Raw genomic sequence first — 115343 nt, forward strand, 5'->3', positions numbered from 1 at the left:
GCGTACGGCCCCCCGTACGTCCCCGCCCCGCCGGCGTACGGCCCGCCGCCCGGCTACGGCCCCCGCCCGGGCACGGCCCGGCCACCGTCCCGGGTCCGCAGGCGCTCCCGCCGGGCTACGCCCCACCGCCGGTACCGCCCCCTGCCGCCCCGGCCGGGGAGCCGGCGCGGCCACGGGTCACCGTCACCCGGGTCGCCGTCGCCCGGACCAGGGAGCTGACCGGCGCGACGGTCGCCCGGGTGCGCGCCGCGAGCCGCGCCGACGGCGCCGCCGAGAGCGGCCTGACGCACCTGCTGTGGGTGAACGCCCTGCACATGGCCGGCGACGCGATGATCGCCGTCTCGCTGGCCGGCACGCTGTTCTTCGCCGCCGCCTCCGACGCCCAGCGCGGCAACGTGGCGCTGTACCTGCTGGTCACGATGGCGCCGTTCGCGGTGGTGGCGCCGGTCATCGGGCCGCTGCTCGACCGGCTGCAGCGCGGCCGCCGCTGGGCCCTCGGCGCCGCGGCGCTGGGCCGCGCGGTGCTCGCGCTGGTCATGGCCGCGCACTACGACGACTTCGCGCTCTACCCCGCGGCGCTCGGCGTCCTGGTGCTCTCCAAGGCGCACAACGTGCTGCGCGCCGCGGTGGTCCCCCGCGTGCTCCCCGGGGCGATGTCGCTGACCTCGGCGAACGCGCGGCTGTCGGTCTTCGGCCTGGTCACCGCCGGCGTCTTCGGCGGCATCGGCGCCGGGATCGCCGGGCTGCTCGACTTCCCGCCGCTGCTGTGGGCCACCTCGGCGGTCTTCCTCGTCACCGCGGTGCTCGCCGTCCGCCTGCCCCGCCACGTCGACGTCCCCACCGGCGAGCAGCCCGCCGACGTGCTGAGCACCGGCCCGGTGCCCGCTGCCGGCCGGCGCCGGCGGCCGGTCAACCCGCACGTGGTGCTCGCCCTGCGCGCCAACGCGGCGCTGCGCGGCCTCGGCGGCTTCCTGACGATCTTCTCCGCGTTCCTCGTGCAGGCCACCGTCGCGGGCGGCTGGGAGGCCACGCTCGCGCTGGGCGCGATCGCCGGCGCGGCCGGGGCCGGCAGCGTGCTGGGCACCGGCATCGGCTCCCGGCTGCACGCCGCCGACCCCGACCGGGTGGTCGTCTGGGCGGCCGGTGCCGCCGCCGCGGTCACCGTCCTCGCCGCCGTGTTCTTCGGCCTGGCCACCGCGGCCGTCGTCGCCGGGGTCGCCGCCGTCGCCAACGCGCTGGGCAAGGTGGCCCTCGACGCGATCATCCAGCGCGAGGTGCCCGAGAGCCTGCGCGCCTCGGCGTTCGCGCGGTCGGAGACCGTGCTGCAGCTGGCCTGGGTCTTCGGCGGCGCCGTCGGCATCGCGCTGCCGCCGATCGGCTGGCTCGGCTTCACCGTGGCTGCCGCGCTCCTGGTGCTCGCCGTCGGGCTGCTCCTCTGGACGCCGCGCCGCCGCCGGTGGGTGCCGGTGGACCCGGCCGCACCCACCGTGCCGGGCGCCTTCGCCGCACCCGACGCCCCGACCGTGCCGGAGGCACCCCGCCCGTGAGCTCCCCGTCCCGCGCCGCCGCTGCCCTGTTGGCCGGCGCGCTCACCGCCGTCCTCGCCGGGTGCGGCGGCGACTCGTCGTCGGCGACCGACGCACCGCCGGACGTGACGGTGGCCGCCGGACCGCAGGAGGTCGCCGCGCAGCCGACCCAGTACTGCGGGTCGGGTGAGGGCCGGCGGTACGACGTGACGCCGCCGGTGGTCGAGGTCTCCCCCGACACCCCGATCGCGCTGACCGTGCCCGACGAGGTCGCCGCCCACGGCTGGAGCGTGCAGGTCTTCGACGAGCGCCTCGAGGAGAAGCTCGGGGAGGTCGACGTCGAGGCGGGGACGACGACGTTCGACGGCATCAACAGCTCCGACGTCGTCCCGCCGGCGTACTACCTCGTCGTCGTCGAGGACGCCCACGACGAGTGCCTGCTCACCGGCTCGTGGCCGATCGGCTTCCTCCGCGCCGGCGGCGCCATCGGGACCGGGGAGTCCCCGAGCGGCTAGGCCTCGAGGTCGCCGGCGACCGCGCGGAGCACCGCCGCGACCTTGCGCGACTCGGCGCGGTCCGGGTGCCGGCCGCGGCGCAGGCTGTTCGACACGTCGTCGAGCAGCTTGATGAGGTCCTCGATGATCGGGACCAGCTCGTCGGGCTTCTTGCGGTTGGCCGCGGCCACCTTCGCCGCCACCGACGGCAGCGGGTCCAGGACGCGCACCTGCAGCGCCTGGTCGCCGCGGCGGCCGGCGACGATGCCGAACTCCACCCGCTGGCCGGGCTTGAGCTCGGCGGTACCGGAGGGCAGGGCGTCCTTGTGCACGAAGACGTCGGGCCCGTCCTCGCGAGAGAGGAAGCCGAACCCCTTCTCGGGGTTGAACCACTTGACTCTGCCGGTGGGCACGGTGAGATCCCTCGGTCGCTGCTGGGTGTCCCGGCACGGGGCCGGCGGACGGCGGCACGGGCGCACCGCTCGCTGCCAGGTTAGCCGTCCGGCGCACCCGGATTGAGCCGGTGCCGCCCGCGTCCGGGCCGTTCAGCCGCCGACGACCTCGCGCTCGACCACCCCGAGCCGCCCCAGCAGCTCCAGGAAGACGACGGCGAAGTCGTTGTCCTGGACCTCGCGTTTCACCGTGGCCCAGTCGACCTGCTCGCGCAGCGCCCGGGCCACCGGCAGCAGCCGCGAGAAGTCGCAGTAGTGCTCGTCGAGCGCCATGAGCTTCGTGACCAGGATGTCGGTGGCCGCCAGCACCGGCATGTGCACCGAGAGGACGGGCATCTGCTCGGCCCGCTCGATGAGGTCGCTCTCCACGGGGTGGCCGCAGGTGCGCCAGAGGACGTCGACGAACGAGTTGCCCTGGACGACCTTGGTCAGCCAGTCCTCGGCCGGGTCCTCGACCTGCAGGCCGGCGTCGGTGAGGACCTTGACGGCCCGCTCCGCCTCGCCGTCGGGCACGAGGAAGTCCGCGTCGTGGTCGGGCTCGGGGGCGCCACGCACCCACGCCGCGTAACCGCCGCAGAGGGCGAAGGGCACCCCGCCCTCCTTGAGGGCGACGGCGGTGCGCTTGAGGAGGTCACGGATCTCGTCGCGGTCGGAGGGCTGCACGGGGTGCGTCTACCCGGCGCCCGGCCGGTCACGCACGGGTGAACGCCCCTCTGCCGGGGCACGGGGGCACCGTGCGCATCGCGACCTTCAACATCCTGCACGGGCGCTCACCGGAGGACGACCGGGTCGACGTCGACCGGCTCGCCGCCGCGGTGAAGACGCTGGACGCCGACGTCCTGGGACTGCAGGAGGTCGACCGGGACCAGCCCCGCTCGATGAACGCCGACCTCACCGCGGTGGCCGCCGAGGCGATGGGCGCGGTCGACTCCCAGTTCGTGGCCGCGCTCGCCGGCACCCCCGGCGGCACGTGGATGGCGGCCACCGGCGAGGAGCAGCCCGGCTCGGCCAGCTACGGCATCGGGCTGCTCTCGCGCTACCCGGTGGTGTCCTGGCGGGTGGTGCGGCTGCCGGCGCTGCGCGGGCGGGTACCGGTGTGGTTCCGCGGCGCGCGGGCGCCGCAGCTGGTCGGCGACGAGCCGCGGGTCGCCGTCGCCGCGGTCCTCGACGGGCCGTCCGGGCAGTTCACCGTGACCTGCACGCACCTGTCGTTCATCCCGGGCTGGAACTCCCTCCAGCTGCGCCGGCTGGTGCGGTCGCTGGCCGGCACGCGGGAGCCGCTCGTGGTGCTCGGCGACCTCAACATGGAGCCGCGCCAGGCCGCCCGGGTCAGCGGGCTGCGGCCGCTGGCCGGGGGTCTCACCTTCACCGCCGACGCGCCCACCCGGCAGCTGGACCACGTCCTGGGCCGCGGCCCGGTGGCCGCCACGGGGCCGGGCGAGGTCGTGCGGCTCCCCCTGTCCGACCACCGGGCCCTGGTCGCCTCGTGCGAGGTCGGGTGACGCGGATGGCGTCGTGACAGTGCCGGGTGTCACGATTCCCCCATGGCCACCCGCGTCGGCACCCGCGCGTTCACCCTGGTCGCCTCGGCGGTCCGCCTGGTCGCCTCGCTCGTGGCGGTGGTGATCGTGCTGCACGCGGTGTTCACCTTCTTCGAGGCGAACCCGGCCAACGCGCTCGTGTCGGCCGCCGCGGACGTGCGGCACGGCCTGGGCTGGTTCACCGTCGACCTGTTCCGGCCTTCCGACCCGCGCATCGGCGAGACGATCAACGCCGCGATCGCCGCGCTCGTCTGGGTCGTCGTCGGCAACCTGGTCTCGAAGCTGGTCGCGCGGCTGGCGCCCTAGGCGTTGCGGACCGCCGCGGCCGCCTGCAGGCCCAGCTCCTGCACCGACACCTCGCGCATCTCGACCTTGCGCACCTTGCCGGTCACGGTCATCGGGAACGCCTCCACGACCTTGACGTAGCGCGGGACCTTGTAGTGCGCGAGCCTGCCGGCGCAGAACTCGCGCAGCGCCTCCGGGGTGAGCGGCTCGGCGCCCTCCCGCAGCCGCACCCAGGCCATGAGCTCCTCGCCGTACCGCTCGTCGGGGACGCCGATCACCTGCGCGTCGAGGACGTCGGGGTGGGTGTAGAGGAACTCCTCCACCTCGCGCGGGTACACGTTCTCCCCGCCGCGGATGACCATGTCCTTGATGCGGCCGACGATGTTGAGGTAGCCGGCCTCGTCCATGACGGCGAGGTCGCCGGTGTGCATCCAGCGGGCGGCGTCGATGACCTCGGCGGTCTTCTCCGGCTCGTCCCAGTACCCGAGCATCACCGAGTAGCCGCGGGTGCAGAACTCCCCCGGGGTGCCGCGCGGCACGGTGATGCCGGTCTCGGGGTGGACCACCTTGACCTCGAGGTGCGGGTGCACCCGCCCGACGGTGGCGGTGCGGCGGTCGAGGTCGTCGTCGGCGCCGGTCTGGGTCGAGACCGGCGAGGTCTCGGTCATGCCGTAGCAGATGGTCACCTCGGTCATGCCCATCTCGGCGACCACCCGCTTCATCACCTCCACCGGGCACGGCGAGCCGGCCATGATGCCGGTGCGCAGGCTGGAGAGGTCGTAGGAGCCGAAGTCGGGCAGCGCGAGCTCGGCGATGAACATCGTCGGGACGCCGTAGAGCGACGTGCAGCGCTCCTCCTGCACCGCCCGCAGCGTGGCCGCCGGGTCGAAGGCGGGCGCCGGGATGACCATCGTGGCGCCGTGCGAGGTGGCCCCGAGGTTGCCCATCCCCATGCCGAAGCAGTGGTAGTAGGGCACCGGGATGCAGATCCGGTCGGCCTCGGTGTAGCCGCAGCCCTCGCCCACGAAGAACCCGTTGTTGAGCAGGTTGTGGTGGCTGAGCGTGGCGCCCTTGGGGAAGCCGGTCGTGCCCGACGTGTACTGGATGTTGATCGGGTCGTCGGGCGAGAGCTCGGCGGCGCGGGTGGCGAGCAGGCCGCGGTCGGCGGCGCGGCCGGTGGCCAGCAGCTGCTCCCACTCGGGGTCGCCGAGGAAGAGCACCTCGCGCAGGTCGGGGCAGTCCCCGCGGACCTCGGCCACCATGGCCCGGTAGTCGCTGGTCTTGAACTCCGGGGCGGCCACCAGCACGGAGATGCCGGCCTGGCGCAGCACGTAGGCGAGCTCGTGCGTGCGGTAGGCGGGGTTGATGTTCACCAGGACCGCGCCCAGCTTCGCCGTCCCGTACTGGACGAAGACCCACTCCGCGCAGTTGGGCGCCCAGATGCCGACCCGGTCGCCCTTCTGCACGCCGAGGGCGTCGAGGCCGAGGGCGCAGGCGCCGACGTCGGCGACCAGCTCCGGATAGGTCCAGCGGCGGCCCGAGGCGCACTCCACCAGCGCCTCGTGGTCGCCGACCCGCGCTGCCGTCCGGTCGAGGTCGGCCCCGATCGTGTCCCCCAGCAGGGGGACGGTGGACGTGCCGCTGCTGTAGGACGGCAGCGCGGGGGTGCTCACGGCCGCCGGTTCTCGGGCAGCTGGACGCCGGCCCGGTTGGGCTTGTCCGTGGGGTGGGCGTAGCGGATCCGGTCGACCGGCAGCGGGAAGCTGTGGTCCTCGCCGAACGGGGACAGCCCGCCGGCCATCTCGCTGATCAGCTCGGTCACCGGCGGGCCGGCGTCCTCGGACTGGCCCCAGGTCGGCTCGACCAGGTGAGCGTGCTTCTCCTTGCGCTTGGCCATCTCGCCTCCGTGTACCGGGCGCACCGGGCGGTACGCGCGTCGTCGCCATTCTGGCGGCTGGCTGGTCCTACCCGCACCAGGCCCGCTCTCCCGTGTCTCAGCGAGCCGGACGCCGGGCGGAGCGGGCGCCGTAGAGGGTGGGCAGTCCCTCGGCGGTGAGCACCCACTGCCCGGTGCCCACCGGCGCGAGCCGCACCTCCCCGCCGTCGAGCCCCTGCACCTGGCGGGTGCGCCAGACCGAGGTGCTCACCAGGCGCAGCCGAACCGGCTCGTGCGTGGGGTCCCACTCGTCGTAGCCCTCGGGCTCGAAGGCGACGATCGCCGGCCCCGCGATGCGCAGCAGCCCGCGCTGCCACGGGACGGCGGCCAGCGCCCGCCGCCAGCGCAGCGCCCGGGCCAGCGCGCCGGCACCGGCGAGCGCCGCGACCACGCCGCCGACCACCAGGACGACGACGACCATCCCGGCCAGCGGCACCGGGCGCCCGCGGTCCTCGGCGAGGCTGATGGCGACGGCGCCGAGCAGGACGGCCAGGACGACGGCGATGACGCCGCCGGCCAGCCAGCGCAGCGCACCGGCCCGGTAGCCCTCGAGCGCGGACCGGGTGTGCGGGTCGTCGGCGGCCGGCTGCACGCCGTCCATGCTCGCAGGTGCGGGCCGGTCCCCCGGTGCGCGTGGGCGGCCCCGGGGGCCGCGGACGTAACGTGGTCCGGATGCCTGCCGACCGTCCCGCCACGCTGGCCGCGTGGCTGCGCACCCGCAGCGACGCCCAGCTGGCCGCGCTGCTGGCCGCGCGGCCCGACGTGGCCCGGCCCGCGCCCTCCGACGTCGTCGCGCTGGCCAGCCGGCTGGCGGTGCCGGTCTCGGTCGACCGGGCGCTCGACGACCTCGACGCGGCGACCCTGCAGGTGCTCGACGTCGTCCTGCTCGCCCCCACCGACGGCGTCCCCGCCGAGGACGTGCACGCCGCGCTGCCCGGGCTGCCCGCCGACGTCGTCGACGCCGCGGTCGAGCGGCTGACGGTGCGGGCGCTGCTGTGGGGCGAGGACGTCCTGCACGCCCCCGACCAGGTGCGCCGCGCCGTCCGCCACCCCGCGGGGCTCGGCCGCCGGGCCGCCGACCTGCGGGTGACCCTGCCCGCGGACCTGCCCGCGGCCGTGGGTGCCCTGGACCCGGCCGAGCGCGAGGTGCTCGAGCGGCTGGCCGGGGACCGCCCGGTGGGCCACCTGCCCGAGACCGGTGCCGGCCCGGCCACCCCGGCCCGGCGGCTGCTGCAGGCCGGGCTCCTGGCCCGCATCGACGCGCTCAACGTCGAGCTCCCCCGCGAGATCGGCCTGCTGCTGCGCGGCGACGCCCCCTACGGCCCGCCCCGCCTGCGCCCCGAGGCGGCCGCGGTCGAGCGGGACCCCGCCGTCGTCGACCGGCAGGCGGCGGGCGCGGCGCTGGAGGTGGTCGGGCGGGTCGGCGAGCTGCTGGCGGTGCTCGAGGAGGAGCCGGCCGGGCTGCTGCGCAGCGGCGGGGTCGCCGTCCGGGACCGCAAGCGGCTGGCGAAGGGGCTGACGGTGTCCGAGGCCGACGCCGGCTGGCTGCTGGAGCTCGCCTTCGCCGCGGGCCTGCTCGACGTCGGCGGCCCGCACCGCGACGAGTGGCTGCCCACCCGCGGCTACGACCTGTGGCGCGAGCAGACGCTGCCCGACCGGTGGGCGACGCTGGCCGCCGGCTGGCTGGAGAGCACGCGGCTGCCCTCGCTGGTCGGGTCGCGCGACGTGGCCGGCAAGGCGGTCAACGCCCTGTCCCCCGACCTCGTGCGGCACACCGCCCCGGCGATCCGCCGCTCGGCGCTGGCCGCGCTCGTCGACTCCCCGCGCGGGAGGGGACTGGCGCCCGACGACCTGGTCGCGCTGCTGCGCTGGCGCACCCCGCGGCGGGCCGACCGCCTCGCCCCGGTGCCGGACATGCTGACCGAGGCCGGGCGGATCGGCGTCCTCGTGGGCGGGGTGCTGTCCTCGGGCGGGCGCGGCCTGCTCACCCGCGGCGAGGAGGGCGCGGCCGACGGGATGCAGGGGCTGCTGCCCGAGCCGGTCGACCACGTGCTCGCCCAGCCCGACCTCACCCTCGTCGCGCCGGGGCCGCTGGTGGCCGGGCTGGCCGACACCCTGGCCGTCGTCGCGGACGTCGAGTCCTCCGGCGGGGCGACGGTGTTCCGGGTGTCGGAGTCCTCGGTCCGCCGCGCGCTGGACGCCGGGTGGTCGGCCACCGACCTGCACGACCTGTTCACCCGCGCCTCGCGGACGCCGGTCCCGCAGGCGCTGGACTACCTCGTCGACGACGTCGCGCGGCAGCACGGCCGGCTGCGGGTCGGCGCCGTCGAGTGCTACGTGCGCTCCGACGACCACGGCCTGCTCTCGCAGGTGCTCGGCGACCGGCGGACGGCCGCGGCGGAGCTGCGCCGGCTCGCGCCCGGCGTGCTGGTCAGCGGGCTCGGCGCCGACGAGGTGCTCACCGTGCTGCGGCAGGCCGGGTACGCGCCGGCCGGGGAGTCGCCGGGCGGCGCCGTGCTCACCCGCCCGCCGGCCCGGCCCGTGCGGCGGGCCGGCGCCCGGGCCGCCGCCGTCGGCCGCGGGACGCCCGCTGACGCCGGCCGAGGCCGAGGCGACCGTCCGCGAGATCCGGGCCGGCGACGCCGCGCTGGCCGCCCGCCCGGCCGCGCCGGTGCGGCAGGTCCCGGGGGTCACCACCGCGGGCACGCTGGAGCTGCTGTCCCGCGCGATCCGCGAGGGCACCCCGGTGTGGCTGGGCTACGTCGACGCCCAGGGCTCGGGCAGCCAGCGCGTGGTGCAGCCGGTGTCACTGGCCGGTGGTTTCCTCCAGGGGTGGGACGAGCGCCGGCAGGAGAACCGCACCTTCGCGGTGCACCGGATCACCTCGGTGGCGCTGGCCGACGAGGAAGCACCGGCCGCCGGCAACGGTTGACGTGACAGACGCCCACCCTCCGAGGAGAGGCCACCCATCCCCGTGAACGACGGACCCCTCATCGTCCAGTCGGACAAGACGCTGCTGCTCGAGGTCGACCACCCGGCGGCCCGCGAGTGCCGCGCGGCCATCGCCCCGTTCGCCGAGCTCGAGCGCTCGCCGGAGCACGTGCACACCTACCGGGTCACCCCGCTGGCGCTGTGGAACGCCCGCGCCGCGGGGCACGACGCCGAGCAAGTCGTGGACGCGCTGGTGCGCTACTCGCGCTACCCGGTGCCGCACGCGCTGCTGGTCGACGTGGCCGACACCATGGACCGCTTCGGCCGGCTGACGCTGGTCAACAACCCGGTGCACGGGCTGACGCTGGCCACCACCGACCGCGCGGTGCTCGAGGAGGTCATCCGCTCCAAGCGGGTGGCGCCGATGCTCGGCGCGCGGATCGACCCCGACACCGTCGTCGTCCACCCCTCCGAGCGCGGGCGGCTCAAGCAGGCGCTGCTCAAGGTCGGCTGGCCGGCCGAGGACCTCGCCGGGTACGTCGACGGCCAGGCGCACCCGATCGAGCTCGACCAGGACGGCTGGCACCTGCGCGACTACCAGCAGGAGGCCGTCGAGGGCTTCTGGGCGGGTGGCTCGGGCGTCGTCGTCCTGCCGTGCGGCGCGGGCAAGACACTGGTCGGCGCCGCGGCGATGGCGCAGGCCAAGGCGACCACGCTGATCCTGGTGACCAACACCGTCTCGGGGCGGCAGTGGAAGCGCGAGCTGATCGCGCGCACGTCGCTGACCGAGGAGGAGATCGGCGAGTACTCCGGTGAGCGCAAGGAGATCCGCCCGGTCACCATCGCGACCTACCAGGTGATGACCACCCGCCGGAAGGGCGAGTACCGGCACCTGGACCTCTTCGACGCCCAGGACTGGGGCCTGATCGTCTACGACGAGGTGCACCTGCTGCCCGCCCCGATCTTCCGGCTCACCGCCGACCTGCAGTCCCGCCGCCGGTTGGGCCTGACGGCCACGCTCGTGCGCGAGGACGGTCGCGAGGACGACGTCTTCTCCCTCATCGGGCCCAAGCGCTACGACGCCCCGTGGAAGGACATCGAGTCCCAGGGCTACATCGCGCCGGCCGAGTGCATCGAGGTGCGGGTCGGCCTCGACGACGAGGAGCGGATGACCTACGCGGTCGCCGAGCCCGAGGAGCGGTACCGCATCGCGGCGACGGCGACGTCGAAGCTGCCGGTGATCCGCCGGGTGCTCGACCGGCACCCCGACGAGCAGAAGCTGGTGATCGGGGCCTACCTCGACCAGCTCGACGAGCTCGGCCGGGCGCTGGACGCGCCGGTCATCCAGGGGTCGACCACGAACAAGGAGCGCGAGCGGCTGTTCCAGGAGTTCCGCACCGGGGAGATCAAGACGCTGGTGGTCTCCAAGGTCGCGAACTTCTCCATCGACCTGCCCGAGGCCGCCGTCGCCGTCCAGGTGTCGGGGACGTTCGGGTCGCGGCAGGAGGAGGCGCAGCGGCTCGGCCGGGTGCTCCGCCCCAAGGCCGACGGCCGGCAGGCGCACTTCTACACGGTGGTCAGCCGCGACACCCTCGACGCCGAGTACGCCGCCCACCGGCAGCGCTTCCTCGCCGAGCAGGGCTACGCGTACACGATCGTCGACGCCGCCGACCTGGCCGGTCCGGGTGAGGTCAACGGCCCCGACTGGGTGGACGAGCCCGCCGACTGAGCCCGCGGGGTCGGGGCGCTCCCGAGCGCCCCGACCCCTTACTCCTCCGTGAGCTCGTGCAGGACGTCGGCGGCGTCGCGGTCGCCCCTGCTGGGGGGCTCGCCTCCTGGGGCGGTGGCCGATCTCACCGGCCCGGGCCGGCCAGGTGTGCGACCGTGGAAGCGGGTCCGCCACGGACTCCCGGACGAGCGGCGCCGTACCCGGACAGCGACAAGACGGCAGCCTCGGGAGTCGTCGTGTCCTGGTTCGTCCTCGTGCTGTCCGGTGTCCTCGAGGCCGTGTGGGCGACCGCCCTCGGCCGCACCGAGGGCTTCACCCGGCTCGTACCGACGGTCGTGTTCGTCCTCGGCCTCGTCGCCAGCATGCTGGGGCTCGCCTATGCGATGCGCAGCCTCCCCGTGGGGACGGCGTACGCGGTCTGGGTGGGCATCGGGGCGGCGCTGACCGCCGGCTACGCGATGGCGTCGGGCGAGGAGCCGCTGTCGGTGCTGCGGGTGGTGCTGCTGCTGGGCATCGTCGCCTGCGTCGTCGGGCTGAAGCTCACGCACTGACCCGTGCGCCGTCCTGCTCCTGAAGGTGGCGGAACCGGCTGGAGCCGGTCCATCAGCGGGTCGGCGCCTGGTTCCCGGTGAGGAAGCCCGCGAGCACGGGCGCGAGGACCTCGTGGGCGGGGACGTGGCCCTGTCCGGGGACCTCGGCGTACCGGCCGTCGGGCACGGTCGCGGCGACCTCGCGGAGCGCCGCACGCCAGTCCGCGCCGCTGGCGCCCCCGCCGAGGACGAGGGTCGGGATGCTGATCGAGGCGAGCTGGTCCGTGGGGAGGGACAGGTCTCCGCAGAGCGCCTGGTCGTAGGGCAGCGTGTGGGCCAGCGCCTCCACGGCCGGCCACCACGGGGCGCCGTGCATCTGCTGCACGACCGGTTCGGGGATCCCGGACCCCACGAGATGGGCGGTGACGGCGCCCCGGCGGTCACCCTCCTCGAGCAGGTGCTCCACCCGCCGGCGCAGCACGGCCGCGTCGGCGTCACCCGTCCCGGATCGGAACGGCGGTTCGTAGACGGCCAGCCGGTCGATCGGGACGCCCGCCGCGGCAGCCGCCAGCGCCAGCCGCGCGCCGCTCGAGTGGCCGTACACGAGGGCCGTGCCGCCGGTGGACCCGATGACCGCCGCGAGGTCGTCGATCTCCCGCTCCACCGCGTACGGAGCGGTGTCCCCGCTCGAGCCGCGCCCCCGGCGGTCGTAGGTGTGGACGGTGGCGGAGCCGGCGAGCAGCGGCACCAGCCCAGCGGGCGACCTGCGGTCGCAGAGGGCGCCGGTGACGAGCACCAGCGGGGGTCCCGAGCCCTCGTCGTCCACGGCGATCGGGGTGCCGTCCGTTGACCTGACCGTCCGCATCCGCGCTCGAGGTGTCGTGGGCCCTCGGGGTGGACCGGCCGACGGTGATGGACTCATCGGTGCCGCAGGGTCCGGCCTGCGCCCCGCTCAGTAGGGCGGTGGGGTGGTGGCGGCGGTGAGGCCGGTGGGTGTGGTGACGGTGAGGGTGCCGTCGGGGGCGAGGGTGTGTCGCCAGCCGGGTGCCTGGTGCTTGCCGCGGTGGTGGCCGGTGCAGTAGCCGGCCAGGTTGGCGGCGGTGGTGGGTCCGGTGGGCCAGGGGACGGCGTGGTCGAGGTCGCTGCCGCGGGGGACGCGGCGGCGGCAGCCGGGGAAGCGGCAGCGGCGGTCGCGGGTGCGGACGTGGCGGTCGAGGGCGGCGCCGGGGCGGTAGCCGTCGGCCCGACCGGGCGGGCCGAGGCCACCGCCCTGGGCGATTGCGCGGCGCAGGGCGGGCAGGTCGGTGAGGGTGAGCAGCGCGCCGGTCAGGGCGTCGGTGAGCACCAGCCGCGGGCGGTCGGCGAGCCCGCCGCCGCCCGTTGCGGCCAGCAGGCCGGTGAGGGCCGCGCGGGCGTGGTCGGTGGCGGCGGCCAGGGCGGTGAGGGCGTCGGGTGCGGTGGTGACCCGCCCGGCGGGGCTGTTCGCCCAGGCGGCCTCGTCGGCGGCATCGGCCCGGGCGGCGGTGGCGACCAGCCGGCGGGCACGACCGAGTGCCTGCTGCGCGGCGAGGACCGCATCGCCGGCCGCGTCGACCGCGCGATCGGCGCGCGCCCACCACCGGTCGGACGCCCCGTCCGGCAGCGGCCCGTCCTGGGGCGGTGGACCGGTCTCGGGCGGTTCCTCGTCGACCGCCCAGCGGGCCTGCAGCTCGGCGGCATCGACCAGGGGCGGCTGCCCGCCGGCCAGTTCCTCGGTCAGCACGCGGTGCACGGTGTCGGTCCACCACCGCTCGAACTCCGGGTCCACCGGCACGGCCGGCCGGACCGGGACCTCGATCGGGCCGAGGTCATGGCTGCCGGCGGGCCGAGAATCGGCGGGTGCGGTGCCGGCCGGAGCGGTGTCGGCGGGTGCGGTGTCGGCGGGTGCGGTGTCGGCGGGTGCGGTGTCGGTGGGTGCGGTGCTGGTGGGTGCGGTGCTGGTGGGTGCGGTGCTGGTGGGTGCGGTGCTGGTGGGTGCGGTGCTGGTGGGTGCGGTGTCGGTGGGTGCGGTGTCGGCGGTTGCGGTGTCGGCCGGGGTGATGAGTGGGTGGCCGGTCAGCGCAGCCAGCAGCGCGCGGACCGTCTCCGCCGGCACCACCTGCCCGTCGATCTCGCACGGAGCGTCTCCGCCGAGCAACGCTCCCAGCGGCGCGACCACCGACAGGACCACCTGCACCGGCGGGAGGTCGGACTCACCGGGCCGCAGCACCAGGTCCAGCAGGCAGTCGGCCATCCTCTGCCCGCGGGTCCGGATGTCATCTGGATCGGCGGGCAGCGCGTCGGCGTAGGCACCCAGCGCCGCCACCAGCGCCGCCGCCTCCGGGGTGGTCAGCAGCGCCGAGACCACGCTCGTCCCCTCGACCCGGTCCGGCCGGGCGCTGACGCCCCGCTCGCGGACCGCCCGGGCCAGCCGGTCGGCCGCGGCGCGGGCGTCGTGCTTGAGCACCTCCCGGCGCGCCTTGTCTCCCAGCTGCGCCGGGGTGGTCACCCGCCCCGCCGCCCACACCAGCAGGTCGGCCTCCAGCCGGGCGCGCAGCGCGTCGTCGGCGATCGGGGCGACCCTGTCCAGCAGCGGCCACACGTGCCCGACGTGCAGCACCCCGGCCTCCAGCGCCTCCAGCGTGGCCGGCAGCCGGTGCACCAGCGTCAGCGACCGTTCCAGCAGCGCCTGCGCCGCCTCGGCCGACAGCGACAGCGCGACCGCCAGCTCCTGGGTGGCCCACTCGCTCACCGGCCGCAACACCGCAGACCGCCGAGCCCACCGCTCGGCCGACATCGCCCCGGGCTCACCCTGCGCCCGGTCGGCCGCAGCGGGCCGGGACGCGGCGAACGCCGCCACCGCTCGCGCCTGCACCGCCGTCTGCCGGGCGATCTCTCGCACGGCGGCCTGCACCTCACCCAGCGGCCCCGACGACATCCCGACCGGCGGCACCGGAGCCGGAGCGGTCAACACGTCGTCCACGTGGTCGATCATATGTTCGAACACACCATGGCACAAGCCGGTGACCAGCGGAGATGCCGGCTGTTTGCCGGTTCCCGTCGGGCCGACCACGCGGGGATCCGCCGGCGCGTCGGCCCTGGGGTCACGAGCCCGTCCACCTCGCGCCGTCACCCGGTGAGCCGGACGGCGGCCGCCGTGGTCGACGCGGTGTCCGCGCGACCGGCGTCCGGGTGCGGCCCCTGCCGGCGACCGGGACGAGTTCCTCCCCGGGCTCCCCCGGGTGTCCGGGACTACCGTTCCCCGGGTGCTACCTGCCAAGGACCTGCCGGACCTCGTCCGGCGCCGCCTGTGGGAGCTGGGGATGAGCGTGCAGGAGGCCTCGCGCCGCGCGCGGGGCACGATCGCGCCGGAGGTCCTCGAGCGGCTGGCCCGCTCCCGCGGCCGCGCCTTCATCAGCGCCCGGCTCGCCGGGCACCTGGCGCGCGCGCTCGACGTGCCGGAGAACCGCGTGCGCCGCGCCGCCGACCTGCCCGAGGTCCCCGACCCGCGCGCGGACGTCCCCACCGGTCCGCACCTGCGGCTCGTCGCCACCGAGCCCGCACCGGACCGGGCCGCCGGCGAGGCCTGAGTCCCGCCGGGACGCGACGGACCGGTCCCTCCACGGTGTGAGGACCGCCACGTCCCGCCGGGTCGCGCGGCGAAGCCGCAGGTCAGCGCGGTGTGCCGGACCGCGTATACGACGCCTCCCGTGAGGCGCGCGGGAGGTGGCCGGTTGGGCGTGTCCCCTCCGGCGCAGGCAGGATGGGCCCCGAGATGGCGAGTGCAGCACGGGCCGGGGCGGTCGCCCCGCAGACGACCAGCCGACCGCTCCGGGCATGGCAGCAGGCCGCCCTCGAGCGTTACGAGCAGTCCTCGCCGAAGGACTTCCTGGTCACCGCGACCCCCGGTGCCGGCAAGACGACCTTCGCCCTGACCCTCGCCGCGCGCCTGCTGCAGCGGCGCGAGGTGGCCCGCGTGATCGTCGTCTGCCCGACCGACCACCTGCGGCTGCAGTGGGCCGACGCCGCCGACCGGATGGGCATCGTGCTCGACCCCGGGCTCACCAACGCCGTCGGCCCCGTGCGCGCCGGCACGCAGGGCTACGTCACCACCTACGCGCAGGTCGCCGGCAAGCCGATGCTGCACGCCGCCCGCGCCACCGCCGTCAAGACGCTCGTGGTCCTCGACGAGGTCCACCACGCCGGTGACGGCCTGTCGTGGGGCGAGGCGATCGAGGAGGCCTACGGCTTCGCCGCCCGCCGGCTGTGCCTGACCGGGACGCCGTTCCGCACCAAGCCCGACGAGCGGATCCCCTTCGTGCGGTACGAGGAGGACGGCTTCGAGGGCGACTCCGGCGACGGCGCCGGGCTGGTCAGCCGCGCCGACTACACCTACGGCTACAAGGAGGCGCTGTCCGACAGCGTCGTCCGCCCGGTCGTCTTCGCCGCCTACACCGGCACCGCGCGCTGGCGGAACTCCGCCGGCGACGTGGTCGCGGCCTCCCTGTCCGAGGCCGGCACCCGGTCGGTCGAGATGGCCGCCTGGCGCACCGCGCTGGACCCCAAGGGCCAGTGGGTGCCGCACGTCATCGCCGCGATGGACGAGCGGATCACCCACCTGCGCGAGAACGGCATGCCCGACGCCGCGGGGCTGGTGCTGGCCAGCGACCAGGACAACGCCCGCGCCTACGCCCGCATCGTCAAGCGCATCACCGGCAAGGCGCCCGAGCTCATCCTGTCCGACGACCCCAAGGCGTCGAAGAAGATCGAGCGGTTCGCCGCCGGGTCGGCGCGGATCGCCGTCTGCGTCCGCATGATCTCCGAGGGCGTCGACGTCCCCCGCGCCGCCGTCCTCGCGTGGATGACCTCCTACCGGACGCCGCTGTTCTTCGCCCAGGCGGTCGGTCGCGTCGTCCGCTCGCGGGCGCCGCACGAGACGGCCACCGTGTTCCTCCCCGCCGTCCGGCCGCTGCTCGGCCTGGCCGCGTCGATGGAGAAGGAACGCAACCACGTCATGCCGCCGCCCAAGGCGCAGGACCCGGAGGCGCTCGACCTCGACCCGCTGCCGCCCAAGGAGCGCGAGGCGGTGGGCCTCAAGCAGTGGGAGGCGCTGGAGGCCGACGCCCGCTTCGCACACGTCCTGCACGGCGGGACGGCGCACACCGGGGACGGGTCCGGGCCGGTCGCGGCCGCGCCCCTCGGCGTCGAGGAGGAGGACTTCCTCGGCATCCCCGGCCTGCTCACCCCCGAGCAGACGGCGTCGCTGCTGGCCAAGCGGGACGACGAGCTGCGGCTGCGGATCGCCCAGCGGGTGCACGACGAGGACACCGGCGAGCTGCCCGTCGTCGAGGACCACCCGGAGGAGGACGAGGCCGGTCGCTCCTGGCGCGACGTCGCCGAGCTCCGCCGGGAGATCAACCGCCTGGTCAGCCGGGTGTCGGCGAAGACGTCGACGCCGCACGCCGTGGTGCACACCCAGCTGCGGCAGCACGTGCCCGGCCCGCCGTCGGCCTCGGCGTCGGTCGAGGTCCTGCGCGCCCGCCGCGAGCGCCTGCGCACGATGTTGTGACGGGGTCGTGCACTTCCGCGGAGGTGCACGACCCCGACCGTCCTCAGGCCGTCGGCAGCAGGCCCCTCGACGCGGCGAGGGCGACGGCCTCGGTTCGGGAGCCGGCACCGAGCTTGGCCAGGATGTTGCTCACGTGCACGCTGGCGGTCTTCTCGCTGATGTAGAGCTCGCTGCCGATCTGCCGGTTGGTGCGCCCGCGGGCGAGCAGGGCCAGCACCTCCGCCTCGCGCGGGGTGAACACCGCCGCGGTGTCCACCACCCGCCCGGCGCCGGGCAGCTCCAGCCGCGCCCGGCGGGCCAGCGCGGTGACCGCCGCAAACAGCGGGGCGGCCCCCAGCTCCCGCGCGGTCCCGGCCGCGGCGGCCAGCGGCGCGAGCGCGGCGTCCCGGTCGCCGGTGGCGACCAGCGCCTCGGCGAGCCGCCACCGGCTGCGCGCCTGCTCGTAGACGTGGCCGTAGCCGAAGGCCTCCGCGGCGGCCGTCCACAGCACCGGGTCCGCGCGCCCGGCCAGCCGGGCGGACTCCGCCTCCAGCCGCGCCAGCCAGGCGGTGGCCTCGACCCCGTGCCCGCCGAACACGCGCGTGTGGTCGGCGACCGCGTCCCGGGCCAGGCCGGCCACCGACTCCCCGGCCTCGGCCCACCGGCGCTCCGCATCGGCGTCCCCGGTCAGCCGTGCGGTAGCCGCCGCGTCGGCGACGGCGGCCAGCGCCATGGCCCCCAGCCGCAGGACGGCGAGCCGGCTGGCGCCCCACAACCGCTGCAGCGTCTCCGCGGCCTCCTGCGTCCGGGCGACCGCGGTGGCGGCGTCGCCGGCCCACGCGGCCAGGTCGACCTCCGCGCCCGCGGTGGCCAGCAGCAGGAGCACGTGCGCGTCGAGCCGGTCGACCAGCCCACGCGCCCAGGCGACCCGCCCGGCCGCCGACGGGTCGCCGCGGCCGACCTGCACCAGCAGCCCCGCCGCCCGCACGTGCGCGGCCATCTCCGGCACCCGGGCCAGCCGGTCGGCCAGCGCCAGGCTGCCGTCCCAGTCGCCGATCACGTACCGGGAGACGACGCCGAGGTGCCGCAGCTCCGCGGCGTAGAACGACCACTCGACGCCCAGGGCGCGGGCCCGCTCCAGGCCCACGTCGCTCCAGCGCAGCGTCTCGGCCGACTGCCCGGCCTCCCAGGCCACGGTCGCCAGGTTGAACAGCACCCGCATCTCGACGTCGGCGTCGCCGGAGCGGCGCGCACGGGCCAGCGCCTCCTCCAGGCGCGGGCGCGTCGCGGCCGGGTCCCCACCCTCGACGGCCTGGGACCGCACCAGTGTCACCGCGACGTCGGCCCAGGCGCTGTCCAGCCCCAGGGCATCGGCGGCGGCGAGGGCCTCCTCGGCGGCGGCGTCCCCCTCCTCCCGGAGCTCCGCGTCGTAGCAGGCGCGGGCGTGGGTGGCCGCCGTCCAGGTGCGCACCGGCGAGGGCGGCGTGGCCGGCACCAGCTCCATCGCCGCGGTGCTCTCCTGCAGGGCGGACGCCGCGTCCTCGATGCGGGCCAGCACCTGCGCCAGCGTGTAGTGGACCCGCGCGCGGAGCTCGCGGTCCCCCTCGGCGCCGAGCAGGTCCTGCGCCGAGCGCAGCAGCGCCACCGCGCGGTGCAGCTCCCCGCCGCGGCGCGCGGCGCCCGCGGTGTCCAGCAGCAGCTCGGCCTGCCCCCGCCCGGCGCGCTCGGCGGCGTCCGGCACCGCCGGCCACAGCGCGAGCACCGTCTCCAGGTGCTGCAGCCACTCCGCCGGGGCGCCGACGCACCGGGCGGCGTCGGCGGCCTCGAGGGAGGCCGACAGCGCGCCGGCGAGGTCGTGGCTCTCCCGCAGGTGGTGCGCCCGCTCGGCGGCGGTGCCGGCCGCGGGGTCGGCCGCCAGGTGTGCGGCGACGGCGGCGTGCAGCCGCACCCGCTCGCCGGGCAGCAGGTCGGCGAGGACGGCCTCGCGCACCAGCGCGTGCCGGAAGCGGTAGGCGCCGTCGGGGTCGACGACGAGCAGGTGGGAGTGCACGGCCTCGGCCAGCGCGGTGTCGAGGTCGCCGTCGACCGTCGGCCGGACCACCGCTGCCACGAGCTCGTGCCGCACCCGGCGACCGGCGACCGCGGCCACCCGCAGCACCTGCTGCGCGGCCGCGGTGAGCTGCTCGACCCGCGCCAGCAGCACGTCGGTGAGCCCGAGGGGCAGCGTCTCCCCGGCCAGCCCGGCGGCCAGCAGCTCCTCGGCGTAGAAGGCGTTGCCCTCGGCGCGCGCCACGACGTCGTCGACCGTGCGGTCGGCCACCCCCGCGGCCAGCCCGCGGACCAGCTGCTCCACCTCCGCGTCGGACAGCGGGGCGAGGTCGAGGCGCTCGACGCCGGGCAGCCGGACCAGCTCGGCCAGCAGCGGCCGCAGCGGATGGCGCCGGTGCAGGTCGTCGGAGCGGTAGGAGGCGACGACGGCCACCGGCTCGTCGCTCAGCCGGGCCAGCAGGTAGCGCAGCAGGTCGCGGCTGGACCGGTCGGCCCAGTGCAGGTCCTCGAGGACCACCAGCAGCGGCGTGTCGGCGGCGAGCTCGGCCAGCGCCGCGGCGACCGCCTCGAACAGCTGCAGCCGGCCGTCGTCGACCGGCGGGCGCAGCGCGCGGGCCGGGCCGCCGAGGTCGGCGGCGTCCGGCTCGCGCGCGGCGGCCGACCGGGCCGCGAACAGGCCGGCCGCCCCGTCGCCGAGGCCGGCGGCGACGGGGCGGAGCAGGTCGACGAAGGGCAGGTAGGGCAGGCCGACCTCGCCGAGGTCGACGCAGTGCCCGGCGAGCACCCGCAGGCCGCGGCCGGCCGCGCGGGCGGCGAGCTCGTCGAGCAGGCGGGACTTGCCCACGCCGGCGTCACCGGCGACCAGCACCGCCGAGCCGCGGCCGGCGGCGGCCCGGTCGACGGCGGCCAGGAGCGTGGCCAGCTCACCGGCCCGTCCCACCAGGGGTCGCCCGTCCCACCTCGGCACGGCGCCGATCGTGGCACGGGCCGCCGACGGTGCCGTCACCCGCGCGACCGGCGCGACCGCCACGGCCCCCGGCGGGTCCGGGTGCCGCGGCCGATCGCCTGCAGGACCTCGCGCCGGTAGGCGAGCTCCGCCTCGAGTCCGGGGTTGGGGTAGGGGTTCACGGTCGTCTCCTCGTGGTCGTGGTCGTCGTCCGGTGGGGACGTCGGCCACGGTCGTGCTGAGGCCGGGCCCCGGGCATCGGCCGTCCGCCCAGTCCCGGCCGCACCCCGGAACCTGAGGCCCCTCAGGGACACCTCACGCGCGCTGCGCGCTTGCCGATCACCGGGCCGGGGAAGGGGCCGGGGTATGGCCGACCTGCCCCCGACCGTCTTCGTCCTCTTCGGCGCCACCGGCGACCTCGCCGCGCGCATGGTCCTGCCAGCCTTCGACGTCCTGCACCGCCGTGGGCTGCTGCCCGACGAGTGGCGCCTGGTCGGCAGCGGGCGCGGCGACCGCTCCGACGACGACTTCCGCGACCTGGTCCGCGACGCCCTGGCCGAGCACGGCGACGGCGAGCCGGCCGACGGCCTGCCCGAGCGGCTGCGCTTCGCCGGCGGCGGGTTCGCCCCCGACGACCCCGGGCAGCTGGCCGACGCCGTGGCGGCCGCCCGCGAGGAGCTCGGGGAGGACGCCCAGCTCGTGCACTACCTCGCCGTCCCGCCGGGCGCCTTCGAGGGGATCACCCGGGCGCTGGACGCGCACGGCCTGGCCAAGGGCGCCCGCGTCGTCTTCGAGAAGCCCTACGGCACCTCCCCCGACGGCTTCCGCGAGCTCGACGAGCTGGTGCACTCGGTGCTCGACGAGGACCAGGTCTTCCGCATCGACCACTTCCTCGGCAAGGAGGGCACGCAGGACCTGCACGTGCTGCGGTTCGCCAACGGCCTGTTCGAGTCGGTGTGGAGCCGCGAGCACGTGGCGCAGGTGCAGGTCGACGTCCCCGAGACCCTCGACGTCGCCGACCGTGCCGAGTTCTACGACGCCACCGGGGCCACCCTCGACATGCTGGTCACCCACCTGTTCCAGGTGGCCGCCGAGGTCGCGATGGAGCCGCCGGTGTCCCTCACGCCCGGCGACCTGCAGGAGGCGCGCGAGGCGGTGCTCGCGGCGTTCCGGCCGCTGGCCCCCGAGGACGTCGTCCTCGGGCAGTTCACCGGCTACCGCGACCTCGACGACGTCGCCGACGACAGCACGACCGACACCTTCGTGGCCGCGCGGCTGTGGGTCGACACCGACCGGTGGCGCGGCGTGCCGTTCCTGCTGCGGACCGGCAAGCGGATGGCCGACAGCCAGCAGCGGGTCACGCTGGTGATGCGCCGTCCCGAGGGCCCGGTCGGCACGCTGCCAGGCGGGGGCAACACCGTCTCGCTGTCGCTGTCGGGTGCCGGCGCGCTCGACCTCGGGCTGGTGGCCAAGCGCCCGGGCCCGGGCCTGGAGCTCGCGGTCGCCGGGACCTCGCTGGACCTGGCCGCCGTCCCGGGCGGGGACCCGCTGCCGCCCTACGCCTCGCTGCTGCTCGACGTGCTGACCGGCGACCGGTCGCTGTTCACCACCAGCGCGGGTCTCGAGCACGCCTGGCGGGCCGTGCGGCCGGTGCTCGAGGACCGTCCGGAGGTGCGCCCCTACGAGCCCGGCTCGTGGGGCCCGGAGGAGGCGACGGCGCTGGCCGACCCGTGCGGCTGGGCCGTGGGGTCGGGCGGCTGAGAGGAGGGTCCGGACCGGGCGCTGGTCGCCTCGCGGCGAGAAGCACGACGCGGCTCCAGACCCCCGACCGAGGTCGGAGCGGTGTTCCGCGAAGGCGGTATCCAATTGGCACCCGGGGACACAGATCGCCCGGTCCGGACACCACCGACGGTACCCCGGTCCCGGCGCACACACACCGGGACACCGACTCCTATCCGAGGCCGCGCGCGTCCTGCTTGAGCGCCGTGTCGACGGTCAGCGCCGAGGCCAGCACCAGGCTCGCCAGCGGCTCGGGCAGCCGCGCGTGAACCCGGACGACGTAGCGGTCGGCCGTGGTGAACAGCGTCCGCGCCAGGCCCTCCCACGTCTTGGTGATCCGGGCGACCTCGGTGCCGAGGGAGTCGGTGACCGAGAAGTCCCAGGCCCGCCAGTTCTCCGCCTGGATCGCGCCGGCCGGCTGCCCGTCGACGACGAGGTCGAAGCGGATCCGGCCGAAGACGGTGGCCTGGACGATCTCCCCCACCGGCGCCCCCTCGGGCGTCTCGACGACGACCCGTGACCTGACCAGCTTGGCCGGGCGGGTGAGCACGAGGACCGGCCCGTAGGCGTCGCGCACCTCGAGGCGGTGGGTGAGGTACTGGTCGAGGCTGCTGACGAACCGGACGACCTTCTTGGCCGTCGACTGCCCCACCTCGACGACCGCGCCGACCTGCACCCCGTTCGCGTCGAGGACGGCGTACTCGTTGGTGAGCTCGACGAGCTTGGTCCTCTGGTCGACCAGCAGGACGGGCTGGTCGTGCAGGACCGAGCGCCGCGGGGTGGCGCCGTACCGCTGGGCGCCGTGCTGCTGCCGGCTCCCGTACTGCTGGTGGCTCCCGTGGTGCTGCTGGACCGGCCGGGCCTGCGCGGGGACGGGCTGCGGGGCGGGCGGCTGCCGCACGTGCTCGGTCCAGGTCCGGCCGTCCCACCAGCGCGAACCGCCGCCGCCGGCGGGGTCGGGGTACCAGCCGGGCGGCGGGGAGGGCTGCGTCACGGCGGCGACGGTAACCGCTGCCGCCGGGCGTGCCAGACTCCCGAGCCGTGCCCGACCCGACCTCCGCCGAGGCCGCCGTCCTCGACGCCGTGGACGAGGCCGCCGCGGTCGGCCTGCTGTGCCGGCTGGTCGCCGTCCCCTCCGTGGGCGGCACCGCGGCCGAGAGCGAGGTGCAGGCCCTGGTCGCCGGCGAGCTCGACGCGCTGGGCTGCGACGTCGACCGCTGGGCCATCGACCTCGAGGCCGCCGCCACGGCACCGGACGCGCCCGGTCAGGAGGTCGCGCGCGAGGAGGCGTGGGGCGTCGTCGGCACGCTGCCCGGCGCCGATGACGGCGACCCCGCGCTGGTGCTCTGCGGGCACACCGACGTCGTCCCTCCCGGCGACCGCGCCTCGTGGGCCGGCGACCCGTTCACCCCTCGGCTCGACGGCGGCGCCGTGCACGGCCGCGGCACCTGCGACATGAAGGGCGGGCTGGTCTCGGCGCTCGCCGCGCTGGCCGCCGTGCGCGCCGCGGGGGTGCGCCTGCGCCGGCCGGTGGCGCTGCACGCCGTCGTCGGTGAGGAGGACGGCGGGCTCGGCGCCTGGGCGACCCTGGCCCGCGGGCACCGCGGCGACGCCTGCGTCATCCCCGAGCCCACCGCCGGCGCCGTCGTCACCGCGGCCGCGGGCGCGCTCACCTTCCGGCTCGAGGTGACCGGCGCGGCCGCGCACGCCGCGATGCGCGACCGCGGGGTGAGCGCCGTCGAGCTGTTCGCCGACCTCCACGCGGACCTGCGCGCGTTCGAGGCCGAGCGGCAGCGCGACGCCGACCCCCGCTTCGCCGGCGAGCGGTACCCGTTCGGGCTGTCGATCGGCACGGTGCGCGCCGGCGACTGGGCGTCGACCGTGCCCGACCGGCTGGTGGCCGAGGGCCGCTACGGCGTGCGGCTGGGCGAGCCGGTCGAGGTGGCCCGCGCGGCGTTCGAGGCCCGGGTCGCCGCGTCCTGCGCCGCGCACCCGTGGCTGGCCGCGCACCCGGTGCGGGTCACCTGGACCGGCGGCGCCTTCGCCAGCGGCCAGCTGCCGCCGGCGCACGGGCTGCTCGGCCAGGTGCGCGACGCCGTCGTCGACGCGGGCGGGCCGCCCCCGCCGGAACGCGCCGTCCCCGCCGGCACCGACCTGCGCCTCTACGCCGCCGCCGGCATCCCGGCGCTGCACCTGGGCCCGGGCGACCTGCACCTGGCGCACGGCCCGGCCGAGCGGGTGCCGGTGGCCGAGGTGACCGCCGTGGCCCGCGCGCTGGCGCTGCTGGTCCTGCGCCGCTGCGGGGTCGCGTGACCGGCGTCGGCTTCGAGGCCTTCGCCGCGCTGACCGGCGACTCCCCCACCGCGCGCACCGAGTGGGCGGCCGTCGTCGCCGCGTGGAGCGAGCCGCACCGCCGCTACCACGACCTGCACCACCTGGCCGCCGTCCTCGGGCTGGTCGGCGAGCTCGGCGGGGCCGCCCCCGACCCGGACGCCGTCGCGCTGGCCGCCTGGTACCACGACGTCGTCTACGACCCGCGCCGCGGCGACAACGAGCAGGTCAGCGCCGAGCGGGCGCAGGCGGGGCTCACCGGCCTGGTGCCGCCCGCGCGGGTGGAGGAGGTGGCCCGGCTGGTGCTGCTGACCGCCGGGCACGACGCCGCCCCGGACGACGGGAACGGCGCCGTCCTCTGCGACGCCGACCTCGCGGTGCTGGCCGGGCCGCCGGAGGCCTACGCCGCCTACGCCTCCGCCGTCCGCGAGGAGTACCGGCACCTGTCCGACGAGGTGTTCACCGCGGGCCGGATCGCCGTCCTCGAGTCGCTGCTGGCGCTGCCCGCCCTCTACCGGCTGCCCGCGACGGCGGGCTGGGAGCCGCGGGCACGAGCCAACCTGGCCGCCGAGCTCACCCTGCTGCGCGGTCGCCCTTCCTGAGCCGCAGGCCCGCCGCCACCAGCCGGGCCAGCAGCTCCCGGGCCCCGACCGGCTGCGCGCCGGCGGCCACGGCGACGTCGTAGAGGTCCTCGGGGACGTCGTAGTGGTCGCCCTGGAACGCCCGGCGCGGGATGCCCAGCTCGGCGGCGACGAAGGCGTGCAGCTCCTCGTAGGAGACGTCGCTGACCAGGTGCGACCAGCGCCGCCCCCGCCACGGCCACACGGGACTGTCGATCAGGACGGCCACGGGCACCTCCTCGCTGCGCTCGTCGAGCCCGCGGCCGCGGCGCTCCGCCCCTGCGTGGCCCCGCGAGCTCGGCCACGGGGTGCAGTCTGCCCGGGACCACTAGCGTCGTCGCCGTGAGCAGGGAGATCCGCTGGGGCATCGTCGGGCCGGGCCGCATCGCGCAGAGCGTGATCGGCGACTTCGCGCACGTCGAGGGGGCCCGGCCGGTGGCGGTGGCGTCGCGCTCGGCCGACCGGGCCCGGGCCTTCGCCCAGCAGCACGGGCTCGAGCGGGCGTACGGCTCCTACGCGGAGGTCCTCGCCGATCCCGACGTCGACGTCCTCTACCTCGCGACGCCGCACCCCCAGCACCACGCGGTCGCGCTGGCCGCCATCGAGGCGGGCAAGGCGCTGCTGGTGGAGAAGGCGTTCACCGCGACGACGGCCGGGGCGCAGGAGGTGGTGACGGCGGCCCGCGAGGCCGGCGTCTTCGTCATGGAGGCGATGTGGACGCGCTTCCAGCCCGCCGTCGTCGCGCTGCGCGACCTCGTCGCCGACGGCGCGATCGGCGAGGTGCGGTCGGTGCAGGCCGACCTCGGCGTCGACCGCGTCTACGACCCCGACGACCGGCTGTTCGCCCTCGAGCTCGGCGGCGGCGCACTCCTCGACCTCGGCGTCTACGTCGTCTCCTTCGCCCAGATGCTGCTCGGCACGCCCGACACGGTGACCGCCGCCGGCTCGACCTACCCCACCGGCGCCGACGCCGAGGCGGCCGTGCTGCTCGGCTGGGAGGACGGCCGCTCGGCGACGCTGACGACGTCGCTGCGCTACCCGACGCCCGGCCAGGCGCGGGTGTTCGGCACGGGCGGGTGGATCGACGTCCTCCCCCGCTTCCACCACCCGGCCACCATCGTGCTGCACCGCAGCGGCGCCGAGCCCGAGGAGATCACCCGCCCGGCGGCCGGGGTGGGCTACTCGCACGAGCTCGCCGAGGTCACCCGCTGCCTGCAGGAGGGCCGCACGGAGAGCGCGGTCATGCCGCTGGCCGACACCCTCGCCGTCCAGGACGTCCTCGGGCAGGCGGCCGCGCAGCTCGGCGTGCACCACCGGGAGGACCCGCACGTCCTCGGCTGATCAGGCCGCCGCCCAGGCCGCACCGGTCGCCTCCTCCGGCGTGGGCACCCGGGTGGGCGTGCGGCCGGCCCGCCGCACCGCGCCGGCCAGGGCGACGGCGTCGACCACCGCCGCACCGCCGGGGTCGTTGTTGAGGTAGACGAACACGTCCTCGTCGTCGGCGTACGCGGCCGCCATCCGCTGCGCCCACTCCTCCAGCGCGGCCGGCGGGTAGCCCCAGCCCTCGGCGCCGGTGTGCAGCCGCAGGTAACCCCAGCCGGTGGTGCGCCACAGCGGCGTCACCGGCCGCTCGGCGCGGTCGGCCCAGCACAGCGCGGCGCCGTAGCGCTCGAGCAGCGCCCGCACCTCGTCGGTCTCCCAGGTCGCGTGCCGCGGCTCGACGGCCACCCGCAGGCCCGGCGGGAAGCAGGCGAGGCAGTCGCGCAGCAGCCCGGCGTCGGCCTTGAGCGTGGGCGGCAGCTGCAGCAGGACGACGTCGAGCCGGTCGCCGAGCCCCTCCGCGTGCTGCACCAGCCGGGCCACCGGCTCCTCGGGCTCGCGCAACCGCTTGACGTGGGTGAGGAACCGGCTGGCCTTGACCGCCCAGCGGTAGTCGGGCGGAGTCCGCTCCCGCCACGCGGCGAAGGTGTCCCGCTCGGGGAGCCGGTAGAAGGCGGCGTTGCTCTCGACGGTGGCGAAGTGCTGCGCGTGGTGCTCCAGCCACAGCCGCTGGGGCATGCGCTGGGGGTAGAAGCGGCCGCGCCAGTCGCGGTACTGCCACCCCGACGTCCCGATCACCACGGCCACGCCAGCGGCCTACCCTGCGCCGTCGGGGCCGACGCCCGCCGAGATCGGCGGTCTCGTACGCCTGCGGAGCCGTACGCGTACGAGACCGCCGATCTCGGCACGGACACCGCCCGCGAACGCCGACAGGGGCGGCCCCGCGGATGCGGGACCGCCCCTGCCGGGCAGTGCGTGGTGCTACGGGGTGGCGGGACTCAGAAGTCCATGCCGCCCATGCCGCCGTCGCCACCGGGCATGGCCGGGGCGGCCTTCTCCGGCTTGTCGGCGATGACGGCCTCGGTGGTGAGGAAGAGCGCCGCGATGGAGGCGGCGTTCTGCAGCGCCGAGCGGGTGACCTTGGCCGGGTCGATGATGCCGGCCGCGACCAGGTCCACGTACTCGCCGGAGGCGGCGTTGAGACCGAAGCCCACCTCGGAGTTGCGGACCTTCTCCGCCACGACGCCGCCCTCGAGGCCGGCGTTGACGGCGATCTGCTTCAGCGGCGCCTCGAGCGCGACGCGCACGATGTTGGCACCGGTCGCCTCGTCACCCTCGAGCTCGAGCTTGTCGAACGCGACGGCGGTGGCCTGCGCGAGGGCGACGCCACCACCGGCGACGATGCCCTCCTCGACGGCGGCCTTGGCGTTGCGCACCGCGTCCTCGATGCGGTGCTTGCGCTCCTTGAGCTCGACCTCGGTCGCGGCGCCGGCCTTGATGACGGCGACGCCACCGGCCAGCTTGGCCAGGCGCTCCTGCAGCTTCTCGCGGTCGTAGTCGGAGTCCGACTTCTCGATCTCGGCGCGGATCTGGTTCACCCGGCCGGAGATCTGGTCGCTGTCGCCGGCGCCCTCGACGATCGTCGTCTCGTCCTTGGTGACGACGACCTTGCGGGCGCGGCCCAGCAGGGAGACGTCGGCGGTGTCGAGCTTGAGGCCGACCTCCTCGCTGATGACCTGGCCACCGGTGAGGATGGCGATGTCGGTCAGCATGGCCTTGCGGCGGTCCCCGAAGCCGGGGGCCTTGACGGCCAGCGACTTGAAGGTGCCGCGGATCTTGTTCACGACCAGGGTCGCCAGGGCCTCGCCCTCGACGTCCTCGGCGATGATGGCCAGCGGCTTGCCCGACTGCATGACCTTCTCCAGCAGCGGGAGCAGGTCCTTGACCGAGCTGATCTTCGAGTTGACGACGAGCACGTACGGGTCGTCGAGGACGGCCTCCATGCGCTCGGCGTCGGTGACGAAGTAGGGCGAGATGTAGCCCTTGTCGAAGCGCATGCCCTCGGTGAGCTCGAGCTCGAGGCCGAAGGTGTTGCTCTCCTCGACGGTGATGACGCCTTCCTTGCCGACCTTGTCCATCGCCTCGGCGATGAGCTCGCCGATGGCCGGGTCGGCGGCGGAGATCGACGCGGTGGCGGCGATCTGCTCCTTGGTCTCGACGTCCTTGGCGGTCGAGAGGAGGTACTCGGTGACCGAGGCGACGGCCTTCTCGATGCCCTTCTTCAGGGCCATCGGGTTGGCGCCGGCGGCGACGTTGCGCAGGCCCTCGCGCACGAGCGCCTGGGCCAGCACGGTGGCGGTGGTGGTGCCGTCACCCGCGACGTCGTCGGTCTTCTTCGCGACCTCCTTGACCAGCTCGGCGCCGATCTTCTCCCAGGGGTCCTCGAGCTCGATCTCCTTGGCGATGCTCACACCGTCGTTGGTGATGGTGGGAGCGCCCCACTTCTTCTCGAGGACGACGTTGCGGCCCTTGGGGCCGAGCGTCACCTTGACGGCGTCGGCGAGGGTGTTCATGCCCCGCTCGAGGCCGCGGCGCGCCTCTTCCTCGAAGGCGATCATCTTGGCCATGTGGTGATGTCCTCCATGCATGGATCGCTGCACGGCCGGGACCGGCGCCCGCGACGGACGACACCGGCGCGGCGGGCTCCCTTGTGGCCCGCGCTCCAGTGCCTCACCGTTCCGACCTGGTTGGCACTCGGCACTGTCGAGTGCCAGTCCGAAGTCTGGCACTCGCCCCTGCCGAGTGCAAGAACGGGGGGTGGCGCGGGGGTGTTCCCCGCCCGGGGTCAGTCCGCCGGGCGGACCGGCTCCCAGCTGCCCGTCGCCGGGTCGAGGCGCTCGACGAGGAGCTGACCGCCCGGCCGCGAGAGCCAGAGCCGGGTGTGCCCGTCGTCGTACTTCAGGTCCCCGGCAGGCCCCCGAGCCAGCGTGGGTGCGTCCTCCAGGGGGGTGATGCTCCAGCGCGGCACCGGTGCTCCTCTCGTCACGGCCTGGCACGACCGAGGCCCGGCCCCGTCGGGGGACCGGGCCTCGGTGCGGAGGAACGGAGACTCGGGCGCTCGGCCCGATGCCCGCCTTCGCGAGCTCAGGCGACGCGGACGCCGTCGGCCTGCGGGCCCTTCTCGCCCTGGACGACCTCGAAGACGACCCGCTGGCCCTCGTCGAGGCTCTTGTAGCCGTCCATCTGGATGGCCGAGTAGTGGACGAAGACGTCCTGGCCGCCGTCGACGGCGATGAAGCCGAAGCCCTTCTCGGCGTTGAACCACTTCACGGTGCCCTGTGCCACGTGTGCTCCCACGGTGCGTGCGTGCGGACGGCCCCCGTGATCCGGGGACCGGGGTACAGCTCTTCCGCCCGTCGGACACGTGCGTGGAACTGACGACCGCGCGAGAACGTACAGCAGGGACGCCGCCGTGGGGAGATCCTCGCCACACGACTCGGGGACGACGGGCCGAGGATGTCACCCGCCGGATCGACGTCCCGACCCCACGCCCCCGCGCCGGGGTCTCAGCCGATGAGGCCGGCCTCCCGGACCGACCGCAGCGACGGCTCCACCCGGTGGGTCGGGCCGACGACCGGCTCGAGCGGGTCGAGGGTCTTGAGGCCCTCGCCGGTGTTGAGGACGACCGTCTCCTTCGTGGGGTCCAGCCGGCCGTCCTCGACGAGCTGCCGCAGCACGGCCACCGTCACCCCGCCGGCGGTCTCGGCGAAGACGCCGGTGGTGCGGGCGAGGTCGCGGATGCCCTGCACGATGGCCTCGTCGCCGACCCGGCCGACGGCGCCGCCGGTGCGGCGGATGGCGTCCAGCGCGTAGGGGCCGTCGGCGGGGTTGCCGATGTTGAGCGACTTGGCGATGCCGGTCGGCTTGACCGGCCTGACGACGTCCCAGCCGTTGTCGAAGGCGGTGGCGATGGGGTCGCAGCCGGCCGACTGGGCGCCGAACACCCGCCACTCCGTGTCCTCGACCATCCCGGCGGCGGCCAGCTCACGCCACGCCTTGTCCACCTTGGTGAGCAGCGAGCCCGACGCCATGGGGATGACCACCTGGGCCGGGATCCGCCAGCCGAGCTGCTCGGCGATCTCGTAGCCCATCGTCTTGGAGCCCTCGGCGTAGTAGGGCCGCACGTTCTGGTTGACGAAGGCGGTGTCCTCGAACTCGTCGGTCTCGGCGAGCTCGCTGGTCAGCCGGTTGACGTCGTCGTAGGAGCCGTCGACGGCGACCAGCGTCTGGCCGTAGACCGCCGACTGCACGACCTTGCCCGGCTCGAGGTCGGCCGGGATGAAGACGAAGGACGGGATGCCGACGCGAGCGGCGTGCGCGGCGACGGAGTTGGCCAGGTTGCCGGTGGAGGCCGCGGCGATCTTGCGGTAGCCCAGCCCCCTGGCCGCGGTGGCGGCGAGGCTGACCACGCGGTCCTTGAACGAGTGCGTGGGGTTGGCCGAGTCGTCCTTGACCCACAGGCCGCCGGTGATGCCGAGCTCGGCGGCCAGCCGGTCGGCGCGCACCAGCGGCGTCATGCCCGGGTCGAGGGAGACGCGGTCGGCGGGGTCCTGGCCCACCGGCAGCAGCGCGGCGTAGCGCCAGATGTTCTGCGGGCCTGCCTCGATCTGCTCGCGGGTGACCGCGCGCATGCGCTCGGGGTCGTAGTCGACCTCCAGCGGGCCGAAGCACTGCGCGCAGGCGTGCTCGGCGATCAGGCCGAAGGTGGCGCCGCAGTTGCGACAGACGAGGCCGCGGGCGGGGCTCGGCGGAACGGGGCCGCCGGCGGACGAGTCGGCCTGCAGAGAACCGGGAGCGGTCAGGGTCATGCGACGACTACCTCCTCATCTTCCCCGCGTCGGGCCGTCGAGCCGCGCGGGACGGAATTGGCACCTCTCGCCGCTCGCGCGAGCGCGGTTGCCGGGGCTTCACCGGGCCGTGTCCCTCTGCCCCTCTGGATGAGTGGAACGGGCCCGACTCTACCCGGCTGCCCGGGCCGCCCCGGGCTCCGGCCATGCTGGCGCCCGTGGCAGCGCGCATCGTCTACACCGACCTCGACGGCACGATGGTCGGCCCGCGGGGGTCGTTCTGGCACACCGCCGACGGCTCCCCCACCGCCGAGCCGGCCGCGGCCCTGCTCGAGCTGCACACCGCGGGCGTCGCCCTGGTGATCGTCAGCGGGCGCACGGCCGACCAGGTCACCGAGGCGGGCCGGATCTTCGCCGCCGACGGCGCGATCGCCGAGCTCGGCTCGCTGGTGACGTGGAAGGGCGGCCGGGCGCGGCACGGGCTGACCGGCGAGCTGCCGGCCGAGTACACCGGGCGCACGCCGATGGACGTGATGGCCGAGCTGGGCGTCGTCGAGGCGCTGACCGCCGCCAACGCCGGCCGGCTGGAGTGGCACGCGCCGTGGCACACCACCCACTCCGGCGACGCGCTGCTGCGCGGCTTCGTCGACCCGCTCGCCGTCGACGCGTGGCTGGCGGAGCGCGGCCTGGGCTGGCTGACGCTCAAGGACAACGGCGCGATCCCCGCCTCGGCCCGGCTGGACCTGGCACCGGAGGGGCAGCTGGCGCGGGTCTACCACCTCATGCCGCGCGGCATCACCAAGGGCGCGGCGATCGCCTGGGACCTCGAGCGGCGCGGCCTCGACCCCGCCGACGCCGTCGCGATCGGCGACAGCGCCAGCGACCTGGAGATGGCACCCGCCGTCGGCCGGCTGTGGATCACCGCCAACGGCGCCGAGGTCGAGGGCATGGCCGGGCTGCTGGCCGCCGTCCCCAACGTGTCGGTGACCGACGAGCCGATGGGCGTCGGCTGGGCCCAGGCCGTGCGCGCGAGCCTCAGGACGTGACGTCGCGCCGGGCGAAGTGGCGGAAGCCCAGCGCGGTGAAGACCGCGGCGTAGACCAGCGACTGGACGACGCCGCGGAACAGGTCGGAGGAGTCGACCGGCGTCTGCAGCAGGTCGGTCCAGGCGAACTCCTCCGCGGTGGGGAACCAGTCGCGCAGGGACCCCAGCTGCTCGACCTGGTCCAGGATCGCGAAGACGACCATCGAGAAGACGGCGCCGCCCACGGCGGCCAGCGGCGCGTCGGTGACCGTGGACAGCCAGAACGCCAGCGTGCCGACGACGAGCAGGTGGACGGCGAGGTAGCCGAGCATCCCCGCGAGCCGCAGCAGCCCCTCGCCCTGCGAGAGCGTGACCCCGATCGGCGTCCGGATGTCGTCGAAGCCGAAGGCGATGCCGCCGGCCACCACCGCCACGACGGCGAGGGTGAGCAGCGCGCCGACCGACTGGACCAGCGCCGCGAGCCACTTCTGCCGCAGCAGCCGCATCCGGGGCACCGGCGTCGCCAGCGTGTAGCGCAGCGAGCCCCACGCCGCCTCGCTGGCCACGGTGTCGCCGAAGAACAGCGCGTAGACCACGACGAGGAAGAACGTCGTCGTCGCGAACAGGACGAACAGGGTGAAGTTCAGTCCGCTGGCGGTGGCGACGTCGACCAGGTTGATCCGGCTGTTGGTCTGTGCCTCCTCGCTCGCGCCCAGCTGCAGGGCGGCGATGAGGATCAGCGGCAGGGCGACCATCGCGGCGAAGACGCCGATCGTGCGGCGCCGTTTGAACTGCCGGCGCAGCTCGACCGACAGGCGCAGCGTGCGCTCGGGTCGGTACCCGGCGACGGCGCCGGTCGGCTGGACGTGTCCGGTAGCGGTCACGACTCCCCCACCAGGGCCAGGAACGCGTCCTCCAGGCGGCGGCGCGGTGTGAACTGGTCGACGGCGATCCCCGCGGCCACCAGCGCCTGCAGCGCCTCGGCGCGCGAGGTCCGCGCGCCGAGGTCGGCGACCAGCCCGTCGTCGGTGTGCTCGACGGTGACGCCGGGCAGCCCGGTCAGCACGGCCGCCGCGCGGTCGGTGTCGGCGGCGGTGGCTCCGGGGGCCAGGCCGACCAGCACCGCACCCCCGGCGCCCACGATCTCGTCGACCGTCCCCTGCGCGATCTTCTGCCCCCGGGCCATGACGACGACGTGGCTGCAGGTCTGCTCGATCTCGCTGAGCAGGTGGCTGGAGACGATGACCGTGCGGCCGGTGGCGGCGTAGGACCGCAGCACCTCGCGCATGGCGTGGATCTGCGGCGGGTCGAGCCCGTTGGTCGGCTCGTCGAGGACCAGCAGGTCGGGCAGGCCGAGCATGGCCTGGGCGATCGCCACCCGCTGGCGCATGCCCTGGCTGTAGCGGCGCACCGGGCGGTCGAGGGCGGCACCGAGGCCGGCGACCTCGATCGCCTCCTCCATGTGCGCGTCCTCGGCCGGGCGGCCGGTCGCGGCCCAGTACAGGCGCAGGTTGTCGCGGCCGGACAGGTGCGGCTGCAGGCCCGTGCCCTCGACGAACGAGCCCAGCCGGGAGAGCACCGGTGCGCCGGGCCGGACCTCGTGGCCGAACACGGTGATCCGCCCGGAGTTCGGCTCGATGAGGCCCATGAGCATCCGCAGGGAGGTCGTCTTGCCCGCCCCGTTGGGGCCGAGCAGGCCGAGCACCTGGCCGCGGCGGACCTCGAAGGACAGGTCGCGGACGGCGACGAAGCCGTCCTTGTAGGCCTTGGTGATGCCCTCGAAGCGCAGCGGCACGTCCTCGCCGTCGGGCTCGACGGCCGAGGTGACGCGGCGCCGGCGGCGGCCCCACAGCACCGCCGCGAGCCAGCCGAGCAGGCCGAGGACGACGACGGCGCCGAGCAGCCACCACCAGCGGGACGTGCCGCCGGTGGCCTGGGTCTGCCCCTCGACGGTGGGCACCGCCAGCGCGGTGCCCCCGTCGCCGGACCCGGCCAGGGCCACGGAGTAGACGGTCGCCTCCGCGGGCAGCGCGAAGGACTGGTCGGTCGAGGAGACGACGACGCGCATCGTGTGGCCGGCCTCGAAGCGGTGCACGATCGCCGGCAGCGTGACCGCGACCTCGGTGGGCGCGGCCGGGTCCGCCGACAAGCCGGTCAGCGACAGCGGGGCGACCAGGCCGCCGGGCAGCGTCCGCGCGCCGTCGGGGCCGACGTCGTAGAGCTTGGCGAACAGCGTGGCGCTGCCCGAGGGCGAGGCGACGGCGAGCGGGACGGTGGGGCCCCGACCACCTCGACGGCGGCGTCGAGCGGCTCGCTGGAGAAGGCGGCGAACTGGCCGGGGATCTCCACGGTGCTGCCACCGAGCGCCGAGGCCAGCGCGCCGAGGCCCGGGACGGTGGTGATCGCGGCCGGGGTGCCGCCGGCGGGGGTGACCACCGGCTGGACCCGGCCGGCCAGTGCCACGCTCTCCCGCTGCACCGGCCGGTCGCCGTCGAGGCCGGGGTAGGCGTCGGCGAGCACGCTCTGGGTGCCGCCCTGCACGCTGCCCAGCCCGCTGCCCAGACCCGTGGGCGCGGGGTACTCGAAGCCGGTGCCGGGGTCCTCGCCGCGGGCGGCGTCGTCCTCGTCGCGCAGGTGCCAGTCGAACCAGCCGGCGACCAGGTCGCGCAGCTCGGCGGTCTCCCGCTCGGAGGCCTGCGAGTCGTGGCCCCCGGCGTACCAGACGACCTTGACGTCGGTGCCGTTCGCGGCGATGCCGCGGGCGTTGGCGTCGGCCTGGCCGAGGCCGAACAGCGAGTCCTCGGTGCCCTGGACGAGCAGGGTGGGGGCGGTGATCCGGTCGAGCACCGCCGCCGGGCTGCTGCGGTCGAGCACCGCGGCCACCTCGGGCGTGAGCGTGCCGGAGGCCGCGGCGGACTGGTAGGCGGCGCAGATGTCGGCGCGGAACCGGCCGCAGGTCAGGGCCTGCTCGACCGTGGCCGGGTCCACCGACGCGGGGTCGACGGGCAGGGCGGGCGCGGCGTTCCCGGACGCGGGGGCCGCCCCGCCGGAGCCGCTGGCGGAACCGCTGCCGGGACCGCTGCCGGGATCGTCGCCGTCCTCGCCGTCCTCGGCCTCCGCCGCTCCCCCGCCGCCGCCGAGCGCGTCGAGCAGGCCGCCGGTCGGCACGGAGCCGACGCCGAAGAACAGCCCCGCCCACAGCCGCTTGTAGACGCCGCTGTCGGCGTCCTGCGGCGTCGCGGCGGGCGTGGCGTCGTCGGCGGTGCCGGTCTGGGAGGGGAAGAGCGCGGCGGTCAGCGAGTTCCAGGTGATCTGCGGCGCGATCGCGTCGACCCGGTCGTCGTAGGCGGCGGCCAGCAGCGACAGCGCCCCGCCGTAGGAGGCGCCGGCCACGCCCACGCGCGGGTCGCCGTCGTCGTCGAGGAGGACGTCGTCGCGCTCGGCCAGCACGTCGAGCAGCGTGGAGAGGTCGGCGACCTCGTACCGCGGGTCGTCCAGGCCGATCTGGCCGGTGCTCGACCCGAAGCCGCGCGCGGAGTACGTGAGGACGACGAAGCCGCGGCCGGCCAGGTCCCGCGCGTCGTCGGCGACCGACTGCTTGCTGCCGCCGAAGCCGTGCGCCAGCACCACCGCCGGCGCGGGGTCGTCGGCCGTGGCCGAGGCGGGGAGGTAGAGCGTGGTGTCGAGCTCGACGGCGTCGGCACCGGAGCCGGAGGGGACCCGTGCCTCCTCGGTGCCCACGTCCTCGGCCGCGCCGGCCGTCGCCGGGACGGCACCGACGAGGGTGCCGGTGAACAGGAGGGCGAGCAGGGCGCCGAGCGCCGCGCGGGCGCCGGAGCGCGGGCGAGGTGTCACGGGCCCGCGGACGGGACGCACGCTGCGGCCAACGGACGGTGTCGCGCCGGTGTTCCGGGACCGTCCCGTCGGCGCGTCGCCGGCAGCGGTCAGGGCTGCAGCTCGCCGGTGACGACGACGACCAGGCCGGGGTCGGGCACGCCCGGCACGTCGAAGAAGCGCGCCGCCGGCCCGGTGGTGATGCCCGGGAAGGCGTCCATGAGCTGCAGGGCCGAGAGGCGCTGCTCCTCGTTCCCCGCGTCGAAGTAGACGGTCGTCGAGGCGACGTCGCCGCCCTCGTAGGCGCCGACACCCGCCGAGCTCCAGCCCTGGGCGTCGAAGGCGGCGGCCACCTCGGCGGCGAGCCCGCTGGTGGGCGTGGCGTTGAGCACGGTCACCGGCACGCGGACGGGGGTGCCGGGCGCCTCCTCGACCGGGGGCAGCGGCTCGGCCGACAGCGGGGGCAGCGGCGCGGTCGAGGGAGCGACCGACGCCGGCGCCGACGTCTGCGTCCCCGGGGCCGTCGAGCCGGTCTCCCGCGCCGCCGGTGAGGCGAAGCTGTAGACGCCGAGCACGACCAGGGCGACCACGACGACGGCGAGCAGCGCCAGGCCCCGGCGGCGGCGCGGCGGCGCGTCCTCCCCGTCGGCGGCCCGCAGCGCGGCGCGGGAGACCCCGGCCCGGCGCGCGGCCTTGCGGCGCTCGACCTCCATCGCCTGGCGCTCGGCCTCGCGTGCGGCGCGCTCGGCGCGCATCGCGGCCCGGTTGCCCACGACGCCGGTGGCGCCGGTGTCGACGTCGGGCCCGGCCTCGCGGTCGTCGCGGTCGTCCTGCGTCCGGCTCCGCGACGACAGCGCGCGGTCGGGGATCGCCTCGGTCAGCGGCGCGGCGACCACCCCGCGGACCGGCTCCCGGTCGGGGATGGCCTCGGTGGGCGGGGCGGCCGGAGCGCGGGAGGCCCCGCGGTCACGGACCACCTCGCGGTCGGGGATGGCCTCGGTGGGCGGGGCGGCCGGCGGCGCGGGAGCGGCCTCCGGCGTCCTCGCCCGGTTCCGGGCCGGCGGGCGGGCCGGCTGGTCCCACGGGTCCAGCGGCGGGGCGGCCGGCTCGGCGCTGTCGGCCTGCGGCGTGGGGACCGCCTGGAACGGGGCGACCGTCGTCGCGGGGGCGGCCGGCCGGGCCGGCGGCTGCGGAGCCGGTGGCTGGGGCGCGGGCCGCGCGACGACCGGCGAGTGCGCGGTCGGCGGCTCCGCGGGAGCGGGACGCCGGACGGAGAACCGGCCCGCGGGAGCCCGGACGGTCGCGGGCTTCACGACCGGCGGCGGGGCGACGGGCGGCGCGGCGGGTGCCGGGGCGGCGGGCGTCCGGGGCGCGCGGCGCGGCGGGGCGGGGCCTGCCGCGTGGCGCCGCCGGCAGCCACCGCCGAGGGGACGCGCGGGCGGAGCGGCGCCGCGGGCTCCGCGGACCGCGACGGGACGGCCGGGGCCTCGGGCAGCGGGGCGCGCGACCGGGCCGGCGGGCGCTCGGGCTCGGCCGGGCGGGCGGGCGCCGCCGGGCGGCCCGTGAGCCGGCGGCGTCCCGTGTCGTCACCGAGCAGCGCGTCGCGGCGGCGGTCGGCGCGGCTGCGGCCGGGACCGGGCGTGGTCGGGTGGTCGCTCAGCCCGGGTACGGGACCCGCGGCAGCGCGACCGGCGTTGGGGTGGGGCGCCGTCGGGAGGTCGGGCGCGGCAGCGGCGGGCGGCTGGTCGGTCCGGCGGCGACCGCCGGCCACCGGGGCTGACGGCCGGTCCGGTTGGTCACCACCTGGCGCCGCATGCCTGCCCACGGTGACCAAATCTAGAGGGCGGAGGAGTCCTTGCCCAGCAGGTGAGGCGAACGCCGCTGGCGTCGGGCGCTGCGCAGGCGGCGCAGACGGCGCACCAGGAGGGGGTCGGCCGCGAGGGCCGCCGGGCGGTCCACCAGCGCGTTCAGCACCTGGTAGTAGCGGGTCGGCGGCACGCCGAACTGCTCGCGGATGGCCGTCTCCTTGGCGCCGGCGTGGCGCCACCACTGCCGCTCGAAGGCCAGCATCTCGTGCTCGCGCCGGGTCAGGCCCGCGGGCTGCGCGGGACCCTCACCGGACGCCGTGCCCCCGGGCGGGGAGACCGCGGGAGCAGGGTCGGGGGTCATGGTCGTGTCCGTTCGATCGGGGGGAAGCCGTCACCCGGAACGGTAGGCCCCGGGGGTGACAGTCACAGCCCGAACGCGCGCGCGGACCCGGATCAGGCGGACCCGGATCAGACCGTGGCCGGCACCTGCTCGGCCGCCGTCCGCCGGTGCGCGGCGCGCGCCGCCCGCAGGCTGTCCACGGTGAACACCGCCAGCGCCGCCCAGACGATCGCGAACCCGATCAGCCGTGCCAGGGGCATGGGCTCGTGGAACACGAAGACGCCCAGCGCCAGCTGCATGAGCGGCGTGACGTACTGCAGCAGGCCGATCGTCGACAACGGGATCCGCCGGGCGGCCGCGGCGAACAGCAGCAGCGGCACCGCGGTGGCGATGCCGGAGGCCACCAGCAGCAGGAGGTGCCCGGTGCCGGCCGAGCCCGCCGTCCCCCGCCCGGTGGCCTGCAGCACGCCGAGGAACACCAGTGCGGGCAGGAACGCCACCGCCGTCTCGACGAACAGCCCCGGCGCCGCCTCCACCCGCACCAGCTTCTTGAGCAGGCCGTAGCTGCCGAAGGTGGCGGCCAGGGCGAGGGCGATCCACGGCGGCCGGCCGTGGTCGACGGTCAGGACGACGACCGCCACCGCCGCCAGCCCGACGGCCGCCCACTGCAGCGGACGCAGCCGCTCGGAGAAGACGACGACGCCGAGCAGCACGCTGACCAGCGGGTTGATGAAGTAGCCGAGCGAGGTCTCCACGACGTGCCCGGAGTTGACCCCGTAGACGAAGACCAGCCAGTTGCCGGCGATGAGCACCGAGGCACCGGCGAGGACGAGCATCGTGCGCCGATCGGTGACCGCCGCGCGCACGAGCGGCCACCTCCGCAACGCGGTCAGCAGCAGCGCGACGAACAGCAGCGACCACACGATGCGGTGGGCGACGATCTCCACCCCGCCGGCCGGCTCGAGCAGCGGGAAGTACAGCGGGAACACGCCCCACAGGCCGTACGCGGACAGGCCCGCCGCCGTCCCCAGCCGCCGCTCGTCCACGGCGGGCACCGTACGCCGGGTGCTCAGGCCTGGATGTAGTCCACCAGGTGCGCGCGCTCCTGCTCGAGCTCGTCGAGGCGGGCCTTGACGACGTCGCCGATGGAGACGATCCCGAGCAGCCGGCCGTCCTCGACGACGGGCACGTGCCGCACGCGGTGGTCGGTCATCGTGCGCGCGAGGTCGTGCACAGAGGCGCCGGGCGGGCAGGTGTGCACGTCAACGGTCATCAGCGCCGACACCGGCCCGTCGAGGACGCCCGGACCCGAGGCGTGCAGGGCGCGGACGACGTCCCGCTCGGAGACGATGCCGTCGACGGCGTCGCCGCCGGTGGAGACGACGAGCGCGCCGATGCCGTGCTCGGCGAGCAGGGCGAGGGCCTCGCGGACGGACCGGTCGGGCGCGACGGTGGCCACGTGTGGGCCCTTGCGGCGGAGCAGCTGGGCGATCTGCACGGACGCCCTCCCTCCCTCGGCGGCAGGAGTGTCCACCCGCGCGCACCCCCCGGACAACGGGCCCGGCCCCGTCTCGTCGCGACCGGCTCCGGACTGGACACGGGGGCCTACCGTCGAGGTGTGCGCACCCAGCACGCCGCACCCGCGACGCCCCGCCCCACACCCCTGCAGTGGCTCCGCTACGCCTTCGGCGGCGGACTCCCCCGGTCCCTCGCGCCGTGGGTGCTGTCGGACACGACGCGGCCCGGCTGGGTGCGCCGGCACGTCACGCGGTCACTGGTGCAGCTGTCCCCGCTGGTCGTGATCTGCCTGGTCGCCGTCCCGGTGGGGATGGGCTACCGGCTGACCGCGGCGTTCGGCGGCCTGATGGTGGGGCTCATGTACTCGCTGGCGTTCATGGTGGAGACCACCGAGCACCGGGTCGCCAAGGCCGGCTACCCCGCCGGCACCGCGGCGCGGCTGCGCGAGGAGCGCACCGAGCAGGCGCGGGCCGCCCGCGCCGAGCAGCGCCACGCCTACCGCGTGGGCGGCGCCGGCAGCTTCGACTGACCCCGGTCAGCCCACCGCCGAGCAGGCGGCGGACGCCAGAGCCGACGGGGGGACTCGAACCCCCAACCGCCCGATTACAAGTCGGGTGCGCTACCAGTTGCGCCACGCCGGCGGGACATGGGAACAGGTCCCGGCACAAGGATAGGGACAGTGCAGGGGACGACTCCGCGGCCTCGTCCGGGCGGCGAGGCCGGCGTCAGGATCTGGGCCGACCGGCCGATGCTCTGGACACCGCCACGTCCGACCACCCGCGATCCACGCCGGCCGGGCGCGACCCACGTCCTCGGGTCCCCAGTCGTCGAGCCTCGACGCTCTCGCAGCAGGAGCAGATCACCTACTGCGGCTCGGCCACGAAGTAGGGGTCCTGGCCGGAGGCGGACACGCAGGTAGGCCACCCGGTTCAGCTGGGTGGTCCACCTGACGCGCACACGACCGGTCAGGAGTGCGCACTCGGCCGCCGCCCTGCCCTGTACGAGCTCCCTGGGGACGGGACGACGCGGGCCCCGGACGTCACACCACGACCGAAGCGGATCCGAGCTGCCGGTTCCCGCTCACGGACGGTGAGTGACTCGCGTAGGAGAGCGCTGCAGCCGGCCCGAGCGGCAGCGGCCCAGCCCTTCCCCCTTCCGACCCGCGGCTAGCGTCCGGGCGTCGCTGCGGCAGTGAAGCCGTGGTCTCCCGCTGCGGCCGGAGCGGAGGGGCGTCCGGGCGAGCGGATGTTCGAGGGGGATCCATGCGCCGATCGCTCATCCCAGTGCTTGCCGGAGCCGGCCTGCTGGTCTCGTCCGTGACACCGGCGGCGGCCGTGGTCGGAGGTCAACCTGACGGCTCCGCTCATCCCTACGGTGCGCTCCTGCTTATAGAGGGAGAGGGCTTCTGCTCCGGCACCCTCATCGACGAGGACGTCGTGCTGACGGCCGGCCACTGCACCGACTTCTTCACCGCGGACGACGTCGGCACCGTGTCGGTCACCTTCGACCCGGTGGCTTCGGTCGACCTGGACACCTGGGAGATCACCGGCGGAACCTGGTACACCGCGACCAGCTGGGTCACGCATCCCCAGTACGTGGCCGAGGACTGGCCCTTCACCCACGACTACGGCCTCGTCTTCCTGGACGAGCCGGTCACAGGCATCACACCGGCCGACCTGCCGGAGCCCGACCTGCTCGACCAGCTGATCCCTGCCACAGGGCAGACGGCGACGCGGTTCAACGACGTCGGGTACGGCGTCAACGGCAAGGAGCACCTCGGTCGCGGGTTCGACCCCACCGTCGACTTCGTCCGGATGGTGTCGACCCAGCGCTACAACCCCAGCAACGGGGCGGTCGGCACCCTCGACCCGCTGTGGTTGATCCTCGGCCAGGCGCCCTCGCCCACCCACGGCAGTGGGTGCCCCGGTGACTCCGGATCCGGCATCTTCATCGCGGGAACCGACACTGTCGTGGCGGTCCACACCGGCGGCTACGGGCTGGGGTACCAGGGCAACCTCTGCGGCCGGATCACGTCGCTGAACCACCGGATCGACGTCCCGGAGGTCCTCGACTGGATCACGTCGTACCTCGACTGATCGCAGCTGACGGGGCGGCGTCGACGGGCCGGTTGCTGACCGACCCGTCGGCGCCCGCTTCCCCCGTGCTCTGCGTCCCACGAGAGCCCAGCACCTCGAGGAGCGGTCATCGCCCCACGCCGGCGGGACGGCACCACGACAGGGGGCGACCCCGGCTGGACGCCCTGCCGACCCACCGCGTCGCCGACGCGTGGGCCGGCGGGCACGGCATCGTCCTCGACCGCCTGCACGAGGGCCTCGAGGAGTCCGGCGGTTCCTGCGACTGCGAGGTCGTGGTGAACGTCGACCCGGTCGTGGTCCTCGAGGACGCTCAGGCGGCGCCGGGCCCCGCGGTCGCCGGCCCCTCGGTCAGGTAGTCGGCCGGGTCGCTGTCCGGCTGCGGCCCCTCGGCGAGCCAGCGGGCGAAGCCGGCCGGGTCGCGGCGCTCGAGCTCGTCCAGGACGTCCTGGCGGCGCCGGACGATCGACTGCCGCGCCACCGGGTCGAGCCGGCCGGCCAGGGCCTCCGTCGTGCCCAGCCACTCGCGGCCCAGCGCCGCGGTGGTCAGGGTCGCCACCGGCGGCAGGAACGTCACCGTCCCGCCGGCCTCGCCGGGGCGGACGCCGCCTGCCGGCCGCTGCGGCGCGGGGGCGGGGAGCCGGCCGCCAGCCGGCAGGTCGTCGGGCGCCACCGGACGGACCGGGGTGCCGGCGTGCAGCAGCCACAGCCCCAGCGCGCCGACGGCGAGGACGGCGCCGGCCAGCGCGGTCAGCGCCGCGCCGCCCAGCACCGCGGTGCCCGACAGGAACAGCAGCACGCCGATGGTGACCGCGCCGGTGCGCCAGGCCGCCTCCAGCGGCGTCCGACGCGGCTGCCCGCCGGACTCGGCCAGCGACTCGCGGGCCACCCCGCCGGCCAGGCAGGCGGTGACCACCGCGGCCAGGCCCACGGCGAGCAGCCCGGGGGGTCGCAGGGCCAGGCCACCGATCCCGGCCACCGCGAGCGCGGTCAGGCCGGCGAGGCCCACGAGCAGGCGGGCGGGCAGACCGCGGGTGGGCACGAGCAGCCTCCGAGGGGAGCAGGCCGGGCGGGAGGGCCCGTCCGCTCCGGAGGGAGCGAGCGGGCTCCCCCTCTACCCCGCGACCGTCCCATCGCACACGGTGGTCGGCGTGTCGCCGGCGGGCGGCTGTCCGGCCTCCCCCGTTGCGTGCCCCAGACACCTCACAGGCGCTCCCCAGGGCTCCGTCAGACGCCGGGCCGATGGTGGTCCCCGGAGCGGCGGACGGCCGCCCAGGAGGAGGACCAGGACAGTGAACGGACACCCGTACCCCCACCCGGCGCAGCAGCCGACCGGTGCGACCCCGGGGTGGACCCCGCCGCCGTCCGGCGACTCCTGGTACCCGCCGGCCGGCACCGCGACGGCGACCCTCCCGCCGCTGGCACCTCCCCCGCCGCCGGCTCCGGCGAAGCGGGGCAGCGGGCGGCTGCGGATCGGCGTCGCCGCCCTGCTCGCCGGTGCCCTCATCGGCGGCGGGACCGGGGCCGGCGTCGTCGCCCTCACCGGGGGCGGCGGCAGCGCCGGCACGCCCGCCTCGGCGCAGTCGGTGGTCATCACCGACCCCGAGAACGCGACCGCCGTGACCGCCGCCGCCGCGAAGGCCTCGCCCAGCGTCGTCACCGTGTACGTCACCAGCGGCTCCGGCTCGGGCAGCGGCTCGGGCGTGGTGCTCTCCGCCGACGGCTACGTGCTCACCAACAACCACGTCGTCACGCTGGACGGCAGCACCGACGGCGCGACGGTCCAGGTGCGCACCTCCGACGGCACCCTCTACGACGCCACCGTCGTCGGCACCGACCCGACGTCGGACCTCGCCGTCATCCGGCTGCAGGGCGCCGACGGGCTGACCCCGGCCACCTTCGCCGACTCCGACGACGTGCAGGTCGGCGACCTCGCCGTCGCGATCGGCGCGCCGCTGGGCCTGTCCGACACCGTCACCGACGGGATCATCAGCGCCACCGACCGCGCGGTGGCCACCGGCTCCACCCAGGACGACGCCACGGTCATCGACGCCCTGCAGACCGACGCCGCCATCAACCCCGGCAACTCCGGCGGCGCGCTGGTGAACGCGGCCGGTGAGGTCGTGGGCATCAACACCGCGATCGCCTCGGTGGCCTCGGGCGCTCCGGGCGCGTCGTCGCAGAGCGGCAACATCGGCGTCGGGTTCGCGATCCCGAGCAACACGGCGAAGCGGATCGCCGAGGAGATCGTGCGGACCGGCACGGCCACCCACGCCGTCCTCGGGGTCAACGCCCAGACCGCCGGCGGCAGCGCCTCCAGCGAGGTCGGCACCGGCGCGCAGGTCCTGCAGGTCCAGCCGGGCGGCGCGGCCGAGCAGGCCGGGCTGCAGGCCGGCGACGTGGTGACGGCGGTCGGTGACCGCGCGGTCACCAGCTCCACCGAGCTCACCGCCGCCATCCGCAGCTCCGCCCCCGGCGACACGGTGCAGCTGACCGTGGAGCGCGGCGGGCAGACGACCACGGTCGAGGTCACCCTCGGCAGCAGTGCGAGCTGATCCCCCTCCGGCCACGGCCCCCTGTCCCCCCACCGCGAGCCGCTCGCTGTGGGGGGCAGGGGGTCGGCTCTCTAGGCTGGGGAGGGTGTCGTCGTCCCTGAGCGCCCCGCTGGCCTCCTCGCTCGACGACCCGGAGCGCGCCGCCGGCCTGCGGCGGATGAAGCGACTGGCCACCAGCCTGTTCCTGGTCGCCGCGGCGGTGTTCCTGGCCTGCGTGCTGCTCGGCGACGAGGCCGGCCCCTGGGTCGGCTACGTGCGGGCCACCGCCGAGGCGTCGATGGTCGGCGCGCTGGCCGACTGGTTCGCCGTCACCGCGCTGTTCCGGCACCCGCTGCGGATCCCGATCCCGCACACGGCGATCATCCCGCGCAAGAAGGACCAGATCGGCGCGAGCCTCGGCGCGTTCGTCGAGGAGAACTTCCTGACCCGCGCCGTCGTCGAGGACAGGCTCGCCACCGTCGACGTGCCCGGCCGGATCGGCGACTTCCTCGCCGCGCCCGGCCGCGCCGAGCGGCTGGCCGGTGACGCCGCCGCTGCGCTGGCCGGCCTCACCGACCTGCTGCGCGACGACGACGTCCAGGAGGCGGTGTCGGGTCTGGTCGACCGCAAGCTGCACGAGACGCCGGCCGCGCCGGTGCTCGCCCGGGTGCTCGAGCTGGTGGTCGACGGCGACCGGCACCAGGAGGTGCTCTCGGCGGCGCTGCGCTACCTCGCCCGCTTCCTGGAGGAGAACCGGATCGTCTTCCGCGCCCAGCTCGGGGACGCCTCGCCGTCCTGGGTGCCCGACTGGGTCGACGACCGCGTGTTCGACCGGATCTTCGCCGCGCTGCAGGGGTTCCTGCAGGAGGTCGGCGCCGAGCGCGACCACGAGCTGCGGCGGGTCTACGACGCCCGGCTGCGCGCCTACGTGCACCAGCTGCGCACCGACCCCGACACCGCAGCGCGGGTCGAGGCGTTCAAGAAGGAGCTGCTCGAGCACCCGGCGGTGCGCACCTGGTCCTCGTCGCTGTGGACCAACGCCAAGACGGCGTTCCTCGCCTCGGCAGCCGATCCCGACTCCCAGCTCCGGGCGCGGTTGGCCGGTCTCATCCGCGACGGCGCGCGGCTGCTGCGCACCGACCCGCGGGTGCGCGAGCGGGTGCAGCGGCAGTCGGTGCGCGTCGCCGGCTACCTGGTCGAGCGCTTCGCCGGTGACGTCGCCGACGTCGTCGGCACCACGGTGGCGCGCTGGGACACCGAGGAGACCAGCCGGCGCATCGAGCTGCAGGTCGGCCGCGACCTGCAGTTCATCCGCATCAACGGCACCGTCGTCGGCGGCCTGGCCGGGCTGGTCATCTACTCCGTCGCCCAACTGCTGGGCTGAGCTCAGGCGAGGCGGAACCCGCTCCACTCGAAGCCCGGCGAGACGACGCAGCTGACCAGCACCTCGGCACGGGCCGGCTCGGTCGCCTGCCACGTCCCGGCCGGCACGAGCACCTGGACGGCGTCCCGCCCCAGCACCCGACGCTCGGGATCGGCGGCCGGCGCGGCAGCCAGCAGCAGCGGGAGCTCGCCGGGGCCGTGCCACAGCCACAGCTCGTCGGCGTCGACGACGTGCCAGGCCGAGCGCTCCCCTGGCGCGAGCAGGAAGAGGATCGCGCTGGCAGCCGGACGGTCGCCGACGGTGGCCGGCGCGGTCCACGTCCGCCGGTACCAGCCCCCCTCGGGGTGCGGCTCCAGCCCGAGCCGGGCCGCGGTCGCGGGGATCAGCTGCGTGCCTGGGCGGCGGCGTAGAGGGCGATGCCCGCGGCGACGCTGACGTTGAGCGACTCGGTGTCGCGGGCGATCGGGATGCGGACGACGACGTCGCAGCGCTCGCGCACCAGCCGCGAGAGCCCCGCCCCCTCCGCGCCGACGACGAGGGCCACCGGGTCGGCGAGCCCGTCGTAGTCGGCCAGGTCCGTGTCGCCGTCGCCGGCCAGGCCCACCGTCTGCAGCCCGGCGTCCTGGTAGGAGGCGAGCGCGCGGGCGAGGTTGACCGCGCGGGCCACCGGCAGGCGGGCGGCCGCGCCGGCGCTGGTGCGCCATGCCGAGGCGGTCATGCCGACCGAGCGGCGCTGCGGCACGACGACGCCGTGTGCGTCGAACGCCGCCGCCGAGCGCACCACCGCGCCGAGGTTGCGGGGGTCGGTGACGCCGTCCATGGCGACGACCAGCGGCGGGCGCCCGGAGTCGCGGGCGACGTCGAGCAGGTCGTCGGGGTGGGCGTACTCGTAGGGCGGGACCTGCAGGCCGATGCCCTGGTGCAGCGCGCCGTTGGACATCCGGTCGAACTCGGCCCTGCCCACCTCGAGCAGCGGCAGCCCCCGGTCGCCGGCCAGGTGCAGCGCCTCGGTGATCCGCTCGTCGGTCGCCGTGCGGGTGTCCCCCGTGACGACGTACAGCGCGGTCGCCGGGATCTGCGCGCGCAGCGCCTCGACGACGGGGTTGCGGCCGAGCAGCAGCTCCGGCGCCTCCTCCGCGCGCTGGCGGCTGCGGTCGCGCTCGGCCCGGCGGCGGGCGTCGGCCTGCGCCTTGCGCTGCGCCGGGTGGCCCTTGCGCATCTCCGCCGGCGGGGTCGCCCCCCGGCCGGCGAGCGAGCGGCGGTTCTTGCCGCCGGTGCCGGCGGTGGCGGTCTTCTTGCCGGCACCGCTCGTGCGGCCGCGGCGCTGGCTGTTGCCGGCCATCAGCGGGTCAGCTCCCATCGGGGTCCCTGCGGGGTGTCCTCGACCTGCACGCCGAGGGCGGTGAGCCGGTCGCGCAGCGCGTCGGCCGCCGCGTAGTCCTTGCGGGCGCGGGCGGCCTGCCGCTGCTCGAGCGCCAGCCGCACGAGGCCGTCGGTGACCCCCGCCAGCCGGTCGTCGACGCCGCCGCCGGCCGCCCAGTGCGGGTCGAGCGGGTCGAGGCCCAGCACGCCGAGCATGCCGCGCACCGCGCCGAGCGCCTCGGCCAGCGCGGCGTCGTCGCCGTCGGCCAGGGCGGTGTTGCCGGCCCGCACCACGTCGTGCACCACCGCGACGGCGGCCGGTGTGCCGAGGTCGTCGTCCATCGCCTCGCGGAAGGCCGCCGGCAGGCCGGTCGGGGTGTCCCGGCCGGCCCGCTCGGCGGCGCGGTGCACGAACGACTCGATCCGCCGGTAGGCGGCAGCGGCCTCGGCCAGGGCGGCGTCGGTGAACTCCACCGTCGACCGGTAGTGCGGCGCCACGAGGTAGTAGCGGAGCTCGACCGGCCGCACCCGGCGGACCACCTCGTCGACCAGCGCGGTGTTGCCCAGCGACTTGCTCATCTTCTCGCCGCCGAGGGTCACCCAGCCGTTGTGCACCCAGTACCGGGCGAACGGGTCGCCGGCGGCCCGCGACTGGGCCTGCTCGTTCTCGTGGTGGGGGAAGCGCAGGTCCAGGCCGCCGCCGTGGACGTCGAACTCCGCGCCGAGGTAGCGCCCGGCCATCGCCGAGCACTCCAGGTGCCAGCCGGGCCGGCCGCGGCCCCAGGGCGTGGGCCAGCTGGCGGTCTCGGGCTCTCCGGGCTTGGCGGCCTTCCACAGCGCGAAGTCGCGGGGGTCGCGCTTGCGGTCGTCGGTGTCGGTGTCGGCGGCGGGCTCGAGGTCCTCGAGCCTCTGGCGGGTCAGCGCGCCGTACTCGGGGAAGGAGCGGACGTCGAAGTAGACGTCGCCGTCCACCGCGTAGGCGTGCCCGCGCCCGACCAGCCGCTCCATGAGCGCGACCATGTCCGGGACGTGCCCGGTGGCGCGCGGCTCGTAGGTGGGCGGCAGGACGCCGAGGACGTCGTAGGCGCGGGTGCAGGCGAGCTCGTGGGTGTAGGCCCAGGCCCACCACGGCACGCCGTGCTCGCCGGCCTTGGTGAGGATCTTGTCGTCGATGTCGGTGACGTTGCGGACGTAGGTGACCTCGAGACCGCTCGCGGTCAGCCACCGGCGCAGGACGTCGAAGGCGACGGCGGCCCGCACGTGCCCGACGTGCGGCGGTCCCTGCACGGTGAGCCCGCAGACGTACACGGAGGCCTGCCCGGGACGCAGGGGCGTGAAGTCCCGGACCGCGCGCGCGGCCGTGTCGTGGAGGCGGAGGCTCACCGCGCGGAGTCTACGGACCCCGTCCGGACCACCAGGGCGGTCGCCACGGCCGCCCGGCCCTCGCCGCGGCCGACCAGCCCCAGCCCGTCGGTGGTCGTGGCCGTGACGCTGACCGGGGCGCCCAGGGCCGCCGACAGCGCCGCCTCCGCCTCGGCCCGCCGCGGGCCGAGCTTCGGCGTGGGCGACACCAGCTGCACGGCGGCGTTGCCGACCCGCCAGCCGGCGGCGGCCAGCGTCTCCCGCACGTGCCCGAGGACGGCGACCCCGCGGGCGCCGGCCCAGCGCGGGTCGTCGGTGCCGAGCAGCCCGCCGATGTCCCCGAGGCCGGCGGCCGACAGCACCGCGTCGGTGAGGGCGTGGGCGACGACGTCGCCGTCGGAGTGCCCGGCGCAGCCGTCGGCGCCGGGCCAGGACAGCCCGGCCAGCCAGCACTCCCGCCCGGCCTCGACCGGGTGCACGTCGACGCCGAGGCCGACGCGGGGCAGGCCGGCGCTCACCGGGGCGCCGCGAGCAGCTCGGCGATGCGCAGGTCGTGCGGCACGGTGACCTTCGCGGCGCGCTCGTCGCCGGCCACGGTGGTCACGGGGACCCCGTCGGCGCGCACGACGGCGGCGTCGTCGGTCAGCTCGGCAGCGTCGTCCAGCGCGGCGTAGGCGGCCACCAGGACGGTGCGGTCGAAGCCCTGCGGCGTCTGCACCCGGCGCAACGGGCCGCGCGGGACGGCGTCGGTGACGGTGCCGGCCGCGTCGACGGCCACGGTGGTGTCGACGACCGGCAGCACCGGGACGACGGCGGGGGCGCCCGCGGCCAGCGCGGCCAGGACGCGCGCCACCACCTCCGGCGGGGTCAGCGGGCGGGCGGCGTCGTGCACGAGGACGGCGTCGGCGGCGGCGCCGGCGGCGAGGAGCCCGGCGCGGACCGAGGCGGTGCGGGTGGCGCCGCCGTCGACGAGCTGCACGCTGCCCGGCAGGACCGCGGCGAAGGCGTCCCGCTCGGCGGCCGGGGTGACGACGACGACCTCGTCGACACCGCCGGCGAGCAGGGTGTCGACCGCCCAGGCGACCAGCGGGCGGCCGGCGAGGCCGACCAGCGCCTTGGGCCGGTCGGCCCCCAGACGCGAACCACTCCCGGCCGCTGCGACGATGCCGACAGCGGACACGGGAGTGGTCCGGTGGTACGAGGGTGCGGGGCTCAGCTGGCGAGGACCTCGTCGAGCAGCACCTCGGCCTTGTCCTCGTTGGTCCCCTCGGCGAGCGCGAGCTCGCTCACGAGGATCTGGCGCGCCTTCGACAGCATCCGCTTCTCGCCGGCGGACAGGCCGCGGTCCTTGTCGCGGCGCCAGAGGTCGCGGACGACCTCGGCGACCTTGTTCACGTCACCCGAGGCCAGCTTCTCGAGGTTCGCCTTGTAGCGGCGGGACCAGTTGGTCGGCTCCTCGGTGTGCGGGGCCCGCAGGACCTCGAACACCCGGTTGAGCCCGTCCTGCCCGACGACGTCACGGACGCCGACGATCTCTGCGTTGTCGGCCGGCACGCGCACGGTCAGGTCGCCCTGGGCGACCTTCAGCACGAGGTAGGCCTTCTCTTCACCCTTGATGGTCCGCGTCTCGATCGCCTCGATCAGAGCGGCACCGTGGTGCGGGTAGACGACGGTCTCGCCGACAGTGAAGCCCATGTGTGTTAGACCCCTTTCGCTGTCCCCAGGTTAGCACGGCACACTGACGCCCGGAACGGCCGGACGACGGATATCCGCAGGTCAGAGGCCTGGTGAACTCGTGGGGAGGGGTTGACAGGGCGTGGTCGGTGTGCCTGCGCGGGCGCCGCGGCGACCCTCCGTCCGGGCGCTCGTGCTGGCCACGCACGCGCCGCCGGCGGTCGCGGTCACCCTCGTCGCCACCCTCCTGGCGGTGACCGCGCAGGTGTCGCCGGGGCGCGTGGCGCTCGTGGGCATGGCCGTCCTCGCAGGTCAGGCGTCCATCGGGTGGAGCAACGACTGGCTCGACGCCGACCGCGACCGCGCCGTCGCGCGGGCCGACAAGCCGGTCGTGCAGGGCGCCGTCGACCCCGCGGTGCTGCGCTCGGCGGCGCTCGCGTCGGCCGCGGTCGCCGTCGTCCTCTCGCTGGTGCTCGGGTGGGTGCCCGGCCTGCTGCTGCTGGCCCTGGTCGCCAGCGGGTGGGCCTACAACGCGGGTCTCAAGCGCACGGCAGCCTCGGGGTTGCCCTACGTCACCGGGTTCGGCGCGCTGCCGGCCGGGGTGGTGGCCGCGGCGCCCGGCGTCCCGGCCGCCCCCTGGTGGCTGCCGGCCGCCGGTGCCGCCCTGGGGGCCGCGGCGCACCTGGCCAACGTCGCTCCCGACATCGCCGACGACCTCGCCACGGGCGTGCGCGGGCTGCCGCACCGGCTGGGTGCGCGCCGCTCGGCGGTCGTGGGCGCGGTGCTGCTCGGGGCGGCGTCGCTCGTGCTCGTGCTCGGCCCGGCCGGACCGCCCGCGTGGTGGGGCTGGGCCGGGCTGGTGCTGGCGGTGCCCGCGGTCGCGGTCGCCGCCCTGGCGGGGACGGCCCGCTTCCGCCGGCTGGCGTTCCCGGCGGTGCTGCTGCTGACCGTCCTCGACGTGGTGCTGCTGCTGGCCGGCGGGGCCGCGCTCACCTGAGCGCGGCCCCGCCCGGGGTCACTTCCGGCCGCCGCCGTTGCCCTGACCGCCGCCGTTGCCCTGGCCACCGTTGCCCTGGCCACCGCCGTTGCCGTTGCCCTGGCCACCGTTGCCCTGGCCGCCGCCGTTGCCGTGGCCGTTGCCGCCACCGGTCGTGGCGGCGGGGCCTCGGGAGCCGGCGCGGGGGCCGCGGTCTCCGGCTGCTCGGTCACCGGCTCCGCCTCGGGCTGCTGGGTCTCCGACTGCTCGGCGACGACACCGCCGCGGGCGGTCTGCCGGGCCTCGTTCCGCTCGTGTGCCATGGCGCTGACCTGCGGCCCGACCCGCGAGCCGGTGGCCCGGCTCGCCTCCACGACGGCGCGCACGAGGGAACCGAAGGGCTGCTCGTCGTCGTCGCCCTCGAGGTCGTCCTCCTCGGTGGGCGTGGCGTCGGGCACGGGCGAGGCGACCGTCTCGTCGTCGGTCGCCTCGCCGGCGTCCTCGTCACCGGTCGCGGCGTCGTCGCCCGCCTCGTCTGTGTCGCTGTCGGTGTCGGTGTCGGTGTCGGTGTCGGTGTCGGTGTCGGTCGTCCCGTCGGTGCCGCCGTCGGTGCCGCCGTCGGCCGTGCCGTCGTCGACCGCGTCGGCGCCGTCGCCGGCCTCGGAGACGGCGGCGGTGGTGGTGTCGTCGGCGGGCACGACGACCGCGGTGGCACCCGCGGTCACGGCGACCGCGACGGCGCCGCCGGCGGCGGCGGCCTTGGCGACCGCGGACAGGGCGGCGAACTTGGCGGCGAGCGAGGTGATGAACATGCGGGGTCTCTTCCGTGAGGTCCGGGCGGGGTGCCCGGCCGTCCGCGTGGACGGTTCCGACTGGTCGGTGAGCAGACCGGTCGCCAGCAGCTCGGCCAGTGCCGCGTTCGGCCGTCCCGGCACGGAGGCGGAGGACCGGACCGCGTCGGTGAACGCGGCCAGGTACTGCGCGCCCCCCGGCGCGGGGCGGCCGGCGAGGCAGGCCTCGAGGGCCTCCTCGGCGGACCGGGCGTGGGCTGGCGTGGTCATCTCGCCCCCGTCATCGCCGGGCGGGCCCGCAGGGGTGCGCGGCCCGTCGTCGTCTCCCCCGTCGGGGTGGTCCCCGCGGGCTCCAGCTCCTCGCGCAGCCGGCGCAGGCCGCGCCGCTGCAGCGCCTTGACCGAGGCCACCGAGCGGCCCAGCACGCCGGCGACCTGCTCCACCGTGAGGTCGGCCAGCACGCGCAGCAGCAGGACCGAGCGCTGGTCCTCCGGCAGCCCCGCGCACAGCCGGTGCACCGCCTCGGCGCCCAGCCGGGTCAGGACGTCGTCCTCCACGTCGCCGCCGGCGACCTCCGGGAGCAGCTCCGCGCCGCCGTCGGCCAGCAGCGGACGCCGGCTGCGCCGCCGCAGGTCGTCGACCAGCCGGCGGTGGGCGATGGTGAACACCCACGACCGCAGGCCCGCCTCGTCCCCGGCGAACCCGGACAGCCCGCGGAAGACCGCGAGGAACGTCTCGCTGGCCAGGTCGTCGGGGTCCTGGGCGCCGTGCAGGCGCAGGTAGCCGGTGACCACCGGGGACAGGTCCCGGTAGAGCACCTCGAAGGCCCACGCGGCACCCGCCCGGGCCGCCGCGAGGACGTCGTCGAACGCCGGTCCCACCGCCATCCGCACCTCCCGTGCCGTCCCCCGTACGGGAGAGGCATCGGCAGGTGCGGGACCGGACTGGACCGGGGTCCACCCGTCAGGGTGCCGACGTGCCCCGGGCGGCCTCCTGCTCGACGACGAGCGGCAGGTCCGCGAGCCGGTCCAGGCCCTGCAGCGGACGGCGCATGCGCTGGTTGCCGGCCAGCCGCTCGCGGTTGCGCTCGAGGAAGGCCCAGTAGCCGGCGGTGTAGGGGCAGGCGTGGTCGCCGAGGCGCTGCTTCGGGTCGTAGGGGCACCCGCCGCAGTAGTCGCTCATCCGGTCGATGTAGGCGCCGCCGGCGGCGTAGGGCTTGGTGGCCAGCGCTCCGCCGTCGGCGTGCTGGCTCATGCCGACGACGTTGGCGACCATCACCCAGTCGTAGCCGTCGACGAACGTGCGGTGGAACCAGTCGGTCATCGCCAGCGGGTCGACGCCGCGCTGCAGCGCGTAGTTGCCGAGCACCATCAGCCGCGGGATGTGGTGCACCCACCCGTCGCGGCGCAGGTCGTCGAGGACGTCGGACAGGCACGCGGCGTCGACGGCCGACCCGTCGAGCTCGGCCATCCACCCCGGGACCGGCTCGGTGGCGCGGAGGAAGTTGGCGTGCCGGAAGTCCCGGCCGAGGTGCCAGTACACGTGCCAGACGTAGTCGCGCCAGCCCATGACCTGGCGGATGAACCCCTCCACGCTGTTGAGGGGCAGCGGTTGCCCGTCGGCGGCGGCCGCGCGGGCGGTGTCCTCGGCGGCGTGGACGACCTCCAGCGGGTCGAGCAGGCCGAGGTTCATCGCCGGCGACAGCAGCGAGTGCGCCAGCCAGCGCTCGCCGGCGAGCATCGCGTCCTCGTGCGGGCCGAACGCACCCAGCCGGCTCGTGAGGAAGTCGGACAGCCGGGTGAGCGCCTCCTCGCGGGTGACCGGGAACAGCCGCGGGCCGTCGTCGCCGACGAAGGAGACCTCGCCGTCGGCCTCCCAGCGGTCGAGGTCGGCGCGCACCTGCTCGTCGATCTCGTCCTCGGCAGGCCACCAGGGCTCCGGCGCGGGCGACCGGCCGTCCGGCGGCGCCGGCTCGCGGTTCTCGGAGTCGAGGTTCCACCGGCCGCCCAGCGGCTCGACGCCGTCCATGAGGACGCCGAGACGGCGGCGGGCGTCGCGGTAGAAGTCCTCCATCAACAGCCGGCGGCGGCCGCGGCCCTCCGCCCAGCGCGCGAACTCGTTCTGGCTGCTCACGAAGCCGCGGGCGGCGAGCACCTGCAGGCCGGGCCGGCGCAGCACGTAGTCGCGGCTGCTCCAGGTGGTGGGCGCGCAGACGCTCAGCGGCTCGTCGTAGCGGTCCAGCGCCTCGGCGTAGGTGGTGACCTGGTGCAGGTGCGCCTGCTCCCCCAGCTCCGCGGCGCGGTGCCGCAGCGCCGACAGCACCAGGTGCGCCTTCTGCCGGTGGAACCGCCGCCGGGCGAACACCGCCTTGGACTCGATGAGCAGCACGGGCTGGTCGGGCTCGTCCAGGAAGTGCGGGCCCAGCTGGTCGGCGAAGGTCCAGCGGCGGGTGGCCGGGGACCGCTCGGGGAAGTCGGCGAGGGCGGGGTCGCGCTCGCGGGTGCCGGCGCCGGGTCCGGGGCGCTGCATCGGCCTCACCTCCCGGCGGACATCGTGGGGGGACCGTTACGCTCGGCGCGACTCGGGCCATCGAACTCACGGTGGCCGGCACGTGCTCGCTGGAGGTCGACCGCTGTGAACCGCGCGCTGCGCGCCACCGTCATGGGTGCCCTCGTCCTCAGCCCGGTCGCGCTCGGCGCGTGCAGTGGCGGGCAGGTGACCCAGACCGGCACCCAGGACCGCGACAAGGTCGGCCCCCAGGCGCAGGTGGAGGACATCCTGCTGCGCCAGGTGCTGCTCGCCTACCCCGAGGGCGGCCGGTACGAGGAGGGTGACGACGCCGAGCTGATCGTCACGATCCTCAACGCCTCCAACGCCGACGACACCCTCACCGGCATCGAGGGAGAGGGCTTCGACGGCGTGCTGGTCGCGGGGACGGGACCCACCCCCTCGCCGTCGTCGCCGGCGGGCAACCAGCCGACCGCCACCCCCACGCCGGGCAGCACCGGCGCCACCCCGGGGTCCTCCCCCGCCGCGCCCGCCACGACGAGCGCCACCCCCTCGGCCGGCACCGAGCTCTCGCTGGACCTCCCCGCCGACACCGCGCTCTACATCGGTCGCGAGGACGGCGCCACGATCACGCTGCAGGACCTCGGCGAGGAGCTGACGCCCGGGCAGACGCTCACGGTGACCTTCTCCTTCGAGCAGGCCGGCGACATCACCACGCAGGTGCTGGTGGCCGGCCCGGAGGAGGAGATCGAGCGCCCCGAGCCGTTCGACTTCGAGGAGGGCCTCGAGCAGGAGAACCCGGAAAGCGAGGAGGACACCGTCGCCGAGTGACGGCGTCGGCCTCCCCGGGAGTGTCGGTACCCGCACCTACCGTGGCGGCGTGCCCCCCTCCGGTGTGAAGTCCGCCCGTCCCGCCCACCGCTGCACCGAGTGCGGCTACGCGTCGGCGAAGTGGATGGGCAAGTGCCCGGAGTGCCAGGCCTGGGGCACCCTGCAGGAGGTCAGCGCTCCGGCGCCCGCCCTCCGCGCGGTCGCCGCCGGGCCGGTGACCGCGCCGGCCCGCCCCATCGCCCAGGTCGAGCTCGCCGGCGCCCGCGCGGTGCCCACCGGGATCCCGGAGTTCGACCGGGTCCTCGGCGGCGGGCTGGTCCCCGGCGCCGTGGTGCTGGTGGCGGGTGAGCCCGGGGTGGGCAAGTCCACGCTGCTGCTCGAGGTCGCCCACCGGGTGGCCGAGGCCAACGGCCCCACGCTGGTGGTCTCCGGCGAGGAGTCCGCCGCGCAGGTGCGGCTGCGCGCCGAGCGGATCGACGCGCTGCACCCCCGGCTCTACCTCGCCGCCGAGACCGAGCTGTCGGCCGTCCTCGCCCACGTCGAGCAGGTCGCCCCCTCGCTGCTGGTCCTCGACAGCGTGCAGACCGTCCGTTCCCCCGCCGTCGACGGCACCGACGGCGGCGCCAGCCAGGTCCGCGCCGTCGCCACGGCACTGACCGCCGTCGCCAAGTCCCGCGGGATGACCACGATCCTGGTCGGGCACGTCACCAAGGACGGCGCCATCGCCGGTCCCCGGGCGCTGGAGCACCTCGTCGACGTCGTCGTGTCCTTCGACGGCGAGCGGCACTCCACGCTGCGCCTGGTGCGGGCCACCAAGAACCGCTTCGGCCCGGCCGACGAGATCGGCTGCTTCGAGATCGGCGACGGCGGCGTGGTCGGGGTCCCGGACCCGTCGCACCTGTTCGTCTCCCGCCGCACGGCCTCGGTGCCGGGCAGTTGCGTCACGGTGACCATGGAGGGCAGCCGGCCGCTGCTCGCCGAGGTGCAGGCCCTCGTGGCCACCAGCGCCGGCGGCGGCTCCCCGCGCCGGGCGGTCAGCGGGCTCGACTCGCAGCGGGTCGCGATGGTGAACGCCGTCGTCGAGCGCCGCGGCGGGGTGCGCCTGGCCGACGCGGACGTCTTCGCCGCCTCGGTCGGCGGCGTGAAGATCGCCGAGCCCGCGGCGGACCTGGCGCTGGCGCTGGCGATCGCCTCGGCGTCCAAGGACACCCCGCTGCCCGAGGGCATGATCGCGCTCGGCGAGGTCGGGCTGTCCGGCGAGATCCGCCGGGTCGGCGGGACCGGCCGGCGGCTGGCCGAGGCGGCCCGCCAGGGCTACCGGCTCGCGCTGGTGCCGCCGGACGCCGGCTCCGCGCCGCAGGGCATGCGGCTCATGGAGGTCCCCGACCTGGGCGCCGCGCTCGCCGGGCTCTTCCCCGGGTGAGCGCTTCCCCCACCCCCCGCTCCCGACCGGCCGGCCGGCGTGCCACGTAGACTCAGCCGCCGTACCACGACGACGTCAGGAGCGCCCGTGCCCCCCGCTGTGGACTCCGAGGTCGCCCTGCGCGAACTCCTCGGCCGCATCGCCCCGGGGACGGCGCTGCGCGACGGCCTGGAGCGCATCCTGGCCGGCCGCACCGGCGCGCTGATCGTGCTCGGCTACGACCGGGTCGTGGAGTCCATCTGCACCGGCGGGTTCGCCCTCGACGTCGCCCTGTCGGCGACCCGGCTGCGCGAGCTGGCCAAGATGGACGGCGCGGTCATCCTGTCCTCCGACGGGCTGCGCATCGTGCGGGCCGGCGTGCACCTCATGCCCGACCCGACCGTGCCCACCGAGGAGTCGGGCACCCGGCACCGGACCGCCGAGCGGGTGGCCGTGCAGACCGGGTTCCCCGTCATCTCGGTCAGCCAGTCGATGCACATCATCAGCGTCTACGTGGCCGGCCGGCGCTACACGCTCGAGCACCCGACGACGATCCTCGCCCGCGCCAACCAGGCCCTCGCCGCCCTGGAGCGCTACAAGCTGCGCCTCGACGAGGTGGCCAGCACGCTGTCGGCGCTGGAGATCGAGGACCTCGTCACCGTCCGGGACGCGATGAGCGTCAGCCAGCGGCTGGAGATGGTGCGCCGCATCGCCGACGAGATCGAGGGCTTCGTCGTCGAGCTGGGGACCGACGGCCGGCTGCTGGCGCTGCAGCTCGACGAGATGCTCGCCGGCGTCGAGGAGGACCGCGCGCTGCTGGTGCGCGACTACCTGCCCGCCGCGGGCACCCGCCGGCCGCGCACCATCGAGGACGTGCTCACCGACCTGCGCACGCTGTCGGCCACCGAGCTGCTCGACCTGTCCGCCGTCGCCCGCTGCTACGGCCTGCCCACGTCGGCCGACGCGCTGGACTCCCCCGTCAGCCCGCGCGGCTACCGGCTGCTCGCCCGGGTGCCGCGCCTGCCGGCGGCGATCATCGACCGCCTGGTCGACCACTTCGGCGGCCTGCAGAAGCTGCTGGCGGCCACCATTGAGGACCTGCTCGCCGTCGAGGGCGTGGGCGAGGCCCGGGCGCGGGGCATCCGCGAGGGCCTGTCCCGGCTGGCCGAGACGTCGATCCTCGACCGCTACAGCTGACCGAGGACCCCGTCCTCCTCCCTCGCACGCTCGGGACGGGGCCGGTCAGGCGATGGTGAGCACCGCGTCGGGGCTCGTCTTGGCGTCCAGGCGGGCCCGCAGCACGTACTGACCGGGCGCCACGGGCACCCGCGGGGCGGCGCAGCCCGGCTCGCTGCTCAGGCCGCTCCAGGTCAGCGGGAACACCACCTGCTCGCCGGGCGCCAACGTGCGCGTGTCGGCGCTGCTCCCGGGCTGGCAGTCGTTGCTCCCCCACACCCGCGTGCCGGCGCCGTCGAGCAGCACCATCTCCTGCAGCTGGGCGTCGAGCACCCGCGTGCACGGCACCGCCGCGGTGTTGGTGACGACCAGCTCGAACGTCGGCGAGGAGCCCGAGGCGACGGTGCCGGGTGTGCGGACCTCCAGCGCGACGACGTCGTCGGAGCACGGCGCACCGGGCTCCTGCACCGGAGCGGCCGGCGCCGTGGGCTCGGCCGGTGCCGCGGGGGACGGCGGCGGCGTGGGGGTCTGCACCCCGGCGAGTGGCGGGACCACCCGGTCCAGCGCGGGAGGCTCCCCCGACGACGCCGACGACGCGGCCTCCGACGTCCCGGCGGCCGACGCGGTGCCCTCCGAGCCGGTCAGCAGCGCCACGCCGAGCCAGCTGCCGCCCCCGAGGACGGCGACCAGCAGGACGAGCACGAGCAGCCGCCGCCTCCAGTAGACGGCGGCCGGAAGGGGCCCGACCGGGTGCAGCACGAAGGCGACCGTAGTCCGCGCCTCCGAGCCGTCCCGAGGGGGCACGCCGTCGGCGGGGCCGGGCACACTGGACCCCCGTGAGCAGCACGGCCGGACTCGGGGACGCCCTCGTCGACTGGTACGACACCGCCGCCCGCGACCTGCCCTGGCGCCGGCCCGGCGTGGACCCGTGGGCGGTGCTGGTGAGCGAGGTCATGCTGCAGCAGACGCCGGTGGCCCGGGTCGAGCCGGTGTGGCACGCCTGGATGGAGCGCTGGCCCACCCCGGCGGCGCTGGCCGCGGCGTCGCCGGCCGAGGTGATCCGCGCCTGGGGCAAGCTCGGCTACCCGCGGCGCGCGCTGCGGCTGCGCGAGACCGCCGTCGCGCTCACCGAGCGGCACGGCGGCGCCGTCCCGGCCGACGTGGCGGCCCTGGAGGCGCTGCCCGGCGTCGGGACCTACACCGCCCGGGCGGTCGCCTGCTTCGGCCACGGGACGCCCCAGCCGGTCGTGGACACCAACGTGCGGCGGGTCGTCGCCCGGCTGGTGCACGGGCGCGCCGAGGCCGGGACCGCCCGCGCCTCCGACCTGGCCGACGTCGCGGCGCTGGCGCCCGCCGACCGGGAGCGGGCGTGCCGCTTCTCGGTGGCGACGATGGAGCTCGGCGCCCTGGTCTGTGTGGCCCGCACGCCGCGCTGCGCCGTCTGCCCGGTGCGGGACCGCTGCGCGTGGCGGCTGGCCGGGTGCCCGGCGCACGAGGGTCCGGCCCGCCCGGTGCAGCGCTTCGCCGGGACCGACCGTCAGGTCCGCGGGCGGCTGCTCGACGTCCTGCGGGGCGCCGAGGGCCCTGTGCCGGCGTCCCTGCTCGACGGCGCCTGGGACGACGCCGTCCAGCGGTCCCGGTGCCTGGACTCACTGCTGGCCGACGGCCTGGTCGAGCAGACCGACGACGGCCGGTTCGCGCTCCCGGCCTGAGCGTCGCCGTGGCGTCGCCGTGGCGTCGACGGCGCGGCGATCGGCAGCCCGCCGGAGAACGGAGTGCGCCGGGGTGGTCACCGCACGCCGGGTCGCCGTCCGTCGTCCTGGCTCACCGTGGCGCGTCCCGGCTCACGGTCGGCGATGAGCCAGGACGAGGCACGATCAGGTCACCTGGTCATCCGCGGAGGCCCCCGGGAACGCGACAGGGGCCGCCTCCCTCGCGGGAGACGGCCCCTGTCGGTGGGACTACGAGGTCACTCGGCCTTCTTCAGGCTGGTGGGCCCGTTGCCGTCCTCGTCGTCGCCGACGGCCAGGGCCACCGGCGGCGTGTCGGGCAGGTCGATCGGCTTGGCCTCGCCGCGGAAGGTGAACTTCGCGGTGGGACCCTCGCCCTCGACGTCGACCACGATGATCTGACCGGCGGTCAGCTCGCCGTAGAGGATCTTCTCCGACAGCGCGTCCTCGATCTCGCGCTGGATGGTCCGGCGCAGCGGCCGGGCGCCCAGCACCGGGTCGAACCCGCGGTGCGCCAGGAGCTTCTTGGCCTCCTGCGTGATCTCCAGCGACATGTCCTTGTTCGCCAGCTGGCTCTCCACGCGGGCCACCATGAGGTCGACGATCTCGATGATCTCGTCCTCGGTCAGCTGATGGAACACGACGATGTCGTCGATGCGGTTGAGGAACTCCGGCCGGAAGTGCTGCTTGAGTTCCTCGTTGACCTTGAGCTTCATCCGCTCGTAGTTCGACTGCGTGTCGTTGCCGACCTGGAAGCCCAGACCCACGGCCTTGGAGATGTCCCGCGTACCGAGGTTGGTCGTGAGGATCAGGATCGTGTTCTTGAAGTCCACGATCCGGCCCTGACCGTCGGTGAGCCGGCCGTCCTCCAGCACCTGCAGGAGCGTGTTGAACACGTCCGCGTGCGCCTTCTCGATCTCGTCGAAGAGGACCACCGAGAACGGCTTGCGCCGCACCTTCTCGGTCAGCTGGCCACCCTCGTCGTAACCGACGTAGCCGGGAGGGGCACCGACGAGCCGCGACACGGTGAACCGGTCGTGGAACTCGCCCATGTCGATCTGGATGAGGGCGTCGTCCTCACCGAACAGGAACTGCGCGAGCGCCTTGGCCAGCTCGGTCTTACCGACACCCGAGGGGCCGGCGAAGATGAACGAGCCACCGGGGCGACGCGGGTCCTTGAGGCCCGCGCGGGTGCGCCGGATCGCCTGGCTGACGCTCTTGATGGCCTCTTCCTGGCCGATGATCCGCTTGTGGAGCTCGTCCTCCATGCGGAGCAGACGGGTCGTCTCCTCCTCGGTGAGCTTGAAGACCGGGATGCCGGTCCAGTTGGCCAGCACCTCGGCGATCTGCTCGTCGTCGACCTCGGCGACGACGTCCATGTCGCCGGCCTTCCACGCCTTCTCCCGCTCGGCCTTCTCGGCCAGGAGGGTCTTCTCCTTGTCGCGCAGCGACGCGGCCTTCTCGAAGTCCTGGGCGTCGATCGCCGACTCCTTCTCGCGGCGGATGCCGGCGATCCGGTCGTCGAACTCGCGCAGGTCCGGGGGCGCGGTCATCCGCTTGATCCGCATCCGGGCACCGGCCTCGTCGATCAGGTCGATCGCCTTGTCCGGCAGGAAGCGGTCGGAGATGTAGCGGTCGGCCAGCGTCGCGGCGGCGACGAGGGCGCCGTCGGTGATGCTGATCCGGTGGTGCGCCTCGTAGCGGTCGCGCAGGCCCTTGAGGATCTCGATCGTGTGGGTCAGCGTCGGCTCGCCCACCTGGATCGGCTGGAAGCGCCGCTCGAGGGCGGCGTCCTTCTCCAGGTGCTTGCGGTACTCGTCGAGCGTGGTGGCACCGATGGTCTGCAGCTCGCCGCGGGCCAGCATCGGCTTGAGGATGCTGGCGGCGTCGATCGCGCCCTCGGCGGCACCGGCACCGACGAGGGTGTGGATCTCGTCGATGAACAGGATGATGTCGCCGCGGGTGCGGATCTCCTTGAGCACCTTCTTGAGGCGCTCCTCGAAGTCACCGCGGTAGCGCGACCCGGCGACGAGGGCGCCGAGGTCGAGGGTGTAGAGCTGCTTGTCCTTCAGCGTCTCGGGGACCTCGCCCTTGACGATCGCCTGGGCCAGGCCCTCGACGACGGCGGTCTTGCCGACGCCGGGCTCGCCGATGAGGACGGGGTTGTTCTTGGTCCGCCGCGAGAGGACCTGCATGACCCGCTCGATCTCCTTGGCCCGCCCGATGACCGGGTCGAGCTTGGAGTCGCGCGCGGCCTGGGTCAGGTTGCGGCCGAACTGGTCGAGCACGAGCGAGGTCGAGGGCGTGCCCTCCGACGGGCCGCCGGCCGCGGCCGGCTCCTTGCCCTGGTAGCCGGAGAGCAGCTGGATGACCTGCTGGCGGACGCGGTTGAGGTCGGCGCCCAGCTTCACGAGGACCTGGGCGGCGACGCCCTCGCCCTCGCGGATCAGGCCGAGCAGGATGTGCTCGGTGCCGATGTAGTTGTGGCCGAGCTGCAGGGCCTCGCGCAGCGACAGCTCGAGGACCTTCTTCGCCCGCGGCGTGAAGGGGATGTGGCCGGACGGGGCCTGCTGGCCCTGACCGATGATCTCCTCGACCTGCTGGCGGACACCCTCGAGCGAGATGCCGAGGGACTCGAGGGCCTTGGCAGCGACGCCCTCACCCTCGTGGATCAGGCCCAGGAGGATGTGCTCGGTGCCGATGTAGTTGTGGTTGAGCATCCTGGCCTCTTCCTGCGCCAGGACGACCACCCGTCGGGCTCGGTCGGTGAACCGTTCGAACATCTGCTGCTTCTCCTCTGACCGGCTGGTCCGGCACTGCCCTCCCCGTTCGTGGGGAGGAGCACCCGACGTCCGTCGGCGCGCTGGGGCACCGGTCATTCCACTGTAGTCACGGACCACGCCGGACCGTCGGCTGCGACCGGCGGTGCGGTGGGTGGCTGTCCCGTCCAACCGATGGTGGACGAGGGGTGTTCCGATCCGGTTACGCCGACAGCGGACGGCGCGGCGGCCCGGGGACGCCGACGGCCCGGCCCCCCGCAGGGACCGGGCCGTCGGTGACGTCCTGGGACAGCCCCCTCGCGGGGGCCCACCCCGGGCGGAGCGAGGGGTGGGCCCCCGCGAGGGGGCCCTTCCTCAGTGGGCGGCCTCGTAGGCGTCGACGACGCTGGCCGGGATGCGGCCGCGGTCGCTGACGTTGTGGCCGTTCTTGCGGGCCCAGTCGCGGATCGCGCCGGCCTGCTCGCGGTCCATCCGCCCGCCGCCACCGGTCGCGCGCGACTTGCCGGCACCGGAGGCCCGGCCTCCGCCGCGACCGACCTTGCGGGCGGCCTGCACGTAGCGGGAGAAGGCGTCGCGCAGTTCCTTCGCGTTCTTCTCGGACAGGTCGATCTCGTAGTTCGTGCCGTCGAGCGAGAAACTCACCGTCTCGTCGGCGGGGAGGTCCTCGTCGAGGTCGTCACTCAGGATCACCTGGACCTTGCGCGCCATTCTGCTTTCCTCACTCCCTCTCGGCCCCCGTGGCCGGACGGTCAATGCCGTTCAGATGGACGACGCGCACATTCCACCACAGAATCACGGCCCGACGTCAATGGGAGACGGCGGGTCGCCCATTCCGGGGAGGAAATCGGCGACGCGGCACGGGTTTCAGGAAATGGGGCGGACCAAAGGGAACAGGATCGTCTCGCGGATGCCGAGACCGGTCAGCGTCATCATCAGCCGGTCGATGCCCATGCCGACGCCGCCGCTGGGCGGCATCCCGTACTCGAGCGCCTCGAGGAAGTCCTCGTCGAGGACCATCGCCTCGGGGTCTCCGGCCGCGGCCAGCAGCGCCTGCTGGGTGAACCGCTCGCGCTGCACCACGGGGTCGACCAGCTCGGAGTACCCGGTGCCGCGCTCGAGCCCGCCGATGTAGAGGTCCCACTTCTCCGCCAGACCGGGCGTCGAGCGGTGCGCGCGGGTGAGCGGCGAGGTGTCGACCGGGTAGTCGACGACGAACGTCGGCGCCTGCAGGGAGTCCTGCACCAGCGCCTCGAACAGCTCCTCGACCACCTTGCCGGGCAGCCAGGCCGGGTCGACGCCGACGTCGTGCCGCCCGGCCAGCTCCCGCAGCCGCTCGACCGGCGTCTCCGGGGTGACCTCCTCGCCGACGGCGTCGGAGACGAGCGTGAAGAGCGGCACCTGCGGCCACTCCCCCGACAGGTCGACCTCGGTGCCGTCGTGGTGGCGGGCGACGTGGTCGCCGAACAGCGCCGCGCAGCACTCCTGGATCAGTTCCCGGGTGGTGCGCGCCACGCCCTGGTAGTCCGACCACGCCTCGTAGAACTCGAGCATCGCGAACTCCGGCGAGTGCGAGCTGTCGGCGCCCTCGTTGCGGAAGTTGCGGTTGATCTCGAAGACCTTCTCCAGCCCGCCGACGATGCACCGCTTGAGGAACAGCTCGGGCGCGATGCGCAGGTACAGGTCGAGGTCGAAGGCGTTCATGTGCGTGCGGAACGGCCTGGCGGCGGCGCCGCCGTGCACGGTCTGCAGCATCGGCGTCTCGACCTCGAGGAAACCGCGGCCGGTGAGCCCCGCGCGCAGCGCCGCCGTCACCTGGGCCCGCTGGCGCACCGTGCGGCGCGCCTCGTCCCGGACGATCAGGTCGACGTAGCGCCGCCGGACCCGCAGCTCCTCGCTCATCGGCTTGTGCGCGACCGGCAGCGGCCGCAGCGCCTTGGCCGCCATCTGCCAGGAGTCGGCGAACACCGACAGCTCGCCGCGGCGCGAGGTGCCCACCTCGCCGGTGACGAGGACGTGGTCGCCGAGGTCGACGTCGGCCTTCCAGGCGGCCAGGGCCTCCTCGCCCACCCGGTCGCGGGAGAGCATGACCTGCAGCTCGGCGTCGCCCTCGCGCAACGTGGCGAAGCAGAGCTTGCCGGTGTTGCGGCTGAAGATGACCCGGCCGGTGACGCCGACCCGCTCGCCGGTCAGGGTGTCCGGCGGCAGGTCGGGGTGGGCGGCGCGGACGTCGGCGAGCGCGGTGGTGCGCTCCAGGGCGACCGGGTAGGGGTCGACGCCGGTCTCGCGCAGGCGGTCGAGCTTGGCGCGGCGGACCCGGAGCTGTTCGGGGAGCTCGTCGTCCGGGGAGCCCGGGGGTTCGTCGGTCACGGCGCCCGAGCCTACGGCCGTGGGCCGCGACACCCCCGGCGCACTACCGGCGGCCGGGGGCCTGGTGCCGCTCGAAGGCCAGCCGCAGGCCGTGCACCGTCAGGTCGGGCTCGTGCTCGCCGATCGTCCGGCAGCTGCCGGCCACCAGGGGTGCCAGCCCCCCGGTGGCGACGACGACCGGCGGGTCGCCGAACTGGGCCACCAGCTCGCCGGCGATCCGGCCGACCAGCCCGTCGACCAGGCCGGCGAAGCCGAGCACCACGCCCGACTGCAGCGCGGCGACGGTGTTCTTGCCGATCGCCTGCGACGGCACGGTGAGCTCCACCGACCGCAGCTGGGCCGCGCGGGTGGCCAGCGCCTCCAGGCTCACCTCGACCCCCGGCGCCAGCGCACCGCCGAGGAACTGCCCGTCCGGGCCGACGGCGTCGACGTTGGTGGAGGTGCCGAAGTCGACGACGACGACCGGGCGCCCGCTGCCGTCGGGTGCGCGGCCGAACAGCTCGTGGGCGGCCAGCGCGGTGACCACGCGGTCGGCACCGACCTCGCGCGGGTTGTCCACGTGCAGCGGGACACCGGTGCGCACGCCGGGGCCGATGAGCACGACCGGTACGTCGAGGGAGTCGAGCAGGCGGCGCAGCGCGGGCAGCAGCGCCGGCACGGTGGAGCAGGCGGCGACGCCGGTGACCTCGGTGTCGCGCAGCAGGCCGCGCCAGAGCATCCGCAGCTCGTCGGAGGTGGCCCGCGCGTGCGTCGTCACGCGCCAGCCGCCGATGCGGCGGGCGCCGTCGAAGGTGGCCAGCACGGTCTGGCTGTTGCCGACGTCGACGGTGAGCAGCACGCCGGCTCAGCTCCGCAGGTCGAGCGCGAGGTCGAGGATCGGCGAGGAGTGCGTGAGCGCGCCGACGGAGAGGAAGTCCACCCCGGTCCCGGCGACCTCGCGGGCGACGGCGAGGGTGAGCCCGCCGGTGGCCTCGAGCTCCGCGCGGCCGCCGACGAGCGCGACGACCTCCCGCAGCTGCGCAGGGGGCATGTTGTCCAGCAGCAGGAAGTCCGCGCCGGCCTCGACCGCCTCCAGCGCCTGGGCGGGGGTGTCGGCCTCCACCTGCACCGGCACCCGCGGCGCCCGCTCGCGCACGGCGGCCACGGCGGCGGCCACCGAGCCCGCGGCGGCGACGTGGTTGTCCTTCACCATCGCGACGTCGTAGAGGCCCATCCGCTTGTTCGACCCGCCGCCGCAGCGCACCGCGTACTTCTCCAGCGGCCGCAGGCCCGGGGTGGTCTTGCGGGTGTCGAGGACGACGGCGCCGGTGCCCTCGACGGCGTCGACCCAGGCGCGGGTGGCGGTGGCGATGCCGCTGGCCCGGCTGGCGATGTTCAGCGCGCTGCGCTCGGCGGCCAGCAGCGCGCGCACCGGCCCGCGGACGGTGAGCAGCACGTCGCCGCGGCGCACGCGGTCGCCGTCGGCCGCTCCCGCGGTCAGCGTGGCGCCGGGGGCCAGCCGGGTGAACACCCGGGCGGCCACGGGCAGACCGGCGACGACGCCGTCGGCGCGGGCGACGAGGTCGGCGGTGCCGTACTGCGCCGGCGGGACGGTCGCGGCGCTGGTGACGTCGAGAGCGACGGCGAGGTCCGGTGCGCCGGGCAGCACCGCGCCGCCGGCGAGGTCCTCGGCCAGCGTGCGCTCGACCAGGTCCTCGACCCAGGCCTCCGACAGCCCGGTGCCCTCCAGCGAGCGCGGGTCCCGGTCCACCGCCTCCCGGCTCACCACGGCTGCACCACCGGGGTGCCGACCGGGCGGCGGGTCAGGCGCAGGGCGCCCTCGGCGTCGAGGCGGACGTCGAGGTGCACCCGCCAGTCGGCCTCGGTGTCGGGGTGGTCCTCGCGCCAGTGGCAGCCGCGGGTCTCCCGGCGGGCGGTGGCGGCGGCGGTCAGCGCGCTGGCGACGGTGAGCAGGTCGGTGGCCTCCCAGCTCTCCACGCCCGGCGTGGCGCCGGCGCCGGTGGCCAGCCCGGCGGCGAGCGCGCCGAGCCGACCGGTGGCCTCGGCCAGGCCCGCGCCCGACCGCAGCGCGGCCACGCGGCCGGACATGGTCTCGGTGACCGCGAGCCGCCCGGCCGGGTCGAGCAGCCCGGACGTGCCGGCGACGGCCGCGCGGGCCGGCGCCGCCGGCGGCAGCGAGCGGGCCAGCTCCCCGCCGATGCGGGCCGCGAACACCAGGCCCTCGAGCAGCGAGTTCGACGCCAGCCGGTTGGCCCCGTGCACCCCCGTGCAGGCCACCTCGCCACAGGCGTACAGGCCGGGGACCGTGGTCCGCCCGGCCAGGTCGGTGACCAGCCCGCCGGAGGCGTAGTGCGCGGCGGGGGTGACCGGCACGAGGTCGGTCACCGGGTCGACGCCGGCTGCCCGGCAGCTGGCCACGATGGTGGGGAAGCGCTGCTCGAGGCCGGGCACGGAGCGGGCGTCGAGCCAGACGTGCTCGACGCCGTCGCGCAGCTGCACGCGGGTGATCGCCTTGGCGACGACGTCGCGCGGCGCGAGCTCGGCCAGCGGGTGGACGCCGACCATGAACCGCTCCCCAGCGCCGTCGCGCAGCACCGCGCCCTCGCCGCGCAGGGCCTCGCTGACCAGCGGCTGCTGCCCGCGGGCGCCGGGACCGAGGTACAGCGACGTCGGGTGGAACTGGACGAACTCCAGGTCGGTGGCGACCGCGCCGGCGCGCAGGCCGAGGGCCACGCCGTCGCCGGTGGACACCGACGGGTTCGTCGTCGCGGCGTAGACCTGCCCCATCCCGCCGGTGGCCAGCACGACCGCGCGGGCACGGACCGCGCCGACGCCGTCCTCGGTGCCCTCGCCCAGGACGTGCAGGGTGACGCCCGCGGCGCGGCCGGCGTCGTCGGTGAGCAGGTCGAGCACCATCGCGTGCTCGACGAGCGTGACGCCGGGGTCGCTGCGGACGGCGGCGTGCAGCGCGCGCTGCACCTCCGAGCCGGTGGCGTCGCCGCCGGCGTGCACGATCCGGTCGGCCGAGTGCCCGCCCTCGCGGGTGAGCAGCAGCCGGCCCGACGGGTCGCGGTCGAAGGCGGCGCCCCAGTCGATGAGCTGGTGCAGCCGGCCCGGGCCCTCGGTCACCAGCGCGGCGACGGCGTCGGGCTCGCACAGCCCGACGCCGGCGACCTCGGTGTCGCGCGCGTGCGCCTCCGGGGTGTCGGCCGGGTCGAGCACGGCGGCGATCCCGCCCTGCGCCCAGCGGGTCGAGCCGTCGTCGACCCGGACCTTGGTGACGACGGCGACCGACAGGCCCGCCGCCCGCGCGTGCAGCGCGACGCACAGGCCCGCGACGCCGGAGCCGACGACGCAGACGTCGGCCGTCAGCTCCCACCCGGGCGCCGGGGCGGCCAGCCGGGTGGGGAGACCGACCACCGGATCGGCCGCCAGGGAGGTCACCGGACGGGGACGCCGAGGTCGCTGCGCCGCTGGTCGGTCGCGCCGGGCACCGGCGCGGAGGGGTCGCCGCCCAGCTCGACGACGCGGTTGGCGCCGTCGACGTGCACGACCCTGGGGATGTGGCTCTTGGCCTCGGTCTCGTCCATCAGGCCGTAGCTGATGAGGATGACCAGGTCGCCGGGGTGGACCAGGTGCGCGGCGGCGCCGTTGATGCCGATGACCCCGGTGCCCCGCTGCCCGGGGATGACGTAGGTCTCCAGCCGCGCGCCGTTGGTCACGTCCACGATCGCCACCTGCTCGCCGGGGATGAGGTCCGCGGCGTCGAGCAGGTCCTCGTCGACGGTCACCGAGCCGACGTAGTGCAGGTCGGCCTGCGTCACCGTCGCCCGGTGGATCTTGGACTTGAGCATCGTGCGCATCATCGGGGCTCTCCGTGGGGCTGGGTCGGGCGGGTGAGTGTGACCGCGACGTTGTCGAGGAGTCGGGTGCTGCCGGCGCGGGCGGCCAGCAGGAGTCGGGCGGGGCCGGCCACCGGCGGGGGCCCAGGTCGGGGTCGGTCAGCTCGAGGTAGTCGGGCACCAGCTCCGGCGCGGTCGCGAGGACCTCGCGGGCGGCGGCGAGGACGGCGTCGGCGCCGCGCGGGCCGGCGTCCGCCCCGGCGCGCAGCGCCCTGCTCAACGTCGCGGCGCGGGCGCGCTCTCCCGGCGCCAGGTAGCGGTTGCGGCTCGACAGCGCCATGCCGTCGTCCTCGCGGACGGTGGGGACGCCGACGACCTCCAGCGGCAGCGCCAGCTCGCGGACCATCGCCCGGACGAGCGCGAGCTGCTGGTAGTCCTTCTCGCCGAAGAACGCGAGGTCGGGCCGGGTCAGGCCGAACAGCTTGGCGACGACGGTGAGCACGCCGGCGAAGTGGCCCGGCCGCACCGCGCCCTCGAGGACGGAGCCGAGCGGGCCGGGGTCGACGGTGACGCCGAGCGCCGCCGGCGGGTAGACCTCGTCGACCGGCGGGTGGAAGACGACGTCGGCGCCCTCCTCGGTGAGCGCGGCGAGGTCGGCGTCCCAGGTGCGCGGATAGCGGTCGAGGTCCTCGCCGGGGCCGAACTGCGTCGGGTTGACGAAGACCGACACGACGACGCTGCCGGCCCGCTCCCGGGCGGCGCGGACCAGCGCGCGGTGCCCCTCGTGCAGGGCGCCCATCGTCGGGACCAGGGCGACCGGGCCGGGCAGCTGCGCGACGAGCGCGCGCAGGTCCGCGGCGGTCTCGGCGACGGCGGGCCGGGCGCTCACCGCGAGCCCGCGGGGTCGGCGGCCTCGTAGAGCAGGTCGAGCAGCGGCGTGCCCTCGTGCCGCTTGAGCCGCCCCGCGGCCAGCGCGCGCTCGGTGGTCCGCTGCGCCATCACCACGTAGGCGGCCACCGACTCCGGCGCCCGCTCGGTGAGCGTCTCGAGGTGGTCGGCCACCGTGCCGACGTCGCCGCGGCTGACCGGGCCGGTCAGCCCGCGGTCGCCCCGGCGCAGACCGTTGTCGAGCGCGGCGGTGAGCAGCGGGGTGAGCACCCGGGCCGGGGCGTCGACGCCGGCCTCGCGCAGCAGGTCGGCGGCCTCGGCGACGAGGGTGACCAGGTGGTTGGCGCCGGTGACCAGGGCGGCGTGGTAGAGGCGCCGGTCGGCCTCGGCGACGAAGAACGGCTCGCCGCCCATCTCGAGGACCAGGGTCTCGGCGACCGGCCGGTGCTCGGGGCGGCTGGTGACGCCGAAGGGGGCGCCGGTGAGCCGGTCGGCGTCCTCGGGGGCGCCGGTGAAGGTCATGGCCGGGTGCAGGGCCAGCGGGAGGACGCCGGCCCGCTCGGCGGGGGCGAGCGCGGCGAGGCCGTGCGCGCCGGAGGTGTGGAACGCCAGCTGGCCGGCCCGCCAGGAGCCGGTCTCGGCGAGGCCGGCGACCAGGCCGGGGAGCGTGTCGTCGGGAACGGCGAGGACCACGAGGTCGGCGGCGGCGACCACCTCGTCGGCGGGCAGCAGCGGGGTGCCGGGCAGCAGCCGGGCGGCGCGCTCGGCGGAGGCGGTGGAGACGCCGGAGGCGGCGACCACGTCGTGGCCGGCGGCGGCGAGGGCGGCCCCGAGGACGGCGCCGACGCGGCCGGCGCCGACGACTCCGATCCGGAGCCGGGCGGGGGCGCTGGCGGCGGGCGGGAGCCCGGCAGCGCGGGGGGTCCTGCGGGCAGCAGGCATCGGACACTCCTCGTTCCAGTCCCTGGCGGGTACCGGACTCGGTGGGCGGGCCGTCGGCGCTGGCGGCCCTGGTGGTGCTGGTCGTTCGGCGGTGCCGGTCGTGCTCGGTGGTGCGGCAGTGCGGCGGGGCGTCCGCTGCGACCGGGTGTGTCACGCGGGCGACGCGCCGACGCGAGTGTGTGACCGCCTGCGGTCCCCTGCAACGCTGCGGCACTGTGGGGTGCCTCACGTGTCCCCCCGGGAGGGGGCCGAGGACGGCCGGAGGGCCCGCCCTACCGTGGGCGGCGTCACCGGCGCCGTGGCCGGCCGAACCGACAGGAGCGCGACGTGGGCACGTTCGAGGGACGCACCGCACTGGTCACCGGCGGCAGCCGCGGTATCGGGCTGGCCATCGCCCGCAGCCTGGTCGACCGGGGAGCGCGCGTGGTGCTCACCGCCCGCAAGCCGGAGGCGCTGGAGGAGGCGGTGGCCTCGCTCGGCGGGCCGGAGGTCGCCGTCGGGGTCCCGGGCAACGCCGGGGACGCCGGGCACCGCGCCGAGGCCGTGCGCACCGCGGTCGAGCGCTTCGGCAGCCTCGACCACCTGGTGGGCAACGTCGGCATCAACCCGGTCTACGGCCCCGTGGTCGACCTCGAGCTCGACGCCTTCCGCAAGATCCTCGACACCAACGTCGTCGGCACGCTCGGGCTGGTGCAGGAGGCCTGGCGGGCGTGGATGGGCGAGCACGGCGGCTCGGTGCTCGTGGTCGCGTCGGTGGCCGGGCTCAAGGCCTCGCCCAACATCGCCGGCTACGGCGTGAGCAAGGCGGCACTGATCAACCTGGTCACCCAGCTGGCCGTCGAGCTCGGCCCGAGGGTGACGGTCAACGCCGTCGCGCCGGCCGTGGTCAAGACCCGCTTCGCCGGCGCGCTGTACGAGGGCCGCGAGGCGGAGGCCGCCGCCGCCTACCCGGCCGGGCGCCTCGGCGAGCCGGAGGACATCGGCGAGGCCGCGGCCTACCTGCTCGGCGCCGGCTGGGTCACCGGGCAGACCCTGGTGCTCGACGGCGGCGCGCTCTCCCGCGGTCCCGCCTAGTCGCGGTAGCGCCGCCGGCGGCCGCCGGGGGTGACCCCGCTCTCGGCGAGGATCTGCGCCAGCCGTGCGGAGCCGGCATCCTCCTCGTCCCGGGGGACGGGCGTCACGTGGGCGCCGTGTCCCGCGGCGGTGGCGTGCACGGAGGGCCGCTCGACGGTGAGCTGCTCGGCCGGTGCCGGCGGCAGGAGGTCGACGGCCAGGTCGGTGCGGCGGCGGCGCGGGGCGCCCGCGTCCACGGGGACCGGCGGCGGGGTCAGTACGCGGGCGACCGGCTCGGGGTCGGGGGACACCACCGGGACGGCCACCGTCGCGGGAGCTGGGGCGCCCGGCCAGCCGCCGAGCTCGCGGTGGACGTCGGCGTGCCATCCCACCTGAGCGGCGACCTGGGTGGTCACCTGCGCCGTCGCCGCCGTCGCGGGCTCCAGCGGCTCCCGCCCGGTGCGCACCGACTGCGTCCGCATGACGACCCGCTCGACGTGCATCTCCCCCGCGTGGTGCAGGTCGCCGGCGTGCCGCTCGGTCAGCTCGGTGCGCAGCCGGCCGACGTCGGCCCGGAGCCCGGCCAGCTCGGTGCGCAGGCCGGCGAGCCGGGCGAGGTCGGCCCGCAGCGCACCGACCGCGGCGACCTCGGTGCGCAGCGCGTCGAGGCCGGTCAGGTCCCTGCGCAGCCCGGCCAGCTCGCTGCGGAGGCCGTCGAGCTCGCGGCGCATCGCGGCCTCCGCCTCACCGCGGACCCGCAGCTCCAGCTCCAGCTCGGCCTGCCGGTGCACCGCCGCCTCGCGCTCGAGCTCGGCCTCGAAGGTGCGGCGCAGCTCCGCCTCCACCGCGGCGGCGTCGGGGCCCGCGGGCGCGGTGGTCTCAGGTGCGGTGGCCTCGGGCCCGGTGGCCTCGGGCCCGGTGGCCTCGGGCGCCGTGACCTCGGGGCGTCGACCGGTGGCGAACGCGGCGCCCAGGCAGGCCCAGGCGACGGCGACCACCGAGACGCGGAGCACCCGCGGGTCGTCGGACAGGAAGACGACGGCCGTGGCGGCGGCGGCGAGCAGGCACGCCGCGACGAGTCCCGCCACGCGCAGCCCGGACGGTCGCGCCGTCGTGCGCGCAGCCGAGCCGGCCGCGTCCCCCGTCGTCCGCATGCCCATCAGGGTAACGGTCAGCGAGCCTCCGACTCCGGCACGGAGTCGTCCGTGCCGGAGCCGCTGCCGCTGCCGCTGGTGCCCTACTGCCGGGCGAGGGCGCCGTCGGAGCTGAAGACCAGGCCCATCGAGACCTCGCCCTGCGTGATGGCGGCCTTGGTGGCCGGGCCGCCGGCGTCGAACTCGCGGAACTCGGCGAACGTCAGGCCGTAGGTCTCCTCCAGGCCCGGCTGGCAGTACGGCCGGGTCGGGCACTCGGCCGGGCCGCCGAGGACCAGCGACCCGTCGCCGCACGCGTCGGCGAGCTCCGACAGCGTCGTCACGCCGAGCCGGTCCGCGAACTCCTGCGTGACCGCGAAGGCGTTCTGGTCGGCGGCCTCCGACGGCGTGCCGAAGGTCAGCCCGACCCGGTCGGCCAGCGGCTGCAGCGCGTCGCGGGTGGCCTGCGCGTCACCGCTGGCGATCGGGGTCGGGTTGGCGCCGTTGACCTGCGTGTTGAGGGCCTCGGTCACGGTGGCCAGGTACTCGGGGAAGACCTGCAGGTCGGTGCCGGAGATGAGCGCCGGCAGGTACAGGTCGCGGTTGCCGACCTCGCGCACGGTGGCGTCGAAGCCCGCCGCCCGCAGGACCCCGGCGTAGACGTTGCCCAGGATCGTCGACTCGGTGAAGTTGCCCGCGCCCACGACGATCGGGCCGCTGCCCTGCTCGAGGCCGTCGGTGACGCCGCTGTCCTCGACCCACGCGGCCGCGACGTCCTCGGCGCTCTGCCGCTCCAGGTCGACGGCGGCGTTCATGTCGATGAGCTGGTCGGTGGTGAGCGCGGCCGAGACCGCGTCGAGGGCCGGGACCAGCGCGGGGTTGGCCGCGGCGGTGGCCGCGGTGACCGCCGGCACGATGTTGTCGGCGTTCTGCAGCTCCTGGTCGTCCTCGAGCACGACGAGCTGGTCGCCGGGCACCGGGGCGCAGGCGTCGCCGCTGGCGGCCGAGCCGCTGGTCCCGGTGGCGCCGCCGGTCCCCGAGGAGCCGGACTCGCCGCAGGCGGCGGTCAGCAGGAGGCCGGTGAGCAGGAGAGGGGCGAGGGCGCGCTGCTTGCGCATGGTGGTCCGCCTTCTGTGTCCCGTGCGGCGTGCGGCCGCGACGCGTGTCTGGCGGGGTGAGCCCGCGCGGGACATGCAACCCCCGGGGCTCGGACCCGGGCAATCGCCGCACGGATGTGTTGCGCGGTCGTTACACCGCCGCGCTCACGACGAGATCCGGCTCACAGCGGGACGCCGCTGGCCGTGGGTTCCGGAACGGATCCGGCCCTCGGCGTCGTCCTGACCTGCAGGAACGGCAGCCGCCGGGGGCCGGGGGTCACCGCCCAGGACAGCGTCGCGAGCAGCAGTTCGGTCAGCAGCGCCAGGCCGGCCACGAGGATGGCGCCGGCGATCATCACGCCGTAGTCCTGCTGGCCGAAGCCGAGGTTGATCAGCCGGCCCAGCCCTCCCCCGCCGACCAGCGCGGCCAGGCCCGCCGTCGCCACCACCTGCACCGCGGCGGTGCGGATGCCGGTGGCGACCAGCGGCAGGGCCAGCGGCAGCTCGACGCGGCCGAGGACCTGGGCGCGGCTCATGCCCATCCCGCGCGCCGCCTCGCGGACCTCGGCGTCGACGCCGCGGAAGCCGACGAAGGTGTTGGTGAGGATCGGCGGGATCGCGAACACCGCCAGGGCGATCGTCGTCGCGCGGTTGCCGAAGCCGATGGGGCTGACGGCGAAGAGGGTGAGCAGCGCCAGCGTCGGGACGGCCCGGCTGACGTTGGACAGGACGACGACCATGCCCGCGCCGCGGCGCGCCGTGCCGAGGGCGACGCCGACCGGCAGGGCCACCACCATCGCCGCCAGCACCGCGACGGCGGAGATGCCGACGTGCTCCAGCGCGAGGTCGGTGATCCCGTTCGGCCGGGTCCAGTTGAACGGGTCGTTGAGGTACGTGATCGCCCGGCTGACGTCGTTCACGCCCGCACCGCCCGCGCCCAGGGGGTCAGCGCCCGCTCGGCGCCGGCCAGCAGGACGTCGGCCAGCAGCGCCAGCAGCACGCAGCCGACGGCGCCGGTGACGATCTCCGCGCGGTAGAAGTTCGCGGCGAACCCGCCGGTGATGAGCTGCCCGAGCCCGCCGTGGCCGACCAGGACGCCGACCGTCGTCAGCGCCACCGTGGACACCGTGGCGATCCGCAGCCCGGCCATGAACGCCGGGAGCGCGAGCGGCAGGTCCACCCGCCAGAACGTCTGGGCCGCCGACAGTCCCATCCCCCGCGCCGCCTCGCGGACGTCGGCGGGGACGCCCTGCAGGCCGGCCAGGAAGTTCCGCACGAGGATCACCAGCGAGTACGCGACCAGGCCGATCAGCACGGTGTTCGACGACAGCCCCGTGAACGGCACCAGCAGCGCGAACAGCGCCAGCGACGGGATCGTGTAGACGACCGTGGACAGGCCCAGGACCGGCGCCGAGAGGTAGCGGCTGCGCCGCGCCAGCAGGGCCAGCGGCAGCGCGACGGCCGCGCCGATGACCACCGCCAGCACGGTGAGCCGCACGTGCTCGCCGGTGTAGGTCAGGATGGAGTCCCAGTTGTCGGTCACGTAGGACGGGTCGAACCACGGGTTCGGGGCCTCGTCCACCGCGAGCAGCCCCACCGCGGGGTCGCTCACCGCGTCCAGCAGAGGGCGCGTACCCAGGGAGGTCACGCCGTGGACGCTACTGCCGGGAGCGGTCCGGACGGCAGCACGGGCGCTGCGCAGGAGATCCGGCTCGAGGGGGTCAGCAAGACCTACGCCGACGGGACGGTCGGCGTCGAACGGCTGGACCTCACCTTCACCGCCGGCGAGCTGTCGGTCCTCGTCGGGCCCTCGGGCTGCGGCAAGACCACGACGATGAAGATGATCAACCGGGTCATCGAGCCGACCACGGGGCGGATCCTCCTCGGCGGCGAGGACGTCACCCGGGTCGACCCCGACCGGCTGCGCCGCCGCATCGGCTACGTCATCCAGAACGTCGGGCTCTTCCCCCACCAGACCGTCCGGGACAACGTGGCGACGGTGCCGCGGCTGCTGGGCTGGGACAAGCGGCGCACCCGTGCCCGGGTCGACGAGCTCCTGTCCACCGTGGGCCTCGACCCCGCCGTCCACGGCGGGCGCTACCCGGCGCAGCTCTCCGGCGGCCAGCGGCAGCGGGCCGGGGTGGCCCGGGCGCTGGCGGCCGACCCCGCCGTCCTGCTCATGGACGAGCCGTTCTCCGCCGTCGACCCGGTGGTCCGGGAGCGGCTGCAGACGGAGTTCCTGCGGCTGCAGGAGACCGTGCGCAAGACGATCGTCTTCGTCACCCACGACATCGAGGAGGCCGTCCGGCTCGGGGACCGGATCGCGGTGATGAGCACCGGCGGCCGGGTCGAGCAGTTCGCGCCGCCCGCCGAGCTGCTCGGCCGCCCGGCCAGCCCCTTCGTGGCCGACTTCGTCGGAGCCGACCGCGGCCTCAAGCGCCTGGCGGTCACCGCGATCGGCCCGGACGACCTCGAGCGCCCGCCTGTGGTGCACGTCGCCGACGGCCTGGCCGACGCCCGGTCCTCGCTGCAGACCACCGGCGCCCGGTGGGCGGTGGTCCTCGACGACGACGACAGGCTGCACGGCTGGCTGTCGGCCGACCGGGCCGCCGGCGCGGGCACGGTGGGCTCGGCGGCGCGGCGGATGGATGCCTGGGTACCGGCCGGCGCGACGCTCAAGACCGCGTTCTCCACGATGCTGCAGCACGAGGCCGGCTGGGTGGCGGTCCTCGACGGCGACGTCTTCCTGGGGGTGCTGACCCCGGAGTCGCTGCACGCGGCGCTGCGCCGATCGGTCGACGGCACGGTCCCGGAGACGGCCGGCGCGGCGATCCCGGTGAGGTGACCGGCCCCTCTGCGGGATCCCGCTGCGAGCTCGCGAGCGGTGGCGGGGCGGAGGGGCCCTTCCCTAGGCCCGGACGCCGTCCCCCGGACGCCGCTCGTCGCGCTCCTCCGGCGGCACCCGGCACATCGACTCCAGCCACAGCGCGGCCGCGGCGAGCGCCGCGGAGCACAGCACGCCGACGACGGCGGTGACCGTGTCGCTGCCGGCCGCCTGCAGCCGGGACACCGCCGGACCGACGTGCAGCAGGACCCCGGCCCAGATCCCCACGAAGGCCGCGCCCACGAAGGCGCTGGCCTGGGCGAGGACGGCCAGCCGGGCCACCAGCATCGGCTCGACCGGGCGCACCAGCGGCGCGGCCGGATCGGCGGTCCGGGCGGTCTCCCCGCCGCGGGCCGAGCGCCGGGCGGCGCGCTGGGCGGCCAGGCGGGCGCGCAGCGTGCGGGCACCGAGCGCCTCGGCGACGGCCAGCACGGCCAGCGGGACCGGCAGCCACCAGCGCAGCGGCGGCAGGCTGCCGTAGGTGGCGCGGACCAGCAGCCAGGCGGCCAGCGCCAGCCCGGCGGCCACGATCACCAGGTCGCGGCGGCTCACCGGCCTCACTGCAGGTGCTCCCAGCGGACGACCGCCTCGACGTCCTCGGGCGGCAGCGCGGCGACCAGGTCGGCCACCCTCCCGTGCCCGGGCAGCACGGCGGTGGGGTCCAGCGACAGCCACGGCACCAGCACGAACGCCCGCTCGTGCGCGCGGGGGTGCGGCAGGGTGAGGGCCGGGTCGTCGGAGACCACCGGCGTCCCGTCGTCGGCGGTCACGGTGACCACGTCGACGTCGAGGGTGCGCGCCCCCCACCGGACCTCCCGGGTGCGGCCGGCGGCCTGCTCGAGCTCGTGCGCGCGGGCCAGCCAGCCGGCGGCGTCGCGGTCGCCGCGGACGAACGCCACCGCGTTGAGGTAGGGCGGCTGCTCGACCGGGCCCCACGGCGGCGTCTCGTAGAGCGTGGACCGGGCGACCAGGCCGTCGGCCACGAGCGCCTCGATGGCGGTGCGCAGCGCGCGGGCGCGGTCGCCGAGGTTGGCGCCCAGGGACAGCACCGCGCGGGTCATCGAGAGCCTTCTCCGAGTTCCGTCCCCCGGCCCTCTCCGGAGGCTCCCCCGAGCTTGCGAGGGGGGAGGGGGAGGGGGTCCTTCTGCCGCCGGATGGTGACGGTGACGTCGTCGAAGGGGACGCCGAGGTCGGCCTGCGGCTTGTGCACGGTGATCTCGGTGGCCTGCACCAGCGGGTCGGCCAGGCAGACGTCGGCCAGCCGCTGGCACAGCGTCTCGAGCAGGTCGACCGGCTCCCCGGTGAGGACGGCGTGCAGCCGCTGCGCCAGCTCGGCGTAGTCCACCGTCCTCGCCAGGTCGTCCCCGGCCGCGGCGGGACCGGTGTCGAGCTCCAGGACGGCGTCGACGGAGAAGGTCTGCCCGGTCTCCCGCTCGAAGCCGTGGACGCCGTGGTGGGCGTGCGCGGTCAGGCCGCGGACGGCGATCCGGTCGGGAGGCGTGCGGCCGGGGTGGTGGGGCGGGGGGGTGCTAGTCACGACGGGCCTCCTCGCGGGCGCGCTGGACGGCGGCGACGGTGCGGACGGCGTCGGCCGAGCCTGCGGCGTCGTGCACCCGCACGCCCCAGGCGCCGGCCTCCGCGGCCAGGACGGTGGTGGCCAGGGTGGCGGCGTCCCGCTCCTCGGCCGGGCGCAGCGCGCCGTCGGGACCGGCGAGCAGGCGGCCGAGGAAGGACTTGCGGGAGGAGCCGACCAGCACCGGCAGGCCCAGGGAGACCACGCGGGGCAGCGCGGCCAGCAGCGCCCAGTTGTGCGCCGCCTGCTTGGCGAAGCCGAGGCCGGGGTCGAGCACGAGCTGGGCGGCGTCCACCCCGGCCGACAGCGCGGCGTCGACCCGGGCCGAGAGCTCCGTGCAGACCTCGGTGACGACGTCGCCGTAGTCGGCCTGCGCGTACATCTCCCGGCTGTGGCCGCGCCAGTGCATGAGCACCCAGGGGACCCCGGCGTCGGCGACCAGCGCGGCCATCCCGTCGTCGGCCAGGCCGCCGCTGATGTCGTTGACGAGCACCGCGCCGGCCCCCAGCGCCGCCTCGGCGACCTCGGTGCGGGTGGTGTCGACGCTGACGCGGACGCCGGCGGCGGTCAGCTCGCGGACGACGGGGACGACGCGGCGGCGTTCCTCGGCGGCGTCGACGCGGTCGGCACCGGGACGGGTGGACTCACCGCCGACGTCGACGTAGTCGGCGCCCGCCGCGGCCATCGCCAGCCCGTGCGCGACCGCCGACGCCGGATCGGCGAAGCAGCCGCCGTCGGAGAAGGAGTCGGGCGTGACGTTGAGGACGCCCATGACCACGCACCGGCCCGGGTGCAGCAGCGCGGCGCGGCGCCCGCTCACCGGCCCAGGACGAGGCTCATCGCCTCGGCGCGGGTGGCGGGGTTGTCGCGGAACATGCCGCGCACGGCGGAGGTGACCGTCGTCGACCCGGGCTTGCGGATGCCGCGCATGCCCATGCACAGGTGCTCGGCCTCGATGACGACGATGACGCCGCGCGGCTTGAGGTGCTGGTCGAGGGCGTCGGCGATCTGCCGGGTCATCCGCTCCTGCACCTGCGGCCGGCGCGCGTAGACGTCGACCAGGCGGGCGAGCTTGGACAGCCCGGTGACCCGGCCGTCGTCACCGGGGATGTAGCCGACGTGCGCCGCCCCGTGGAAGGGCACCAGGTGGTGCTCGCAGGTCGAGTACATCGGGATGTCCCTGACCAGGACCATCTCGTCGTGGTCCTCGTCGAAGACCGTCGCGAGCACCTCGGCCGGGTCCTGCCAGAGGCCGGCGAAGGTCTCGGCGTAGGCGCGGGCGACCCGGGCGGGGGTGTCCCGCAGCCCGGGCCGGTCCGGGTCCTCCCCCACCGCCAGCAGCAGCTCCCGGACGGCGGCCGCGGCCCGCGCGGTGTCGACGTGCGCGGGATCCGCGCGGACCTCGTCCTCCGGTTCGTGCGCGAGGTCGGTCACCGCTGGGCAGGGGCGCCGACGTCACCGACCGGGTTGGTGCCGCCCTTGACCAGGCCGTTGCCGTTCCCGGCACCGTGCGGGCCGACGGCGGTCGCACCGTGCCCGTTGCCGTGGGACTGCGCGGCCAGCTCGGCGGGCGTGAGCACCGGCGGCTGGTCCGACGGCGTCCGCTTGCCGAAGCCGTTGTAGGGCGCCAGCGCCGGCCGCTTGGTGACCGGCGCGCAGATGCGTGCCATGTCCTCGCGGGACAGCGTCTCCCGCTCCATGAGCTCGAGCACGAGCTGGTCGAGCACCGCGCGGTACTCCACCAGGATCTCCCACGCCTCGTCGTGCGCGGCCTCGATGAGCGCGCGGACCTCGGCGTCGATGTCGGCGGCGACGGCCTCGGAGTAGTCCGGCCGCGAGCCCATGTCCCGGCCGAGGAACGGCTCGGAGTCGGTGCTGCCGTACTTCACCGCGCCCAGCTTGGCGCTCATGCCGTACTGGGTGACCATCGCGCGGGCCATCGAGGTGGCCTTCTCGATGTCGTTGCCGGCGCCCGTGGTCGGCTCGTGGAAGACCAGCTCCTCGGCCGCCCGCCCGCCGAGGGCGTAGGCCAGGGTGTCGATCATCTCCGAGCGGGTCTGGGTGTACTTGTCCTCGGTCGGCAGGACGAGCGTGTGCCCGAGCGAGCGGCCGCGCGGCAGGATCGTCACCTTGTGCACGGGGTCCAGGTTGGGCAGCGCGTGCGCCACCAGGGCGTGGCCGCCCTCGTGGTAGGCGGTGACCTTCTTCTCCTTCTCGCTCATCGCCCGCGTCTTGCGCTCGGGACCGGCGATGACGCGGTCGATCGCCTCCTCGAGCGTCTCGTCGGTGATGACCGAGCCGCCGTGGCGGGCGGTGAGCAGCGCGCCCTCGTTGAGCACGTTCGCCAGGTCCGCCCCGGTGAAGCCGGGGGTGCGGCGGGCGACGGTCTCGAGGTCGACGTCGGGAGCGAGCGGCTTGCCCTTGGCGTGCACCTGGAGGATCTGCTTGCGGCCCTCGAGGTCGGGCCGGTCGACGGCGATCTGCCGATCGAAGCGGCCCGGGCGCAGCAGCGCGGGGTCGAGGATGTCCGGCCGGTTGGTGGCGGCGATCATGATGACGCCGCCCTTGACGTCGAAGCCGTCCATCTCGACGAGCATCTGGTTGAGCGTCTGCTCGCGCTCGTCGTGACCGCCGCCCATGCCGGCACCGCGGTGCCGGCCGACGGCGTCGATCTCGTCGACGAAGATGATCGCCGGGGCGTTCGTCTTGGCCTGCTCGAACAGGTCGCGCACCCGGCTCGCGCCGACGCCGACGAACATCTCGACGAAGTCCGAGCCGGAGATGGAGAAGAACGGCACGCCGGCCTCGCCGGCCACCGCGCGGGCGAGCAGGGTCTTGCCGGTGCCGGGCGGGCCGAACAGCAGCACGCCCTTGGGGATCTTGGCGCCCACGGCCTGGAACTTGACCGGGTTGGCCAGGAAGTCCTTGATCTCCTGCAGTTCCTCGATGGCCTCGTCGGCCCCGGCGACGTCGGCGAACGTCGTCTTCGGGGTGTCCTTGGTGATCTGCTTGGCCTTGGACTTGCCGAAGGCCATGACGCCGCGGCCGCCGCCCTGCATGGAGTTGAACAGCCAGAACAGCAGCAGCAGGAGGATCAGGAACGGCAGGAAGCTGATCAGGACGCTGACGAAGACGTTGTCCTGCGTGACGTTCGTCGTGAAGTCGACGCCCTCACCGGTCGTCTGCCCGTCGCCGTCGATCCCGGAGACCAGGGAGAAGACGTCGTCGGAGGCCCCGATCGGGTACGACGCGGTGATCTTGTCGTTGCCCTCGACGGCGGTGCGCAGGTCGAGGTCGAGCGTCTGTTCCTTGTCGTTGATCGTGACCGACTCGACGTTGCCGCTCTGGATCTGCTGCAGGGCGACCGACGTCTTGACCTGCTCGTAGCTGGAGCCGCCACCGAGGAAGGAGGACAGACCGAGGGCCACCAGGACGACGAGGACGACCCAGAACCACACGGAGCGGAAGATCTTCTTGCGTTCCATACACCGATGCCGGGCGGCCGGAGGTCCCCGGCCTGGCCCGTCCACCCTCCTGATCGTCCGGGTGACGCTCCGCGCGACCCGGGCGGGCACCCTGGCGCTCGGTCCAGCGTCGTTGCGCTCGACGGTACACCGGGGAGGCTGTGCGTCCCCTGTGATCGCGCTGCCCGGAGGCCGTGCGCTCCCCCCTCCGGAGGACCCCGCTACGCCGAGTAGACCTGCGGCTTGAGCGTGCCGATGTAGGGCAGGTCGCGGTAGCGCTCGGCGTAGTCGAGGCCGTACCCGACGACGAACTCGTTGGGGATGTCGAAGCCGACGTAGCGCACCGGGACCTCGACCTTGATCGCGTCGGGCTTGCGCAGCAGGGCGCAGACCTCCAGCGAGGCCGGGCGCCGGCTGCCGAGGTTCTTCAGCAGCCAGGACAGCGTCAGGCCCGAGTCGATGATGTCCTCGAGGACCAGCACGTCCATGCCGGAGATGTCGCGGTCGAGGTCCTTGAGGATGCGCACGACCCCCGAGGAGCTCGTGGAGCTGCCGTAGGAGGAGACGGCCATGAACTCCATCTGAGTGGGCAGCCGCAGCGCACGGGCGAAGTCGCTCATGAACAGCACCGCGCCCTTGAGGACGCCGACGAGCAGGACCTCGCGGCCCTCGTAGTCGCGCGCGATCCGGTCGGCGAGCTCGGTGATCCTGCCCTGGATCTGCTGCTCGGACAGCAGCACGTGGTCGATGTCGGGGCCGTAGCCGTGGTCGGGCCCCAGCTCCGCAGTGGTCGACTCCGCAGTGGTCGACTCCGCAGCGGTCGACGCGGTCTCGCTCACGGGTGCTGCTCCTCCGGGTCGGGGGCGACTCCGGCCCTCCCGCCCGGGGAGCCGGCGGGCCGCAGCACCAGCCTGCCAGACGCCCGGAGCGCCTCCGCACCGTCCGGCAGGGCGACCGGCCCCTGCCCGCGCCACGCGGTCAGCAGCGCGTCGACCGCCCGCAGGTGCACCGCCTGCAGGTCGCCCACACCCGCACCCCGCAGCCACCCGCGCAGCACCCGCCGGCGCAGCGCGGCCGGCAGACCGGCCACCTCCGCGGTCGGCAGGCCTTCCGGGCCCGCCACCCGTGCGAGGTGCTCCCCGGCCAGGGCGTCGAGGACCTCGAGGTCCTCGCGCAGCAGGTCCGCCGTCCGGGCCAGGGCCGGCGCGACGCCGCCGCCGAGGACGTCCTCGAGCAGGGGCAGCACCTCGGCGCGCAGCCGGGCCCGGCGGTAGGCCGGGTCGGTGTTCCACGGGTCGTCCCACACCGGCAGGCCCGACTCGGCGCAGGCGGCGCGCGCGGTCGCCCGCCGCAGGCCGAGCAGCGGTCGCCAGAACGGCGGGCGCTCGGCCACCATCCCGGCCACCGACCGCGGACCGGACCCGCGGCCGAGGCCGAGGAGCACCGTCTCGGCCTGGTCGTCGAGGGTGTGACCGAGGGCGACGCGCGCCCCGGAGTCGCCGGCGCACCGGGTCAGCGCGGCGTACCGGGCGGTGCGGGCGGCGGCCTCCGGGCCGCCCGCGGTGCCGACGTCGACGGGGACGACGAGCACCGGGTCCAGGCCCAGGCCGCGCAGCAGACCTGCGGTGTCGCGCGCCCGCTGCGCCGAGCCCGGCTGCAGGCCGTGGTCGACGGTCACCGCCCCGGCCGGCACCCCGGCGCGGGGTGCCTCGAAGGCGACGGCGGCGGCCAGCGCGAGGGAGTCCGCTCCCCCGCTGACGGCGACCAGGACCGGCTGCGCGGAGGTCCGCAGGCCCGGCCGGACGGCGCTGCGGACGGCCGCGACGGCCGGCGGCGGGCCGCTCACCGCAGCCGGGGCGTCAGGCGGGAACGGCCGGGCGGCCGTGCACCCGCTCGACCCAGCGGGCCGGCTGGGTGAGCTCCTCGACCAGCGGCAGGTTCTCGGGCCCGGCCCACACGCGGTTGAACCCGTCCATGCCGACCAGGTCGACGACGCCGCCGACGAAGGTCCGCCCGTCGGCGTACTGCTTCATCTTCTGCTCCAGGCCGAGCAGCCGCCGCAGCACGCGGTCGATCGGGCTGCGGCCCTTGCGCCGCTGGGCGAAGCGCTTGCGCAGGGTGCGCACCGAGGGGACGACGTCGGGGCCCACGCCGTCCATCACGTACTCGGCGTGCCCCTCGACCAGGCTCATCACGGCGGTGACCCGGTCGAGGACGGCGCGCTGCTCGGGGTCGCGGACCAGCGCCATGAGGCCGGCCGACCCGCCGTCGTCGTCGCTGCCGCGCACCGCGTCGGCCAGGCCGCGGACCAGGTCGGACATGCGGTCGCGCAGCGCGTCGGGGCTGAGGTCGGTGGCCTCCACGAACTCGGAGATCTGGGCCTCGAGGTGGTCGCGCAGCCACGGGAAGGCGGTGAACTGCAGCTGGTGGGTGACCTCGTGCAGGCAGACCCACATGCGGAAGTCGGTCGGGTCGACGCCCATGCGCCGCTCGGCGTCCACGATGTTCGGGGCGACGAGGAGCAGCCGGCCGCCGGTGCCGAACACCTCGTACTGGCCGAGCACCCGGGAGGACAGGAAGGCCAGCAGCCCGCCGGCCTGCACGCCCGTAGCGCGCGAGCCGATGGCGGTGGCCAGCGGGCCGGGCGGGTTCTCCGACCGCTCGAGGAGCGCCCCGGCCAGCGGGTCGAGCAGCGCGGCCATGCCGGTGGTGTTGGCGTCGATCCAGCCGGGCCGGTCGACGACGGCGACCTCGGGGACCGGACCGCCCTCGACCGGGTGCAGCCCGGTCAGGCCCTCGACGTGGGTGACGGCGGCCGCGGCGGCCTCGTGCAGCTCGCGGACGACGGCGGCGGCCTCCTCCCGCGTGGTCGCGGGCCCGGGCCCGGCCAGCCGGCGGGCGGTCCGCCCGGCGAGCCCCCAGTCGACGAGTGCGCTGCTGCTCATCGCCTCACGGTACGCGGGCGACCGGTGCGCCACCCCCGGTCACGAGCACCCGCAGGAGGCCAGCGCGGCCGCCACGGCGTCCAGCGCGGCCTCCTCGGGCCCGCCGCCACCGGTGGTGCCGTTGGCCACCAGCGCGTAGGCGAGCAGCCGCCCGTCGGCGGTGACCACGGTCCCGGCCAGGGCGTGCACGCCGAGCAGGGTCCCGGTCTTCCCGCGGACGGAGCCGGGAGCCGTGGCGGGGTCGGCGTCGCCGCGGTCGGCGAGCGTGCCGTCGTAGCCGGCCACGGCCAGGCCCGAGACCACCGCCGAGGTGCCGGCCAGGGAGCCGTCGGCGGCACCGGCGAGCACGTCGGCCAGGACGGCGGGGGTCACGAGGTCCAGCCGGGACAGCCCGCTGCCGTCGTGCAGGTCGACCTCGGAGGTGTCGATGCCGGCGTCGGCGAGCGCGTCGGTGACCGCCTGCGCGGACCCGTCGAAGGTGGCCGGCAGGCCGCGGGCGAGGGCCACGTGGCGGGCCAGCGAGTCGGCCAGCAGGTTGTCCGACTGCGACAGCGCCTGCTCGACCAGCCGCGCGACCGGCGCCGAGCGGACGCTGCCCAGCGTCGTGGCACCGTCGGGGGCCTCGCCCAGCTCGACGGTCGCCCCGGGGACGTCGAGCGCGTCGGCCAGCGCCCGCCCGGCGTCGGTGCCCGGCGTCCCGCTGCGGGGGTTCTCCCCGGGGGTCACCCGGGCGCCGTCCACCGCGGCGGCGGTGACGGGCGCGGCGTAGCTCGACGGCGCGTCCTCGGGGCCCCAGCCCTCCGCGGTCAGCGGCCCCTCGAACAGCGAGGTGTCGACGACGACCCGGGCGACGGTCGTGCCCGGCGGGAGCGCGGCCCGCACCTGCGCGGCGAGGTCGGCCACGGTCGCCGCGCCCGGATAGGTGAGCGACGGGCCGGTGGTCGAGAGGGTCGGGTCCCCGCCGCCGACCAGCACGACCTCGTCCGGCGCGGCCCCGGCGACGACCGTCGTCTCCAGCGTGTCGTCGGGGTCGAGGGTGGTGAGCGCGGCGACGGCGGTGAGCAGCTTGGCCGTCGAGGCCGGCGTCACGGGCTCGTCGGCGTCCTCGTCGAACAGGGTCTCCCCCGTCGCGACGTCGACCACCTCGGCGCCCAGGCCGCCGGCCAGCGCGGGCGCCGCCAGCAGCGGGCCGAGCACGGCCGAGAGCGCGGCGGGGTCGGGCGCGGGGGCCTCGGAGGACAGCGCGGCGAGCACGGGCGCGGGCTCGCCGACGTCGGGGAGCGCGGCGGTGGGCCCGGCCGCGGTACCGCCCGCGCCGGCGTCGCCGCGGCCGAGGAACAGCAACCCGCCGGCGACCAGGACGGCCACCACGAGGAGGGCCAGCACGCCGACCAGGACGCGCCGGCGCAGCCGGCGGTAGCTCGGCGTGACGGTCGTCGACCCGCTCGGCTCGATGGTGCCCACCCCCAGGAAGAGACCCCCGGGCGGACCTGCACCGGTGGGCCTGATACCGGTGGGCCACACTACGTGCCGTGCAGTTCGACGTGACGGTAGAGATCCCCAAGGGCCAGCGGAACAAGTACGAGCTGGACCACGCCACCGGGCGCATCCGGCTCGACCGGATGCTGTTCACCTCGACCCGGTACCCGGCCGACTACGGGTACATCGAGAACACCCTCGGTCAGGACGGTGACCCGCTCGACGCCCTGGTGCTCCTCGAGGAGCCGACCTTCCCCGGGTGCCTGATCACCTGCCGGGCCATCGGCATGTTCCGGATGACCGACGAGGCGGGTGGCGACGACAAGGTCCTCACCGTCCCGGCCACCGACCCCCGGATGGCCCACCTCCAGGACATCACCGACGTCTCGGAGTTCGACCGGCTGGAGATCCAGCACTTCTTCGAGACCTACAAGGACCTCGAGCCGGGCAAGTCGGTCGAGGGCGCCAACTGGGTCGGCCGCGCCGAGGCGCAGGCCGAGATCGAGGCCTCCATCAAGCGGGCCCAGGAGGCCGGCGGCCACTGACGGCCCCCTCCCCCGGCCCTCCGAGCGCACGACGGACGACCGACGGCGGTGCACCCCACCCGGGGCGCACCGCCGTCGTCGTCCCGGGCACGGTCGTCCCGGGCACGGTCGGCTCAGCCGCGCGTGTCGTGCAGGACCGCCGTGAGGAACCCCAGTTCGCCCCGGTAGCCCTCCAGCCACTGGCGCCGGTGGGTGCGGGCGGCGTCCAGGGCGGCGGCGCGCTCGGCTCCGTCGGCCTCGGTCAGCGCCCACTCCGTCAGCGCACCGGTCCAGCACCACTCGTACTCGTCCCACTCGGCGAGCGTGGACAGGTGCGCGTAGCCGGGCTCGAAGCCGCAGCGCTGCACCTCGGCCAGCAGCCCGGGCAGGTCGGGCAGCTCGCCGGGCTCGGCGCCGAGACCGGCCAGCGCCGCGTCGCTGGGACCGGACTCCCAGAAGCCGTCGCCGAGGAGGACCCGGCCGCCGGGGCGCAGGGAGCGGCGGACGGCGTCGAGGGTCCCGGCCGGGCCGCCGAAGACGTGGGTGACACCGATGCAGACGACGGCGTCGAAGGGGCCGCCCTCCCAGGTCGCGGCGTCGGCCTGCACGAACTCGACGCGCCCCCGGAGCCCACCCATCGCGGCCCGGTCCCGTGCGGCGTCCAGGGCGGGGGCGGAGGTGTCCACCCCGACGCCGACCAGGCCCGGCTGCGCGGCCAGCAGCCGGAGCAGCCAGGCGCCCGCGCCGCAGCCGAGGTCGAGCACCCGGCCGCGCGGGGGTGGGGCCAGCCGCTCGAGGAGCCGGGCGAGCGCGTCGTCGGAGACCGGGGCGGCGACGGGGTGCCAGCGGTGCGCGACCGCGCTGACCACCGCCCTGTCCAGGGTGCTGTCCACCCGCGCAGTCTGGCGCAGCGGCCCGCCGCTCAGATGAGTCCGCGCGAGCGCAGGTCGCGCAGCTCGGCGAACACCCGCCGGCGGATGAGGTCCTCCCGCTTCTCGCCCAGGCCGACGAAGCGCAGGGACAGCTCCGCACGGTCGTCCTCACGGGGGTGGCGCCGCACGATCTCCGCCTTGGCCGACACCCTGGTCCCGTCGAGGTCCACGGTCACCGGGAGCACCGAGCCGACCTCCAGGGCCGCTGCCGCCTCCTGTCGGCCACCGAGGATGCAGCGCATGCCCCCCTCGCTGAGGTCGACGCTGGCCCCGGACAGGAGCGCGTCGCCGGCGCCCAGCTCGACGGAGACCGACAGGGGCGTGCGGACCGCGGACCGCCGCTGGCCGCGCGAGGCGGGGCCCACGACCCGGAGCCGCCAGCTCGGCGACTCCCCGGTGCGGACCTCGACGAGCTCGACCGGCAGGGAGCGCAGTTCCTCGGGGCCCCGCCAGATGAGCTCCATGCGCTCGCCCACGTCGAGGCGGACACGGCGGCGCGAGGAGTCCTCCCCGACGCTCACCACCAGCTCCCCGCCGGTGGCCTCCTCGACGAAGCTGGTCAGCACGTCGTCCCGGCTGACCGCCTTGACGTCGAGCACGCTCCGGTCCTCGGGATAGTCGACTCCCGGCGTCCCCATGGTCGCCCTCCTCGCTCACCTGGTCACACCTGGCCGGCGTGGCCTGACCCGCCCTGTGGCAGAAGTCCGCCCGGCGCGTCGCCGGACGGGGCCGGCCACCACGGCGGGCCCTCCGGTCACGGCACCGACATACATCGGCAGGAACGGCACGGACTCCAGTCGGGGGCACGGCTCGTTCCCTCGTCGGGGGGGTGTCGACGGCAGGCGCGCCCGGCGACACCGGCGGCGGCCGTGCCGACCCGCCGTCGGCCCGCCACGCCGGTCCGGTCACCGCCGCCGTCCCCATCGGCTGGAGCGACTCCGCGCAGCGACCACCCGACGCCGATCGCGCGCCGACGCGCGAGCCGGCCCCGGTCCGGCACCCGGAGTGGTTGACAGCCCGCGGTGCCCGTGCCGAGGTCGCCCCCAGGCCGACGCCGCAGCCCGCGCCGACCGGTGTCACGGGGAGGGGCGATGTTCGAGCGACTCGGCCGGCTGGTGTACCGCAGACGTCGGTGGGTGCTGGCGCTCTCCCTGGCGCTCGTGGTCTTCGCCGGGATCTGGGGCACGGGCGTCTTCGGGCAGATGACCGGGGGTGGGTTCGACGACCCCGGCAGCGAGAGCTCGCGGGCCGCCGCGGTGGCCGAGCGGGAGCTGGGCCGCAGCGCGGCGGACGTCGTCGTCCTGTACTCCAGCGAGGACCGCACCGTCGACGACCCCGGGTATGCCGAGGCGGTCACCTCCACCCTCGACGTCCTGCCCGACGGCGTGCTCCGGGTCGTGTCCTTCTTCGGCACCGGGGACCCGTCGCTGGTCAGCGAGGACCGACGCAGCACCTACGCCGTGCTCACCCTGCGCGGCGACGAGGACGAGCGAGAGGACGTCCTCGACGCCATCGAGGACGACCTGGCCGCCCCCGGCCTGACCACGCGGCTGGGCGGGGACGTGACCCTCAACCGGGACATGAACCTGCTGGTCAGCGAGGACATCGCGCTGGCGGAGACCATCTCGCTGCCCGTCCTGGCCGTGCTCCTCCTGGTGGTCTTCGGCAGCCTGGCGGCCGCCTGCCTGCCCCTGGTCATCGGCGTGACGGCGATCCTCGGCTCGTTCGCGGCCCTGCGCGCGTTCGCCCTGGTCACCGACGTCTCGATCTTCGCGGTCAACGTGGTGACCGTCCTGGGCCTCGGCCTGGCCATCGACTACGGACTGTTCGTGGTCAGCCGTTTCCGCGAGGAGGTCCGCAGGCAGCCGAGCATCGAGGACGCCCTGGCCCGGACCCTGGCCACGGCCGGACGCACGGTCGCCGTCTCCGGCGTCACGGTGGCGGTGTCCCTGGCCGGCCTGCTGATCTTCCCGCAGGTGTTCCTGCGGTCGATGGGCTTCGGCGGCATGAGCGCCGTGCTCGTCGCGATGCTGGCCGCGCTGACCCTGCTGCCGGCCCTGCTCGCCGTGCTCGGGCCCCGGGTGGACGCCCTGTCGATCCGGCGGGCGATCCGCCGCCGGCGCAGGCAGCCGGCCCACCTGGCCGTCGACCCCCACGGGACCTGGTACCGGATGGCCCGTGCCGTGATGCGCCGTCCGGTCCTCCACGGAGTCGCGGTGACGGCGTTCCTGGTGGTCCTGGCCCTGCCGTTCACCCGGGCGGAGTTCGGGGGCATCGACGTGCGCGCCATGCCCGAGGGAGCGGAGAGCCGCGTGGTCGCGGAGACCGTCGCGAGCGACTTCCCGCCGAGCCCGGCCGGCCCGGTCGAGGCGATCGTCGTCCTGCCGGGCGCCGCCGACTCGCCGGAGGGCGGCGCGGCACTGGAGTCGTACGTCGCGGCGGTGGACGCCGTTCCGGGCGTGGACGGCGCCTCGGTCACCGAGGCAGCCGGGAGCACGGCACGGGTCGCCATCGCCTCGGACGTCGGCGCGGTGGGCCCGGAGGGCCGCGACCTGGTGAGCGCTGTCCGCGGCATCGCTGCACCCGACGGGACCGAGGTCCTGGTCGGCGGCCCCAGCGCGCTCTACGCCGACCTGCTCGACAGCCTCGGCTCGCTGCTGCCGTGGATGGCCCTGCTCGTGGCCGCCACGCTCTTCCTCCTGCTGTTCCTGGCCTTCGGCTCGGTCGTGGTCCCGGTGAAGGCCATGGTGATGAACGTGCTCTCCCTGGGCGCCTCGTTCGGTGCCCTGGTGTGGATCTTCCAGGACGGGCACCTGTCAGGGGTCCTGGACTTCACCCCGACCGGCTTCGTCGAGGCGACCTCGCCGATCCTGGTGCTGGCCATCGTCTTCGGGCTGTCCATGGACTACGAGGTCTTCCTCATGTCCCGGATCCGCGAGCAGTACGACCTCACCGGCGACAACAGCGGGGCCGTGGCGACGGGCCTGCAGCGGACCGGCGGGATCATCACCAGTGCGGCGTTGTTGCTGGTCGTGGTGATCGGCGCCTTCTCGCTCTCCGGCGTCGTCCTCATCAAGATGATCGGCATCGCGATGTTCATCGCCATCGTCATCGACGCGACGATCGTGCGGACCGTGCTGGTGCCGGCCACCATGCGTCTGCTCGGCCACGCCAACTGGTGGGCGCCCGGACCCCTGCGCCGCGTCTACGCCCGGTACGGCATCGGGGAGCACGAGGGACCGCCGCTGCCCCGGCCGTCCCCGCTGGTCCACGCCGGCTGATCCCCGTCGGCTCGGCCGGGACCCGCCGGCGGAGCCGGCGGCGTCCCCCGACCCGCGTCGTGCCGGCCGCGCCGCACTGGAGGGACTCCCCGCGGGACCGGGATCCCGAGCGGGAGGGCCGGTCCGGCCGGCAGCCGGCCGAGGACCTCCTCGGCCGGACCGGGGCGACCGAGGAGGTAGCCCTGGACCCGGTCGCACCCCAGTGCGGCGAGCTCGCGCAGCTGGTCGACCGTCTCGACGCCCTCGGCCACCACGCGCAGCCCGAGCCCGCGTCCCAGGCCGATGACAGCGGCCACGACGGGGCCGTCACCGTCTGCCATGCCCGCCGTGAACGAGCGGTCGATCTTGACCTCGGTCGCCGGCAGCCGGCGCAGTTGCGTCAGGGACGACCACCCGGTCCCGAAGTCGTCGACGGACACACCGACGCCGAGTCCGCGCAGTCGCGCCAGGTGCCCGTTGCGCACGGCGGCCTCGGACAGCACGTGGCTCTCGGTGACCTCCACCGTCAGCGCCGGGCACGGCAGCCCGGTCTCCCGGAGGGTCGCCTCGACGAGGTCGGCGAAGCCGGGCTCGGCGAGCTGCAGCGGGGACACGTTGACCGCCACGTCCAGGTCCGTTCCCTCCCGCCGCCACCGCGCCACCGTGGTGCAGGCCTCGCGGAGGACGTGCGCCCCGATGTCCCCGATCAGACCGCCGGCCTCGGCGAGCGGCACGAAGACGTCGGGGGGCACCGGGCCCAGCTCGGGGTGCACCCACCGGACCAGCGCCTCCACGGCGGCGACTCGCCCGGTGACCAGGTCGAGCTGCGGCTGGTAGTGGACGGTGATCTCCCCGCGCCCCAGCGCGCCGTGCAGGTCGGTCTCCAGCCGCAGCTCGCGCGCGGAGGCGACGCCCGGGGAGCGACCGCCGTGCAGGCGGGCCTTGGCCAGCTGCAGCTCCTCCGCCGCCCGGCTCACGAGGCTCCGCGCCGCCGCGGGCACACCCGGGGTCGGGAGGGAGGCCGCACCGCCGGTCACGAGGTCGACGAAGACGTCCCGGCCGGCCACCGTCACCGGGGCGGCGAGGGCCGCGGAGACCCGGTCTGCGACCGCCGGGAGACCCGCCGCGGTGACGTCGGGGAGGGCGACGACGAACTGGTCCCCGCCGTAGCGGCCCAGCAGGTCCCCCTCGCGCAGCACCGACCGGAGCCGGTCGGCGACCTGGCGGAGGACCTCGTCGCCGGCCTCGTGGCCGAGGCTCTCGTTGATCCTGGTCAGCCGGCTGACGTCGCAGAGGAGCACCGCGCACGCGGCGTCCCCGTCGTCGCCGGCACCCGTGAGCTCCTCGAGGCGCGTCTCGAACGTCCCCCGGTTCGGGAGTCCGGTCAGGGCGTCGTGCGTGGCCTGCCACTCGACCTCGTGCGCCAGCCGGGTGTTCTCCAGGGCCACGCCGGCGATGCCGGCCAGACCCCACAGGCGCTCGACGAGCGTCTCCCCCAGCACGGCGGGGGGCTCCTGGTGCACCCAGTGGACCAGCACGATGCCGACGAACCGCTCCCCGACGGCGATCGGGACACCCGCCATGGCGCGCACACCGAACTCCGCCAGCACGTCGCGCGCCCAGGGGGAACCCGAGGCGTCGACGAGCATCGGCCGGCCGTGCCGGGCGATCTCGCAGAGCTCCGGGCTCTGCGAGGTGTCGGTCACGTAGCGGGCGATGCGGTCGGCCAGCTCGCCGCTCCAGCCGCTGGCCCCCGCGATCCGGACCGACTCGCGGCCGGACTCCCACAGGGCGACCGCCGAGCGGTCGGCCGAGGACAGCACGGGCACGGCGTCGGCGACCGCCTGGGCGATCCGCTGCACGGACGGCTGGCCGGCGAGGGACCTCGCCACCGCGAGCAGCAGGCGGGCGGTCTCCTCGTGTTCCCGCGCCTCGGCGAGCAGCGCCGACGTCCGCAGCCCCACGGCAGCGTGCCGGGCGAAGGCCGCCAGCATCGCCTCGTCCTCGGGGAGGAACGCCTGCCCCGGCCGCAGGACGGCGGCGAGGACCCCGTGGGTGCGGTCCGCGGTGGCCACCGGGACGGCCAGCACCTCGGCGTCGCCGACCCGCTGCAGGCCGGGCTCCAGTGGGGTGTCGCCGAGGTGGTCCGCGACCTGCGCGCCCAGACCCCGGGCCCGGACGTGGCGCGTGCCGTCCGGCAGGCGCACGTCCAGCAGGTGGCCGGGAGCGTGCAACGCCCGGTCCGCCCGCGACGTGATCCGCTCCAGCGTCTGCTCGAGGTCCGCGTCGCCCGCCAGGTCGCCGACGGCGTCCTGCAGGATCCCCAGCCGCTCGTCGGACAGCAGTGCGGCGTCCAGGTCCGGCCGCGCCGCGCGCCGCCGTCCGCGGGAGGCCCTGCGGCGCGGCTCCCAGCTGACCTCGTAGACGCACTCGGGCGCGCCGTCGACCTGGCAGGACCCGTGCCGGACCTCCGCCGGGGGGAGGCCGAAGACGACGGGCACCTGCCGGAGCATCCCGGTGTTGTAGTCGCAGTCGACCCGGTTCGGGGCGTTCGGCGGCAGGACCCGCCACCCCACGCGGGCGGCGCCCGTTCCCACGCCGAGGCAGCGGAAGACCGTGGCGGTGTCCAGGCGGGTGGACACCCGCGACACCGAGCGCAACACGGCCTCCGGCGACCCCAGCGCCCGGACGACCGCGCGGAACGGCGCGAGCGCCTGGTCGCGCAGCGCGGCCTCCCCGAGGCGCAGCCCGATCCCCGGGTCCGCGAGCTCGGCGGCCACGGCGTCGAGGAGCGCCGCCTTGACCGCGTACGTCACCCGGCCGTGGAGGGCCTGGAGCTCCGCCCTCCGGTCGCTCAGCCCGGCCCGTGCCAGCACCCGGTCGGCGCAGTCCTCGTTCCCGAGCTCGCCGGCCAGGCGCAGGACCAGGCGGGTGGTGAGCGTGGACGTTCCGGCGTCGTGGTGCACGGGGGCCTCCTCCGGTGCGACGTGGTTCGCGCACCGAGGACGGGTATCGGCCGGTCCGGTTCCTCCTTCGAGGCCGCGGCGCCCCGATCCCCCTCGAAGGGGCGGGCCCGGGGACCGGTCAGGCGCGCACGTAGGCCGCCAGGTGCTCGCCGGTGAGGGTGGAGCGGGCGGCCACGAGGTCGGCCGGAGTGCCCTCGAAGACCACCCGGCCACCGTCGTGGCCGGCGCCGGGACCGAGGTCGACGATCCAGTCCGCGTGCGCCATCACCGCCTGGTGGTGCTCGATGACGACGACCGACCGGCCGGAGTCGACGAGCCGGTCGAGCAGGCCCAGGAGCTGCTCGACGTCGGCGAGGTGCAGGCCCGTGGTCGGCTCGTCCAGCACGTAGACGTCGCCGCTCTCGGCCATCTGCGTGGCGAGCTTGAGCCGCTGCCGCTCGCCGCCGGACAGCGTCGTCAGCGGCTGGCCCAGGGTGAGGTAGCCCAGGCCGACGTCGGCGAGGCGGGAGAGGATCGTGTGCGCGGCCGGCAGCCGCGCCTCGCCGGCGCCGAAGAACGCCTCGGCGTGGGCCACCGACATCGCGAGCACCTCGCTGATGTCCCGGCCGCCGAGCCGGTACTCCAGCACCGAGGCCTGGAACCGCTTGCCCTCGCACTCCTCGCAGGGCGACTCGACGGTCGCCATGACGCCCAGGTCGGTGAAGATGACGCCGGCGCCGTTGCAGGTCGGGCAGGCGCCCTCGGAGTTGGAGCTGAACAGCGCCGGCTTGACGCCGTTGGCCTTGGCGAAGGCCTTGCGGATCGGCTCGAGCAGGCCGGTGTAGGTCGCCGGGTTGCTGCGCCGCGAGCCGCGGATCGCGCCCTGGTCGACCACCACCACGCCGTCGCGGCCGGCGACCGAGCCGTCGACCAGCGAGCTCTTGCCGGAGCCGGCGACGCCCGTGACCACGCAGAGGACCCCGAGCGGGATGTCGACGTCCACGTCCCGGAGGTTGTGCGTCGACGCGCCGCGGACCTCCAGCACGCCGGTCGGCGGGCGGACCTCGTCCTTGAGCGCGGCCCGGTCGTCGAGGTGGCGGCCGGTGGTGGTGCCGCTGGCCCGCAGCCCCTCCACGGTGCCCTCGTACACCACCTGGCCGCCGCCGGTGCCGGCCCCGGGACCGAGGTCGACGACGTGGTCGGCGATCGCGATCATCTCGGGCTTGTGCTCGACGACGAGCACGGTGTTGCCCTTGTCCCGCAGTTGCAGCAGCAGGCCGTTCATCCGCTGGATGTCGTGCGGGTGCAGCCCGATGGACGGCTCGTCGAAGACGTAGGTGACGTCGGTGAGCGACGAGCCGAGGTGGCGGATCATCTTGGTCCGCTGCGCCTCGCCGCCCGACAGGGTGCCGGCCGGGCGGTCGAGCGAGAGGTAGCCCAGCCCGATCTCGGCGAAGGAGTCGAGGAGGTGGCGCAGCCCGCTGAGGAGCGGCGCGACGGACGGCTCGTCGAGCGCGCGGACCCACTCGGCCAGGTCGCTGATCTGCATCTCGCAGAGGTCGGCGATGTTCTTCCCCCGGATCCGCGACGACCTGGCCTCCGGGCTGAGCCGCGTGCCCTCGCACTCGGGACAGGGCTGGAAGGTGATCACGCGCTCGACGAAGGCGCGGACGTGCGGCTGCATCGCCTCGACGTCCTTGGACAGCATCGACTTCTGGATCTTCGGGATCACGCCCTCGTAGGTCAGGTTGATGCCCTCGACCTTGATCTTCGTCGGCTCCTTGTAGAGGAGGTCGTGCAGCTCCTTCTCGCTGTACTCCCCGATGGGCTTGTCCATGTCGAAGCCCGCGCCGGCGAAGATCCGGCCGTACCAGCCGTCCATGCTGTAGCCGGGGACGGTCAGCGCGCCCTCGGCCAGCGACCTGCTCTCGTCGTAGAGCGCCGTCAGGTCGAAGTCGGAGACCGAGCCCATGCCCTCGCAGCGCGGGCACATCCCGCCCATGTAGACGACGTCGCGGACGACGGCCTTCTCGACCCGGCCGCCCGCCTTCTCGGTGCTCATCACCCCGCTCGCCCTGCGCGTCGGGACGTTGAACGAGAACGCGGTGGGGGGACCGATGTGCGGCGCGCCGAGCCGGCTGAACAGGATGCGGAGCATCGCGTTGGCGTCGGTGGCGGTGCCGACGGTGGAGCGCGGGTTGGCGCCCATGCGCTCCTGGTCGACGATGATCGCCGTCGTCAGCCCCTCGAGGAGGTCGACCTCGGGCCGCGCCAGCGTGGGCATGAAGCCCTGCACGAAGGCGCTGTAGGTCTCGTTGATCAGCCGCTGAGACTCGGCGGCGATCGTGCCGAACACCAGCGAGCTCTTCCCCGACCCGGAGACGCCGGTGAACACCGTCAGCCGGCGCTTGGGCAGCTCGACGCTGACGTCCTTGAGGTTGTTCTCGCGCGCTCCGACCACGCGGATCACGTCGTGCCCGTCGGCGGCGTGCTGCGCGGGTGACAGCGGGCCGGTGCTCGTGGCGGTGCTCATCGTCTCTCCGTCCGGTGGGCGCCGCCGTCGTCGGCGCGTTCGCTGTCTACTCGCTCGGGCTGACGATCGGGACGGCGCGACGCCCGTCCGGTCGACGCGGTGCACCCGGCCGCGGGTCGGTCCGACCAGCGGCCGTCGCACACCGGCCCGCGGCCGGGGAGCCCGCCGGCCTCCCGCCACGCCCGGGGTCGGCGCGGGGTGACGCGGGACCAGCGGTACGGCGTGGCCGGGTCACGGCCGCTCCTGGATGCGGACCATGTTGCCGGCGGGGTCCCGGAAGGCGCAGTCGCGCACGCCGTAGGGCTGCCGGGTCGGCTCCTGGACGACCTCGGCGTCGCCGGCCTGCAGCCGCTCGAAGACGCCGTCGAGGTCCCCGGTGGCGAGCACGACGGAGGCGTAGGTGCCCTTCGCCATCATCTCGGTGATGGTCCGGCGCTCCTCGTCGGTGATCCCCGGGTCCGCGGCCGGCGGGTGCAGGACGATCGCCGTGCCGGCGCCGCCGGCGGGGCCGACCGTGAGCCAGCGCATGCCCTCGTAGCCGACGTCGTTGCGGACCTCGAAGCCGAGCGTGTCCCGGTAGAAGGCCAGGGCGGCGTCGGGGTCGTCGTGCGGGAGGAAGGTGTAGTGGATGGTGAGGTCCATGGCGATCACGCTAGGGACGGCGCGTCGACCGGCGCTTCTCGATTCCTGACCGGTCGGGTGACCTGCTTGGCCACGCACGCGGGGATGCCCGCCGTGGCCTCCGCCGCCCGGCGCCGGTAGGTGCTCGGCGACATCCCGACCAGCTCGGTGAAGCGGGTGCTGAAGGTCCCCAGCGACGAGCAGCCGACCGTGAAGCACACCTCGGTGACGCTGAGGTCCCCCCGCCGCAGCAGCGCCATCGCGCGCTCGATGCGCCGGGTCATCAGGTAGCTGTACGGCGACTCGCCGTAGGCGGCCCGGAACGCGCGGCTGAGGTGGCCGGCCGACACGTGCACGCCGCGGGCGAGCGCCTCGACGTCGAGGGGCTGGGCGTACTCCCGGTCGATCCGGTCGCGGACGCGGCGCAGCCGCGCGAGGTCGCGCAGGCGCTGCTCGGTCGCACTGCCGCTCACGGCAGGATCGTGCCACGGGCCGGCGGCGTGTCCCGGCGACCGGGACACCGGAGGGTGGAGAGCCGCCTGTCGGAATCGAACCGACGACCTTCTCATTACGAGTGAGATGCTCTACCGACTGAGCTAAGGCGGCGGGCGTACGAGCACCAGCCTACGACACCGCCGTCCGCGCCCCGCGCAGGCCCGGCGGTCAGGCGGCGGGGAGGCGGAGCGCCACGGTGAGCGCCTCGACGGCGATCTGCGGCTTCACGTTCTGCTCCAGCGCGGTCCGGCACGCGAGAACCGCGTCGATCCGGCGCAGCGCCCCCTCGGCACCGATCCGCCGGGCCAGCTCCTCGGCGTCGGCCCGCCGGTCGGGGTGCGACAGCACCGGGGCCTGCTCCCCTGCCGCGGCCAGCACCAGCGCGTCGCGGTACAGCCCGGCGAGGTCGACGAGGGCCCGGTCCAGCGAGTCGCGGCCCAGCCGCGTGGCGCGGCTCTTCTGCCGCTTCTCCAGGTCCTTGAGGACGCCGGCGCCGCCCCGAGCGGCGGCGACACCGGGCCCCCGCGCGCCCACCCCGAGGCTGGTCTTGACCGCCTCGGTCTCGGCGCCGTCGAGGACCGCGGTGGTCCGGTCGGACTCCTCCTTCGCCGAGCTGACCAGGTCGTCGGCGGCGTGGAGGCAGGCGGCCAGCGAGACCAGGGACAGCGGGACGTCGAGCACGGCCTTGCGCGCCAGCCGGGCACCCTCGTCGCGGGCCAGGTGCCGGGCGCGCCCGACGTGGCCCCCGGCCGCGGCCGCCGCCCAGGACGCCAGCGCCGCGTCGATCCCGTCGCGGCGCACCAGCACGTCGGCGACGGCGTCGACCGGCGGTGTCCGCAGGCCCACCACGCGGCAGCGCGAGCGGATGGTGACCGGCACGTCGTCGGGGTGCAGGCTCGGCGCGCAGAGCAGGAACACCGTCCGCGGCGGCGGCTCCTCGATCATCTTGAGCACGGCGTTGGACGCCTGCTCGGTCATGCGGTCGGCATCCTCGACCACCACGACCTGCCAGCGGCCCTGCGACGGCGCGCGGCCGGCCAGCCGCACGAGCTCGCGGGCCTCGACGACGCCGATCGACAGCCCCTCGGGGACGACGGTGGCGACGTCGGCGTGGCTGCCGGCGAGCACCGTGCGGCACTGGTGACAGGTCCCGTCGCCGCCGTCGGGGCACTGCAGGGCGGCGGCGAAGGCCCGCGCGGCCACCGAGCGACCCGACCCGGGTGGCCCGGTGAACAGCCAGGCGTGGGTCATCGCCGTGGGGTCGGCGACGGCGGCCCGCAGTTCCGCGACGACCGCGGGCTGGCCGATCACCTGCGCCCAGACGCCGTCGGGCGCGCTCACGCGACCCTCCCCGGGAGCAGCGCCGCGACCCGCTCGCGAACGGCGTCGGCGAGGTCGTCGGCGGGGCGCTGGGCGTCGAGCACCAGGTAGCGCGCGGGCTCGCCGGCCGCGAGGTCGCGGAAGGTGGCGCGGACCCGCTCGTGGAACTCCAGCGACTCCGACTCCAGGCGGTCGGCGGCCGCCCGGCCGCGGGCGCGGGCGAGGCCCGCCTCGGGCGGCAGGTCCAGCAGCACGGTCAGGTCGGGCACCAGCCCACCGGTGGCCCAGTGCGACAGCCGCCGGACCTCGGCGAGGGCGAGGGCACGCCCGGCGCCCTGGTAGGCCAGCGAGCTGTCCACGAAGCGGTCGGTGACGACCACCTCGCCGGCGTCCAGCGCCGGGCGGACGACCGTGTCGACGTGGTGGGCGCGGTCGGCGGCGTAGAGCAGCGCCTCGGCGCGCGGCGAGAGGCCGGCCGACGCCGGGTCGAGCAGCAGCGCGCGGATGCGGGCACCGGGCGGGGTGCCGCCGGGCTCGTGGGTGACCCGCGCGGGCACCTCGACCAGCCCCAGCCAGTCGAACAGCCGGCGCACCTGGGTGGACTTGCCGGCTCCCTCCCCGCCCTCGAAGGCGACGAACAGGCCGCGGCCGGGCACGCGGGCGGAGGCGTCGATCGGGGGCTCCCGGGGTGCTCGAGGAGGGGTGCGGCGGCCGGTCCACGGTACCGGCCGGGGCCGACACGCCCGCCGTCCCGACGGCCTAGCGTCGCGCGGGTGGACGCTCCCTGGGACCCCGGCACCTACCTCCGCCACGCCGGCGAGCGGGCCCGGCCGTTCGCCGACCTGCTGGCCCGGGTGCACGCGGAGGAGCCCCGCGAGGTCGTCGACCTCGGCTGCGGCACCGGGGAGCCGGCCGCGGCGCTCGCGCGGCGGTGGCCCGGCGCGCGGGTCACCGGCGTCGACTCCTCGCCGGAGATGCTCGCCGCGGCGGCCGCGCACGCCGTCCCCGGGCGCGTGCGGTTCGTCCGCGGCGACGTCCGCGACTGGCGGCCCGACACCCCGGTCGACGTCCTCGTCAGCAACGCGGTCCTGCACTGGGTGCCCGGGCACGCCGACCTGCTGGCGCGCTGGGCCGGGGCGCTGGCACCCGGCGGCTGGCTGGCGCTGCAGGTGCCCGGCAACCACGGCGCCCCGACCCACCGGCTGCTCGCCGACCTGTGCACCGCGCCGCGGTGGGCCGGCCGGCTCGCGGCGGCCGCTCCCCCGCCCGACCCGGTCCTCACGCCGGCCGGCTACCTCGACGTCCTCACCCGGGCGGGGCTGGCCGCCGACGTCTGGGAGACCACCTACCTGCACGTGCTGCGCGGCCCCGACCCGGTGCTGGGCTGGGTGCGCGGGACGGTGCTGCGGCCGGTGCTGGCCCTGCTGGGCGACGACGCGGCCTCGTTCAGCTCCGAGTACGGGGCGGCGCTGCGCGCGGCCTACCCGGCCCGGCCCGACGGGACCACCGTGCTGCCGTTCCGCCGGGTGTTCGCCGTCGGCTCGCGCGCAGAAAGTACTTGACCGGGTGGAAAGTAGTTGCCACTCTGTCCTGCACCCGATGGAGGAGGCCGCCGTGACCGTTCCCACGCCCGAGTCCGCCGCCGCGCTGCTGGCCGAGGTCGACGCCGCCCGGACGCGCGTCCGCCAGGGCGCCGGCCCGGCCGCGTCGGCCTTCCTCGTCACCCTGGGCACCGCGAGCGCCGGCTTCTTCCTCGCCCAGCCGCTGGCCGGCAGCGAGCGCGGGGTCGGCGCCGCGGCGACGGTGTTCGTCCTCGCCGTCCTGGGTGCCGCGGCGGCCCTGCTGGGCGGCCGCGGCACGACGCGGGCGGGGTTCTCCCCCCGGTTCGGCCTGGCGATGGGTCTGTGGGGCGCGGTGCTGGCGGTCGGGCTCGCGGTGGGGCTGACCGTGCCGGGGCTGGCCTACGACTGGTCGTGGTGGGCGCCGCTGGCGGTCGCCGTCGCGGCGCCCTGCCTGGTGGGGGCCTGGCGGGAGCGGCCCCGGTGACGGCTGCGGGACACCCGCGGCACGCGCTCGACGAGGTCATCCACGCGCCGGTCCGCTTCTCGGTGATGGCCACGCTCGCCGCTGCCGAGGAGGCGGAGTTCGGCTTCGTCCGCGACGGCGTTCAGGTCAGCGACTCGGTGCTGTCGAAGACGGTGGCCACCCTGGAGCGGGCCGGCTACGTCGAGGTCCGCAAGGGCTACGTGGGCAAGCGGCCGCGGACGTGGCTGCGGCTGTCCGGGGACGGCCGGCGGGCCTTCGACGCGCACGTGGCGGCGCTGCGGGCGATCGCGGAGGGCCGGGCGCTCAGCGCGGGGTGAGCCGGTAGGCGTCGGTGCGGTGGGGCAGGTCGAGGACGTCGCGGCCGCGGGTGTCGGGATGGGTGGCCAGCAGGTCGCGGATGCCGCCGAGGAAGGCGGCGCGCGCGTCGGCGGTCATCGTCGCCACGTAGCTGCGCGTGCCGATGCCGCCCACGACCTGCTCGGGCGTCACCCGCTGGACGATGGCCGACCCGGCGGTGGCGACGTCGGCCGGCAGGGCCGCGGCGAACCGCGCGACGACGCCCTGGTCGGCCTCGTGCCCGCGCGCCTCCGCGGCCAGCGCGGCACCGAGCGCGGCCACCCACGGGACGGTCTCGTCGCGGACGTTCCACACGAACCCGACCACGCCGCCGGGCCGCAGCACCCGGCGCAGCTCCGCCGCGGCGGGCTCCGGGTCGAACCAGTGCGCGGCCTGACCGGCGACCACGGCGTCGACGGAGGCGTCGGGCACCGGGATCACCTCCGCCCCGCCGACCTCCACGGGGATCCCGGGGTGCCGGGCGGACAGCTGGCCCAGCATCTCCGCCGACGGGTCGACGGCCAGCACCTCGTGCCCGGCGGCGACGAGGACGTCGGTGAGCAGGCCGGTGCCGGCGCCGAGGTCGAGCACGCGGCGCGGCCGCCCGCCGAGCAGGAACGCCACCGCGTCGGGCGGGTAGCCCGGCCGGTGCGCGGCGTACTCGGCCGCGACCGACCCGAACGACGTGCGCCGCTGGTCCCAGTCGGCGGGGTCGGTCGTGCCGGTCACGGCCGCCTCAGCCGGCGGGGACGGCGTCGGACGAGGCCTTCTTCGCGGTGCTCCTCGTGGCCGCCGTCTTCTTCGCCGCGGTCGCCTTCTTGGTCGCGGTCGTCTTCTTCGCCGCGGTCGTCTTCTTGGCGGTCGTCTTCGTGGCCGCCTTCTTCTTGGTGGCCGCGGGCCGGCTGCGACGGTCGGCCAGCAGCTCGGCGGCGCGGTCGAGCGAGATGGTCTCCACCTCGTCGCCCTTGCGCAGGCTGGCGTTGGTCTCGCCGTCGGTGACGTAGGGCCCGAAGCGGCCCTCGCGGACGGTGATCTGGCCCTGGGTCACCGGGTCGGGGCCGAGCTCCTTGAGCGGGGCCGCCGCCGCCCGCCGGCCGCGCTGCTTGGGCTGGGCGAAGATCGCCAGCGCCTCGTCGAGGGTGACGGTGAACAGCCGGTCCTCGCTCTCCAGCGAGCGCGAGTCGGTGCCCTTCTTGACGTAGGGCCCGTACCGGCCGTTGAGCGCCTGGATCTCCTCGCCGTCAGGGGCGGTGCCGACGGTTCGGGGCAGCGTGAGCAGCTGCAGCGCCTGCTCCAGCGTGACCGTCTCCGGCGACATGGACGCGAAGAGGCTGGCCGTGCGGGGGCTCTCCTTGCTGCCCTCGGGCACGACGGTGGTGACGTAGGGGCCGTAGCGGCCGGCCTTGACCACCACCCGGGCGCCGGTCTCGGGATCGGTGCCGAGCTCCCGGTCCCCTGACGGCGCGGCGAGCAGCTCGGCGACCTTGTCGGCGGTGAGCTCGTCGGGCGCGAGGTCCTCGGGGATGCTCACCCGCGCGCCGTCGTCGCCGCCGGCCTGCAGGTAGGGGCCGTAGCGGCCGACCCGCACCACCACGGGCTCGCCGTGCGGGCCGGTTGCGCGCAGCGGGATCGAGTTGACGCCGCGGGCGTCGATCTCCTCGAGCTCGTGGCCGATGACCTGCTTGAGGCCGCCGGAGGCCGCGATGCCGCCGGCGTGCCGGCCCTCGCCGCCGAAGTAGAACTCCGTCAGCCAGTCGACCCGGCCCAGCTCGCCGCTGGCGATCTCGTCGAGCTCGTTCTCCAGCGAGGCGGTGAAGTCGTAGTCGACGAGCGCGGCGAAGTGCTGCTCGAGCAGGTTCACCACGGCGAAGGCGGTGAACGAGGGCACCAGCGCGGAACCCTTCTTCCACACGTACCCGCGGTCCTGGATCGTCTGCATGATCGACGCGTAGGTCGACGGGCGGCCGATGCCGAGCTCCTCGAGCCGGGCGACCAGGCTCGGCTCGGTGTAGCGCGACGGCGGGCTCGTGGTGTGGCCCTTGGGCTCGAGCTCGCGGGTGTCGAGCTGCTGGCCCCGTTCGACGCGGGGCAGCCGCCGCTCGGCGTCGTCGCTGCCGTGCTCGTCGTCGGACCCGGCGGCGCTCTCGTCGCGGGACTCGACGTAGGCGCGCAGGAAGCCCGGGAAGGTGATGGTGCGCCCCGACGCGGTGAACTCGACCCGCTCGTCGGTGGTGCTGCGGCCGGCCAGCCGGATGCTGACGGTCTGGCCCACCGCGTCGGCCATCTGCGAGGCCACGGTGCGCTGCCAGACCAGCTCGTAGAGGCGGAACTCGTCGCGGGCGAGCTGGCCGGCGAGCTGACCGGGGGTGCGGAAGGAGTCACCGGCGGGGCGGATCGCCTCGTGCGCCTCCTGCGCGCCCTTGGCCTTCTTGCTGTAGCGGCGCGCCTCGGCGGGCACGTAGGCGTCGCCGTAGAGCTCGCGGGCCTGGGTGCGTGCGGCGTTGATCGCCTCGTTGGAGAGGTTGGTCGAGTCGGTCCGCATGTAGGTGATGTGGCCGTTCTCGTACAGCCGCTGGGCCACCCGCATGACCTGCGCCGAGGACCAGCCGAGCTTGCGCCCGGCCTCCATCTGCAGCGTCGAGGTGGTGAACGGCGCGTAGGGGCGGCGCCGGTAGGGCTTCTCGTCGACCCGGCTGACGGTCACCTGGCGGCCCTCGAGCCGGGCGGCCAGCCCGCGGGCGCCGGCCTCGTCGAGGTGGACGACGTCGCCGGTGACCTGGCCGGTGGCCGGGTCGAAGTCGCGGCCGGTGGCCACGCGGCTGTCGTCGACGCTGACCAGGCGGGCGCGCAGCGTCGTCGGCTCCCCCGCGTCGGCACCGGTGCGCCCCGGGACGGTGAAGACGCCGTCGAGGGACCAGTAGTCGGCCGACGTGAACGCCATCCGCTCGCGCTCCCGCTCGACGACGATGCGGGTGGCCACCGACTGCACGCGGCCGGCCGAGAGCTTGGGCAGGACCTTCTTCCACAGGACCGGGCTGACCTCGTAGCCGTAGAGCCGGTCGAGGATGCGGCGGGTCTCCTGGGCGTCGACGAGGGCGGTGTCGAGCTCGCGGGGGTTCGCCACGGCGCGGGCGATGGCCTCGGGGGTGATCTCGTGGAACACCATCCGGCGGACGGGGACCCTCGGCTTGAGCGTGTCGACCAGGTGCCAGGCGATGGCCTCGCCCTCGCGGTCCTCGTCCGTCGCGAGGTAGACCTCGCTGGCGTCCTTGACCAGCTGCTTGAGCCGGCTCACCTGCTGCTTGCGGTCGGGGCTGACCACGTAGAGCGGCTCGAAGGCGTTGTCGACGTCGACGCCGAGACGGGCCCACGAGGCGCCCTTGTGCTCGGCCGGGACGTCGGCGGCGTTGCGCGGGAGGTCGCGGATGTGGCCGACGCTGGCCTCGACGACGTAGCCGTTGCCCAGGTAGCCGGCGATCTTCCCGGCCTTGGTCGGGGACTCCACGATGACCAGCGGACGACCACCCCCGGCAGCGGCGCCCCGGCGGCGGGCGGGCGTGCTGGTGCCACCGGCGGTCTCGTCGGCGGGCTGGCCGTTCTTCGCGGTCTTCGTGGGCACGGTGCTCCTGTCGGTGGTGCTGGTCGCGGCAACGCGGTACGCGGTCTGGTCGTCACGCGGTGCGCCCCCCTCGGCGGGCCACGGTAGGCCACGACCGCGGAACGCAACCGGCTGGCGACCCCGCGCGGGCGCGCCGTCACCGCGTCCAACGGTGCAGGAGCGCGACTGTTCCCCGCCTCCCCCGCACGGATCGGGGCCGGCTCAGTCGCCCTCGCGCACGTCGGCCACCACCTCCCCGATCGCGGCGAGGGTGGGCCGGTCCCGCTCGAGGTACCAGGTGTGCCAGGTGTCCCAGTCGACCGGGAGCGGCGTGGCACCGAAGTCCCCGTGGTCGGTCTCCGTGCCGTGCACGTCGAACAGCCAGGTGACGGGGTCCATCGGCGAGGAGGCCTCGTAGACCTCCTCGGCCTCCAGCTCCGACGCGACGTCGTCCATCCCCGGGCTGCCCAGGAGGACCAGGGCGTCGGCCGCCAGCTCACCGGCGACCTCCGCCGCACGGTCCACCACGACCGTTCCGTAGCTGTGGGCGACGACCGTGACCCGCGGGAGCCCGCTGCCGCGGTCGGGACCGGCCGCTCGCGTCGCGGCGAGGCCCGCCAGGTCACCGGCGAGGGCCGCCCCACCGACGGCGGCCCGTCCCTCCACCCAGGCCGTCGGGGCGACGACGCTGCCCGGCGGGCGGTACCCGAGCCAGGCGACCGTGGCCACCGAGGCGGCGGGCGCGGCGGCGCGGGCGGCGTCCGCCACCGCCCGCGCGTCGTCGCCCAGGTCCCCCAGGTCGCCGACGTCGTTGCCCACCCCGGGCACGTACACCCCGACGTCCTCGGCGGTGTCGAGGTCGCCGTAGACGACCGCCACCAGGGACTCGTCGGCGTCGAACGACCACAGCTGCACCGGGCGGCCGGCGGCCTCCTCGCGGTCGAGCTCGGCCGCCACGACCGCCGCCGTCGCGTGCCCCGCCGCGGACGGGTCCTCCAACGCCCGCTCCAGGAGCAGCCGGTTGGCCCGGTCGCGCGCCCAGGCCGGCAGACCGTCCAGGCTGCCGACGAGCCGGGGCTCGACGAGGGTCAGCAGGTCCCGCGCCGGCGTGGACATCCCCGCCCACCAGGCGGCGACGGACTCCGGCGACGTCCCCGCCACGGGGAGACACGCCGGCCGCCAGGTGCCGGCGAGGGCGACGACCCCGGCGAGGGCGGCGTACCCCCGGGAGCCACCCCCGCCACCACGCCGACGGAGCCGAGCGGCGTGGCGGAGTCGGCCGCGCTCGCGGCGGCGCGGGCGGCGGCACGGAGGGCGTCGGCCGCGGTCCCGGCGACCCGCTCGGCAGCGGCCGCCCGCTCCGCGATCGCCGCGTGGTGGTCGGCCAGCGCCTCCGGTGTCGCGCCCGGCGCCGGTGCCGCGGCCGCGGGGACCACGACCCCGCCCGCCTCGTCGACGGTCACCCCGAGGGCCGCCGCCTCGGCGAGCGCCTGCCCGGCCAGGTCCTGGGCGGTGCGGGCCTCCCGGACCGTGTCCTCCAGCCGGTCCAGTGACGTCGCGAGCGCGCCGGTCACCGCCGTGACCACACCCGACACCTCGCCCAGCGCCAGCGCGGCGGCCTGCCCGGCGTCCCCGGACCAGCACTCGGCGTCTTGCAGGGCCCGCGCGACCGCCTCCATGCGCCCGCGCCACGGGGGCAGCCGCTCGGTGACCACCCCGAGCCTGGAGACCGCGCCGTGGAGCAGGGCGACGTCCCAGGCGGCGACCGCCGTCAGGCCCGGGGCGCTCACCGGGTGCCTCCGGGCAGTGCCGCCCGGGCGGCCAGCACCCGGTCGGAGACGGCGGCGTCGGCGAGCCGGTAGGACAGCACCGCCCCGAGCAGTGCGGTGGACGCCGCCTGCGCCCCCGCGACGAGGTCGGCGACGAGCACCGCCCACAGCTGCCCGGTCGCGCCGGCCTGCTCGGACACCTCGCCGGGCGCCGCCGTCGCCAGCGAGACGGCGGTGGAGCCGCACAGGTCGGCGTCGTCGGACAGCTCGGCGGCGAGTGCGGCGAGCTCCTCGCCCAGCGCCTGGACGGCGTCGAGCTGGATGGCGATCGGTACGGACAACGGCCCTCCCGGCGTCGGAGCCGGACCGCGGTGGTCCGGCGCCGCGGACGCTAGGGCGGCACCGCGCCCGGACCGGTCCCGTCGTCCACAGCCGGCCGGCCGTCCACATCCGCCGCCGCGGGCCCCCGCCCGGCCGCCCCGGGCGGAGGCTCGCGCGGTGGGCTCAGGTCGCGGAGGAGGTGAGCGTGTCGGCGGGCTCCTCGCTCGCGCCGCCGACGACGACCGAGCGGCGCTTGGACACGATCACCGCACCGATGACCACCAGCGCCGCGGCGGCGGCGATGAGCAGCCGCACCGTGGTGTTGGCGTCCTCGCCGACCGAGAGCGTGACGACCGCGGGCGCGATGAGCAGCGCGACGAGGTTCATCACCTTGAGCAGCGGGTTGATCGCGGGGCCGGCGGTGTCCTTGAACGGGTCGCCGACCGTGTCGCCGATGACGGTCGCCGCGTGCGCCTCGCTGCCCTTCCCGCCGTACTCGCCGTCCTCCACCATCTTCTTGGCGTTGTCCCAGGCACCGCCGGAGTTGGCGAGGAACACGGCCATGAGCGTGCCGGTGGCGATGGCGCCGACGAGGTAGGCCGCCAGCGGGCCGAAGCCCAGCCCGAAGCCGACCGCGACGGGGGCGAGGACTGCGAGCAGGCCGGGGGTCGCCAGCTCCCGCAGCGAGTCCTTGGTGCAGATGTCGACGACGGCGGAGTAGTCGGGCCGCTCGCTGTAGTCCATGATCCCGGGCCGCGTGCGGAACTGCTCCCGGACCTCGAACACGACCCGCCCCGCGGCGCGGGACACGGCGCTGATGGCCAGGCCGGAGAAGAGGAAGACGACGGCGGCCCCGATGATCGCGCCGACGACGTTGTCCGGCTCGACGAGGCTGAACGACTGCGCCAGGTCGACGTCGCCGAGGGCCGTGCGCACCTGCTCGTTGTAGGACCCGAACAGCGCCGCCGCGGCCAGGACGGCGGTAGCGATGGCGATGCCCTTGGTGATCGCCTTGGTGGTGTTCCCCACCGCGTCGAGGTCGGTCAGCACGCGCGCGCCGTCCTCGTCGATGTCGCCGGACATCTCGGCGATGCCCTGGGCGTTGTCGCTGACCGGCCCGAAGGTGTCCATGGAGACGATGACGCCGGCGGTGGTGAGCAGGCCGCAGCCGGCCAGGGCGACGGCGTAGAGCGCTGCACCGCCACCGACGAGGAAGGCGCCGTACACCGCGCCACCGATGAGCAGGGCGGCGTAGACCGCCGACTCCAGGCCCAGCGAGATGCCCGAGAGGACGACGGTCGCCGCGCCGGTGAGCGAGCTGCGGCCGATGTCGCGGACGGGCTTGCGCGAGGTCTCCGTGAAGTAGCCGGTGAGCTGCTGGATCGCGGCGGCCAGGACGATGCCGATGAGGACGGACACGAAGCCGAGGACCTGCGGGTTGACCACCGAGTCGGGGACGTCGGCCACGCCCGGCAGCACGGTGAAGGCCGCGACGACGACGAGCACGAGGGAGACCACCGCGGAGGTGAAGAAGCCGCGGTTGATCGGCGCCAGCCCGCTGGAGTCGTTCTTGCCGGGGTTGCTGGCGAGGATCCCGACGACGGAGGCCAGCACGCCGATGCCGGCCACGACGATCGGGAAGACCATGCCGTCGGCGCCGAAGAAGACCTGTCCGAGGATCAGGGCGGCGACCAGGGTGACGGCGTAGGACTCGAAGAGGTCCGCGGCCATGCCGGCGCAGTCACCCACGTTGTCGCCCACGTTGTCGGCGATGGTGGCGGCGTTGCGCGGGTCGTCCTCGGGGATGCCGGCCTCGACCTTCCCGACGAGGTCGGCACCGACGTCGGCGGCCTTGGTGAAGATCCCCCCGCCGACGCGCATGAACATGGCCAGCAGGGCGCCGCCGAAGGCGAAGCCCTCGAGGACGACCGGCGCGGTCTCGTCGAAGAGCAGCAGTGCCAGGGAGGCACCGAACAGGCCGAGGCCGACGGTGATCATCCCGCAGACCCCGCCGGTCCGGTACGCGATGCGGAAGGACGGCCGGTAGCCACCGCTCTGGGCGGCGGCCGCGACACGGACGTTGCCGCGCGTGGCCAGCGTCATGCCGATGAAGCCGACGGCGGCGGAGAACAGCGCGCCGACGAGGAAGAAGACGGCCCTGGCCAGCCGCGTGCCCCAGCCGCCCTCGGACACGGGGAGCACCAGCAGGAGCAGGAAGACGACCACGGCGAAGACCGCGAGGGTGCGGAACTGCCGCCGCAGGTAGGCCCCCGCGCCCTCCTGCACGGCCCGGGCGATGTCGCGCATGCGGGTGGTGCCCTGGTCGGTGGCCAGGACGGCGCGCACGAGGGACCAGGCGAAGACGAGCGCAGCCAGCGAGACGACGAGGGCTGCCGTCACGAGGACGACGTCCCCGCCGGAGAGATCATTGTCCGGCATCAGTACCTCCCAGCGGTCGGCTGCCGCCGGGCGGCTCGCGTCCCCGGTCGGCGGAGAGCACGTCGGCGAGCGGGACCGCCCGGGGACGCCGCGCGAGTGTAAGCGAGATCACACTCCCCGTCTGCCCCCTCGGCGGACGCCCTCGGACGGGACGGCGACGCGCGGGCGGCGGGTTGCCCCCGGATGTGACAGTGGTGGGGTGACCACGCTCCACCCGGTCCGGCCGGCTGCTCCCCCACCCGGCCGCGAGGGGTCATCGGGGGTGACGTGTCCCGGGAGGCGCCGGCGGGCGCCGCGCCGGCCGTCCACGGGTCGGCCGCCGGCCACGGGTCCGCCGCGTCGTCCCCCGGCAGCGTGCCGCCGGGCGCGGAGCTGCTCGAGGACCTGCTGGCCGGCACCGCCGAGGAGGAGTCCCCGGTCACCCACGTGCACCGGCTCGCGGTGCGACAGAGCCGGACCCTGCCCTGGCCGGAGTGGGTCGACCCCTCGCTGCGCGCGCGGCTGGAGCAGCAGGGGGTGCGCGAGCCGTGGCGGCACCAGGTCGAGGCCGCCCAGCTCGCCCGCGAGGGCAGCTCGGTCGTGGTGGCCACGGGCACCGCGTCGGGCAAGTCCCTGGCCTACCAGCTGCCCGCGCTCACCCGCCTGGTCGAGGACCCGCGCGCCTGCGTCCTCTACCTCGCCCCCACCAAGGCCCTGGCCCGCGACCAGCTGGCCTCGGTGGCCGCGCTCGCCGACCCGTCGGTGCGCCCGGCGGCCTACGACGGCGACACCCCCGCCGAGGAGCGCGACTGGGTGCGCCGCCACTCGCGCTGGATCGTCACCAACCCGGACATGCTGCACCGCGGCGTGCTGCCGGCCCACCAGCGCTGGTCGTCGACCCTGCGGCGGCTGGCCTACGTCGTCATCGACGAGTGCCACGCCTACCGCGGTGTGTTCGGCTCGCACGTCGGGCACGTGCTGCGGCGGCTCCGGCGGATCTGCCGCCGCTACGGCGCCGACCCGGTGTTCGTGCTGGCCTCGGCGACCGTGGCCGAGCCGGCCGCGGCGGCGACCCGGCTGGTCGGCGCGCCTGTCGTCGCCGTCACCGACGACGGCTCGCCGCGCCCGGGCGCCACCTTCGCGCTGTGGGAGCCGCCGCTGACCGAGCACACCGGTGAGCACGGCGCGCCCCTGCGCCGGTCGGCCGCCGCGGACACCGCCGGGCTGCTGGCCGACCTGGTCGAGCGCGGCGCGCGCACGCTGGCGTTCGTCCGGTCGCGGCGCAGCGCCGAGACGGTGGCCGAGCAGGCCCGCCGGCTGCTGGCCGACCGCGGCCGCGGCGACCTCGTCCGGCGGGTCGACTCCTACCGCGGCGGCTACCTGCCCGAGGAGCGCCGTGAGCTCGAGCGCGCGCTGTCCGCGGGCGACCTGCTCGGCGTGGCCACCACCAACGCCCTCGAGCTCGGCATCGACATCGCCGGCCTCGACGCCGTGGTGCTGGCCGGCTACCCGGGCACGCTGGCCTCCCTGTGGCAGCAGGCCGGCCGCGCCGGACGCGCCCAGCGCGAGTCGCTCGTCGTCTTCGTGGCCCGCGACGACCCGCTGGACCACTACCTCGCCCACCATCCGCGGGCGGTCTTCGGCCGGCCGGTGGAGGCCACCGTCACCGACCCCGCCAACCCCTACGTCCTGGGCCCGCAGCTGTGCTCGGCGGCGGCCGAGCTCCCGCTGACCCCGGAGGACCTGCCCGACTTCGGCGGCCTCGTGGCCGAGGCCCGGCTCGAGGAACTCGCCGCCGCCGGCGACCTGCGGCGGCGACCGGCCGGCTGGTACTGGGCCGGCCGCGGACGTCCCGACGTCGACATCCGCGGCAGCGGCGGCGAGCCCGTGGCGATCATCGAAGGGGACACCGGGCGGCTGCTCGGCACCGTCGACGGCGGCGCGGCCCACTCGACCGTGCACACCGGCGCGCTCTACGTGCACCGCGGGGACACCTTCGTCGTCGACGAGTTCGACCCCGAGGACGCCTGCGCCGTCGTGCACGCGGAGAACCCGGAGTGGACGACCGTGGCCCGCGACGTCACCGACCTGTCGATCGTCGCGATCGAGCGGACGCGCCGGCTCGGCACGGTCACCGCGCACACCGGCGTCGTCGACGTGACCAACCAGGTCGTGGCCTACCAGCGGCGGCGGGCCGGCACCGGCGAGGTGCTCGCGGAGTTCCCGCTGGACCTGCCGCCGCGCCAGCTGCGCACCCGCGCGGTGTGGCTGACCCTCGACGCCGACGCGGTGGCCCGCGCGGACGTCGACGACCTGGCGCTGCCCGGCTCGCTGCACGCCGCCGAGCACGCCGCCATCGGGATCCTGCCGCTGCTGGCCACCTGCGACCGCTGGGACCTCGGCGGGCTGTCGACCGCGCTGCACCCCGACACCGGCACCGCGACGGTGTTCGTCTACGACGGGCACCCGGGCGGTGCCGGCTTCGCCGAGCGCGGGTACGCCGCCCTGCGGCGGTGGTTGCGGGCCACCCGGGCCACCGTGGCCAGCTGCGAGTGCGACAGCGGCTGCCCGTCCTGCGTCCAGTCGCCCAAGTGCGGCAACGGCAACGACCCGCTGGACAAGGCCGGCGCCGTGCGCGTGCTCGACGTCGTCCTCGACGAGCTGGCCGCCGAGGACACCGAGGACACCGAGGACACTGAGGACACCGGGGGCACCGGGGACGACGGCCCGGCCGGCGGCGGGACCGGCACCACGCACGTCATGCCGACCGGTCCGGTCCGCGGCCTGCTGCGGCGGCCCGGCGTCGGCCGGCCGGCCGTCCGTCCGGAGGCCGAGGCGGGGGATCCGCCCACCCCGGAGGGACCCACCGACGCCGGCGGCGGGTACGTCGAGGACGACCTGGTCTTCTGAGCCGTCCGGCAGCACCGGCCCCGCGCGGGCGAGGCCCTGCGCCCGGCGGGTCCCCAGCGGCCCGAGCGGGACGGTGACCGCCACCCGCACGTCGACGACCGCACCGTCGCCCACCGTGCACCCGGTGAGGACGGCGCCGTTGGCCTCGGCGACCTGGGCGGCGGCCGAGCAGGCGGCCGGGTCCCCGACGGCGGCCCGCCCGGCGGCGGCGAGGGCGGCGAGATCGGCGGCGGACCCGGCGCGGTGGCGGGCGACCGCCGCCGCGCCGACCAGGACCGCCGCCAGCCCGACGACCGCCAGCACCCCGGCCAGGGCCACCGTCCAGACCGTCGCCGACCCGCGCTCGCCGCCCTCCCCGCGCCACCTCATCCCGGGGCCACCCCCGGCTCCAGGCGCGCGACGGCGCTCGCCCCGACCCCGACCGCCGGCCCGACGCCCAGCGGCGGCACCCGCGCGCTGACGGTGACCCGCACCTCCCCACCCGCGACGACGACCGCGGTCACCGCTCCCTCGGGAGCGGCCCGCGCCGCCAGCGCCTGCACCTGCGCGGCGACCTCGCCGCGCGCGGCCGCGCGGGCGCCCTCCCGGGCCGCGTCGACGCAGCGCAGGTGGGCGCCGACCACCACGACGGCGGAGACCACCGCGGCGAGCACGAGGAGCAGCACCGGCAGCACGACGGCGGTCTCTGCGGTGACCATCCCCGCCTCCCGCCGGTCACCGCCGGGCCGGCGGGTGGTCAGGACAGGACCCCGAGCGCGGAGTCCACCAGGTCGCCCAGTGCCGTGACGACCGAGCCGCCGGTCACCACCCGGTAGAGGACCGCGGCGAAGGCGCACGCCGCCACGGTCCCGACGGCGTACTCCGCGGTGCTCATGCCCGCCTCGGCCGTGGCGAGGACCCTCGCCCACCGGCTCCTCAGCCGGCCGGGTCCCCCAGCGGACGCGTCACCGGCGGCGGAGTCCTCGGCAGGCGGTTGGTCGGCGGTCGGGTGGTCGGCGGTCGGGTGGTCGGTGGTCGGGTGGTCGGTGGTCGGGTGGTCGGTGGTCACGGGGCCTCCTCGGGTCGTCGGCCCCGGACGCGGGGCGCCCCTGCGACCCTCGTCGCCGCCGGCCGGCGGAGCGGCGGCCGCGGGCGGGCTGTGGACGACGGGCGCCCTGTGGACGGCGCAGCGCCGGCTGTCGGCTCCTCCGCTTCAGATGGGCGCCTCGAATGCCGTATCTGCCACGAGGTGGCGCGACCGCATCACCGCAGACGGCGGGAGGAGGACCCGTGGCTCAGCCCGACCGCCCCGAGGGCCGGCCGCTCGTGCTCGCCGGCTACGCCGTCGCCTTCGCCGCCGCCGCGGTCCTGTTCGGGTTCGACCGGACGCTGGGCGTCGTCGCCGGCGCCCTCAACGTGGTGTTCGGCATCTACTTCTGCCGGCACCTCGCCTTCGCCGTCGCCGCTGCCCGCTGGGCCGAACGCGACCTGCTCGCCGCTGACGTCGGCCTGGACACCTACACGCCGCCGGTCGCGGTGCTGGTGGGCTGCAAGAACGAGGAGCTCGTCGTCGACGGGATGGTCTCGGCGCTGCTCGCGCTGGACTACCCGGCCGACCGGCTCACCCTGGTCGTCGTCGACGACGGCTCGGACGACGCGACCGGTCCGAAGCTCGACGCCTGGGCGGCGCAGGAGCCGCGGCTGCGCGTGCTGCACCGGGCCCCGGGTGCCGGCGGGGGCAAGTCCGGGGCGCTCAACGAGGCCCTCGGCCTGGTGGACGCCGAGATCGTGCTCGTCTTCGACGCCGACCACGAGCCGGAGCCGTCGTCGCTGCGCCGGCTGGTCCGGCACTTCCGCGACCCGGTGGTCGGCGCGGTCATGGGCCGGTGCGTCATCCGCAACGGCAAGGACTCGACGATGGCCGGAACGGTCTTCGTCGACTACCTCTCCGGCTACCTCGTCAACGAGTACGGCCGGCAGGCGCTGTTCGAGCTGCCCGCCTACGGCGGCGCCAACTGCGCGGTCCGCATGAGCACGCTGCGGGCGCTCGGCGGCTGGAACCCCGAGACCGTCACCGAGGACACCGACCTGACCCTGCGCGTGCTCATGGCGGGGCAGCGGGTGCGCTACGACGTCTCGGCGATCGACTTCGAGGAGGCGGTGGTCAGCGCCCAGCGGTTCTGGAAGCAGCGCTACCGCTGGGCCCGCGGCCACCAGAAGTGCCTGCGCGACTACTGGTGGCCGCTCATGCGCACGCCGTACCTCTCCCCGGTGGAGAAGGTCGAGACGTCGCTGTTCCTCGCCGTCTACCACGTGCCGATGCTGTCCGGCCTCGGGCTGCTGCTGACCGTCCTGCGCGCCTTCGGCGTCGGGGACCTGCCGGTGATCGGGTTGCTCCCGCTGTCGATGCTGCTGTTCATCGGCCCGCTGGCCGAGCTGTGCGTCGGGCTGCTGGTCGGCCGGGTCGAGCGCCGCTCGGCCTGGCGGCTGCTCGGCTTCCTGCCCGCGTTCGCCCTGTCGATCTGGATCACCTCCCGCGCCTACGTCGACGGGATGCTCGGGCGCCCCTACAGCTGGGTGAAGACGACGCGGTCGGGCGCCACCTCGACCGTGCGGCCGGCCGCGCACGTCCCGGTCGCCGCCCCCGTGACCGCCGTTCCCGCGACCGCTCCCGCCGGCACGCGGCCGCGGTCGTTCGCCGTCCCGTCCGCGGAGGAACGGTGACCGCCGCAGGCCTCGCGCTGCCCCCGGCCCGGCGGCGGCCGTTGCGCGGGTCCACGCGGCGGCTGCTGCCGGTCCTGCTCGACCTCGCGGTCGCCGCGGCGATCTGCGTGCTGGGCTTCCGCTACCTGTCCGGCCCGCTCCAGGTGCTGGAGGCGGCCTGGGTCGCCCGGGTGCTCGGCTGGCTCGCGCCGGGGCAGGCGTCGGGCGTGCTGCCGCAGCACGTCCTGGTCTTCCGCGACGACGGCGGGATCATCGACGCGGTCGTCACGGCGTCGTGCTCCTCGGTGCTGTCGGTCCTCGGGCTGACCGCGCTGACCGCCGTCGTCCTGCGCAGCCGCAAGTTGCACGCCGTCGGCGGCCTGGTCGTGGCCGTCGGTGCCCTGCTGGTCCTCAACCACGGCCGGCTGCTGCTCTCGGCCTGGGCGGGGCTGCAGTGGGGCGAGGGCGCCCTCGTCCTCTTCCACGACTGGGTCGGCACGGTGTGGAACCTGGTCGCCACCCTGGGGGGCTTCCTGCTGATGGTCTGGATCACGCTGCCGGCGCTCGAGCGGGCCGAGCAGGACGTCGCGGGCCGGCACACCGCGCGGCGCCCCGACAGCTGGGCCCGCCCCGGCCTGGGCTACCGCGCTCCCGAGGGCGAGGAGGACCGGGGACGCCGGCGGCGCACCACCGTGACCGGGCTGCTGCACCGCCACGTCCTCCCGCGCCGGCTCTCGGGCCGGCTGGCCGCCCGCCGCGAGGCGGCCCGCGTGGACTACCGGCTCGGTCACCTGCCCCCGGACCACCGGGCCGACCGCATCCGCGAGCTGGCCGCCGACGGGCTGGGCGCGCACAGCGCCTCGCTCGTCGCCGTGGCCACCTACGAGACCGACGCCGCCGTCCTCGACTGCCTCGCCGAGTGCGTCGCCGCCCGGCAGTGGGAGCCGGTCACCGACG

106 protein-coding genes, 2 tRNA genes, 3 pseudogenes and 2 riboswitches (1 of these 113 cut by a window edge) are annotated in these 115343 nt (G+C 75.8%); of the genes and pseudogenes, 36 read left to right on the forward strand and 75 right to left on the reverse strand.

Annotated elements, in window-relative coordinates; genetic code table 11:
* The first annotated feature begins 239 nt into the window (after positions 1-239).
* Together JD79_RS03145 and JD79_RS03150 are read left to right on the forward strand one after the other, a co-directional pair.
* Complete coding sequence (locus JD79_RS03145) at positions 240-1547, forward strand: MFS transporter (protein WP_245899599.1); 1308 nt, start codon at positions 240-242, stop codon at positions 1545-1547.
* Complete coding sequence (locus JD79_RS03150) at positions 1544-2041, forward strand: DUF2771 family protein (RefSeq protein WP_245899601.1); 498 nt, start codon at positions 1544-1546, stop codon at positions 2039-2041. Before JD79_RS03145 ends, JD79_RS03150 begins: the two co-directional genes overlap by 4 nt.
* Here JD79_RS03150 and JD79_RS24445 read toward each other — a convergent pair.
* Positions 2038-2433 (reverse strand): cold-shock protein, encoded by a 396-nt coding sequence (locus JD79_RS24445; protein ID WP_093584334.1) that lies wholly within the window; start codon positions 2431-2433, stop codon positions 2038-2040. The genes JD79_RS03150 and JD79_RS24445 overlap by 4 nt on opposite strands.
* Before the next feature lie 132 nt (positions 2434-2565).
* On the reverse strand, positions 2566-3135 hold the full coding sequence (locus tag JD79_RS03160) for a nucleotidyltransferase family protein (protein WP_110004360.1): 570 nt from the start codon (positions 3133-3135) through the stop codon (positions 2566-2568).
* A gap of 71 nt (positions 3136-3206) precedes the next feature.
* Here JD79_RS03160 and JD79_RS03165 point away from each other — a divergent pair, with 71 nt between their 5' ends.
* Both JD79_RS03165 and JD79_RS03170 read left to right on the forward strand, forming a co-directional pair.
* Positions 3207-3974 (forward strand): endonuclease/exonuclease/phosphatase family protein, encoded by a 768-nt coding sequence (locus JD79_RS03165; RefSeq protein ID WP_110007370.1) that lies wholly within the window; start codon positions 3207-3209, stop codon positions 3972-3974.
* A gap of 42 nt (positions 3975-4016) precedes the next feature.
* Positions 4017-4319: a hypothetical protein gene (locus JD79_RS03170; RefSeq protein WP_110004361.1), complete on the forward strand. Its 303-nt coding sequence runs from the start codon at positions 4017-4019 to the stop codon at positions 4317-4319.
* Here JD79_RS03170 and JD79_RS03175 read toward each other — a convergent pair.
* The 3 genes from JD79_RS03175 to JD79_RS03185 form a co-directional block, all read right to left on the reverse strand.
* Positions 4316-5971 carry an AMP-binding protein gene (locus JD79_RS03175; protein WP_110004362.1) on the reverse strand — a complete coding sequence of 552 codons (1656 nt, stop codon included), beginning with the start codon at positions 5969-5971 and terminating at the stop codon, positions 4316-4318. The genes JD79_RS03170 and JD79_RS03175 overlap by 4 nt on opposite strands.
* Positions 5968-6195: a hypothetical protein gene (locus JD79_RS03180; RefSeq protein ID WP_110004363.1), complete on the reverse strand. Its 228-nt coding sequence runs from the start codon at positions 6193-6195 to the stop codon at positions 5968-5970. The genes JD79_RS03175 and JD79_RS03180 overlap by 4 nt, the downstream gene beginning before the upstream one ends.
* A gap of 97 nt (positions 6196-6292) precedes the next feature.
* Entirely contained in the window at positions 6293-6835 is a 543-nt protein-coding gene (locus tag JD79_RS03185; RefSeq protein WP_245899603.1) for a hypothetical protein, read from the reverse strand.
* A gap of 1415 nt (positions 6836-8250) precedes the next feature.
* On the opposite strand from JD79_RS03185, the pseudogene JD79_RS23330 reads away from it, so the two are divergent.
* The 4 genes and pseudogenes from JD79_RS23330 to JD79_RS03200 all read left to right on the forward strand — a co-directional run.
* Positions 8251-8592, forward strand: a pseudogene (locus JD79_RS23330) (helicase-associated domain-containing protein); the annotation flags it as partial.
* 388 nt (positions 8593-8980) lie between these two features.
* Positions 8981-9166, forward strand: a complete 186-nt coding sequence (locus tag JD79_RS23335; RefSeq protein WP_245900303.1) for a WYL domain-containing protein — start codon at positions 8981-8983, stop codon at positions 9164-9166.
* Positions 9167-9208: 42 nt separating this feature from the next.
* A complete protein-coding gene (locus JD79_RS03195; RefSeq protein ID WP_110004364.1) occupies positions 9209-10894 on the forward strand; it encodes a DNA repair helicase XPB in 1686 nt (561 codons plus the stop codon).
* A gap of 160 nt (positions 10895-11054) precedes the next feature.
* A riboswitch (guanidine-III (ykkC-III) riboswitch) is annotated at positions 11055-11120 on the forward strand.
* Between the two features lie 10 nt (positions 11121-11130).
* Complete coding sequence (locus JD79_RS03200; RefSeq protein ID WP_211307846.1) at positions 11131-11445, forward strand: DMT family transporter; 315 nt, start codon at positions 11131-11133, stop codon at positions 11443-11445.
* Positions 11446-11497: 52 nt separating this feature from the next.
* Here JD79_RS03200 and JD79_RS03205 read toward each other — a convergent pair whose 3' ends face one another.
* Together JD79_RS03205 and JD79_RS03210 are read right to left on the reverse strand one after the other, a co-directional pair.
* Complete coding sequence (locus JD79_RS03205) at positions 11498-12250, reverse strand: alpha/beta fold hydrolase (protein WP_245899605.1); 753 nt, start codon at positions 12248-12250, stop codon at positions 11498-11500.
* 126 nt (positions 12251-12376) lie between these two features.
* On the reverse strand, positions 12377-14425 hold the full coding sequence (locus JD79_RS03210) for an HNH endonuclease signature motif containing protein (protein ID WP_245899607.1): 2049 nt from the start codon (positions 14423-14425) through the stop codon (positions 12377-12379).
* A gap of 283 nt (positions 14426-14708) precedes the next feature.
* Between JD79_RS03210 and JD79_RS03215 the strand changes: the two genes are divergently transcribed.
* Entirely contained in the window at positions 14709-15032 is a 324-nt protein-coding gene (locus JD79_RS03215) for a hypothetical protein (RefSeq protein ID WP_110004368.1), read from the forward strand.
* Positions 15033-15217: 185 nt separating this feature from the next.
* The gene (locus tag JD79_RS03220) at positions 15218-17011 is read left to right on the forward strand and encodes a DEAD/DEAH box helicase (RefSeq protein ID WP_110007372.1); all 1794 of its coding nucleotides are present in this window, start codon (positions 15218-15220) and stop codon (positions 17009-17011) included.
* 43 nt (positions 17012-17054) lie between these two features.
* Here JD79_RS03220 and JD79_RS03225 read toward each other — a convergent pair whose 3' ends face one another.
* Together JD79_RS03225 and JD79_RS24140 are read right to left on the reverse strand one after the other, a co-directional pair.
* Complete coding sequence (locus tag JD79_RS03225; RefSeq protein WP_110007373.1) at positions 17055-20006, reverse strand: ATP-binding protein; 2952 nt, start codon at positions 20004-20006, stop codon at positions 17055-17057.
* Between the two features lie 35 nt (positions 20007-20041).
* Entirely contained in the window at positions 20042-20167 is a 126-nt protein-coding gene (locus tag JD79_RS24140) for a hypothetical protein (RefSeq protein ID WP_281270266.1), read from the reverse strand.
* Positions 20168-20351: 184 nt separating this feature from the next.
* On the opposite strand from JD79_RS24140, the gene JD79_RS03230 reads away from it, so the two are divergent.
* Complete coding sequence (locus JD79_RS03230; RefSeq protein WP_110004369.1) at positions 20352-21746, forward strand: glucose-6-phosphate dehydrogenase; 1395 nt, start codon at positions 20352-20354, stop codon at positions 21744-21746.
* A 190-nt stretch (positions 21747-21936) separates the two neighbouring features.
* Here JD79_RS03230 and JD79_RS03235 read toward each other — a convergent pair whose 3' ends face one another.
* On the reverse strand, positions 21937-22758 hold the full coding sequence (locus JD79_RS03235) for a phospholipid scramblase-related protein (protein WP_110004370.1): 822 nt from the start codon (positions 22756-22758) through the stop codon (positions 21937-21939).
* A 47-nt stretch (positions 22759-22805) separates the two neighbouring features.
* Between JD79_RS03235 and JD79_RS03240 the strand changes: the two genes are divergently transcribed.
* Together JD79_RS03240 and JD79_RS03245 are read left to right on the forward strand one after the other, a co-directional pair.
* Entirely contained in the window at positions 22806-24077 is a 1272-nt protein-coding gene (locus tag JD79_RS03240) for an ArgE/DapE family deacylase (protein ID WP_110004371.1), read from the forward strand.
* Positions 24074-24697: an HD domain-containing protein gene (locus tag JD79_RS03245; protein WP_110004372.1), complete on the forward strand. Its 624-nt coding sequence runs from the start codon at positions 24074-24076 to the stop codon at positions 24695-24697. Before JD79_RS03240 ends, JD79_RS03245 begins: the two co-directional genes overlap by 4 nt.
* On the opposite strand, the gene JD79_RS03250 is transcribed toward JD79_RS03245, so the two are convergent.
* Entirely contained in the window at positions 24669-24944 is a 276-nt protein-coding gene (locus JD79_RS03250) for a DUF4031 domain-containing protein (RefSeq protein ID WP_110004373.1), read from the reverse strand. The two genes, JD79_RS03245 and JD79_RS03250, sit on opposite strands and share 29 nt — an antisense overlap.
* Before the next feature lie 113 nt (positions 24945-25057).
* On the opposite strand from JD79_RS03250, the gene JD79_RS03255 reads away from it, so the two are divergent.
* Positions 25058-26056, forward strand: coding sequence for a Gfo/Idh/MocA family protein (locus tag JD79_RS03255; protein ID WP_110004374.1), 999 nt, complete (start codon positions 25058-25060; stop codon positions 26054-26056).
* Here the strand turns inward: JD79_RS03255 and JD79_RS03260 are convergent, their stop codons facing one another.
* From JD79_RS03260 to thrC, 5 genes are all read right to left on the reverse strand, one after another.
* Entirely contained in the window at positions 26057-26842 is a 786-nt protein-coding gene (locus JD79_RS03260; protein WP_110004375.1) for a DUF72 domain-containing protein, read from the reverse strand.
* Positions 26843-27033: 191 nt separating this feature from the next.
* Positions 27034-28662, reverse strand: a complete 1629-nt coding sequence (gene groL / locus JD79_RS03265) for a chaperonin GroEL (protein ID WP_110004376.1) — start codon at positions 28660-28662, stop codon at positions 27034-27036.
* 218 nt (positions 28663-28880) lie between these two features.
* Entirely contained in the window at positions 28881-29063 is a 183-nt protein-coding gene (locus JD79_RS03270) for a hypothetical protein (RefSeq protein WP_110004377.1), read from the reverse strand.
* 116 nt (positions 29064-29179) lie between these two features.
* The gene (locus tag JD79_RS03275; RefSeq protein WP_075013019.1) at positions 29180-29380 is read right to left on the reverse strand and encodes a cold-shock protein; all 201 of its coding nucleotides are present in this window, start codon (positions 29378-29380) and stop codon (positions 29180-29182) included.
* 221 nt (positions 29381-29601) lie between these two features.
* Positions 29602-30903 (reverse strand): threonine synthase, encoded by a 1302-nt coding sequence (gene thrC / locus JD79_RS03280; RefSeq protein ID WP_211307847.1) that lies wholly within the window; start codon positions 30901-30903, stop codon positions 29602-29604.
* Positions 30904-30915: 12 nt separating this feature from the next.
* Positions 30916-31039, reverse strand: a riboswitch (SAM riboswitch).
* A 61-nt stretch (positions 31040-31100) separates the two neighbouring features.
* On the opposite strand from thrC, the gene JD79_RS03285 reads away from it, so the two are divergent.
* Positions 31101-31928, forward strand: coding sequence for an HAD family hydrolase (locus JD79_RS03285; protein WP_110007375.1), 828 nt, complete (start codon positions 31101-31103; stop codon positions 31926-31928).
* Here the strand turns inward: JD79_RS03285 and JD79_RS03290 are convergent.
* From JD79_RS03290 to JD79_RS03320, 7 genes are all read right to left on the reverse strand, one after another.
* Positions 31918-32790: an ABC transporter permease gene (locus JD79_RS03290; protein ID WP_110004378.1), complete on the reverse strand. Its 873-nt coding sequence runs from the start codon at positions 32788-32790 to the stop codon at positions 31918-31920. The two genes, JD79_RS03285 and JD79_RS03290, sit on opposite strands and share 11 nt — an antisense overlap.
* The gene (locus JD79_RS23340; protein ID WP_245900304.1) at positions 32787-34139 is read right to left on the reverse strand and encodes an ATP-binding cassette domain-containing protein; all 1353 of its coding nucleotides are present in this window, start codon (positions 34137-34139) and stop codon (positions 32787-32789) included. The genes JD79_RS03290 and JD79_RS23340 overlap by 4 nt, the downstream gene beginning before the upstream one ends.
* Complete coding sequence (locus tag JD79_RS23345; protein WP_245899608.1) at positions 34061-35761, reverse strand: alpha/beta hydrolase; 1701 nt, start codon at positions 35759-35761, stop codon at positions 34061-34063. The genes JD79_RS23340 and JD79_RS23345 overlap by 79 nt, the downstream gene beginning before the upstream one ends.
* Before the next feature lie 89 nt (positions 35762-35850).
* A complete protein-coding gene (locus tag JD79_RS03300; protein WP_110004379.1) occupies positions 35851-37053 on the reverse strand; it encodes a LytR C-terminal domain-containing protein in 1203 nt (400 codons plus the stop codon).
* Positions 37054-37576: 523 nt separating this feature from the next.
* Positions 37577-37909: a DUF3263 domain-containing protein gene (locus JD79_RS03310; RefSeq protein WP_110004381.1), complete on the reverse strand. Its 333-nt coding sequence runs from the start codon at positions 37907-37909 to the stop codon at positions 37577-37579.
* A 107-nt stretch (positions 37910-38016) separates the two neighbouring features.
* The gene (gene rarD, locus JD79_RS03315) at positions 38017-38934 is read right to left on the reverse strand and encodes an EamA family transporter RarD (RefSeq protein ID WP_110007376.1); all 918 of its coding nucleotides are present in this window, start codon (positions 38932-38934) and stop codon (positions 38017-38019) included.
* 23 nt (positions 38935-38957) lie between these two features.
* Entirely contained in the window at positions 38958-39386 is a 429-nt protein-coding gene (locus tag JD79_RS03320; RefSeq protein ID WP_110004382.1) for a CBS domain-containing protein, read from the reverse strand.
* Between the two features lie 120 nt (positions 39387-39506).
* Here JD79_RS03320 and JD79_RS03325 point away from each other — a divergent pair, with 120 nt between their 5' ends.
* Positions 39507-39935, forward strand: a complete 429-nt coding sequence (locus JD79_RS03325) for a DUF5313 family protein (protein WP_110004383.1) — start codon at positions 39507-39509, stop codon at positions 39933-39935.
* A gap of 39 nt (positions 39936-39974) precedes the next feature.
* Here JD79_RS03325 and JD79_RS03330 read toward each other — a convergent pair.
* Positions 39975-40047: transfer RNA gene (locus JD79_RS03330), tRNA-Thr, on the reverse strand.
* 621 nt (positions 40048-40668) lie between these two features.
* Here JD79_RS03330 and JD79_RS03335 point away from each other — a divergent pair.
* The gene (locus tag JD79_RS03335; protein ID WP_110004384.1) at positions 40669-41502 is read left to right on the forward strand and encodes a S1 family peptidase; all 834 of its coding nucleotides are present in this window, start codon (positions 40669-40671) and stop codon (positions 41500-41502) included.
* A gap of 65 nt (positions 41503-41567) precedes the next feature.
* On the forward strand, positions 41568-41858 hold the full coding sequence (locus tag JD79_RS24450) for a DUF2695 domain-containing protein (RefSeq protein ID WP_170149097.1): 291 nt from the start codon (positions 41568-41570) through the stop codon (positions 41856-41858).
* Here JD79_RS24450 and JD79_RS03345 read toward each other — a convergent pair.
* Entirely contained in the window at positions 41813-42541 is a 729-nt protein-coding gene (locus JD79_RS03345; RefSeq protein WP_146220374.1) for a hypothetical protein, read from the reverse strand. The two genes, JD79_RS24450 and JD79_RS03345, sit on opposite strands and share 46 nt — an antisense overlap.
* Positions 42542-42791: 250 nt before the next feature.
* Between JD79_RS03345 and JD79_RS22135 the strand changes: the two genes are divergently transcribed.
* Positions 42792-44054 (forward strand): S1C family serine protease, encoded by a 1263-nt coding sequence (locus JD79_RS22135; protein ID WP_245899610.1) that lies wholly within the window; start codon positions 42792-42794, stop codon positions 44052-44054.
* An 85-nt stretch (positions 44055-44139) separates the two neighbouring features.
* Positions 44140-45417: a DUF445 domain-containing protein gene (locus JD79_RS03355; RefSeq protein ID WP_245899612.1), complete on the forward strand. Its 1278-nt coding sequence runs from the start codon at positions 44140-44142 to the stop codon at positions 45415-45417.
* A 2-nt stretch (positions 45418-45419) separates the two neighbouring features.
* Here JD79_RS03355 and JD79_RS03360 read toward each other — a convergent pair whose 3' ends face one another.
* Genes JD79_RS03360 through JD79_RS03385 form a run of 6 tightly spaced genes read right to left on the reverse strand, consistent with a single transcriptional unit; the run spans position 45420 to position 49836 of the window.
* Complete coding sequence (locus JD79_RS03360; RefSeq protein ID WP_245900305.1) at positions 45420-45905, reverse strand: cupin domain-containing protein; 486 nt, start codon at positions 45903-45905, stop codon at positions 45420-45422.
* A complete protein-coding gene (gene rlmB, locus JD79_RS03365; RefSeq protein WP_245899614.1) occupies positions 45800-46777 on the reverse strand; it encodes a 23S rRNA (guanosine(2251)-2'-O)-methyltransferase RlmB in 978 nt (325 codons plus the stop codon). Before rlmB ends, JD79_RS03360 begins: the two co-directional genes overlap by 106 nt.
* A complete protein-coding gene (cysS, locus tag JD79_RS03370; RefSeq protein ID WP_110004388.1) occupies positions 46759-48162 on the reverse strand; it encodes a cysteine--tRNA ligase in 1404 nt (467 codons plus the stop codon). Before cysS ends, rlmB begins: the two co-directional genes overlap by 19 nt.
* Positions 48159-48659 carry a 2-C-methyl-D-erythritol 2,4-cyclodiphosphate synthase gene (gene ispF, locus JD79_RS03375; RefSeq protein WP_110004389.1) on the reverse strand — a complete coding sequence of 167 codons (501 nt, stop codon included), beginning with the start codon at positions 48657-48659 and terminating at the stop codon, positions 48159-48161. The genes cysS and ispF overlap by 4 nt, the downstream gene beginning before the upstream one ends.
* Entirely contained in the window at positions 48656-49321 is a 666-nt protein-coding gene (ispD, locus tag JD79_RS03380; protein WP_110004390.1) for a 2-C-methyl-D-erythritol 4-phosphate cytidylyltransferase, read from the reverse strand. The genes ispF and ispD overlap by 4 nt, the downstream gene beginning before the upstream one ends.
* A 32-nt stretch (positions 49322-49353) precedes the next feature.
* Entirely contained in the window at positions 49354-49836 is a 483-nt protein-coding gene (locus JD79_RS03385; RefSeq protein ID WP_091373028.1) for a CarD family transcriptional regulator, read from the reverse strand.
* 121 nt (positions 49837-49957) lie between these two features.
* Here JD79_RS03385 and JD79_RS03390 point away from each other — a divergent pair, with 121 nt between their 5' ends.
* The gene (locus JD79_RS03390) at positions 49958-50812 is read left to right on the forward strand and encodes a UbiA family prenyltransferase (RefSeq protein WP_245899616.1); all 855 of its coding nucleotides are present in this window, start codon (positions 49958-49960) and stop codon (positions 50810-50812) included.
* A 293-nt stretch (positions 50813-51105) separates the two neighbouring features.
* Positions 51106-51621, forward strand: a complete 516-nt coding sequence (locus tag JD79_RS22140) for a hypothetical protein (protein ID WP_146220375.1) — start codon at positions 51106-51108, stop codon at positions 51619-51621.
* Positions 51622-51848: 227 nt separating this feature from the next.
* On the opposite strand, the gene JD79_RS03400 is transcribed toward JD79_RS22140, so the two are convergent.
* Positions 51849-52469 (reverse strand): RNA polymerase sigma factor, encoded by a 621-nt coding sequence (locus JD79_RS03400; RefSeq protein ID WP_110004391.1) that lies wholly within the window; start codon positions 52467-52469, stop codon positions 51849-51851.
* A gap of 76 nt (positions 52470-52545) precedes the next feature.
* Positions 52546-54111 carry a cryptochrome/photolyase family protein gene (locus JD79_RS03405; RefSeq protein ID WP_110004392.1) on the reverse strand — a complete coding sequence of 522 codons (1566 nt, stop codon included), beginning with the start codon at positions 54109-54111 and terminating at the stop codon, positions 52546-52548.
* A 105-nt stretch (positions 54112-54216) separates the two neighbouring features.
* Between JD79_RS03405 and JD79_RS22415 the strand changes: the two genes are divergently transcribed.
* The 3 genes from JD79_RS22415 to disA all read left to right on the forward strand — a co-directional run bounded on the left by JD79_RS22415 (position 54217) and on the right by disA (position 57520).
* Positions 54217-54921 (forward strand): copper chaperone PCu(A)C domain-containing protein, encoded by a 705-nt coding sequence (locus JD79_RS22415; protein WP_170149098.1) that lies wholly within the window; start codon positions 54217-54219, stop codon positions 54919-54921.
* Positions 54922-54970: 49 nt separating this feature from the next.
* Positions 54971-56344: a DNA repair protein RadA gene (gene radA, locus JD79_RS03410; RefSeq protein WP_110004393.1), complete on the forward strand. Its 1374-nt coding sequence runs from the start codon at positions 54971-54973 to the stop codon at positions 56342-56344.
* Between the two features lie 87 nt (positions 56345-56431).
* A complete protein-coding gene (gene disA / locus JD79_RS03415) occupies positions 56432-57520 on the forward strand; it encodes a DNA integrity scanning diadenylate cyclase DisA (RefSeq protein WP_110004394.1) in 1089 nt (362 codons plus the stop codon).
* Positions 57521-57565: 45 nt separating this feature from the next.
* On the opposite strand, the gene JD79_RS03420 is transcribed toward disA, so the two are convergent.
* A complete protein-coding gene (locus tag JD79_RS03420) occupies positions 57566-58258 on the reverse strand; it encodes a MucR family transcriptional regulator (protein ID WP_110007381.1) in 693 nt (230 codons plus the stop codon).
* A gap of 77 nt (positions 58259-58335) precedes the next feature.
* Here JD79_RS03420 and JD79_RS03425 point away from each other — a divergent pair, with 77 nt between their 5' ends.
* Positions 58336-59211 carry an HhH-GPD family protein gene (locus tag JD79_RS03425; RefSeq protein ID WP_110004395.1) on the forward strand — a complete coding sequence of 292 codons (876 nt, stop codon included), beginning with the start codon at positions 58336-58338 and terminating at the stop codon, positions 59209-59211.
* Between the two features lie 257 nt (positions 59212-59468).
* Here the strand turns inward: JD79_RS03425 and JD79_RS03430 are convergent, their stop codons facing one another.
* The 9 genes and pseudogenes from JD79_RS03430 to JD79_RS03470 all read right to left on the reverse strand — a co-directional run bounded on the left by JD79_RS03430 (position 59469) and on the right by JD79_RS03470 (position 70048).
* Complete coding sequence (locus JD79_RS03430) at positions 59469-62012, reverse strand: ATP-dependent Clp protease ATP-binding subunit (RefSeq protein ID WP_110004396.1); 2544 nt, start codon at positions 62010-62012, stop codon at positions 59469-59471.
* 351 nt (positions 62013-62363) lie between these two features.
* Positions 62364-62717: a histone-like nucleoid-structuring protein Lsr2 gene (locus JD79_RS03435; RefSeq protein ID WP_110004397.1), complete on the reverse strand. Its 354-nt coding sequence runs from the start codon at positions 62715-62717 to the stop codon at positions 62364-62366.
* Positions 62718-62873: 156 nt separating this feature from the next.
* Positions 62874-64376, reverse strand: coding sequence for a lysine--tRNA ligase (lysS, locus tag JD79_RS03440; RefSeq protein WP_110004398.1), 1503 nt, complete (start codon positions 64374-64376; stop codon positions 62874-62876).
* A 43-nt stretch (positions 64377-64419) separates the two neighbouring features.
* Entirely contained in the window at positions 64420-65214 is a 795-nt protein-coding gene (locus tag JD79_RS03445; protein ID WP_110004399.1) for a type III pantothenate kinase, read from the reverse strand.
* Between the two features lie 6 nt (positions 65215-65220).
* Positions 65221-66144 carry a carboxylating nicotinate-nucleotide diphosphorylase gene (gene nadC / locus JD79_RS03450; RefSeq protein WP_245899618.1) on the reverse strand — a complete coding sequence of 308 codons (924 nt, stop codon included), beginning with the start codon at positions 66142-66144 and terminating at the stop codon, positions 65221-65223.
* Positions 66138-67820 carry an L-aspartate oxidase gene (locus JD79_RS03455; RefSeq protein ID WP_110007384.1) on the reverse strand — a complete coding sequence of 561 codons (1683 nt, stop codon included), beginning with the start codon at positions 67818-67820 and terminating at the stop codon, positions 66138-66140. The genes nadC and JD79_RS03455 overlap by 7 nt, the downstream gene beginning before the upstream one ends.
* Positions 67817-68242, reverse strand: a complete 426-nt coding sequence (panD, locus tag JD79_RS03460) for an aspartate 1-decarboxylase (RefSeq protein WP_110007382.1) — start codon at positions 68240-68242, stop codon at positions 67817-67819. Before panD ends, JD79_RS03455 begins: the two co-directional genes overlap by 4 nt.
* A gap of 184 nt (positions 68243-68426) precedes the next feature.
* Positions 68427-69107: pseudogene (gene panC, locus JD79_RS03465) on the reverse strand (pantoate--beta-alanine ligase); the annotation flags it as partial.
* Complete coding sequence (locus JD79_RS03470) at positions 69104-70048, reverse strand: Rossmann-like and DUF2520 domain-containing protein (protein WP_110004400.1); 945 nt, start codon at positions 70046-70048, stop codon at positions 69104-69106. The gene JD79_RS03470 and the pseudogene panC, both read right to left, overlap by 4 nt.
* Before the next feature lie 327 nt (positions 70049-70375).
* Between JD79_RS03470 and JD79_RS03475 the strand changes: the two genes are divergently transcribed.
* Positions 70376-71122 carry an SDR family oxidoreductase gene (locus JD79_RS03475; RefSeq protein WP_110004401.1) on the forward strand — a complete coding sequence of 249 codons (747 nt, stop codon included), beginning with the start codon at positions 70376-70378 and terminating at the stop codon, positions 71120-71122.
* On the opposite strand, the gene JD79_RS03480 is transcribed toward JD79_RS03475, so the two are convergent.
* The 4 genes from JD79_RS03480 to JD79_RS03495 all read right to left on the reverse strand — a co-directional run bounded on the left by JD79_RS03480 (position 71119) and on the right by JD79_RS03495 (position 74979).
* Positions 71119-72255, reverse strand: coding sequence for a DUF6779 domain-containing protein (locus JD79_RS03480; protein WP_146220376.1), 1137 nt, complete (start codon positions 72253-72255; stop codon positions 71119-71121). The genes JD79_RS03475 and JD79_RS03480 overlap by 4 nt on opposite strands.
* A gap of 83 nt (positions 72256-72338) precedes the next feature.
* Positions 72339-73352: a glycine betaine ABC transporter substrate-binding protein gene (locus tag JD79_RS03485; protein ID WP_110004403.1), complete on the reverse strand. Its 1014-nt coding sequence runs from the start codon at positions 73350-73352 to the stop codon at positions 72339-72341.
* Positions 73353-73513: 161 nt separating this feature from the next.
* Positions 73514-74251, reverse strand: coding sequence for an ABC transporter permease (locus JD79_RS03490; RefSeq protein WP_110004404.1), 738 nt, complete (start codon positions 74249-74251; stop codon positions 73514-73516).
* Positions 74248-74979, reverse strand: a complete 732-nt coding sequence (locus JD79_RS03495) for an ABC transporter permease (protein ID WP_245899621.1) — start codon at positions 74977-74979, stop codon at positions 74248-74250. Before JD79_RS03495 ends, JD79_RS03490 begins: the two co-directional genes overlap by 4 nt.
* A 3-nt stretch (positions 74980-74982) precedes the next feature.
* On the opposite strand from JD79_RS03495, the gene JD79_RS03500 reads away from it, so the two are divergent.
* Positions 74983-76176 carry an ABC transporter ATP-binding protein gene (locus JD79_RS03500; RefSeq protein WP_211307848.1) on the forward strand — a complete coding sequence of 398 codons (1194 nt, stop codon included), beginning with the start codon at positions 74983-74985 and terminating at the stop codon, positions 76174-76176.
* 63 nt (positions 76177-76239) lie between these two features.
* Here JD79_RS03500 and JD79_RS03505 read toward each other — a convergent pair whose 3' ends face one another.
* From JD79_RS03505 to dacB, 10 genes are all read right to left on the reverse strand, one after another.
* Positions 76240-76767, reverse strand: a complete 528-nt coding sequence (locus JD79_RS03505; protein WP_245899623.1) for a DUF3180 domain-containing protein — start codon at positions 76765-76767, stop codon at positions 76240-76242.
* Between the two features lie 5 nt (positions 76768-76772).
* Positions 76773-77276, reverse strand: a complete 504-nt coding sequence (gene folK / locus JD79_RS03510; RefSeq protein WP_110004407.1) for a 2-amino-4-hydroxy-6-hydroxymethyldihydropteridine diphosphokinase — start codon at positions 77274-77276, stop codon at positions 76773-76775.
* A complete protein-coding gene (gene folB / locus JD79_RS03515) occupies positions 77273-77752 on the reverse strand; it encodes a dihydroneopterin aldolase (RefSeq protein ID WP_110004408.1) in 480 nt (159 codons plus the stop codon). Before folB ends, folK begins: the two co-directional genes overlap by 4 nt.
* On the reverse strand, positions 77745-78608 hold the full coding sequence (folP, locus tag JD79_RS03520; protein ID WP_245899625.1) for a dihydropteroate synthase: 864 nt from the start codon (positions 78606-78608) through the stop codon (positions 77745-77747). The genes folB and folP overlap by 8 nt, the downstream gene beginning before the upstream one ends.
* A complete protein-coding gene (gene folE, locus JD79_RS03525; protein ID WP_110004409.1) occupies positions 78605-79222 on the reverse strand; it encodes a GTP cyclohydrolase I FolE in 618 nt (205 codons plus the stop codon). Before folE ends, folP begins: the two co-directional genes overlap by 4 nt.
* Complete coding sequence (ftsH, locus tag JD79_RS03530) at positions 79219-81273, reverse strand: ATP-dependent zinc metalloprotease FtsH (protein ID WP_110004410.1); 2055 nt, start codon at positions 81271-81273, stop codon at positions 79219-79221. Before ftsH ends, folE begins: the two co-directional genes overlap by 4 nt.
* A 200-nt stretch (positions 81274-81473) precedes the next feature.
* On the reverse strand, positions 81474-82091 hold the full coding sequence (hpt, locus tag JD79_RS03535) for a hypoxanthine phosphoribosyltransferase (protein WP_425454164.1): 618 nt from the start codon (positions 82089-82091) through the stop codon (positions 81474-81476).
* Complete coding sequence (gene tilS, locus JD79_RS03540; protein ID WP_110004411.1) at positions 82088-83098, reverse strand: tRNA lysidine(34) synthetase TilS; 1011 nt, start codon at positions 83096-83098, stop codon at positions 82088-82090. Before tilS ends, hpt begins: the two co-directional genes overlap by 4 nt.
* Before the next feature lie 13 nt (positions 83099-83111).
* Positions 83112-84197, reverse strand: coding sequence for a zinc-dependent metalloprotease (locus JD79_RS03545; protein ID WP_110007388.1), 1086 nt, complete (start codon positions 84195-84197; stop codon positions 83112-83114).
* Positions 84198-84236: 39 nt separating this feature from the next.
* On the reverse strand, positions 84237-85661 hold the full coding sequence (dacB, locus tag JD79_RS03550) for a D-alanyl-D-alanine carboxypeptidase/D-alanyl-D-alanine endopeptidase (protein ID WP_110004412.1): 1425 nt from the start codon (positions 85659-85661) through the stop codon (positions 84237-84239).
* A gap of 68 nt (positions 85662-85729) precedes the next feature.
* Between dacB and JD79_RS03555 the strand changes: the two genes are divergently transcribed.
* Complete coding sequence (locus JD79_RS03555; protein WP_093577771.1) at positions 85730-86221, forward strand: inorganic diphosphatase; 492 nt, start codon at positions 85730-85732, stop codon at positions 86219-86221.
* 113 nt (positions 86222-86334) lie between these two features.
* Here JD79_RS03555 and JD79_RS03560 read toward each other — a convergent pair whose 3' ends face one another.
* The gene (locus JD79_RS03560) at positions 86335-87093 is read right to left on the reverse strand and encodes an SAM-dependent methyltransferase (protein WP_245899627.1); all 759 of its coding nucleotides are present in this window, start codon (positions 87091-87093) and stop codon (positions 86335-86337) included.
* Positions 87094-87122: 29 nt separating this feature from the next.
* Positions 87123-87770 (reverse strand): PilZ domain-containing protein, encoded by a 648-nt coding sequence (locus JD79_RS03565; RefSeq protein ID WP_110004413.1) that lies wholly within the window; start codon positions 87768-87770, stop codon positions 87123-87125.
* 453 nt (positions 87771-88223) lie between these two features.
* Between JD79_RS03565 and JD79_RS03570 the strand changes: the two genes are divergently transcribed.
* A complete protein-coding gene (locus tag JD79_RS03570; RefSeq protein ID WP_110004414.1) occupies positions 88224-90413 on the forward strand; it encodes an MMPL family transporter in 2190 nt (729 codons plus the stop codon).
* On the opposite strand, the gene JD79_RS03575 is transcribed toward JD79_RS03570, so the two are convergent.
* The 7 genes from JD79_RS03575 to tmk form a co-directional block, all read right to left on the reverse strand.
* Positions 90338-93358, reverse strand: coding sequence for an EAL domain-containing protein (locus JD79_RS03575; protein WP_110004415.1), 3021 nt, complete (start codon positions 93356-93358; stop codon positions 90338-90340). The two genes, JD79_RS03570 and JD79_RS03575, sit on opposite strands and share 76 nt — an antisense overlap.
* A 118-nt stretch (positions 93359-93476) precedes the next feature.
* Positions 93477-95870, reverse strand: coding sequence for an ATP-binding cassette domain-containing protein (locus JD79_RS03580; RefSeq protein WP_110004416.1), 2394 nt, complete (start codon positions 95868-95870; stop codon positions 93477-93479).
* Between the two features lie 231 nt (positions 95871-96101).
* A complete protein-coding gene (locus JD79_RS03585; RefSeq protein WP_146220377.1) occupies positions 96102-96512 on the reverse strand; it encodes a VOC family protein in 411 nt (136 codons plus the stop codon).
* A 5-nt stretch (positions 96513-96517) separates the two neighbouring features.
* Positions 96518-96964 carry a helix-turn-helix transcriptional regulator gene (locus JD79_RS03590; protein WP_110004418.1) on the reverse strand — a complete coding sequence of 149 codons (447 nt, stop codon included), beginning with the start codon at positions 96962-96964 and terminating at the stop codon, positions 96518-96520.
* Between the two features lie 60 nt (positions 96965-97024).
* Positions 97025-97097 (reverse strand) — tRNA-Thr (locus JD79_RS03595).
* Positions 97098-97154: 57 nt separating this feature from the next.
* Positions 97155-98327, reverse strand: coding sequence for a DNA polymerase III subunit delta' (locus tag JD79_RS03600; RefSeq protein ID WP_110004419.1), 1173 nt, complete (start codon positions 98325-98327; stop codon positions 97155-97157).
* Positions 98324-98962 carry a dTMP kinase gene (tmk, locus tag JD79_RS03605; protein ID WP_245899630.1) on the reverse strand — a complete coding sequence of 213 codons (639 nt, stop codon included), beginning with the start codon at positions 98960-98962 and terminating at the stop codon, positions 98324-98326. Before tmk ends, JD79_RS03600 begins: the two co-directional genes overlap by 4 nt.
* A 117-nt stretch (positions 98963-99079) precedes the next feature.
* Between tmk and JD79_RS03610 the strand changes: the two genes are divergently transcribed.
* From JD79_RS03610 to JD79_RS03620, 3 genes are read left to right on the forward strand one after another with little or no spacing between them, the layout of a single operon-like run.
* A complete protein-coding gene (locus JD79_RS03610) occupies positions 99080-99868 on the forward strand; it encodes a trans-aconitate 2-methyltransferase (RefSeq protein ID WP_110004420.1) in 789 nt (262 codons plus the stop codon).
* A 52-nt stretch (positions 99869-99920) separates the two neighbouring features.
* Positions 99921-100352 carry a hypothetical protein gene (locus JD79_RS03615; RefSeq protein ID WP_146220378.1) on the forward strand — a complete coding sequence of 144 codons (432 nt, stop codon included), beginning with the start codon at positions 99921-99923 and terminating at the stop codon, positions 100350-100352.
* Positions 100349-100669 (forward strand): winged helix-turn-helix domain-containing protein, encoded by a 321-nt coding sequence (locus JD79_RS03620; RefSeq protein ID WP_245899632.1) that lies wholly within the window; start codon positions 100349-100351, stop codon positions 100667-100669. Before JD79_RS03615 ends, JD79_RS03620 begins: the two co-directional genes overlap by 4 nt.
* On the opposite strand, the gene JD79_RS03625 is transcribed toward JD79_RS03620, so the two are convergent.
* From JD79_RS03625 to JD79_RS03650, 6 genes are all read right to left on the reverse strand, one after another.
* Complete coding sequence (locus JD79_RS03625) at positions 100656-101417, reverse strand: class I SAM-dependent methyltransferase (protein ID WP_110004422.1); 762 nt, start codon at positions 101415-101417, stop codon at positions 100656-100658. The genes JD79_RS03620 and JD79_RS03625 overlap by 14 nt on opposite strands.
* 7 nt (positions 101418-101424) lie before the next feature.
* A complete protein-coding gene (gene topA / locus JD79_RS03630; RefSeq protein WP_110004423.1) occupies positions 101425-104307 on the reverse strand; it encodes a type I DNA topoisomerase in 2883 nt (960 codons plus the stop codon).
* Positions 104308-104508: 201 nt separating this feature from the next.
* On the reverse strand, positions 104509-105402 hold the full coding sequence (locus tag JD79_RS03635) for an alpha/beta hydrolase (protein ID WP_146220379.1): 894 nt from the start codon (positions 105400-105402) through the stop codon (positions 104509-104511).
* Positions 105375-106076 carry a hypothetical protein gene (locus JD79_RS03640; RefSeq protein WP_110004425.1) on the reverse strand — a complete coding sequence of 234 codons (702 nt, stop codon included), beginning with the start codon at positions 106074-106076 and terminating at the stop codon, positions 105375-105377. Before JD79_RS03640 ends, JD79_RS03635 begins: the two co-directional genes overlap by 28 nt.
* Entirely contained in the window at positions 106073-106396 is a 324-nt protein-coding gene (locus JD79_RS03645) for a hypothetical protein (protein ID WP_110004426.1), read from the reverse strand. The genes JD79_RS03640 and JD79_RS03645 overlap by 4 nt, the downstream gene beginning before the upstream one ends.
* 163 nt (positions 106397-106559) lie before the next feature.
* The gene (locus JD79_RS03650) at positions 106560-108815 is read right to left on the reverse strand and encodes a sodium-translocating pyrophosphatase (RefSeq protein WP_110004427.1); all 2256 of its coding nucleotides are present in this window, start codon (positions 108813-108815) and stop codon (positions 106560-106562) included.
* A gap of 267 nt (positions 108816-109082) precedes the next feature.
* On the opposite strand from JD79_RS03650, the gene JD79_RS03655 reads away from it, so the two are divergent.
* The gene (locus tag JD79_RS03655) at positions 109083-111704 is read left to right on the forward strand and encodes a DEAD/DEAH box helicase (protein ID WP_211307850.1); all 2622 of its coding nucleotides are present in this window, start codon (positions 109083-109085) and stop codon (positions 111702-111704) included.
* 27 nt (positions 111705-111731) lie between these two features.
* Here the strand turns inward: JD79_RS03655 and JD79_RS24455 are convergent.
* The 3 genes and pseudogenes from JD79_RS24455 to JD79_RS22940 all read right to left on the reverse strand — a co-directional run.
* Positions 111732-112073 (reverse strand): annotated as a pseudogene (locus JD79_RS24455) (Rv3654c family TadE-like protein); the annotation flags it as partial.
* Complete coding sequence (locus JD79_RS03665; RefSeq protein ID WP_110004428.1) at positions 112070-112402, reverse strand: TadE family type IV pilus minor pilin; 333 nt, start codon at positions 112400-112402, stop codon at positions 112070-112072. The pseudogene JD79_RS24455 and the gene JD79_RS03665, both read right to left, overlap by 4 nt.
* Before the next feature lie 38 nt (positions 112403-112440).
* Positions 112441-112752: a DUF4244 domain-containing protein gene (locus JD79_RS22940; protein WP_211307851.1), complete on the reverse strand. Its 312-nt coding sequence runs from the start codon at positions 112750-112752 to the stop codon at positions 112441-112443.
* 221 nt (positions 112753-112973) lie between these two features.
* On the opposite strand from JD79_RS22940, the gene JD79_RS03675 reads away from it, so the two are divergent.
* Positions 112974-114407, forward strand: a complete 1434-nt coding sequence (locus JD79_RS03675) for a glycosyltransferase family 2 protein (RefSeq protein WP_245899634.1) — start codon at positions 112974-112976, stop codon at positions 114405-114407.
* Positions 114404-115343: the 5' portion of an exosortase/archaeosortase family protein gene (locus JD79_RS03680; protein WP_110004431.1), read on the forward strand. It continues 242 nt past the right edge of the window; 940 of the gene's 1182 nt are visible here — the first part of the coding sequence; its start codon is at positions 114404-114406; its stop codon lies beyond the right edge, outside the window. Before JD79_RS03675 ends, JD79_RS03680 begins: the two co-directional genes overlap by 4 nt.

The organism is Geodermatophilus normandii, from assembly GCF_003182485.1.
Lineage (GTDB): Bacteria > Actinomycetota > Actinomycetes > Mycobacteriales > Geodermatophilaceae > Geodermatophilus > Geodermatophilus normandii.

Coding starts and splice junctions, on each gene's coding strand:
- JD79_RS03405 (WP_110004392.1), bottom strand. CDS start 54,111: ATGCAGCGCCCCGGACCCGGCGCCGGCACCCGCGAGCGCGACCCCGCC.
- JD79_RS03570 (WP_110004414.1), top strand. CDS start 88,224: ATGTTCGAGCGACTCGGCCGGCTGGTGTACCGCAGACGTCGGTGGGTG.
- rlmB (WP_245899614.1), bottom strand. CDS start 46,777: ATGGGAGCTGACCCGCTGATGGCCGGCAACAGCCAGCGCCGCGGCCGC.
- JD79_RS03565 (WP_110004413.1), bottom strand. CDS start 87,770: ATGGGGACGCCGGGAGTCGACTATCCCGAGGACCGGAGCGTGCTCGAC.
- JD79_RS03635 (WP_146220379.1), bottom strand. CDS start 105,402: ATGTCCACGCCGGCGCGGGACCTGCTGACCCTCGTCGAGCCCCGGCTC.
- JD79_RS03400 (WP_110004391.1), bottom strand. CDS start 52,469: ATGGCGGTGGGACCGGCGTTCGACGACGTCCTCGCGGCGGCCCGGGCG.
- ftsH (WP_110004410.1), bottom strand. CDS start 81,273: ATGGAACGCAAGAAGATCTTCCGCTCCGTGTGGTTCTGGGTCGTCCTC.
- JD79_RS03170 (WP_110004361.1), top strand. CDS start 4,017: ATGGCCACCCGCGTCGGCACCCGCGCGTTCACCCTGGTCGCCTCGGCG.
- JD79_RS03230 (WP_110004369.1), top strand. CDS start 20,352: ATGGCCGACCTGCCCCCGACCGTCTTCGTCCTCTTCGGCGCCACCGGC.
- JD79_RS03220 (WP_110007372.1), top strand. CDS start 15,218: ATGGCGAGTGCAGCACGGGCCGGGGCGGTCGCCCCGCAGACGACCAGC.
- JD79_RS03650 (WP_110004427.1), bottom strand. CDS start 108,815: ATGCCGGACAATGATCTCTCCGGCGGGGACGTCGTCCTCGTGACGGCA.
- JD79_RS03435 (WP_110004397.1), bottom strand. CDS start 62,717: ATGGCGCGCAAGGTCCAGGTGATCCTGAGTGACGACCTCGACGAGGAC.
- JD79_RS03180 (WP_110004363.1), bottom strand. CDS start 6,195: ATGGCCAAGCGCAAGGAGAAGCACGCTCACCTGGTCGAGCCGACCTGG.
- groL (WP_110004376.1), bottom strand. CDS start 28,662: ATGGCCAAGATGATCGCCTTCGAGGAAGAGGCGCGCCGCGGCCTCGAG.
- JD79_RS03665 (WP_110004428.1), bottom strand. CDS start 112,402: ATGGTCACCGCAGAGACCGCCGTCGTGCTGCCGGTGCTGCTCCTCGTG.
- JD79_RS03310 (WP_110004381.1), bottom strand. CDS start 37,909: ATGACCCCCGACCCTGCTCCCGCGGTCTCCCCGCCCGGGGGCACGGCG.
- JD79_RS03470 (WP_110004400.1), bottom strand. CDS start 70,048: ATGCCTGCTGCCCGCAGGACCCCCCGCGCTGCCGGGCTCCCGCCCGCC.
- JD79_RS03185 (WP_245899603.1), bottom strand. CDS start 6,835: ATGGACGGCGTGCAGCCGGCCGCCGACGACCCGCACACCCGGTCCGCG.
- JD79_RS03430 (WP_110004396.1), bottom strand. CDS start 62,012: ATGTTCGAACGGTTCACCGACCGAGCCCGACGGGTGGTCGTCCTGGCG.
- JD79_RS03485 (WP_110004403.1), bottom strand. CDS start 73,352: ATGCGCAAGCAGCGCGCCCTCGCCCCTCTCCTGCTCACCGGCCTCCTG.
- folK (WP_110004407.1), bottom strand. CDS start 77,276: ATGACCCGCGCGGTGCTGTCCCTGGGCGCCAACCTCGGCGACCGCGCC.
- JD79_RS03385 (WP_091373028.1), bottom strand. CDS start 49,836: ATGGGCTTCACTGTCGGCGAGACCGTCGTCTACCCGCACCACGGTGCC.
- JD79_RS03585 (WP_146220377.1), bottom strand. CDS start 96,512: ATGGACCTCACCATCCACTACACCTTCCTCCCGCACGACGACCCCGAC.
- JD79_RS03480 (WP_146220376.1), bottom strand. CDS start 72,255: ATGCGGACGACGGGGGACGCGGCCGGCTCGGCTGCGCGCACGACGGCG.
- JD79_RS03545 (WP_110007388.1), bottom strand. CDS start 84,197: ATGAGCAGCAGCGCACTCGTCGACTGGGGGCTCGCCGGGCGGACCGCC.
- thrC (WP_211307847.1), bottom strand. CDS start 30,903: ATGACCCTGACCGCTCCCGGTTCTCTGCAGGCCGACTCGTCCGCCGGC.
- panD (WP_110007382.1), bottom strand. CDS start 68,242: ATGATGCGCACGATGCTCAAGTCCAAGATCCACCGGGCGACGGTGACG.
- JD79_RS03580 (WP_110004416.1), bottom strand. CDS start 95,870: ATGAGCACCGCCACGAGCACCGGCCCGCTGTCACCCGCGCAGCACGCC.
- JD79_RS03335 (WP_110004384.1), top strand. CDS start 40,669: ATGCGCCGATCGCTCATCCCAGTGCTTGCCGGAGCCGGCCTGCTGGTC.